The sequence below is a fragment of the Nocardia sp. NPDC049149 genome, from assembly GCF_043197455.1.
Lineage (GTDB): Bacteria > Actinomycetota > Actinomycetes > Mycobacteriales > Mycobacteriaceae > Nocardia.
On the sequence record NZ_JBICTD010000005.1, the window covers coordinates 279,685 to 380,316 of the forward strand.

The 100,632-nt window shown below is 65.0% G+C and carries 166 protein-coding genes, 1 tRNA gene and 1 riboswitch (2 of these 168 cut by a window edge); of the genes, 11 read left to right on the plus strand and 156 right to left on the minus strand.

Translation table 11 applies throughout. The features are described from left to right. On the minus strand, positions 1-173 hold the 5' portion of the coding sequence (locus tag ACGFNJ_RS21625) for a hypothetical protein (RefSeq protein ID WP_393450852.1). The gene continues 127 nt to the left of window position 1, outside the view; the window shows 173 of its 300 coding nt (coding positions 1-173); it begins with the start codon at positions 171-173; its stop codon lies off the left edge, out of view. 131 nt (positions 174-304) lie between these two features. Here ACGFNJ_RS21625 and ACGFNJ_RS21630 point away from each other — a divergent pair, with 131 nt between their 5' ends. Continuing rightward, positions 305-859 carry a hypothetical protein gene (locus ACGFNJ_RS21630; RefSeq protein ID WP_393450855.1) on the plus strand — a complete coding sequence of 185 codons (555 nt, stop codon included), beginning with the start codon at positions 305-307 and terminating at the stop codon, positions 857-859. Between the two features lie 2 nt (positions 860-861). On the opposite strand, the gene ACGFNJ_RS21635 is transcribed toward ACGFNJ_RS21630, so the two are convergent. The 72 genes from ACGFNJ_RS21635 to ACGFNJ_RS21990 all read right to left on the minus strand — a co-directional run bounded on the left by ACGFNJ_RS21635 (position 862) and on the right by ACGFNJ_RS21990 (position 43,811). Beyond that, positions 862-2,208 carry a hypothetical protein gene (locus tag ACGFNJ_RS21635; RefSeq protein WP_393450858.1) on the minus strand — a complete coding sequence of 449 codons (1,347 nt, stop codon included), beginning with the start codon at positions 2,206-2,208 and terminating at the stop codon, positions 862-864. Between the two features lie 3 nt (positions 2,209-2,211). Continuing rightward, on the minus strand, positions 2,212-2,634 hold the full coding sequence (locus tag ACGFNJ_RS21640; RefSeq protein ID WP_393450861.1) for a hypothetical protein: 423 nt from the start codon (positions 2,632-2,634) through the stop codon (positions 2,212-2,214). Between the two features lie 151 nt (positions 2,635-2,785). Then, entirely contained in the window at positions 2,786-3,190 is a 405-nt protein-coding gene (locus ACGFNJ_RS21645) for a hypothetical protein (protein WP_393450864.1), read from the minus strand. After that, on the minus strand, positions 3,190-3,459 hold the full coding sequence (locus tag ACGFNJ_RS21650; RefSeq protein WP_393450867.1) for a hypothetical protein: 270 nt from the start codon (positions 3,457-3,459) through the stop codon (positions 3,190-3,192). The genes ACGFNJ_RS21645 and ACGFNJ_RS21650 overlap by 1 nt, the downstream gene beginning before the upstream one ends. Then, complete coding sequence (locus ACGFNJ_RS21655) at positions 3,456-4,433, minus strand: hypothetical protein (protein ID WP_393450870.1); 978 nt, start codon at positions 4,431-4,433, stop codon at positions 3,456-3,458. Before ACGFNJ_RS21655 ends, ACGFNJ_RS21650 begins: the two co-directional genes overlap by 4 nt. Positions 4,434-4,464: 31 nt before the next feature. Next, positions 4,465-4,995, minus strand: a complete 531-nt coding sequence (locus ACGFNJ_RS21660) for a hypothetical protein (RefSeq protein WP_393450873.1) — start codon at positions 4,993-4,995, stop codon at positions 4,465-4,467. A gap of 1 nt (position 4,996) precedes the next feature. Then, positions 4,997-5,533 carry a hypothetical protein gene (locus tag ACGFNJ_RS21665; RefSeq protein ID WP_393450876.1) on the minus strand — a complete coding sequence of 179 codons (537 nt, stop codon included), beginning with the start codon at positions 5,531-5,533 and terminating at the stop codon, positions 4,997-4,999. Further along, positions 5,526-5,741 (minus strand): hypothetical protein, encoded by a 216-nt coding sequence (locus ACGFNJ_RS21670; protein WP_393450879.1) that lies wholly within the window; start codon positions 5,739-5,741, stop codon positions 5,526-5,528. The genes ACGFNJ_RS21665 and ACGFNJ_RS21670 overlap by 8 nt, the downstream gene beginning before the upstream one ends. 69 nt (positions 5,742-5,810) lie before the next feature. After that, on the minus strand, positions 5,811-6,164 hold the full coding sequence (locus ACGFNJ_RS21675; protein ID WP_393450882.1) for a hypothetical protein: 354 nt from the start codon (positions 6,162-6,164) through the stop codon (positions 5,811-5,813). Further along, a complete protein-coding gene (locus tag ACGFNJ_RS21680; RefSeq protein WP_393450885.1) occupies positions 6,161-7,399 on the minus strand; it encodes a peptidoglycan DD-metalloendopeptidase family protein in 1,239 nt (412 codons plus the stop codon). The genes ACGFNJ_RS21675 and ACGFNJ_RS21680 overlap by 4 nt, the downstream gene beginning before the upstream one ends. A gap of 150 nt (positions 7,400-7,549) precedes the next feature. Then, positions 7,550-8,164, minus strand: coding sequence for a DUF2744 domain-containing protein (locus tag ACGFNJ_RS21685; RefSeq protein ID WP_393450888.1), 615 nt, complete (start codon positions 8,162-8,164; stop codon positions 7,550-7,552). Between the two features lie 78 nt (positions 8,165-8,242). Continuing rightward, positions 8,243-9,889 (minus strand): phage tail protein, encoded by a 1,647-nt coding sequence (locus ACGFNJ_RS21690; protein ID WP_393450891.1) that lies wholly within the window; start codon positions 9,887-9,889, stop codon positions 8,243-8,245. Next, on the minus strand, positions 9,890-10,804 hold the full coding sequence (locus tag ACGFNJ_RS21695) for a phage tail protein (protein WP_393450894.1): 915 nt from the start codon (positions 10,802-10,804) through the stop codon (positions 9,890-9,892). Next, positions 10,804-15,201 (minus strand): hypothetical protein, encoded by a 4,398-nt coding sequence (locus tag ACGFNJ_RS21700; RefSeq protein ID WP_393450897.1) that lies wholly within the window; start codon positions 15,199-15,201, stop codon positions 10,804-10,806. The genes ACGFNJ_RS21695 and ACGFNJ_RS21700 overlap by 1 nt, the downstream gene beginning before the upstream one ends. Position 15,202: 1 nt before the next feature. Beyond that, complete coding sequence (locus ACGFNJ_RS21705; protein WP_393450900.1) at positions 15,203-15,610, minus strand: DUF5361 domain-containing protein; 408 nt, start codon at positions 15,608-15,610, stop codon at positions 15,203-15,205. Further along, positions 15,571-15,870, minus strand: coding sequence for a hypothetical protein (locus ACGFNJ_RS21710; RefSeq protein ID WP_393450903.1), 300 nt, complete (start codon positions 15,868-15,870; stop codon positions 15,571-15,573). The genes ACGFNJ_RS21705 and ACGFNJ_RS21710 overlap by 40 nt, the downstream gene beginning before the upstream one ends. 116 nt (positions 15,871-15,986) lie before the next feature. Beyond that, positions 15,987-16,580 carry a hypothetical protein gene (locus ACGFNJ_RS21715; RefSeq protein WP_393450906.1) on the minus strand — a complete coding sequence of 198 codons (594 nt, stop codon included), beginning with the start codon at positions 16,578-16,580 and terminating at the stop codon, positions 15,987-15,989. A gap of 48 nt (positions 16,581-16,628) precedes the next feature. Then, entirely contained in the window at positions 16,629-17,036 is a 408-nt protein-coding gene (locus tag ACGFNJ_RS21720) for a hypothetical protein (RefSeq protein ID WP_393450909.1), read from the minus strand. Further along, entirely contained in the window at positions 17,033-17,293 is a 261-nt protein-coding gene (locus ACGFNJ_RS21725) for a hypothetical protein (RefSeq protein ID WP_393450912.1), read from the minus strand. The genes ACGFNJ_RS21720 and ACGFNJ_RS21725 overlap by 4 nt, the downstream gene beginning before the upstream one ends. A 2-nt stretch (positions 17,294-17,295) precedes the next feature. Further along, positions 17,296-17,670 (minus strand): hypothetical protein, encoded by a 375-nt coding sequence (locus tag ACGFNJ_RS21730; protein WP_393450915.1) that lies wholly within the window; start codon positions 17,668-17,670, stop codon positions 17,296-17,298. After that, complete coding sequence (locus tag ACGFNJ_RS21735; RefSeq protein WP_393450918.1) at positions 17,667-18,047, minus strand: hypothetical protein; 381 nt, start codon at positions 18,045-18,047, stop codon at positions 17,667-17,669. The genes ACGFNJ_RS21730 and ACGFNJ_RS21735 overlap by 4 nt, the downstream gene beginning before the upstream one ends. A gap of 114 nt (positions 18,048-18,161) precedes the next feature. Continuing rightward, complete coding sequence (locus tag ACGFNJ_RS21740; RefSeq protein WP_393450921.1) at positions 18,162-19,073, minus strand: phage major capsid protein; 912 nt, start codon at positions 19,071-19,073, stop codon at positions 18,162-18,164. Between the two features lie 53 nt (positions 19,074-19,126). Next, positions 19,127-19,744 carry a hypothetical protein gene (locus ACGFNJ_RS21745; protein ID WP_393450924.1) on the minus strand — a complete coding sequence of 206 codons (618 nt, stop codon included), beginning with the start codon at positions 19,742-19,744 and terminating at the stop codon, positions 19,127-19,129. A gap of 134 nt (positions 19,745-19,878) precedes the next feature. After that, positions 19,879-20,946, minus strand: coding sequence for a hypothetical protein (locus tag ACGFNJ_RS21750; protein ID WP_393450927.1), 1,068 nt, complete (start codon positions 20,944-20,946; stop codon positions 19,879-19,881). After that, complete coding sequence (locus ACGFNJ_RS21755; protein WP_393450930.1) at positions 20,930-22,351, minus strand: phage portal protein; 1,422 nt, start codon at positions 22,349-22,351, stop codon at positions 20,930-20,932. Before ACGFNJ_RS21755 ends, ACGFNJ_RS21750 begins: the two co-directional genes overlap by 17 nt. Before the next feature lie 14 nt (positions 22,352-22,365). Continuing rightward, positions 22,366-23,844: a terminase large subunit domain-containing protein gene (locus ACGFNJ_RS21760; RefSeq protein WP_393450933.1), complete on the minus strand. Its 1,479-nt coding sequence runs from the start codon at positions 23,842-23,844 to the stop codon at positions 22,366-22,368. Further along, positions 23,813-24,112: a hypothetical protein gene (locus ACGFNJ_RS21765; RefSeq protein ID WP_393450936.1), complete on the minus strand. Its 300-nt coding sequence runs from the start codon at positions 24,110-24,112 to the stop codon at positions 23,813-23,815. The genes ACGFNJ_RS21760 and ACGFNJ_RS21765 overlap by 32 nt, the downstream gene beginning before the upstream one ends. 175 nt (positions 24,113-24,287) lie before the next feature. Continuing rightward, positions 24,288-24,605 (minus strand): HNH endonuclease, encoded by a 318-nt coding sequence (locus ACGFNJ_RS21770; RefSeq protein ID WP_393450939.1) that lies wholly within the window; start codon positions 24,603-24,605, stop codon positions 24,288-24,290. A gap of 42 nt (positions 24,606-24,647) precedes the next feature. Continuing rightward, entirely contained in the window at positions 24,648-24,809 is a 162-nt protein-coding gene (locus ACGFNJ_RS21775; RefSeq protein WP_393450942.1) for a hypothetical protein, read from the minus strand. An 82-nt stretch (positions 24,810-24,891) separates the two neighbouring features. After that, positions 24,892-25,179 (minus strand): hypothetical protein, encoded by a 288-nt coding sequence (locus ACGFNJ_RS21780; protein WP_393450945.1) that lies wholly within the window; start codon positions 25,177-25,179, stop codon positions 24,892-24,894. A 68-nt stretch (positions 25,180-25,247) separates the two neighbouring features. Further along, entirely contained in the window at positions 25,248-25,877 is a 630-nt protein-coding gene (locus ACGFNJ_RS21785) for a hypothetical protein (RefSeq protein WP_393450948.1), read from the minus strand. Further along, on the minus strand, positions 25,877-26,566 hold the full coding sequence (locus tag ACGFNJ_RS21790) for a hypothetical protein (RefSeq protein ID WP_393450951.1): 690 nt from the start codon (positions 26,564-26,566) through the stop codon (positions 25,877-25,879). Before ACGFNJ_RS21790 ends, ACGFNJ_RS21785 begins: the two co-directional genes overlap by 1 nt. Before the next feature lie 26 nt (positions 26,567-26,592). After that, positions 26,593-27,453: a glycosyltransferase gene (locus tag ACGFNJ_RS21795; RefSeq protein ID WP_393450954.1), complete on the minus strand. Its 861-nt coding sequence runs from the start codon at positions 27,451-27,453 to the stop codon at positions 26,593-26,595. Positions 27,454-27,610: 157 nt separating this feature from the next. Further along, complete coding sequence (locus ACGFNJ_RS21800; RefSeq protein WP_393450957.1) at positions 27,611-28,357, minus strand: hypothetical protein; 747 nt, start codon at positions 28,355-28,357, stop codon at positions 27,611-27,613. Further along, positions 28,354-29,217, minus strand: a complete 864-nt coding sequence (locus ACGFNJ_RS21805) for a hypothetical protein (protein WP_393450960.1) — start codon at positions 29,215-29,217, stop codon at positions 28,354-28,356. The genes ACGFNJ_RS21800 and ACGFNJ_RS21805 overlap by 4 nt, the downstream gene beginning before the upstream one ends. Beyond that, positions 29,214-29,942, minus strand: coding sequence for an FkbM family methyltransferase (locus ACGFNJ_RS21810; RefSeq protein ID WP_393450963.1), 729 nt, complete (start codon positions 29,940-29,942; stop codon positions 29,214-29,216). The genes ACGFNJ_RS21805 and ACGFNJ_RS21810 overlap by 4 nt, the downstream gene beginning before the upstream one ends. Then, positions 29,939-30,883 (minus strand): glycosyltransferase, encoded by a 945-nt coding sequence (locus tag ACGFNJ_RS21815; RefSeq protein ID WP_393450966.1) that lies wholly within the window; start codon positions 30,881-30,883, stop codon positions 29,939-29,941. Before ACGFNJ_RS21815 ends, ACGFNJ_RS21810 begins: the two co-directional genes overlap by 4 nt. Next, positions 30,874-31,647, minus strand: a complete 774-nt coding sequence (locus tag ACGFNJ_RS21820; protein WP_393450969.1) for an HNH endonuclease — start codon at positions 31,645-31,647, stop codon at positions 30,874-30,876. The genes ACGFNJ_RS21815 and ACGFNJ_RS21820 overlap by 10 nt, the downstream gene beginning before the upstream one ends. Before the next feature lie 358 nt (positions 31,648-32,005). Then, complete coding sequence (locus ACGFNJ_RS21825) at positions 32,006-32,185, minus strand: hypothetical protein (protein WP_393450972.1); 180 nt, start codon at positions 32,183-32,185, stop codon at positions 32,006-32,008. After that, positions 32,185-32,382, minus strand: coding sequence for a hypothetical protein (locus tag ACGFNJ_RS21830; protein WP_393450975.1), 198 nt, complete (start codon positions 32,380-32,382; stop codon positions 32,185-32,187). Before ACGFNJ_RS21830 ends, ACGFNJ_RS21825 begins: the two co-directional genes overlap by 1 nt. A gap of 237 nt (positions 32,383-32,619) precedes the next feature. After that, on the minus strand, positions 32,620-32,862 hold the full coding sequence (locus ACGFNJ_RS21835) for a hypothetical protein (RefSeq protein WP_393450978.1): 243 nt from the start codon (positions 32,860-32,862) through the stop codon (positions 32,620-32,622). Positions 32,863-32,956: 94 nt separating this feature from the next. Next, positions 32,957-33,337, minus strand: coding sequence for a hypothetical protein (locus tag ACGFNJ_RS21840; protein WP_393450981.1), 381 nt, complete (start codon positions 33,335-33,337; stop codon positions 32,957-32,959). Continuing rightward, positions 33,337-33,621 (minus strand): hypothetical protein, encoded by a 285-nt coding sequence (locus ACGFNJ_RS21845; RefSeq protein ID WP_393450984.1) that lies wholly within the window; start codon positions 33,619-33,621, stop codon positions 33,337-33,339. Before ACGFNJ_RS21845 ends, ACGFNJ_RS21840 begins: the two co-directional genes overlap by 1 nt. A 35-nt stretch (positions 33,622-33,656) precedes the next feature. Then, the gene (locus ACGFNJ_RS21850; protein ID WP_393450987.1) at positions 33,657-33,845 is read right to left on the minus strand and encodes a hypothetical protein; all 189 of its coding nucleotides are present in this window, start codon (positions 33,843-33,845) and stop codon (positions 33,657-33,659) included. Further along, a complete protein-coding gene (locus ACGFNJ_RS21855; protein ID WP_393450990.1) occupies positions 33,838-34,287 on the minus strand; it encodes a hypothetical protein in 450 nt (149 codons plus the stop codon). Before ACGFNJ_RS21855 ends, ACGFNJ_RS21850 begins: the two co-directional genes overlap by 8 nt. Further along, the gene (locus tag ACGFNJ_RS21860; protein WP_393450993.1) at positions 34,287-34,469 is read right to left on the minus strand and encodes a hypothetical protein; all 183 of its coding nucleotides are present in this window, start codon (positions 34,467-34,469) and stop codon (positions 34,287-34,289) included. The genes ACGFNJ_RS21855 and ACGFNJ_RS21860 overlap by 1 nt, the downstream gene beginning before the upstream one ends. A 283-nt stretch (positions 34,470-34,752) precedes the next feature. Continuing rightward, a tRNA-Lys gene (locus ACGFNJ_RS21865) sits at positions 34,753-34,825 on the minus strand. A gap of 193 nt (positions 34,826-35,018) precedes the next feature. Further along, positions 35,019-35,384 carry a hypothetical protein gene (locus tag ACGFNJ_RS21870; protein ID WP_393450996.1) on the minus strand — a complete coding sequence of 122 codons (366 nt, stop codon included), beginning with the start codon at positions 35,382-35,384 and terminating at the stop codon, positions 35,019-35,021. Beyond that, positions 35,384-35,872, minus strand: a complete 489-nt coding sequence (locus tag ACGFNJ_RS21875) for a hypothetical protein (RefSeq protein ID WP_393450999.1) — start codon at positions 35,870-35,872, stop codon at positions 35,384-35,386. Before ACGFNJ_RS21875 ends, ACGFNJ_RS21870 begins: the two co-directional genes overlap by 1 nt. 532 nt (positions 35,873-36,404) lie before the next feature. Continuing rightward, positions 36,405-36,713, minus strand: a complete 309-nt coding sequence (locus tag ACGFNJ_RS21880) for a hypothetical protein (protein ID WP_393451002.1) — start codon at positions 36,711-36,713, stop codon at positions 36,405-36,407. 23 nt (positions 36,714-36,736) lie between these two features. Continuing rightward, a complete protein-coding gene (locus tag ACGFNJ_RS21885) occupies positions 36,737-37,477 on the minus strand; it encodes a hypothetical protein (protein WP_393451005.1) in 741 nt (246 codons plus the stop codon). Beyond that, a complete protein-coding gene (locus tag ACGFNJ_RS21890) occupies positions 37,474-37,872 on the minus strand; it encodes a hypothetical protein (RefSeq protein WP_393451007.1) in 399 nt (132 codons plus the stop codon). The genes ACGFNJ_RS21885 and ACGFNJ_RS21890 overlap by 4 nt, the downstream gene beginning before the upstream one ends. Next, a complete protein-coding gene (locus ACGFNJ_RS21895; protein WP_393451010.1) occupies positions 37,869-38,093 on the minus strand; it encodes a peptide chain release factor family protein in 225 nt (74 codons plus the stop codon). The genes ACGFNJ_RS21890 and ACGFNJ_RS21895 overlap by 4 nt, the downstream gene beginning before the upstream one ends. After that, a complete protein-coding gene (locus ACGFNJ_RS21900; protein WP_393451013.1) occupies positions 38,090-38,257 on the minus strand; it encodes a hypothetical protein in 168 nt (55 codons plus the stop codon). Before ACGFNJ_RS21900 ends, ACGFNJ_RS21895 begins: the two co-directional genes overlap by 4 nt. A gap of 193 nt (positions 38,258-38,450) precedes the next feature. Further along, entirely contained in the window at positions 38,451-39,104 is a 654-nt protein-coding gene (locus tag ACGFNJ_RS21905) for a class I SAM-dependent methyltransferase (protein ID WP_393451016.1), read from the minus strand. 38 nt (positions 39,105-39,142) lie between these two features. Continuing rightward, on the minus strand, positions 39,143-39,313 hold the full coding sequence (locus ACGFNJ_RS21910) for a hypothetical protein (RefSeq protein WP_393451020.1): 171 nt from the start codon (positions 39,311-39,313) through the stop codon (positions 39,143-39,145). Further along, complete coding sequence (locus ACGFNJ_RS21915) at positions 39,310-39,483, minus strand: hypothetical protein (protein WP_393451023.1); 174 nt, start codon at positions 39,481-39,483, stop codon at positions 39,310-39,312. Before ACGFNJ_RS21915 ends, ACGFNJ_RS21910 begins: the two co-directional genes overlap by 4 nt. Next, positions 39,480-39,611 carry a hypothetical protein gene (locus ACGFNJ_RS21920; protein ID WP_393451026.1) on the minus strand — a complete coding sequence of 44 codons (132 nt, stop codon included), beginning with the start codon at positions 39,609-39,611 and terminating at the stop codon, positions 39,480-39,482. The genes ACGFNJ_RS21915 and ACGFNJ_RS21920 overlap by 4 nt, the downstream gene beginning before the upstream one ends. Next, positions 39,608-39,868 (minus strand): hypothetical protein, encoded by a 261-nt coding sequence (locus tag ACGFNJ_RS21925; protein WP_393451029.1) that lies wholly within the window; start codon positions 39,866-39,868, stop codon positions 39,608-39,610. Before ACGFNJ_RS21925 ends, ACGFNJ_RS21920 begins: the two co-directional genes overlap by 4 nt. Then, positions 39,865-40,128, minus strand: coding sequence for a hypothetical protein (locus ACGFNJ_RS21930; protein ID WP_393451032.1), 264 nt, complete (start codon positions 40,126-40,128; stop codon positions 39,865-39,867). Before ACGFNJ_RS21930 ends, ACGFNJ_RS21925 begins: the two co-directional genes overlap by 4 nt. 45 nt (positions 40,129-40,173) lie before the next feature. Then, the gene (locus ACGFNJ_RS21935) at positions 40,174-40,482 is read right to left on the minus strand and encodes a hypothetical protein (protein ID WP_393451035.1); all 309 of its coding nucleotides are present in this window, start codon (positions 40,480-40,482) and stop codon (positions 40,174-40,176) included. Continuing rightward, entirely contained in the window at positions 40,467-40,796 is a 330-nt protein-coding gene (locus ACGFNJ_RS21940; RefSeq protein WP_393451038.1) for a hypothetical protein, read from the minus strand. Before ACGFNJ_RS21940 ends, ACGFNJ_RS21935 begins: the two co-directional genes overlap by 16 nt. Further along, on the minus strand, positions 40,793-41,005 hold the full coding sequence (locus ACGFNJ_RS21945) for a hypothetical protein (protein WP_393451041.1): 213 nt from the start codon (positions 41,003-41,005) through the stop codon (positions 40,793-40,795). The genes ACGFNJ_RS21940 and ACGFNJ_RS21945 overlap by 4 nt, the downstream gene beginning before the upstream one ends. Then, a complete protein-coding gene (locus ACGFNJ_RS21950; RefSeq protein WP_393451044.1) occupies positions 41,002-41,553 on the minus strand; it encodes a hypothetical protein in 552 nt (183 codons plus the stop codon). Before ACGFNJ_RS21950 ends, ACGFNJ_RS21945 begins: the two co-directional genes overlap by 4 nt. Positions 41,554-41,590: 37 nt before the next feature. Beyond that, entirely contained in the window at positions 41,591-41,818 is a 228-nt protein-coding gene (locus ACGFNJ_RS21955) for a hypothetical protein (protein WP_393451047.1), read from the minus strand. Continuing rightward, complete coding sequence (locus tag ACGFNJ_RS21960; RefSeq protein WP_393451050.1) at positions 41,815-42,282, minus strand: DUF6221 family protein; 468 nt, start codon at positions 42,280-42,282, stop codon at positions 41,815-41,817. Before ACGFNJ_RS21960 ends, ACGFNJ_RS21955 begins: the two co-directional genes overlap by 4 nt. Further along, positions 42,279-42,674, minus strand: a complete 396-nt coding sequence (locus ACGFNJ_RS21965; RefSeq protein ID WP_393451053.1) for a DUF6221 family protein — start codon at positions 42,672-42,674, stop codon at positions 42,279-42,281. Before ACGFNJ_RS21965 ends, ACGFNJ_RS21960 begins: the two co-directional genes overlap by 4 nt. Next, positions 42,671-42,856 carry a hypothetical protein gene (locus tag ACGFNJ_RS21970; RefSeq protein ID WP_393451056.1) on the minus strand — a complete coding sequence of 62 codons (186 nt, stop codon included), beginning with the start codon at positions 42,854-42,856 and terminating at the stop codon, positions 42,671-42,673. The genes ACGFNJ_RS21965 and ACGFNJ_RS21970 overlap by 4 nt, the downstream gene beginning before the upstream one ends. Beyond that, positions 42,853-43,017 (minus strand): hypothetical protein, encoded by a 165-nt coding sequence (locus tag ACGFNJ_RS21975; protein ID WP_393451059.1) that lies wholly within the window; start codon positions 43,015-43,017, stop codon positions 42,853-42,855. Before ACGFNJ_RS21975 ends, ACGFNJ_RS21970 begins: the two co-directional genes overlap by 4 nt. 28 nt (positions 43,018-43,045) lie before the next feature. Beyond that, the gene (locus ACGFNJ_RS21980; RefSeq protein ID WP_393451062.1) at positions 43,046-43,300 is read right to left on the minus strand and encodes a hypothetical protein; all 255 of its coding nucleotides are present in this window, start codon (positions 43,298-43,300) and stop codon (positions 43,046-43,048) included. Positions 43,301-43,340: 40 nt separating this feature from the next. Then, the gene (locus ACGFNJ_RS21985; RefSeq protein WP_393451065.1) at positions 43,341-43,541 is read right to left on the minus strand and encodes a hypothetical protein; all 201 of its coding nucleotides are present in this window, start codon (positions 43,539-43,541) and stop codon (positions 43,341-43,343) included. Between the two features lie 78 nt (positions 43,542-43,619). Beyond that, complete coding sequence (locus ACGFNJ_RS21990) at positions 43,620-43,811, minus strand: type II toxin-antitoxin system prevent-host-death family antitoxin (RefSeq protein WP_393451068.1); 192 nt, start codon at positions 43,809-43,811, stop codon at positions 43,620-43,622. A 355-nt stretch (positions 43,812-44,166) separates the two neighbouring features. On the opposite strand from ACGFNJ_RS21990, the gene ACGFNJ_RS21995 reads away from it, so the two are divergent. Further along, positions 44,167-44,406: a DUF6225 family protein gene (locus ACGFNJ_RS21995; RefSeq protein WP_393451071.1), complete on the plus strand. Its 240-nt coding sequence runs from the start codon at positions 44,167-44,169 to the stop codon at positions 44,404-44,406. Between the two features lie 8 nt (positions 44,407-44,414). Here the strand turns inward: ACGFNJ_RS21995 and ACGFNJ_RS22000 are convergent, their stop codons facing one another. The 68 genes from ACGFNJ_RS22000 to ACGFNJ_RS22335 form a co-directional block, all read right to left on the minus strand. Next, positions 44,415-44,693, minus strand: a complete 279-nt coding sequence (locus tag ACGFNJ_RS22000; RefSeq protein ID WP_393451074.1) for a hypothetical protein — start codon at positions 44,691-44,693, stop codon at positions 44,415-44,417. A 62-nt stretch (positions 44,694-44,755) separates the two neighbouring features. After that, on the minus strand, positions 44,756-45,061 hold the full coding sequence (locus ACGFNJ_RS22005) for a hypothetical protein (RefSeq protein WP_393451077.1): 306 nt from the start codon (positions 45,059-45,061) through the stop codon (positions 44,756-44,758). Further along, positions 45,058-45,228, minus strand: coding sequence for a hypothetical protein (locus tag ACGFNJ_RS22010; protein WP_393451079.1), 171 nt, complete (start codon positions 45,226-45,228; stop codon positions 45,058-45,060). Before ACGFNJ_RS22010 ends, ACGFNJ_RS22005 begins: the two co-directional genes overlap by 4 nt. 19 nt (positions 45,229-45,247) lie before the next feature. After that, positions 45,248-45,658: a RusA family crossover junction endodeoxyribonuclease gene (locus tag ACGFNJ_RS22015; RefSeq protein ID WP_393451082.1), complete on the minus strand. Its 411-nt coding sequence runs from the start codon at positions 45,656-45,658 to the stop codon at positions 45,248-45,250. Beyond that, positions 45,655-45,861: a hypothetical protein gene (locus ACGFNJ_RS22020; RefSeq protein ID WP_393451085.1), complete on the minus strand. Its 207-nt coding sequence runs from the start codon at positions 45,859-45,861 to the stop codon at positions 45,655-45,657. The genes ACGFNJ_RS22015 and ACGFNJ_RS22020 overlap by 4 nt, the downstream gene beginning before the upstream one ends. A 202-nt stretch (positions 45,862-46,063) precedes the next feature. Then, entirely contained in the window at positions 46,064-46,408 is a 345-nt protein-coding gene (locus ACGFNJ_RS22025) for a hypothetical protein (protein ID WP_393451088.1), read from the minus strand. After that, the gene (locus ACGFNJ_RS22030; RefSeq protein WP_393451091.1) at positions 46,392-46,655 is read right to left on the minus strand and encodes a hypothetical protein; all 264 of its coding nucleotides are present in this window, start codon (positions 46,653-46,655) and stop codon (positions 46,392-46,394) included. The genes ACGFNJ_RS22025 and ACGFNJ_RS22030 overlap by 17 nt, the downstream gene beginning before the upstream one ends. Next, positions 46,652-46,975, minus strand: coding sequence for a hypothetical protein (locus ACGFNJ_RS22035; RefSeq protein WP_393451094.1), 324 nt, complete (start codon positions 46,973-46,975; stop codon positions 46,652-46,654). Before ACGFNJ_RS22035 ends, ACGFNJ_RS22030 begins: the two co-directional genes overlap by 4 nt. Before the next feature lie 2 nt (positions 46,976-46,977). Further along, positions 46,978-47,166 carry a hypothetical protein gene (locus ACGFNJ_RS22040; protein WP_393451097.1) on the minus strand — a complete coding sequence of 63 codons (189 nt, stop codon included), beginning with the start codon at positions 47,164-47,166 and terminating at the stop codon, positions 46,978-46,980. A gap of 184 nt (positions 47,167-47,350) precedes the next feature. Next, positions 47,351-47,998: a hypothetical protein gene (locus ACGFNJ_RS22045; RefSeq protein WP_393451100.1), complete on the minus strand. Its 648-nt coding sequence runs from the start codon at positions 47,996-47,998 to the stop codon at positions 47,351-47,353. Positions 47,999-48,322: 324 nt separating this feature from the next. Continuing rightward, entirely contained in the window at positions 48,323-48,622 is a 300-nt protein-coding gene (locus ACGFNJ_RS22050; RefSeq protein WP_393451103.1) for a hypothetical protein, read from the minus strand. After that, entirely contained in the window at positions 48,619-48,948 is a 330-nt protein-coding gene (locus ACGFNJ_RS22055) for a hypothetical protein (protein WP_393451106.1), read from the minus strand. The genes ACGFNJ_RS22050 and ACGFNJ_RS22055 overlap by 4 nt, the downstream gene beginning before the upstream one ends. Beyond that, the gene (locus ACGFNJ_RS22060; RefSeq protein ID WP_393451109.1) at positions 48,945-49,490 is read right to left on the minus strand and encodes a hypothetical protein; all 546 of its coding nucleotides are present in this window, start codon (positions 49,488-49,490) and stop codon (positions 48,945-48,947) included. Before ACGFNJ_RS22060 ends, ACGFNJ_RS22055 begins: the two co-directional genes overlap by 4 nt. After that, a complete protein-coding gene (locus ACGFNJ_RS22065; protein WP_393451112.1) occupies positions 49,487-50,077 on the minus strand; it encodes a hypothetical protein in 591 nt (196 codons plus the stop codon). Before ACGFNJ_RS22065 ends, ACGFNJ_RS22060 begins: the two co-directional genes overlap by 4 nt. After that, on the minus strand, positions 50,074-50,451 hold the full coding sequence (locus ACGFNJ_RS22070; RefSeq protein ID WP_393451115.1) for a hypothetical protein: 378 nt from the start codon (positions 50,449-50,451) through the stop codon (positions 50,074-50,076). Before ACGFNJ_RS22070 ends, ACGFNJ_RS22065 begins: the two co-directional genes overlap by 4 nt. After that, positions 50,448-50,702, minus strand: a complete 255-nt coding sequence (locus ACGFNJ_RS22075) for a hypothetical protein (protein WP_393451118.1) — start codon at positions 50,700-50,702, stop codon at positions 50,448-50,450. The genes ACGFNJ_RS22070 and ACGFNJ_RS22075 overlap by 4 nt, the downstream gene beginning before the upstream one ends. A 115-nt stretch (positions 50,703-50,817) precedes the next feature. After that, a complete protein-coding gene (locus tag ACGFNJ_RS22080) occupies positions 50,818-51,294 on the minus strand; it encodes a hypothetical protein (protein WP_393451121.1) in 477 nt (158 codons plus the stop codon). Continuing rightward, positions 51,287-51,475, minus strand: coding sequence for a hypothetical protein (locus ACGFNJ_RS22085; RefSeq protein WP_393451124.1), 189 nt, complete (start codon positions 51,473-51,475; stop codon positions 51,287-51,289). The genes ACGFNJ_RS22080 and ACGFNJ_RS22085 overlap by 8 nt, the downstream gene beginning before the upstream one ends. Before the next feature lie 94 nt (positions 51,476-51,569). Next, positions 51,570-51,794: a hypothetical protein gene (locus tag ACGFNJ_RS22090; protein WP_393451126.1), complete on the minus strand. Its 225-nt coding sequence runs from the start codon at positions 51,792-51,794 to the stop codon at positions 51,570-51,572. Beyond that, positions 51,791-52,006 carry a hypothetical protein gene (locus ACGFNJ_RS22095; RefSeq protein WP_393451128.1) on the minus strand — a complete coding sequence of 72 codons (216 nt, stop codon included), beginning with the start codon at positions 52,004-52,006 and terminating at the stop codon, positions 51,791-51,793. Before ACGFNJ_RS22095 ends, ACGFNJ_RS22090 begins: the two co-directional genes overlap by 4 nt. Beyond that, positions 51,999-52,238, minus strand: coding sequence for a hypothetical protein (locus ACGFNJ_RS22100; RefSeq protein ID WP_393451130.1), 240 nt, complete (start codon positions 52,236-52,238; stop codon positions 51,999-52,001). Before ACGFNJ_RS22100 ends, ACGFNJ_RS22095 begins: the two co-directional genes overlap by 8 nt. Next, positions 52,238-52,411 carry a hypothetical protein gene (locus ACGFNJ_RS22105; RefSeq protein WP_393451132.1) on the minus strand — a complete coding sequence of 58 codons (174 nt, stop codon included), beginning with the start codon at positions 52,409-52,411 and terminating at the stop codon, positions 52,238-52,240. The genes ACGFNJ_RS22100 and ACGFNJ_RS22105 overlap by 1 nt, the downstream gene beginning before the upstream one ends. After that, positions 52,408-52,674, minus strand: coding sequence for a hypothetical protein (locus tag ACGFNJ_RS22110; protein WP_393451135.1), 267 nt, complete (start codon positions 52,672-52,674; stop codon positions 52,408-52,410). Before ACGFNJ_RS22110 ends, ACGFNJ_RS22105 begins: the two co-directional genes overlap by 4 nt. Further along, the gene (locus ACGFNJ_RS22115) at positions 52,674-53,015 is read right to left on the minus strand and encodes a hypothetical protein (protein ID WP_393451138.1); all 342 of its coding nucleotides are present in this window, start codon (positions 53,013-53,015) and stop codon (positions 52,674-52,676) included. The genes ACGFNJ_RS22110 and ACGFNJ_RS22115 overlap by 1 nt, the downstream gene beginning before the upstream one ends. Continuing rightward, a complete protein-coding gene (locus ACGFNJ_RS22120; RefSeq protein WP_393451141.1) occupies positions 53,005-53,307 on the minus strand; it encodes a hypothetical protein in 303 nt (100 codons plus the stop codon). The genes ACGFNJ_RS22115 and ACGFNJ_RS22120 overlap by 11 nt, the downstream gene beginning before the upstream one ends. Continuing rightward, on the minus strand, positions 53,297-53,584 hold the full coding sequence (locus tag ACGFNJ_RS22125; RefSeq protein ID WP_393451144.1) for a hypothetical protein: 288 nt from the start codon (positions 53,582-53,584) through the stop codon (positions 53,297-53,299). Before ACGFNJ_RS22125 ends, ACGFNJ_RS22120 begins: the two co-directional genes overlap by 11 nt. Positions 53,585-53,606: 22 nt before the next feature. Further along, on the minus strand, positions 53,607-53,912 hold the full coding sequence (locus ACGFNJ_RS22130; protein ID WP_393451147.1) for a glutaredoxin family protein: 306 nt from the start codon (positions 53,910-53,912) through the stop codon (positions 53,607-53,609). Next, a complete protein-coding gene (locus ACGFNJ_RS22135) occupies positions 53,905-54,504 on the minus strand; it encodes a hypothetical protein (RefSeq protein ID WP_393451150.1) in 600 nt (199 codons plus the stop codon). Before ACGFNJ_RS22135 ends, ACGFNJ_RS22130 begins: the two co-directional genes overlap by 8 nt. Further along, complete coding sequence (locus ACGFNJ_RS22140) at positions 54,497-54,652, minus strand: hypothetical protein (RefSeq protein ID WP_393451153.1); 156 nt, start codon at positions 54,650-54,652, stop codon at positions 54,497-54,499. Before ACGFNJ_RS22140 ends, ACGFNJ_RS22135 begins: the two co-directional genes overlap by 8 nt. Continuing rightward, positions 54,649-55,020 carry a hypothetical protein gene (locus ACGFNJ_RS22145; protein ID WP_393451156.1) on the minus strand — a complete coding sequence of 124 codons (372 nt, stop codon included), beginning with the start codon at positions 55,018-55,020 and terminating at the stop codon, positions 54,649-54,651. The genes ACGFNJ_RS22140 and ACGFNJ_RS22145 overlap by 4 nt, the downstream gene beginning before the upstream one ends. 239 nt (positions 55,021-55,259) lie before the next feature. Then, positions 55,260-55,427, minus strand: a complete 168-nt coding sequence (locus ACGFNJ_RS22150) for a hypothetical protein (RefSeq protein ID WP_393451159.1) — start codon at positions 55,425-55,427, stop codon at positions 55,260-55,262. Beyond that, positions 55,424-55,666 (minus strand): hypothetical protein, encoded by a 243-nt coding sequence (locus ACGFNJ_RS22155; protein WP_393451166.1) that lies wholly within the window; start codon positions 55,664-55,666, stop codon positions 55,424-55,426. The genes ACGFNJ_RS22150 and ACGFNJ_RS22155 overlap by 4 nt, the downstream gene beginning before the upstream one ends. Positions 55,667-55,698: 32 nt before the next feature. Further along, the gene (locus ACGFNJ_RS22160) at positions 55,699-55,881 is read right to left on the minus strand and encodes a hypothetical protein (protein WP_393451169.1); all 183 of its coding nucleotides are present in this window, start codon (positions 55,879-55,881) and stop codon (positions 55,699-55,701) included. After that, entirely contained in the window at positions 55,878-56,237 is a 360-nt protein-coding gene (locus ACGFNJ_RS22165; RefSeq protein WP_393451172.1) for a hypothetical protein, read from the minus strand. Before ACGFNJ_RS22165 ends, ACGFNJ_RS22160 begins: the two co-directional genes overlap by 4 nt. Before the next feature lie 26 nt (positions 56,238-56,263). Then, positions 56,264-57,160: an SPFH domain-containing protein gene (locus tag ACGFNJ_RS22170; protein WP_393451175.1), complete on the minus strand. Its 897-nt coding sequence runs from the start codon at positions 57,158-57,160 to the stop codon at positions 56,264-56,266. A 553-nt stretch (positions 57,161-57,713) separates the two neighbouring features. After that, entirely contained in the window at positions 57,714-58,763 is a 1,050-nt protein-coding gene (locus tag ACGFNJ_RS22175; RefSeq protein ID WP_393451178.1) for a hypothetical protein, read from the minus strand. Beyond that, complete coding sequence (locus tag ACGFNJ_RS22180; RefSeq protein ID WP_393452219.1) at positions 58,753-59,613, minus strand: HNH endonuclease; 861 nt, start codon at positions 59,611-59,613, stop codon at positions 58,753-58,755. Before ACGFNJ_RS22180 ends, ACGFNJ_RS22175 begins: the two co-directional genes overlap by 11 nt. 64 nt (positions 59,614-59,677) lie before the next feature. Further along, positions 59,678-60,313: a hypothetical protein gene (locus tag ACGFNJ_RS22185; RefSeq protein WP_393451181.1), complete on the minus strand. Its 636-nt coding sequence runs from the start codon at positions 60,311-60,313 to the stop codon at positions 59,678-59,680. Further along, on the minus strand, positions 60,313-60,675 hold the full coding sequence (locus ACGFNJ_RS22190) for a hypothetical protein (RefSeq protein WP_393451184.1): 363 nt from the start codon (positions 60,673-60,675) through the stop codon (positions 60,313-60,315). The genes ACGFNJ_RS22185 and ACGFNJ_RS22190 overlap by 1 nt, the downstream gene beginning before the upstream one ends. Then, the gene (locus ACGFNJ_RS22195; protein WP_393451186.1) at positions 60,672-61,364 is read right to left on the minus strand and encodes a hypothetical protein; all 693 of its coding nucleotides are present in this window, start codon (positions 61,362-61,364) and stop codon (positions 60,672-60,674) included. Before ACGFNJ_RS22195 ends, ACGFNJ_RS22190 begins: the two co-directional genes overlap by 4 nt. Next, positions 61,361-61,792 (minus strand): hypothetical protein, encoded by a 432-nt coding sequence (locus ACGFNJ_RS22200; RefSeq protein WP_393451188.1) that lies wholly within the window; start codon positions 61,790-61,792, stop codon positions 61,361-61,363. The genes ACGFNJ_RS22195 and ACGFNJ_RS22200 overlap by 4 nt, the downstream gene beginning before the upstream one ends. Next, entirely contained in the window at positions 61,789-61,935 is a 147-nt protein-coding gene (locus ACGFNJ_RS22205) for a hypothetical protein (protein WP_393451191.1), read from the minus strand. The genes ACGFNJ_RS22200 and ACGFNJ_RS22205 overlap by 4 nt, the downstream gene beginning before the upstream one ends. A 545-nt stretch (positions 61,936-62,480) precedes the next feature. After that, a complete protein-coding gene (locus ACGFNJ_RS22210) occupies positions 62,481-63,023 on the minus strand; it encodes an HNH endonuclease (RefSeq protein WP_393451194.1) in 543 nt (180 codons plus the stop codon). After that, positions 63,020-63,232 carry a hypothetical protein gene (locus tag ACGFNJ_RS22215; protein ID WP_393451197.1) on the minus strand — a complete coding sequence of 71 codons (213 nt, stop codon included), beginning with the start codon at positions 63,230-63,232 and terminating at the stop codon, positions 63,020-63,022. Before ACGFNJ_RS22215 ends, ACGFNJ_RS22210 begins: the two co-directional genes overlap by 4 nt. Further along, complete coding sequence (locus tag ACGFNJ_RS22220) at positions 63,229-63,984, minus strand: hypothetical protein (RefSeq protein ID WP_393451200.1); 756 nt, start codon at positions 63,982-63,984, stop codon at positions 63,229-63,231. The genes ACGFNJ_RS22215 and ACGFNJ_RS22220 overlap by 4 nt, the downstream gene beginning before the upstream one ends. 95 nt (positions 63,985-64,079) lie before the next feature. Then, a complete protein-coding gene (locus ACGFNJ_RS22225; RefSeq protein ID WP_393451203.1) occupies positions 64,080-64,736 on the minus strand; it encodes an NUMOD4 motif-containing HNH endonuclease in 657 nt (218 codons plus the stop codon). Further along, positions 64,733-65,659 carry a PD-(D/E)XK nuclease-like domain-containing protein gene (locus tag ACGFNJ_RS22230; RefSeq protein WP_393451206.1) on the minus strand — a complete coding sequence of 309 codons (927 nt, stop codon included), beginning with the start codon at positions 65,657-65,659 and terminating at the stop codon, positions 64,733-64,735. Before ACGFNJ_RS22230 ends, ACGFNJ_RS22225 begins: the two co-directional genes overlap by 4 nt. Continuing rightward, positions 65,656-65,847: a hypothetical protein gene (locus ACGFNJ_RS22235; RefSeq protein ID WP_393451209.1), complete on the minus strand. Its 192-nt coding sequence runs from the start codon at positions 65,845-65,847 to the stop codon at positions 65,656-65,658. Before ACGFNJ_RS22235 ends, ACGFNJ_RS22230 begins: the two co-directional genes overlap by 4 nt. Then, positions 65,844-66,395, minus strand: a complete 552-nt coding sequence (locus ACGFNJ_RS22240) for a WhiB family transcriptional regulator (protein ID WP_393451212.1) — start codon at positions 66,393-66,395, stop codon at positions 65,844-65,846. The genes ACGFNJ_RS22235 and ACGFNJ_RS22240 overlap by 4 nt, the downstream gene beginning before the upstream one ends. Continuing rightward, positions 66,392-66,751, minus strand: a complete 360-nt coding sequence (locus tag ACGFNJ_RS22245; RefSeq protein ID WP_393451215.1) for a hypothetical protein — start codon at positions 66,749-66,751, stop codon at positions 66,392-66,394. The genes ACGFNJ_RS22240 and ACGFNJ_RS22245 overlap by 4 nt, the downstream gene beginning before the upstream one ends. Further along, positions 66,751-66,957 (minus strand): hypothetical protein, encoded by a 207-nt coding sequence (locus ACGFNJ_RS22250; RefSeq protein WP_393451218.1) that lies wholly within the window; start codon positions 66,955-66,957, stop codon positions 66,751-66,753. The genes ACGFNJ_RS22245 and ACGFNJ_RS22250 overlap by 1 nt, the downstream gene beginning before the upstream one ends. Beyond that, a complete protein-coding gene (locus tag ACGFNJ_RS22255; protein ID WP_393451221.1) occupies positions 66,954-67,148 on the minus strand; it encodes a hypothetical protein in 195 nt (64 codons plus the stop codon). Before ACGFNJ_RS22255 ends, ACGFNJ_RS22250 begins: the two co-directional genes overlap by 4 nt. After that, positions 67,145-67,570, minus strand: coding sequence for a hypothetical protein (locus tag ACGFNJ_RS22260; RefSeq protein ID WP_393451224.1), 426 nt, complete (start codon positions 67,568-67,570; stop codon positions 67,145-67,147). The genes ACGFNJ_RS22255 and ACGFNJ_RS22260 overlap by 4 nt, the downstream gene beginning before the upstream one ends. 63 nt (positions 67,571-67,633) lie before the next feature. Beyond that, positions 67,634-67,906 (minus strand): hypothetical protein, encoded by a 273-nt coding sequence (locus tag ACGFNJ_RS22265; protein ID WP_393451227.1) that lies wholly within the window; start codon positions 67,904-67,906, stop codon positions 67,634-67,636. Continuing rightward, positions 67,903-68,112 carry a hypothetical protein gene (locus ACGFNJ_RS22270; RefSeq protein WP_393451230.1) on the minus strand — a complete coding sequence of 70 codons (210 nt, stop codon included), beginning with the start codon at positions 68,110-68,112 and terminating at the stop codon, positions 67,903-67,905. The genes ACGFNJ_RS22265 and ACGFNJ_RS22270 overlap by 4 nt, the downstream gene beginning before the upstream one ends. Beyond that, the gene (locus ACGFNJ_RS22275) at positions 68,109-68,312 is read right to left on the minus strand and encodes a hypothetical protein (RefSeq protein WP_393451233.1); all 204 of its coding nucleotides are present in this window, start codon (positions 68,310-68,312) and stop codon (positions 68,109-68,111) included. The genes ACGFNJ_RS22270 and ACGFNJ_RS22275 overlap by 4 nt, the downstream gene beginning before the upstream one ends. Continuing rightward, entirely contained in the window at positions 68,309-68,635 is a 327-nt protein-coding gene (locus ACGFNJ_RS22280; protein WP_393451236.1) for a hypothetical protein, read from the minus strand. Before ACGFNJ_RS22280 ends, ACGFNJ_RS22275 begins: the two co-directional genes overlap by 4 nt. A 112-nt stretch (positions 68,636-68,747) precedes the next feature. After that, complete coding sequence (locus ACGFNJ_RS22285) at positions 68,748-69,251, minus strand: hypothetical protein (RefSeq protein ID WP_393451239.1); 504 nt, start codon at positions 69,249-69,251, stop codon at positions 68,748-68,750. Beyond that, entirely contained in the window at positions 69,248-69,529 is a 282-nt protein-coding gene (locus tag ACGFNJ_RS22290) for a hypothetical protein (RefSeq protein ID WP_393451242.1), read from the minus strand. The genes ACGFNJ_RS22285 and ACGFNJ_RS22290 overlap by 4 nt, the downstream gene beginning before the upstream one ends. 334 nt (positions 69,530-69,863) lie before the next feature. Continuing rightward, on the minus strand, positions 69,864-70,304 hold the full coding sequence (locus ACGFNJ_RS22295; protein WP_393451245.1) for a hypothetical protein: 441 nt from the start codon (positions 70,302-70,304) through the stop codon (positions 69,864-69,866). A gap of 1,096 nt (positions 70,305-71,400) precedes the next feature. After that, on the minus strand, positions 71,401-72,036 hold the full coding sequence (locus tag ACGFNJ_RS22300) for a hypothetical protein (RefSeq protein WP_393451248.1): 636 nt from the start codon (positions 72,034-72,036) through the stop codon (positions 71,401-71,403). 1,042 nt (positions 72,037-73,078) lie between these two features. Continuing rightward, the gene (locus tag ACGFNJ_RS22305) at positions 73,079-73,237 is read right to left on the minus strand and encodes a hypothetical protein (protein WP_393451251.1); all 159 of its coding nucleotides are present in this window, start codon (positions 73,235-73,237) and stop codon (positions 73,079-73,081) included. Continuing rightward, a complete protein-coding gene (locus ACGFNJ_RS22310; RefSeq protein WP_393451254.1) occupies positions 73,234-73,476 on the minus strand; it encodes a hypothetical protein in 243 nt (80 codons plus the stop codon). The genes ACGFNJ_RS22305 and ACGFNJ_RS22310 overlap by 4 nt, the downstream gene beginning before the upstream one ends. Next, positions 73,473-73,832: a hypothetical protein gene (locus ACGFNJ_RS22315; RefSeq protein WP_393451257.1), complete on the minus strand. Its 360-nt coding sequence runs from the start codon at positions 73,830-73,832 to the stop codon at positions 73,473-73,475. Before ACGFNJ_RS22315 ends, ACGFNJ_RS22310 begins: the two co-directional genes overlap by 4 nt. Then, complete coding sequence (locus ACGFNJ_RS22320; RefSeq protein ID WP_393451260.1) at positions 73,832-74,371, minus strand: hypothetical protein; 540 nt, start codon at positions 74,369-74,371, stop codon at positions 73,832-73,834. The genes ACGFNJ_RS22315 and ACGFNJ_RS22320 overlap by 1 nt, the downstream gene beginning before the upstream one ends. Next, positions 74,364-75,254: a ParB N-terminal domain-containing protein gene (locus tag ACGFNJ_RS22325; RefSeq protein WP_393451263.1), complete on the minus strand. Its 891-nt coding sequence runs from the start codon at positions 75,252-75,254 to the stop codon at positions 74,364-74,366. The genes ACGFNJ_RS22320 and ACGFNJ_RS22325 overlap by 8 nt, the downstream gene beginning before the upstream one ends. Next, positions 75,251-75,412 carry a hypothetical protein gene (locus tag ACGFNJ_RS22330; RefSeq protein WP_393451266.1) on the minus strand — a complete coding sequence of 54 codons (162 nt, stop codon included), beginning with the start codon at positions 75,410-75,412 and terminating at the stop codon, positions 75,251-75,253. Before ACGFNJ_RS22330 ends, ACGFNJ_RS22325 begins: the two co-directional genes overlap by 4 nt. Then, the gene (locus tag ACGFNJ_RS22335) at positions 75,409-75,624 is read right to left on the minus strand and encodes a helix-turn-helix domain-containing protein (RefSeq protein WP_393451269.1); all 216 of its coding nucleotides are present in this window, start codon (positions 75,622-75,624) and stop codon (positions 75,409-75,411) included. Before ACGFNJ_RS22335 ends, ACGFNJ_RS22330 begins: the two co-directional genes overlap by 4 nt. 121 nt (positions 75,625-75,745) lie before the next feature. Here ACGFNJ_RS22335 and ACGFNJ_RS22340 point away from each other — a divergent pair, with 121 nt between their 5' ends. Continuing rightward, entirely contained in the window at positions 75,746-76,039 is a 294-nt protein-coding gene (locus ACGFNJ_RS22340) for a helix-turn-helix domain-containing protein (RefSeq protein WP_393451272.1), read from the plus strand. A 554-nt stretch (positions 76,040-76,593) separates the two neighbouring features. Here the strand turns inward: ACGFNJ_RS22340 and ACGFNJ_RS22345 are convergent. After that, positions 76,594-78,099 carry a recombinase family protein gene (locus ACGFNJ_RS22345; RefSeq protein WP_393451275.1) on the minus strand — a complete coding sequence of 502 codons (1,506 nt, stop codon included), beginning with the start codon at positions 78,097-78,099 and terminating at the stop codon, positions 76,594-76,596. A 117-nt stretch (positions 78,100-78,216) separates the two neighbouring features. On the opposite strand from ACGFNJ_RS22345, the gene ACGFNJ_RS22350 reads away from it, so the two are divergent. Together ACGFNJ_RS22350 and ACGFNJ_RS22355 are read left to right on the plus strand one after the other, a co-directional pair. Beyond that, on the plus strand, positions 78,217-79,128 hold the full coding sequence (locus ACGFNJ_RS22350) for an alpha/beta fold hydrolase (protein ID WP_393451278.1): 912 nt from the start codon (positions 78,217-78,219) through the stop codon (positions 79,126-79,128). 87 nt (positions 79,129-79,215) lie between these two features. Further along, complete coding sequence (locus tag ACGFNJ_RS22355) at positions 79,216-79,935, plus strand: hypothetical protein (protein WP_393451281.1); 720 nt, start codon at positions 79,216-79,218, stop codon at positions 79,933-79,935. 32 nt (positions 79,936-79,967) lie between these two features. Here the strand turns inward: ACGFNJ_RS22355 and ACGFNJ_RS22360 are convergent, their stop codons facing one another. From ACGFNJ_RS22360 to ACGFNJ_RS22385, 6 genes are all read right to left on the minus strand, one after another. Beyond that, a complete protein-coding gene (locus ACGFNJ_RS22360) occupies positions 79,968-80,825 on the minus strand; it encodes an alpha/beta fold hydrolase (protein WP_393451284.1) in 858 nt (285 codons plus the stop codon). A 115-nt stretch (positions 80,826-80,940) separates the two neighbouring features. After that, on the minus strand, positions 80,941-82,200 hold the full coding sequence (locus ACGFNJ_RS22365) for an acyl-CoA dehydrogenase family protein (RefSeq protein WP_393451287.1): 1,260 nt from the start codon (positions 82,198-82,200) through the stop codon (positions 80,941-80,943). A 27-nt stretch (positions 82,201-82,227) separates the two neighbouring features. Further along, positions 82,228-83,106: an SDR family oxidoreductase gene (locus tag ACGFNJ_RS22370; protein ID WP_393451290.1), complete on the minus strand. Its 879-nt coding sequence runs from the start codon at positions 83,104-83,106 to the stop codon at positions 82,228-82,230. A 97-nt stretch (positions 83,107-83,203) separates the two neighbouring features. Then, entirely contained in the window at positions 83,204-84,088 is an 885-nt protein-coding gene (locus ACGFNJ_RS22375) for a MaoC/PaaZ C-terminal domain-containing protein (protein WP_393451293.1), read from the minus strand. Beyond that, positions 84,085-84,522, minus strand: coding sequence for an SRPBCC family protein (locus ACGFNJ_RS22380; RefSeq protein WP_069163642.1), 438 nt, complete (start codon positions 84,520-84,522; stop codon positions 84,085-84,087). The genes ACGFNJ_RS22375 and ACGFNJ_RS22380 overlap by 4 nt, the downstream gene beginning before the upstream one ends. 59 nt (positions 84,523-84,581) lie before the next feature. After that, positions 84,582-85,787, minus strand: coding sequence for a lipid-transfer protein (locus ACGFNJ_RS22385; RefSeq protein WP_069163643.1), 1,206 nt, complete (start codon positions 85,785-85,787; stop codon positions 84,582-84,584). Between the two features lie 384 nt (positions 85,788-86,171). Between ACGFNJ_RS22385 and ACGFNJ_RS22390 the strand changes: the two genes are divergently transcribed. Continuing rightward, the gene (locus ACGFNJ_RS22390) at positions 86,172-87,824 is read left to right on the plus strand and encodes a purine-cytosine permease family protein (protein ID WP_393451298.1); all 1,653 of its coding nucleotides are present in this window, start codon (positions 86,172-86,174) and stop codon (positions 87,822-87,824) included. A 122-nt stretch (positions 87,825-87,946) separates the two neighbouring features. Here ACGFNJ_RS22390 and ACGFNJ_RS22395 read toward each other — a convergent pair whose 3' ends face one another. The 3 genes from ACGFNJ_RS22395 to ACGFNJ_RS22405 all read right to left on the minus strand — a co-directional run bounded on the left by ACGFNJ_RS22395 (position 87,947) and on the right by ACGFNJ_RS22405 (position 90,971). Next, complete coding sequence (locus tag ACGFNJ_RS22395; RefSeq protein WP_393451301.1) at positions 87,947-88,591, minus strand: TetR/AcrR family transcriptional regulator; 645 nt, start codon at positions 88,589-88,591, stop codon at positions 87,947-87,949. A gap of 35 nt (positions 88,592-88,626) precedes the next feature. Then, positions 88,627-89,784, minus strand: a complete 1,158-nt coding sequence (locus tag ACGFNJ_RS22400) for an MFS transporter (protein ID WP_393452222.1) — start codon at positions 89,782-89,784, stop codon at positions 88,627-88,629. Between the two features lie 161 nt (positions 89,785-89,945). Then, positions 89,946-90,971 carry a helix-turn-helix domain-containing protein gene (locus ACGFNJ_RS22405; protein WP_393451304.1) on the minus strand — a complete coding sequence of 342 codons (1,026 nt, stop codon included), beginning with the start codon at positions 90,969-90,971 and terminating at the stop codon, positions 89,946-89,948. A 129-nt stretch (positions 90,972-91,100) separates the two neighbouring features. Between ACGFNJ_RS22405 and ACGFNJ_RS22410 the strand changes: the two genes are divergently transcribed. Then, on the plus strand, positions 91,101-91,988 hold the full coding sequence (locus ACGFNJ_RS22410) for an NAD(P)-dependent oxidoreductase (RefSeq protein ID WP_393451307.1): 888 nt from the start codon (positions 91,101-91,103) through the stop codon (positions 91,986-91,988). A gap of 94 nt (positions 91,989-92,082) precedes the next feature. Here the strand turns inward: ACGFNJ_RS22410 and ACGFNJ_RS22415 are convergent, their stop codons facing one another. Continuing rightward, a complete protein-coding gene (locus ACGFNJ_RS22415; RefSeq protein ID WP_393451310.1) occupies positions 92,083-93,300 on the minus strand; it encodes an NADP-dependent isocitrate dehydrogenase in 1,218 nt (405 codons plus the stop codon). 371 nt (positions 93,301-93,671) lie between these two features. After that, positions 93,672-95,075 (minus strand): MFS transporter, encoded by a 1,404-nt coding sequence (locus tag ACGFNJ_RS22420; RefSeq protein WP_393452225.1) that lies wholly within the window; start codon positions 95,073-95,075, stop codon positions 93,672-93,674. Between the two features lie 226 nt (positions 95,076-95,301). Here ACGFNJ_RS22420 and ACGFNJ_RS22425 point away from each other — a divergent pair, with 226 nt between their 5' ends. Then, the gene (locus ACGFNJ_RS22425; protein WP_393451313.1) at positions 95,302-96,018 is read left to right on the plus strand and encodes a TetR/AcrR family transcriptional regulator; all 717 of its coding nucleotides are present in this window, start codon (positions 95,302-95,304) and stop codon (positions 96,016-96,018) included. Positions 96,019-96,059: 41 nt separating this feature from the next. After that, positions 96,060-96,170: riboswitch (SAM riboswitch) on the plus strand. Positions 96,171-96,266: 96 nt separating this feature from the next. Next, entirely contained in the window at positions 96,267-97,427 is a 1,161-nt protein-coding gene (locus ACGFNJ_RS22430; RefSeq protein WP_393451316.1) for a homoserine O-acetyltransferase, read from the plus strand. A gap of 90 nt (positions 97,428-97,517) precedes the next feature. On the opposite strand, the gene ACGFNJ_RS22435 is transcribed toward ACGFNJ_RS22430, so the two are convergent. After that, positions 97,518-98,171, minus strand: a complete 654-nt coding sequence (locus ACGFNJ_RS22435; protein WP_393451319.1) for a TetR/AcrR family transcriptional regulator — start codon at positions 98,169-98,171, stop codon at positions 97,518-97,520. A gap of 164 nt (positions 98,172-98,335) precedes the next feature. Between ACGFNJ_RS22435 and ACGFNJ_RS22440 the strand changes: the two genes are divergently transcribed. Then, the gene (locus ACGFNJ_RS22440) at positions 98,336-99,286 is read left to right on the plus strand and encodes an oxygenase MpaB family protein (protein ID WP_393451322.1); all 951 of its coding nucleotides are present in this window, start codon (positions 98,336-98,338) and stop codon (positions 99,284-99,286) included. 45 nt (positions 99,287-99,331) lie between these two features. On the opposite strand, the gene ACGFNJ_RS22445 is transcribed toward ACGFNJ_RS22440, so the two are convergent. Next, positions 99,332-99,709 (minus strand): winged helix-turn-helix transcriptional regulator, encoded by a 378-nt coding sequence (locus ACGFNJ_RS22445; RefSeq protein ID WP_393451325.1) that lies wholly within the window; start codon positions 99,707-99,709, stop codon positions 99,332-99,334. A 69-nt stretch (positions 99,710-99,778) separates the two neighbouring features. Between ACGFNJ_RS22445 and ACGFNJ_RS22450 the strand changes: the two genes are divergently transcribed. Continuing rightward, positions 99,779-100,420, plus strand: a complete 642-nt coding sequence (locus ACGFNJ_RS22450; RefSeq protein ID WP_393451328.1) for a nitroreductase family protein — start codon at positions 99,779-99,781, stop codon at positions 100,418-100,420. Here ACGFNJ_RS22450 and ACGFNJ_RS22455 read toward each other — a convergent pair. After that, positions 100,417-100,632: the 3' portion of a DUF3017 domain-containing protein gene (locus ACGFNJ_RS22455; protein WP_069163702.1), read on the minus strand. Its footprint extends 27 nt past the window's final position; 216 of the gene's 243 nt are visible here — the last part of the coding sequence; its start codon lies off the right edge, out of view; the stop codon is at positions 100,417-100,419. The genes ACGFNJ_RS22450 and ACGFNJ_RS22455 overlap by 4 nt on opposite strands.

A 100,632-nucleotide genomic window follows, 5' to 3' on the forward strand; every position in this document is an offset into this window, starting at 1 on the left:
TCCACACGCACCACTGCGTGATTGGTGGCGATCGTTGCGGTGGCCGAGATCGGAACATCGGTATCGATGATGAGCAGCACCGCCACACCGCTCGGATAGTCCGTATATGTGGCGGGGCTCGAGCCGGGAACCTTGTTGCGGAAATCGACAAGCAGGTCGCCACCTTTGCTCACCGGCAGGGCATAGACAGGAGGCGGTTTGAATAGGGGCGTCGACATAAGACCTCCCGGCAGGTTTCGCGTTCATGGATGCGTGCGCACCGGGACGGGGTACCGTCGCGCCACGTCTACAAGGGGAAATTCGAATGAAAACGCTCAGCGTCGCGGCGGTCGCCGCATGCGGTTTGGTCCTGTCGGGCTGCGGCAGTGATGCGGTCACGACCGTCGGTTCACCACCCGCAACCAGTACCGTCGCCAAAGTTGGTGAACCGCTGGTATTCGCGCGTGCCGACACCAAAGTGCCGATCGGCACGATCCGGATACTCGAGACCGCGGCGATGCCGGCTGAATGTTTGGCCGACCCTGCAGGGCATGGCATCGGACTACGGGTGGAGATCGACAATCCGGGCGAGCTGTTTCTCCCGCGCCCGGACTACACGACCTGGAAAGTCGTCGACCACAGCGGGTTTCAACAGGCGGTGACGCCTGCCGTGGTGAAGTTCGAGTGCCGATCCCGCTATCCGGAGATCTCGAAATCGCAGCCTGCCAGCAAGACTGCGGGGTGGGTGGTCGCCGAAATGCAGCAGCCCAACCCGACCGCGATCGTCTACACGCCGATCGTCGCCGAAGCGGGATCGACAGTGTCCGACATCAAGTTCGTGACAGTCGCACCCAAGTCCGCGACGGTCACGCTGCCCTGAGCTCAGCCGGCGGGCACAACGACGGACCATTCGATGCCGCCCTTGGACGCATTGAAGGTCGAGCTGGACACCGTGAATGTTTTGGTGCCGGTGGGGTTGGGCGGGAGTAGCAGGCTGGCCACACCCTGAACCGCCCACGTCCTGGATTGGACGTCGGACAGTTCCGTCATCCCGCTTGGGTGCGTCATCGTGGCGGACGTGTTGTTCATGTCCACGTTCGCGGTGCAGATCAGCACGGACCCTGCGGGTGCGCCCACCACGGTGGGAGCAACCCGTGTCGCCGAGTTGGCCGCCCACACCGGTGTCGCATACAGCCAGTTCGCTGTCGACGGGTCCGCATCGCGCAGGGTGATGATGGTGACACAGCCGTCGGTTGTGCCGCTGGGGCCCTGCGCCCAGCTGTAGGTAGAGGCCTCCGAGCCGCCCGCGGTCTTGGTCCAGATCTTGATGTGTTCGAGGCTGGAGCCCCGATCCAGCGAGGTGAGCAACGTCCACCCTGCCGGGGCGGTCATCGCCGAGAGTGTGTCGTTGTCGGTGAAGTGGATCGCGATCATTACATCGCCGCTGGCTGTCCCCGTGGGTTTGTTGCACACCACCGGGGTGGGCCCGCCTGCAGATGCTGCAGCCACGACCGACACGGGCGGGACAACAGGCACGAGCGCGGTCGCGGTGGCGGTCATCGCTGGAACGGTGGGGTTGGCGGATGCGCTGACTACCGGTACACGACCGGTAGCGGTAGCAGTCGCCGCGGGTGCAACCACATTGGCGCCCGCGTGAACGACCGGAACAGCCGCGGCAGCGGTCGCCGCCTGCGGTCCCGAAGGGACGATGGCCGCCGCGGCGCCGATCGCGGCCAGGACCGCATCGACGGTCGCGGTCATCGCCGGAACCGTCACTGTGACACCCGCGTTCACCACCGGGACAGGCATGGACGCAGTCGCTTCCAGTCGTGGCGACACCACGTGGCCGGGCTCGAGCGCACCCGCATCCACATCGGCGCCCAACAGTGCACTGGAGGTCATCGGAGGAACCTCCACCGTCACCGGCACCGACACGACTCCAGCTATCGCCGACGCGCTGGCTGTCATCGCCGGCGCCGCGACGACCGCCGACGCTGTCACGGTCGGCAGGCCGACATCTGCGGTCGCCAGCATCGGCGGCACCGCCACCGTCTGGCCCGCGTGAGGCACAGGCACACGCGCGGCCACGGTCGCAGTCATCCTCGGCGCGAAAACGACGGCGGCCCGCGTGCCGTCGTAGACGAGGTGGGTGCCGAGGTACGCCTGCACCACTTGCTCGGTGCCGACGTACAGCGCGGTGGGTGCCTCGCCGTTCAGGAACAGCGACATCAGCTAGGAGACGGAGACCGTGGCGATGCCGGACGAATCCCAGGTGATCGTGAATGTGGAGGCGGTGACAGGGATATCGGCGTCGAAGGTGATGTACCCGACCAGCGGCCTCGTGGAATCCGAGGCGGGGCTGGAGTCGTAGATGACGGCGTTACGTGCGGTGAATGTCGCGCTCGTCCACTGGCTGTCCGCAGCATCGAACGTGATCGTGCCCGACGAGTTTCCGACCGTCACCGACGCCAGCGCCACACCGCCAGCGGTGTAGCCGGTGCCCGTGATCTCGTTGGTCACATCGCTCTTGTAGCGGTGGACATGCTGGCTCGGTGTGTAACTCGAGGTGCACAGCATGACCTTGAGGGTGTCGGTGTCCAGGTCGACTTCTTTATTCAAGACGGACAAAAAGAACTTGGTGTAGAACTTGGCCACGTGAGCGATTAGGACCACTTCCTTAGATAGGCGACAGCAGCCATCAGCCGGTCGACGTCATCATTTGCTAGCCCGAGAAGCGGATTACGCTTCACGCACAACAGATCTCGAATACGGTTTCCACGGAATTTCGACCCAGAGCGGCAGGTCACTATCCCGAGAAAATGACGTAGAACGTCGCGGGATCAGGAGCGCTGAGGGCTGTGTACTCGGACTGGGTAAGAGCCTCGATCCGCCGGATCCCGCCGCCGTTAACCACGAAACTGGTTGTGTCTCCGGTCGGTACGCCACCCGCATCCCAGATAGGCCACAGGCGGACGGCCGTACCCGAGTTGGGGATTTCCACCGTCCGCATCTCGGCGCCGATCCGCACCAGCGCCAGGCCGGGGTCGAGATTTCCAGTGGTCAGGACACCATTCACCGCGGTGTAGCGCTGCCAGCGGTCGGTGATGAATCCTGTGCCGTCGGCGCTTTCACGCAGGCGGGTACCGAACAGGAACGCGGTCGTATCGTCGGCGCCCGCGATGTTCTCGATTGGTTCGCTGATCACCGTCATTAGGCCTCCGAATATCCGAGTTGGGCGAGGACCTCGCCGTGGCTCATGACGACGTAGCTGGACCAGCAGGAGACGACGTAATCGCCGGGGATGTGGCCGTCGGCGTTGCAGCCGACAACCTCGACGCCCGCGTTCTGCCACTGGCCATCACTGACCGGGTGCACTGTGATCGCGACATACGAATGCCCCTGATACGGGGGATCGAGTTCGTAGATGCGTGCGTCGCCGACCCAGTAATCATGGTGCGGGTAAACAAGTTTCGCGTTCATGTTGTCGTGATGTCCTCGTAGTAGACCCACACGCAAACCCCGCCATTAGCGCCTGCGCCGCCGGGCAGCCATGCGGCGCCGCCGCCTCGATTTCCGCCGCCCGCGCCACCGCCGCCACCACCGGGCGCGGCTCCCGCGCCGCCACCACCGGGCCGGAGGAAGATCAGGGCGCCGGAGCCCGCGTCACACCCGCCACCGCCACCGCCACCAGCGCCACCGGAGAAGATGTGCGGATCGGTCGCTGTCACTCCTGCGGGCGACCCTGATGCCTCGGCGAGCCCGCCAGCGCCTCCCACGCCGAGCGCGCTGGACTGTCCGCGAAGGCCTGGGCTCTCGTAGTTGTAATCCCCGCCAGCGCCACCACCACCGCCGCGACCGCCGCGGCCCGGCGCGCAGGTAGCACCCAACGCACCCTGGGAGGTCTGCACGTTGGAGGTTGCAGGAACACCCACGACCAACGTCCCGAACGAGGATGTACCGCCGACGGCTCCGAACCCCGCGACACCGCCACCCACACCGCCCGCACCAACAGTGATGGTGACACTGGCAGGGACGGCGGAGTCGACGAACTCCTTGTACAGATAGCCGCCACCTTCGCCGCCTTCCGCCCCGTCGGAGGAGGCTCCCGGCGGCCCGTTGCCGCCGTTGCCGCCGCAGATGGCGCATGCCGCAACACGCGATATCCGCTTACCGGAGGGTGGTGTGGGTTTGGTCCAGGTGCCTCCGGACAGGTACAGGTATCGGGTTACCGTCTGCCCGCCGATGATTCCCGTGGTGACGACGACCGCTTGGGTGCGCACGATCGGCGTTTTGACCTGCGTGTTCACCGCTCCTTGCACGTTGGCGTAGGAGCCGCTCGAGCCGACAGAGCCCGCTTTCATCACCGCCCGCGCAGAGGATTCGGTGATGTCCTGGCCGAACTGGCTGCCCAGGACGAACGCGGTGCCGGGAGCAGACCCACCGGGTGTGGTCATGTCTCACCTCCCCGTCAGTTGATTGATGGAGTCATCGAGTCCCGAGGAACACGGTCAGCACGAGGCCGAGGCTGGCGATGACAACGCTTGCCAGCACGTAGCGCGCATTGAGGGCCGCGCGTGCGTCGTCGCGGGTATCGGTGGTGCCGGTGTCGCGTCCGACTCCGGTCGCTACCGACAGCTGGAGCGCGCTTATTTGCTGAGCTTGGGTATCGGACTGCCGTGCGGCGGCGGCGAACCGGGCGTCGGCGACATCCTGACGAACGAATGTCGCTTGCTGGTCGGACAGCTGAAGCCTGAATTCGTTGGTGCTGTCGAAACGCTTGGACGCAGCGGTTTCGGCTTTGTCGACCGCCTCTTTCGCCGCCTGCAGTGCGGCCGCCACGGCTTTTTCCTGGCTCATCAACGCGGCCTGTAGTGCCGTATGGTCGCTGTTGAACTGCTGGAAGACTCGCGCGGTCAAAGCGTCGATCGACAGGTTGAACCGCCGGTCCATCTCCTCTACGCGAATGAGCAGCTTGGCGCATTCAGGGCATGAAGGGTCGCCGGTCCTCGCCGTCACCTCAGCACCGCTGAAATGGTTTGTTCGCTCGTAGCTTTGCGTTGGCTTCCTGGCGGGCCACGTTGTCGTCGTAGGTGTCCACGAACTGACGCAGCGAGACGATCGCCTGATCCCTATTGCCAGCTGCAGCCGGATCCTCCGACAACGCCAGCCATGATTTCGCCCAGTCGTAGGTAGCGCGATCGTTCTCCTGACGCGCCTGCTCGGTATCGCCTGCGATCTCGGAGCGTTCGATGATCGTGTCCCACAGGACATCGTTGCAGGTTCGATACCGGTAGGACACGGTCGTGATCTGCACGAGTCCGATCAGCACCATGCATGTCATGAGGGCGACGAGCCAATGCTCGGCACCCCAGTGCAGTGCCTGGCGAAAGTTGGCCTCACGGATCCGCTGCTTCAGTGGACGGTGGTCGATCATCGGCACAAGTACCGAAGCTCCGCCCTCTTTTCGGACCCGCCGAAAACCTAGGAAATACCCGACTGGAAGTCCGGCGGCTGCGCCGATCACACAGCCTATAAGCAAGCTCCAATCAATCATCGTCCTCGTCACCACCGTTTTTCGGATTCTTGGCCTTGAGGTACAGCCCAATTAGTCCCGTGACGGTTGTCGTCATCACGGCGGTTATTTCAATGGGTGGGCGGAACTCTGGCTGCCACAATGGCCACACGACCACCGCCACAAACCAACCCACAGAAACGGCGATGGCTATTCCGGCTATCAATCTCAAAATCAGGGCCTCGTTCACCCGCCACCGCCCTTCACCCCCGATCGCCGCCGAAAGTCATAAAGCCCCGACAGTTGCACAAGCTGGCATCTATCGCGCGTGCCGTCGCGGCGCGGAGGCTCGGATCATGGCCTCGACCTGGGCGAGCGCGTCGGTGCCCGTTGGCCCGAGGGTGTCCGCGACTTGGCCGCGCACATGGTCGATAGCCGCCTGCGCACCGGTCGCGACCGCTTCGGGCAGGTTCCCTGACGGGGTCACCAACGGCCGCACCAGTTCAGCGGTGCCGAACCCCAACGCGGCGGTGATGACCGCGGTGATGATGCCCGCGAGGCTGGTGTCGATCTTCCCTGCCGCGACCAGCGCACCGATGGCGGCGACCGATGCCGTCCACAAAATCAACCGGACAGGTTCCGTGCCGAGCAGGCCCCGCACCTGGGTGATCACTGGGCTTTCCCGTTGGCCTCGAGCAGCGCGATCACTCGGTCGATCTTCTTGTGGGCGTCGGCGAGGGAGTCGACGAATGTCTTGTCCCCTAGCTGTGCCCAGCCGGGCATTACTGCGGGGATCTTGGTGCGGGATCCTGGTCCGCCGAGCTGGTCGATGGTGAGGTCTGCGTGGTAGCTGACCCATTTCAGGACGTCGCCGACGGAGACCTTGTTGCCGTAGGCGTCGGTGATGGTGTCGGAGAGTTGCATATCGTCCTCCTGGTTGAGCAGTTGTTTCGCGCGTTCGATCACCACGTCGTAGGGGAAGTTGACGCCGGGGTCGGTGTGGTCCACCTCGCGGAACGCCGCTGAAATGTCGGCGTGCCCGCAGATGCCGCGCTCGCCTGCACGCACCTCGGCGGGGCCGAGCTTGACCAGCGGGATGCCGTACGCCCGTGACCATTCGGCGTAACGCATCGCCGTGCGTTCGAGCAGTCGCGTCTCCGACAACCACCGCTCGCGCGAGAATGCTGCGCGGCCCATCGCACAAACGTGCAGCCCGATCCGGTTGCCCGCGCTCCCCGCACCCCAGGCTTGGCGGTCATCGGGGACCATGCGCACTTCTTCGCCATCGCTGTCGACCATCGTCTGATAGGAGCCGTTGCCGGTCTTCTCCAGGTAGTTGATGACGTTGCTGTTGCCGGACTCGGATTCGGTGGTGTGCTGGACGATCACCTGCGCGGTGTTGTCAGCGTTGTTCCACAGTCCGTGCAGCTGTTCGCGGTAGGGCATCAGGTCCATGGGCTTACCTCCTCGGGTGGGCTGGCCTGGATAGATCGCGGTGGCGAGCCACACTCTCGGGTCGAGGCGGTCGGGCCCCGGTTCCGCCCATGTGGAGCGATGGACTTCCACATGCAGATGCGGTGTAACGCCGCCGTTGGTGCTCGTGTCGGGGTTGATACGGGCGATCCGCTGGCCCGCTTCGACCTTCAGGCCCAGGCGGACCTCGGGGATGATGTGGCCGTACACCGTGTAACCGCCGCCCGCGGCGGTCGGATGGTCCAGGCAGATCCACTGCCCGAACCCAGATGCTGGTCCGACTCGGTCGACGGTCCCGGCTTGCATCGCGTACACGGGAAGCCCGGCACTGCCGCCGGGCCAGCCGATGTCCTGGCCGTAGTGCATTCCGCCATCGCGAGGACCGAACCCGGAGGTGAGCAGGAGCCCGGACTTCATCGGCCAGTAGCGAGTCACAGCGCTATCGGCACAATGATCGCCACGATCGAACCGAGGAGCATTACGGCCGCCAGCGTCCGAGCAGTAGCAGGGCGATGATGACGCCCTCGAGAATGACGCCGAGGATGATCCAGGCGTGGTCGGTCATTGGATTGCCTTTCCGATGGGTCACGGTCTGCCGGATTCGGGGAACCGCTTCAAGATCCCGTTGCGTTGCTGGCCGCCGCGTTCCAGCTCGATGACGCGATCCCTTTCGGGATCACTCGCGTTGCGCAGGTAGGCGACGACTTCGGCGACGGTGTGCTCGCCCGGATCGAATCCGTCATCCGGTTCGACAACCCGCGCCTTGGGCTGTTCCGGTTCGGGTTCGTCGACCTTGTAGCCCATGTACCGCAGGCGTTCGACCTGCGCTTCACGCTCGTGCACGGTCATCGCGACAGGGTCTTGGATGACAACCGGCGGTTCCTCTTCGGTATCCATCGCAACCCAGCCGCCCGCACCGTTGAGCGGATGCTGCTGCCCGCGGTAGGGGCGCATGAACTTCTTGGTCTGCTTGGGCAGGTCGTCGACATGGATGAAGCCGTGGCTGTTCGCGAGCCGGGCGAGGCTGGGGGCGTGGACAATTCCGCACTCGGTGTAATGCCTGCTGATCAGTTCAGCGATCATGCGCGGGAAGACCATCGGCGATTTACCTGCGACTGGGATGTATTGCGTCGCCCACAACAGCGCCTGATCCGGATCGTCGGGATCGCATTCCTCGAGGCGGGGGATCTGGGAGCTCATGCGGCCCGCTTTATGTCGGTGTGCTCGGGATAATGTCCAGGGAGCCGAGGCTGGTGTATCGCAGAGATAGTTAGCATGTCAAATTACTCCGAGTTCTTGTGCGATCGAGAGAATCTCTTGCACCATCTCGAACGCTTTAAGAATCGGATCTTCGTCCGGCCTCTGCCCAACTACGATCTTGAATGCAGGCGACTCGGTGCGTGACCACCCGAGGGTGAGTTCGGTGATCCTGTCGACATATACACGCCCTGGCTCTCCCCAGTCGCGGACCGACGTTCCAATTCGTGTGCCGATGTAGGCGTTGCCGAATCCGTTCTGCCCAATCCGCAGGTTCTCCGTGCCGTCCGCAACAATGACGGTGTGGGAGGTCTGCTCGCGGGTGCGCCACATACCTGTGCGTAGCGCGATGAGAGCCGAGAGAGTATATGCCCTATCGGCACCTTCTCCCCAGGTTTCATGGAGGTGGCTCCAACCGAGGTCCTGAGCGCGTCCGATGTCTTTCCACTTCATGAATGCTAAAATCACATCTGTGTAAAGTGGCTTCAAAATTGCATCCAACATTCCGCCGATGGGCGGAATAAAAATTGCGGCGGCGATGAGATCGCCCGCCATGTTGATGGCCGCAGAGATGAGCTCGTTTACGCCAGGCATTGAATGACCGCCGGTGACTACTCCAACATCGGTCGCCGGTTTCCATTTGAACGAGGACGACTGCACGCCGGTGCGTTTGCCGTCGCGCAGGATGATGCCTGGTGCGCGCGGGTTGGTGCCCTTGTGTCCGGGGGTGGAGTATTCGGGCGGGAATGTGGGGTCGGAGATGACGGTGGTTCCCTCGGTCATGCCGTCGGAACCGATGCTGGTGAACGCGCGGATGAGCCCCGAGAACAGGCTGCCGCCGAATGAGGTTTCGGTGTCCCACCCGGAGTGGTCGACGAGGTCCCAGACGAGGCAGCCGTGGCGCAGGTTCGCGCCGGGCCATGGGGCGGGGTCGCCGGTGAGGTAACGGCGTGGTTCCCAGGTCAGTTGTGCGTCGTCGGTGATGCGTTTGGAGACGTCGTGCATCATTTTGAAGCGGCTGTGCACAATCGCGAACTGGGAAGCATCGTCGCCGAACGAGAGCGGGGACACGACCTGCGACCATGTCGATTGGTCGAAGTTGAACCAGCTGCTGAGGTTCAGCGGGTCATCGGGTAGCGCCCACAGTGAGGATTCCAGGCGCATGATGTTGACCATCAGCGTGAGTTTGAGCGCCCATTTCGCTGGCCCGAACATGATCCACAGGCGCGGGAACTGGAATTCCGGCGGCAGGAACGGGTTCGAGTAGACGAGTATGTGCTTGAGGTGTTCGTAGTCGTGTTTGATCGTCACCCGGACATTGCGTTGCCCGTCGGTGTCTTTGTACTGTTCGACCTCGTCGACCATCCCTGACCAGCGGGCGCCTTGATAGTCGACGGTGACGAAAGTGTTTTTGTGTCCCGCTCTACTGTCGACGTCGGTCAACCATTTCGACAGGTAGTAGCGGGCGGGCATCTCTATCTGCCCGATACCCGTCTCGTTGTTGAGGGTCTGGAATGTCGCCGAGATTTCCCGGTGGACTTCCCCGCGCAGATCCCAGTTTCCATCCCACAAGCGAATGAGGGGGGTGTGCAGGCGTCGTTTGCTGTCCGCTTTCAGGCGTGCGGTGATCTCATCAAAGACCGCGTCGAAATCGATTGTCGCGACCATCTATTGCATTCCCATCGGGGCGGGCCAGGCCCTGCGCATGCGTAACTCGATTCCCGCCCCGATCGGGGCGTGCGTAACAGAGATGGGCAAAACAACAGGTTCCGCTTCGGTGCCGGTGTAGGGCGGGACCTGATACATGAACCTGACCCCGTTCATGCGCTGATACACCTCGGTGTCGAGCGAGGAGTTGACCTGCCCGTTCTCGGCCAGGGGGTCGGTGTCGAGCACGACGTGTTCGTTCAGGATCAGCGGCGGCATCTGAATAGCGCGGGCCACGTCGGTGACGGCGCGCGAGAAGTCGTCGTTGCCGAAGCTCCAGTCCGGGATCGTCCAGCGGATCCCGGCCGTGCCTTGCATCACCCATATCGGCCACATGTCCAACGGGGTGGGGTTGGACAGATTCACGTGCCCGGCCTCGCTGCCGCTGGACACAGTGTTGGTGGTCGTCACATAGGAGGAGGTGACGGTCTCGGAATACCACCACGGGTCCCCTGCGATCAGGTTCATCGTCACCGTGACGTGGCCGGCTTGGATGGGGTCGATCGTGGGTGCCATGTCGAGCTGCTTGCCCAGGCGCACGTTCAGCCAGCGCCGCGAGTTCTCCGTCTCGTACCAGAGTTTGCAGTCCTCGTCGGCGCGCCACGCCCTGATCCAGTCCGACCAGTTACGTTCCCACGACCCATACTGGTTGCCGATGATCTCGACGTCGAAGGTGATCTCGCGCTTGGGATTTCGGTCACCGCCATAGGTAGCGCCGTCCTGGAACGCTGTCGAGTTCCAGATGGTTTCCTTCGGTGCCATCCACAATCCGGCGACCCGCTGGCCCAGATAGACCCCACGATCTCCCTTACCGTCCCCGGAGAGTGTCCACCACTCCCCTGCGGAGGTTTCGACCTGGATGAGGGTGGTGTCCATCAACGGCGTCCGATGAAGGAGGTTGCGTTGGTGCGGGACTTGCGCAACTCCTCGGCGATCACGGCGGCCATTTGGGTTTGGATCACCTTGACGAGTTCTTGGATAGCGCCTCCAGAGGATCGGATGCCGAGGGTTCCGAGGAAGTCATTGAGGTTGGCGTCGAGGAAGTCCGATCCGGCCGACGCGAGACCGGAACCAATGTCAGGGGTGGTCGGTGCTGCGAGCTGAGGCGAGGTCGCCGGCTCAGTGCCTCCGTCCCACCATTGACCGGGGGTGGCGCCTTGGGTCACTGCGGACGTCGTGCCCTGGCTTTGCGCGCTGGACGGCCAGTTGACGACGAACACGTGTTGCGCGTCACCTGATCCCGCGCTGCTGCTACTGGCGGACGACGCCCCGGATGATGCGTCAGAAGATCCGCGCGCCTGGGACTCCTTGTACAGCTGCCCGGCCTCGGCCATCCGCTGGTCGTATTTTGCGGGGAAGGCGCTGCGTTGGACTGCCTGCGCGCGCTGGCCCGGGGACAGGCTGGCGTCGGTTTCGTTGAACTTCTCGAAGAACGTGCGCGCCGAGTCCGAAATTTTGAGGCGGTCCCGCGTTCCGCCCTTGGTCCACTCATCGAAGTCGCGCTGCTGGAACACCCCCGTCGAGCCGTCCGGCCCGCCGGGGGTATTGCGGAGCTCCTTCTCGACGAGTCCGGTCGCCAGTGCCGCAGTGATGGCCTCATCGGAGGCGCCCATCGACTTGCCGACCGCGACGATCTCATCGACGACTTTCTCTTTGTCGGTGCGGTTGTCGAGTGCGCCGCGCTGCTGCGCGATCCCGGAGTCTTTGAACTCGCTGGCCGCGGCGACGTGAATGTGGTTGGCGTGCTGCTTCATCACGCCTTCGGTGTAGATGGCGCGAGCTTTCGCACCCTCGGCGCGTTCGCCGTTGACGTTGTACCAAACCTTGTTCGGGTCGTCGAAGATGATCTGCGCCAACTGGTTCCGGTTGGTCCACAGGTAATCGAGGATCTGCCGGTCCGGGGATACGTCGATGGCCTTGCCCTTGGGGTGGAAACCGCCGTCGACATCGTGATCGGTTTTAGCGGAGGTCAACTGCGCGTTCGGGAACTTGTTCTTGATGGCCTGCCACAGCGATAGGTTCACGCTGCCGCCGCCCATGCGGGCCTTCTCGTTGTCGGTGACAAGACCGCCACCGGCGAACCCGAGCCTGTCGGAGAGCAGCCTCTTCAGGAAATCAGCGCTCGGCACCCATCCCGCGTTGATGGCCTGCAGTAGTGGCAGCATTTTCGCTGTTGAGGCGGCGTTGACCACGTATTCGCCGTTGGAGAGCATGACCGGGATGGAGTCGCTGGTCCGGCTGCCCGGCCCGAGGATCATGCCGCCGCGTGCCGCGCCTTGTGTGGCGGCCCAGGCGATGAGCGTCGAGCCCAGGGCGCTCGTGCCTTTGCCTCCGATGCCGGGCACCCAGTCGGGGATCTCGACGCGCTGGAGAAGTTCGCCGATCTTGCGGACGCCGACGGCGATGCCGTGCACGATGCCGTCCCAGGCCGCGCTGACAATGCGACCTAGATCCTCGAAGTCGCTCGCCATCTTCCCCAGGGCCGACCCGATGAGGTCGCGAGCAATGTTTACTGCGGCAGCGGCTGCTTCGAATCCGTCTTTGAACCCCGCGGTGAGGTCTCGCAGCATCGGGATGACGATCGGTCCGATGACGTTTTGGGTGAGCCATGTTAGGACGTCGACCAGCTTGAGCAGCTGCGGCAGGATCGCGATGACCAGGTCCAGGAACGGTGGCAGCAGCTCGACGGCGATCTGGACGAGCTGCGGCAGCAGCGGCGCGAGCGCCAGCACGAGGTCGCCGAAAGATTTTGCGATGTCGGGGATGTAGGGGGTGATCTGCACGAGCGCGTCAGCGATCGCGGTGCCGATCTTCTGGGCGACGTCGGCGAGTATCGGCTGCAGCTGGCGGAACACCGGCAGCATCAGCTCGGTCCATTGCTTGATGACCGGGGCCAGGGCGTCGAAAATGGTTTTCAGTGCTGGCGCGAGGGCGGAGATGATGCCCGCGGCGACTTCGGCGATCACCGGCAGTATCGGCGCGAATGCCGTGACGAGTGAAGCGAACGCCTCCGACAGGGGCCCGATCGACGGCGCCAGTGCCGTAATCGCTTGTGCCAGTGCGGTCCCCACAACTTGTGCGATCTGCGACAGTGGGCCGATCATCGGCGTGAGTGCGGTCATCAGCGACTTCAGCAGTTCGCCGATGACCGGCAGGACCGGTTCGAGGCCGGTGGCGAGTGCGGCGATGAACTTCTCGAGGTCGGGCAGGATGTCGGTGAGTACGTTGACGAACGTCGCGCCGAGCTGGCCCATGCTCGGCGCGAGGGCTTGGATGCTCTTGCCGAACTGCTCGAAAAAAGGACCCAAGGCAGGGCCGACGATGTTGCCCATCTGGATCAGGCCTTGAATCAGTGGATTCAGCCCGGCTCCGAGTCCGGCGAGGATGTCACCGAAGGTCGAAATCAGTTGTGTCAGTTGCCCGTTCTGGAATGTGTCGGTGAATGCCTCCCCGATTTGGCCGAGCATGCCAGCGAATTGCGCTCCGACCTTGTTCGAGACCGGCTCGAAGGCTTGGCCCAGCGACAGGATCCCTGTGGTGGCCTGCTGCAACCCGGGCCCGAGCCCGTCGATGAAGCCCTTGGCGCCCGCGAACGCTGCGCGTACTCCTTCCAGGTTCTGGGGTGCGGCCCAGAAGGCGGCGAACTGGTGGGTGAGTCCGTTGATCGACCCTGCAACGTCGACCATGCCGGCCTTCAGCGTCGGCAGCGCCGCGGTGGCCAGGTCGCGGATACCTGCAGCGGAGTCCTTGAACAGGGAATCCTGGACGGCGTCTTTGAGGTCGGTCCAGGCCGGTTTCATCTCGCGAACCGCGAGGACCCATGCCCGTGCTTCCGGGGACAGTTTCGCCAATGCTTGAGCTGCTTTGTCTTGCGCGGCAGAGGTTCCCGTGGTGGCGTCGGTCAGCGCCTGCTGCGCTTTCGCTACCTGCCGGTTGGCCTTGTCGACCTGATCGTTGGCCTTCTCGACACCGCGTTGCGCGTCGGCTACCCGCTGATCGGCTTGGGCCGCACGATCTTTCGCGGCAACGACCTTGTCGGAGCCCTCGATGCCCTTGGCGTTGGCGTCGGCGGCTTCCTCGGTGACGTCGCGGTTGCGTTCCTGAGCTTCGGCCAGACGCAGTTCGGCGCGCTGCATCCGCAGGAAAGCTTTCTCGCGGTCCTTGCCCGGAGCTTTGGCGAACTCTTCGCGGGCTTCCCGTAGCGCGAGCTCGGCTTCCCTCTCTGAGAGGTTGGCGTCACGCAGCTTGAGTTGATAGTCCTCGAGCTCATCGGCGGCGTCCTTGTAGGCGCGGGCAACGTCGGACACTGCGTCCCGCGCGTCCTTCTCCGCGTCAGTGAGTGTGCGCTGCGCGTCCTGGACGCCTTCGATTGCCGACTGGCGTTGCTCGTAGGCAGAGATCAGCTGGTCTTCGGCCGCGGCGACCGCTTTGCTCTGGGCTGCCGCGTCCGCCCCGCTGGACTCACTGGCCGCACCAAGCGCCTTGAAAGCATCGCCGATGCCCTGGACGCCGACCGCGACAGTCGCACCCGCGGCGGCGGCTGCGGGCCCGAGTCCTGCAATGCCTACGCCGAGCGCGCCGACTGCACCGAGCGCGGCGCCTGCGGCACCACCGATAGCAGCGATCGCGGCGGCCGCGGCGGCGGCACCGCCGGCGACGAGGGCACCTACGCCGCTCACCGAGCCGATCGATCGCAGCCGGTCGACCGCGCTGCGGTCGACATCAACGTTGACGGATTGATTGATCGGTCGAGCCATTGCTTCGAGCTCGCGGCGCAGTATGGCCATTTGCGCCAGTGCGGAGCCCGAGTCGAGGTTTACCCCGACACTGACGTTCCAGTCCGAGCCGAACAATCGCTGCATTTGCGCCAGCCCTCGGCGCATTTCGGTCGGAAACCGCGCGAAGTCCGGCACGGCGGTGACCTGCACCTCAAAGCTGAAGCGCCGACCGATCTCACGCATGCTGCGCTGGATGTCGCGGGGGATGCCCTCGGTCCGCACGTTGGCGTCGATGGTGATCGGATGGGCGGTGGCGTAACGCTGCGCATCTTTGACCGCGTCACGGATTTCTCGGGTGAAGCGGGTGGTGTCGGCCCTGACGGGGATTTCGACTGCTCCGATGTGAGAGACGTCGACGTCGGCCTTGATTTTGATGGGATGGGCGGTGGCGTAGCGCTGGCCTTCGCGCATCGCGTCGCGGATGGACTCCGCGAGCTTGCTGGTTTCGCCGACGATCGAGACGTAGGTGACTGCGAGTTCGACCGCTTCGGCCACGTTATGCCACCTCCCATCCGAGGAACTTGTTCATTTCCGCCACGCTGAGCGGGGCGCCGATACGTTCGGGGGCTTTGACGCCGGGACGCGGGATAGGTCGCGGGATGTTCCGCTTGCGTTGGGCGTCTGTGGTTTTCGCCCACTTCAGCCAGCGCAGCGAATCCGCGATATCGGCGAGCAGCATCTCTGTCAGCCCCCACTGATGGTCGGGGCTGATCTCCCGGCGCAGCGCGGTGTTCTCGGCCTGGTAGACCACCGCACGAAGGTCGGTCCAGGTCACGGTGTCGCCGAGGTCGCGCAGGCGCATGCCGTGGTCGATCAGGTCCAGTTCGATTGCCTGGGTGTGCTCATCGATGAGAGCGGCCAGGCTCAGGATTCCCCCGGCGCGATCCCGGAGTGCTCGCGCCACGAGTTGCACATTTCTTCGAATTGGTCGGGGTCCAGATCGTCGATCGCTTCGAGTTCCTCTGGGCTGAGCACCATTTCGAACAGCGTGTACATCTGGTCGATCTGATTGAGGTGCCGGATCTTGCGGACGGTGCCGGGCTTGATCCAGGTCAGTGACGGCAGCGACACCGCGACTGTGCCGATCTTGTAGATGAACGGGTCACGGACCCGCTTGTCATCGGCTTCCGCGACCGCGGCGATGGGTGCTCGTTTGGTGGTCATGCGCAGACCTTTCTTTCATTCGGTGGATGTTGGCGCGCAGGCGTTTTGGGGGCGATAGGCCCCAGCGATGGCGGGCAGGCCTGCGCATAGGTGAGACCCGCCATCGCTGGGGGTCTTTACGAGGAGGTGTCCAGGACGCCGTCGTCGTAGTAGCGGTAGGCCTTCACGCCGTCGTCGTCCTTGAACGCTTCGACGGTCACCTGGAAACCCGCCAATTCGCCTGCGACGAAGGCCTTCTCGGTGACCTCGGATACCTTGGCGTTGGGCAGCACGATCCGCAGCTTCTTGTCGCCGGTCTTCATGTCGAAGATCCAGCGCCGGTTCGGCAGGACCGACCCTGTCTCCTTGACGCGGATCAGCTTGCCGCTCGAACCGGTGGCGGGCGTGACGGTGAGGTTGGCGGTGCCGAACACCTCGCCGAGCACGTCCTCGTCCCACGCCCCGTACAGAGTCAGGCCGAAGCGGACGGAGTGTTCGGTCTGCAGCTGGGCGATGATGTCGGCGTTCCAGTCCTTGATCGCCGTCACCGTCCGCTCGCCTTGTGCTTCCAGGCCGTCTTCGGAGACGTAGCCGAGCGGTTTGATCGCGGCGTCGATCGTCGCGACCGCGGTAGTAGGGACCGGCGCGGTGAGCGGCCCCGCCAGGACACCGCCGGTGACAGCGATGTTGGGGGTACCGGCGCCGATGTAGTCCGTGCTTGGCAGAGCCATTGGTTCACTCCCTTGGGATTTGCGCAGGCCCTAGGAGATATGAAGTTGTCAGGTCAAAACGGTTCCCCGGCACCACAATTCGTTGGTGACGAGGCATCTGGGGGCGTTGGTGTCGGGGTCCGCGGAGTACGCGAGGCCGATATCGATGACCTTGTCCACCCAGATGTCTGCGACGTAGCCGGGTGCCGCCGCGTGGACCAGGGCGCGCACGATGGCCGCCAGCTCTGCAGCGGCACTGCCGGATTCGTCGACCACCTCGATGACGATGCGAGGACGGTCGGTGATCCGGTTCGCCAACGCCCCACCAGGCTGGAGCACCAGCAGGTACCGCGGCGGACGCCCGGTGCGCGGAACAGCGTTACGCACGGGCACCGTGATGCCGCGATCAGCCAGCGCGTCGGCCAGATGGTCTGCCAGCGCAACCGTCAGGGGCGAGAAAACTACTGGAGTGCTCACTGCTGCCCGTGTGCCCGCATCGCGTCGATCACCGGCCCGACGAGGATATGATCGCGGGCATCACGACGCCGGGCCCGGATCGTGGCCGCGATGACCGCCGCACGGGCACGGTTACGTCCACTGTCGGCGCGTGCAACGAACCCGTCCCCGGCGGCGTTGGCACCGGCCTTCGCGAAGTCGTAGAGCATCCGCTTGGTCGCCTCCGACGTACGGATGGCCCGGAACCCTCGCATCTTCCATCGGATCGGTTGCGGCATCGTCAGCCCTCGATTCTGCGGAGGTTGATTACATTGCCTGGACGCCAGCCGTGGAACCCGTGGTTGCAGTCCTCGGGGTAGCCGACGACCTCGTACTGTCCTGCCGGCCCGGCGGGCAGGTCGATCAGATCCCCAGGAGCCGGATTGAACTCCGGTGGCACGTAGAGCTTCACCGTGAGTTCGGTGCGAACGTGTCCGGCCATCTGGGTCCCGTCGCGACCGGAGGAATCCGATTTCGCTGCCGCCCACTGGATCACCCGCACCGGAGTCCCCGGAGAACTCTTGGCTGGGGTGTAGGTAGGGGCTTCCCGGAATCGGTCCGGGCCGTCCGTGTCACGCACATGCCAGCCCACGACATAGGGGGTTGGGAAGGTCATGACTCGAACCGCTCCGACACCAACGGCACCGACACCACGGAGGAACCCTTGAACGGCCGCAGCCGCATCTTCAGGGCCGCGGTCAGCCACGGGCCACCCGAGGTCGAGCCTTCGGTGAACTTCCACCCATACTCGCCCGCAGTCAGCTGGTCGGCGTTTTGGGGCTGATGCTTTGGGCGGTCGAGTACCGCGGCCACCATGTCGGCAACTACCCGGACGATGCCATCAGGGGTTGGCGTCGCTGGGACCTTCGGGTACAGGTGTCCCAGCACCAGATCGCTTGCTGCGTCGAGCAGGCTTTCGAGGTCCTCCTCTTCCTCCCCCGTCAGGTCCCGGCGCAGGGCTTTCACGACGTCCTCCGCTGTCGCCAACGCCATCAGCATCTCCGATCAGTGCCCAGTTCTGGGGATCTCCGGCCACCAGGCCCGCGAGATAGGAGCCCTCCAGGACTGCCATCTCGCGGCCGGTGATCGTGTGCCGGAACCGCTGCATTAGCTGGTGACGTCAGGGGTGACGACACCGACAGGAACCTTGGCCGAACCCATGTGGGTGGCGCCGATACCGAGCACGTACGCGTAGCGGGCCTTGAACCGCAGTGCGACCATGTCGCGTTCCGCGAGGTTGATTCCGTTGACCGTCGCCTGATCCAGGTACTTCACGGTGATGTCCTGGCGGACGCCGATCCTGACCCTCGAGGAGTCCACGATGATCATCTCCGCGGTCGCGGCGTTCCACGCACCGTTCTCGTTGAACCAGGTGGTGAACCCGCCGAAGGACTCGTCGCGGAAGATCGGCAGGCCGTTGGCATCACGCAGGTTCGACACCCGGTACTTCAGCGCCAGCGAGGAGATCATGGTGCTGGGGACGTGGCCGGCCAGCGCGATCATCGCCGCGACCTGGTTGGCGGCACCGACGAGGTCGGAGCCGTTCGCGACACCGTCGACAGCGGCCATGGACTGCGACGCCGCCACCGCGGCGGGAACCAGCGCCGGAGACGCCCACGAGCTGGGCTTGTTCGTGCCGAAGAACACTGCGGCGTCGAGCGCTTTGCCGATCGCCTGACCGCCCCAGGTGGCGATCTCGGTGAGAACGGCCTCTGTGGCGTCGTCCACGACATTTTCATGGATCGGCACGATGACGGCCAGCTCCTCGGCGACCAAGGTCAGATCCGACCAGGTCACCTGCGAAGTCGGCTTCACACCCTCGGAAGCGGCAGCCGATTCGGTGACCCAGCTCGCTTCGGGCAAGGTGGCCAGCACCGGCATATGGGTCGTTTTGGTGCCCATGGACACGGTCGGGAACGCCTGCAACGCAGTTGATCCCTTGGCGGCCTCGTCGAGCAGGACGTTGCTGTAGCCCTCCTGGATGAGGGTGGCGACTTCGGCGCGGCTGATATCAGCCATTTCGGGTTTCCTTTCAGGTGTTCACCCGCGCGGAAAGCCGTGGCGGGTGAAGGTCATGCCCCCGCGCGCATTTGGCGCAGTGCCGCCGCTGCCCGCGCCTTCGGATCAGTCGGGGCGTCGCCGTTGGAGGAGGCGCCGGACTTCAATCCGCTGGACGGGGTGGAGGGCTTTGGGGGGCGTTTGGATGCGGCGCGCTCGGCCACCTCGGCGAGGTAGGCATCGGCGTCGGCTTCGAGTTCCTGGCGGGTGCTGCCGTGCAGGCGACCAGACGGAACCTGTTTGGCGGCAGCGACTTCGGCACGCAATGAGGCGTGCTGTGCCTTTTGGATCTCGGCGTCTTTGTCCGCGATCTGCTTTTTCAGCGTGGCCAGCTGGTCGTTGAGCTTCTCGGTCTCGGACTTGTCGCGGTCCTCGAACTCTTTGACCTTGTCTGCCAGCTGCTGTTGCAGGTTCTTGGATTCGGCCAGCTGCCGCGCGAGTTCGTCGCGAGCCGCACGTTCTTTCTGGATAGCGGCCTTGCCTGCATCCCCGAGGTCGTCCGGAATCGCTTCGGCCGGTGGGGTCTTCGGCTCTTCCGTTGCAGCCGGTGCCGTTTGTGCGGCGACGGTCGCAGGGGTGGGAGCCGGAGCAGGGTCAGGCGTTGTGGGGGTGGTGGGTACGGCATCAGGCATCGCGCCATCGGCCTTTCCATGGAGCCGCCCTCGCGGGCGGGAAGTGGCCTGCCGGGCGTCGCGCCACGGCAGGTAGCCCCTCGGCATCGCGCCAAAAGGGCTGCACCGGAACAGGTTCCGGCGACAGTTAGGGGTCAGCGGGTCGAGCCGCCGCGTTCTCTTTCCGCGGCGCGCATGGCCGCGAGGATCGCTTTGGTGTTGCCCGAGTTGCCGACCTCGGCAACGGCTTTGAAGTACTGCAGCTCCCAGTCCGCGGCATAGTCGGGCGGGGTGTAGGAATCACCCGCCCGCACCGCGACCGGTTCGCATTGACAGAAGTCGTGGTACTGCTCACCGAGCTTGCGTTTGCCGCGCGGGCGCCCCCTGCGTCCGACGACCACGTCCGCGGATTCCTGGGTGAGATATTCCGGGCCGCGGCTGGCAAGCATCCGGCAGAACGCGCACGCATCGCTTTGTGCGTGCCGCACCCATCGCACACCCTCACGATCAGCGTTCTCGGTGATGGTGTCGCGTGCGGCCGAGGTCACATAGCGTTGCGTCGCGCCCTCCAACCGGGCGAGCACCACGGCTTGCTGTTCGGGACTCGCGGGCACCACTCGCGCTTGCTGCTCACCGGGCGCCGCGGGCACCACGCGGGCACCGGGCGCGCCCTCGGCGGGGGCGACCACCCGCGCGCGCGGCAGCGGCTCCGCCGGGGTGCTCGTCGCGTTTGCGGGTGTGGTGTCACTCGCACGCCGGCGGAGGGGTTCGGTTGGGGCGGGTTCAGTTGGGGCGGGTGGCGACACGGCGGGTTCACCAACAACAGCAGGGGCGGCGACCGGGTCGGGCGCCCCCAGCGCCCACTCCACCGTCGACTCGAGTTGCTCCGGCGCCGGCAGTGCCGCAGGCCGCGGCACGAAGTCCGCCGCATCCAGCAACGCCATCCGATCCGTCGGTCCCAGGATCGACGCGGGCGAAACGGGCGCCGGGCCGGGCCGCGACGTATCGGACCTTGTACGGGCAAGGCGCCGATACCAGTCGACGGCCAACTGTCCCGCCGCGACCAGATACGGTTCCATCGCCGCCACGATCGACTTCACCAGCGATCGGTGATCCTCATCGCCCGAGGAGGCCAGGACCACCGCGGTAACCGCGGCTACCGCCAGCGTGGACAGTTCCTCGACGTCTTGCTGATGCTGGTCGATCTCATCCTGCGAGGGCATCCGGGACCGCCACCGCAGGAGTCCGGACCGAACGCAACTGCCGGCTCGAACGCAACTCCTCGCGCAGCTTGTCCGCGCGCTGGGCCTGCATCGCCTCACCGATCCCGCGGATCTGCTGCTGCGTCATGCCGGGCACCAACGGCAACAACGGCTCGATCGGCACACCAGCGCCCGCGAGTTTGGCGATGCCGTCCACCGTCGCCGCGAACGACCGCGCACTGGTATCGCGCCACACCACTTCGGCACCGGAGTCGAATGCGGTCGCCGCATCCCCGTCCATCTCCGCACCGAGCCGCAACATCTGCTCGTAGGATTCGCCGAAGCTTTCCTTCTTGTCTTCGAGCTTCTCGGTTTCGTCCTTCTCGGCCAACGCCAGCGACTCCGCCGCGAGGTTGATCAGCTTCCCCGACTTCGCCGGCGACAATCCCGCCTTCTCATACACGGCGGCTTTCATCGCATCCAGCAACGCCGTATAACCGTCCAGGCTCGCCGCGGGCAACGACTGCGCCCGCACATCGGGATCCTCGAAGGACCACACCCGTTTCGCCGACGCCGCCAGGATCTCAGCTTTGGTCCCTGACCAGCCCGAGATCACCTTCTGCGGGAACGCCCCGAACCGCGACACGATCATCCGATCGAAGTTCACGCTGTTGATCGCCTGCTGATCCAAGATCAACGGGCCGACCTCCCCGACCACCTGGTCATCAGCATCCCGGTCGTTGACGAACCGCACCACCGGGCACACCGGTTCACCGCCGTAGGTGGCGTGGTGCTCGATCGGATCCCCGAACTCGACGACCGAGATCGGACGCGACTGGTGCGGGTCACGCTCGAACGCCGGAACCTCCCCCAGCTCGAACGGATATTCCCATCCGTCATCGAGCAGACAACCTCGCCGTCGCGGGCGCGCGTTCGACTTGTCGATCCACGTCTCCAACGTGTACTGCGGCCACTCATCCAACGACGGATCCTGATACGTCGCCAGCAACGCCCGCGGGCTCCGCGGATGAAACACCGGCCCCCGGCCACGGTCGAGAACCTTCACATACGAAGCCCCATACGAGACAGCCGGTTTCACCACTTCCTTCTGCCGTGCATCCATCCGGTTGCGCTGCCACTGCGCCCACGCCGGATCGTTCTCCTGCGCGGTAGCGCGGCGATACCCGACCACGCTCAAATTCCGAGCGAAGGTGTCGCGCACACCGGACAGCACGTTCATCACCGACAGCTTCGCCAGCTCCTTGACTTCGTCCTCAGCGCCTTCCGGCACTTCCGGACGACCACGCAGACCCTTGGTGTACTCATAGATCCGGTCGAACCACAGCCGCTCATCCATGTGCATCCGCCACATGTCGGCGATCAGCACACGCAGTTCCTCCGGCTCCAGCGGCGCATGTTCAGCCATACCTCAACCGCCTTTCACGCGAAGTTCGCGCCAGTACTGGCGCGTACAGGCTTGGCTTCCGCCCCGAACAGGGACAGGGTCAATGCGACGATCGGCGCGATATTGACCGTCTCGTCACTGCGGTCCCACCCCCAACCACCGGCCTTACCGATCGCCCGTTTACGCCCACCTTTGAGCGCATCGTTGATCGCGTCCTGGTTGGCATGCGTCAACCGCGGCGGGGCCTTCACCCGGCCCGCGAACATGCCGCACGCCTTGGCCATATCCCCCGCCGTGGTCGAGACCACCGCCACCTTGCGCGCCCGCAGCTTCGGCACCATCGACGAAGCCGGCGACACGTTGTCGATGACCACCGTGATCCGGCGCCCAGCCCGCGCGACAAGCCATTCGACCGCCGCGTCCTCGTCCTCACCGGCCCACACCTCTTCGCAGTGCGCGCTGTCCCCCTCGAGCCAGCACCCCGACACCGAGATCTCCCGCGTATGAGACATGTCCACACCGAGCGCGGCCGGCCTCACCCCAGCCGCCGGACCGACATCGGCGAATGTCTCCCACACCGACGCCTTCACCACCGGGCGGTGCGCCGAGAACTCGTCCCAGATCCCCAGTGCCTCACGGCACCACGATTCGACGTTGGTCAGCTTCTTCCGCAGCCGCAGCATCGCGCGCTCCGAGGTGCGCCGCGGAAAGCTCGGGTTGGCTTTGCGCCACTGATCGCGATCCATCGGATCAGCACCGCGATCGGCCGACAACTCGATGTAGAGGGTGCCGTCGGACTCGCCATCGAGGGCTTCCTGCCGCAGCAGAGTGAAGAACTCCCCGGGGTCCTTCGGCCGCGGTGGTGTTCCGATGACGAACGTCAACGGGTTCTTCGCGACGTTCTGCGCCGCACCCATGTCTTCGAGAACGTCGTCCTTGAGGATCTGGCCTTCGTCGAACACCAGGATGTCGACGTCGGTCATGCCGCGACCGAACCCAGACTCGCGGGCACCGAACAGAATCCGTGACCCGTTGGCGAAGACGATCTTCTCGTCGCCCTTGCCGCGCAGCACCTGCCGGATATGGGGTGCGACCTTCGGCCGCTGCGCCATCCCGTCGAACTGCGCGAACGTTTCCGCCGCCGTCGTCTTGCGGTGCGCCGTCCAGATCACGGTCAGCCGCGGATTGAGCAGGCACAACGCGAAGATGATCGCGGCGACCAGGTAGGTTTTGCCGACCTGACGCGGGATGCTGATGACGATCGTGTCCGCGGCATAGGAGCCATCGGCACGCTTGGCCAGGATCAGCCGCCCGGCACCGTCTTGCCAGCCGTCGAACCCCCACCCGAGCCGATAGCAGGTGTCGCGGATCTTCGGCCACCCGGTCGACCTGATCCCAACCGGGGCTATGACGTGGCGAGCGACCTCGGACAGGCGACGCGAATCGGCGGGCCTGTTCGGCGGCCGAGTCGGGGCCTGGCTCCTAGATGGCGCTCTCGTCCCAGTCTTCGTCATCGGTGTTGGCGATCACGGAGCGGTCCTCATCGTCGGCCATCTCGATCGCCTCGACTTCCTTACCGATCTCCAGCTGCCGCCGCGACAGCGCCGCCAGATCCCGCGCCGGGGTGTTCGGGTCATCGAGGGCCCGCGCGATCCGGCGCCGCATCGCCCGCAACTCATCGAGCCGGCATCCGGACTCGGCCGCCTGAAGGATCGTCTTCGGGGTCTCACGCTCCGACGTCTCTCCCGGCTCGACAGCCCGCAAGACAGGTTTCCGAGGCATAGGGCACCTCCTCGGCGATTGGAAAAAGCGAATGGGGGGTGTCGCCTATGCCCAGGGAGGCGGGCGCCCTACCCGCGGGGGGTACCCCCCTGGGGGCGGGCGGGCGGGCGGGCCGGAATCCGGCCTTTTGGGGACGCCAGGCGGGTTAGCTAGTTGCGTTGCTAACCAGGTTTGGTTACCAGGTGCGCGAGGTGATGAAGATCCGTGGTCCGGCTGGCCGGGCCTGCTCAGTCTGGCCGGCCGGGTCGCTGTCGAGTGTGTCGCTCTTGAGGCGGTTGCATGCCCGGTGTGCCGCCTGGCAGTTGTCCAGGCTGTCGCTGCCGCCTTTGGCGAGGGGGATGATGTGGTCGACTACGAACTCACCGGGGTCGAGGTGGGGCAGCGTGTAGTCGATGTCGAGCCCGCAGATACCGCATGGTGGCTGCCCTCGTCGGATCCGGTTGCGGTGCCGGTCACGGGTAGTGGTGTTGCGTTGTGCGGTGCTGCCGGGCATCAGTGTGCGCGGTGCGGCCGTAGCCGGTACTCGCGGCCACCGCTAGTGGGGCGTGGCACGACGGATCAGCTCATTGAGTGTGTCCAGTTCAGCGCACGGGTCGAGGCCTGCACTGTCGCACAGGATGCCGTAGCTGACACCGAAGTTCGCCAGGCGATCCATCTCTTCGGGTTCGAGCTTCCTGCCCGGCTCTTCGATCTTCATCCGCTGCTCCTCGCGTGCGGGTCTGCCGCATCACGGATAACTCCTGTCACAAAACATACCGGCTGAATCGTGCGACCAGCGGTTACTCGGCACCTGCGGGCTCGCTCGACAGTGGTTCACCCTCGATCAGGCGGGCCATGATCCCTCGATGCTCGGGGTTGTATTCGCCGAGCTGATAGGTCCAGCTGCCGTTGGCCAGGTTCAGGATCAACTGGTTGTCGACCACCTGTACGCGCGGGTCATCGTTGGTCATGATGTGGTGCAGGAAGTCCACACTGATCGCGGTGACCGGATCTACCTGGGTTGCGGACAGCACTTGGCTGCCATCACCGGCGTAGGTGGTGCGGAAGGTGACACTGCCTACGGTCACTTCCGCTTGCCGCCCTTGCCTTTACGGTCGATCGACTTGTGGCTACCAGGCATCGGTTCGCTCCTGTCTCACATCGGTACCGACTGTGGTGTCCAGGTGGCGCGACTGCCGGTGCGCCATGCCTTGCGTGGGCCTGTGGTGTTGCCGGTGTTGGCGTGGCGTACCAGGGTTGGCCCGTCGGCATGATTACAAAGTGACGGCCAGCTGTAGGCCACCTTGTGGTCGCGGGCCAGGCACCAGGCAGTGAGTCGTTCATCGATCGGAAGCTTGCTGCCGTCGGCGAAGTCGAGCCAGTCCTCGCGCAAGCTGACGTGGATCGCTACAGCGACAGCATGAAGAACATGTGTGCTGACCATCCAGTGGCTGCCAGCCTGGTCCGCTTTGGCGATGGCGGGGGCTATGCGTTCCTGCCACCTCTTGGGGCGGGTCATGCCTGTGTAAAACGACACCACAGGCTCCGGAGCGACCGCGAGGGCTAGCTCTGCCTGCTCCACGAATCCAGGCACAGGCTGGGCGTCGTCTTCGAGAACCAGCGCATAGTCGGACTCTCGCTCCGCGGTCATCCGCCAGGCTTGCAGATGGTTCCCCTCAGCTCGAAGGGTGCCGTCGTCGACACTGATCACCGCGTCGAGAGAGCGAGCCAATTCGGTTGCTTCGACAATGCGCGCTTGGTGGGCGACGACGGCGATGGAGATCATCAGACGCGGGGCGGCCAGTTCCAGTGACCGGGCGCCGGGTCGGCGGAGTAGCGGACACTGGCTGGCTCGCCACGAGCGTCGAGGACCGGCAGGGCTCCGACGCCCGAGATGAACATGACGAGGTTCACCGTGCCGTCCGGCAGCACTGCGGTCACGATGGCAGCCTGCTCGGAGAATGGGCCGGTGCCGTGCTGATAGTGGACGATGCGCCCGACACTCGGCGTTTGAGCGCCGCGCTTCTCGGCGGCCGGTAGCGTTTCTGTTGGGGCTCCGGTGAGGAGGGGGAGGTCTATTTCGTACCAGTGCTCGCAGGGCGGTTGTGGTGCGGCGGTGCGCACGATCGTCAGGTGATTCTTGCCGAGGTTGCTGTCTTCGGCAGTGCGCGCGTAGCTGACCGCAGCTGTTGGACCACCCTGCGGGGGACGAGACAGGACGTCGACGGCCCCGCAATCGCACGACACGATCTGAACCTTCTCAGTGATCCACTGGGCGACCCTGTCGGCCTCCCACAACTCCTCCGGGAGGGTCTTGGCGGGGCGTTCGAAGTCTATGGTGACTGTTCGCATGGCAAGCCATGGCCGACCGCCGAAGTAGGCGATAACCACGCCTCCCGGCTCCGCCGAACCGCCACGGAGATTCTGCACCTCGGTGTCCGACAGCACGGATCGGCCGGTTGGGGTTTGTGTCACTGGGAGGTTTCCGATCCTCGTGTTGGTCACAGGTCTGCGAAGGTCTTCTCGTACAGCGGCTTGAGGATCTGCCAGCTATTCGCCTCTGCGAGGTCGCGCGCTATCCCTGCAGCCTTCTGGTAGAAGTCGGGGTCGGTGGCGAACTGGTCAATCTTCGCGGCAAGCGCGCGATGGTCAGCGGAGTAGACCTCTACCCGCGTCTTCGCCATGAACGACCCGCGAGACTCGGCGGGGACCAGCCAATCGGCGGGCAACCAGGTGCTGTTCGGGCTCACATCGGTCATCACAACCGGCAGGCCCGCGCCCAACGCTTCATTCGCCGGCAGGCACAAACCGGCAAAGCGCCGCGGCAGAAGCAGGACATCGTGGCCCGCGTACAGCTCGGCATGATCCGGCACATCTCCAGTACGGACGTTCAGATGGATGTGGCGCGGGATCCGGCGTGACGCCAGAAGCGCGGACACGTAGTGCTCGTCCTGACAATGGACGGTCAGCTCGATCGGCGTCTGCACGTAGGTGAGTGCGTCGAGTAGGTCAGCGGTCCCGTTCCTGTCGCGCACAGCAGGCCTGCCGATGACGTGAACGAACCGGGTCGCCTCACCGCTCGGGGAACGGGCCGGGAACGACCCTAGATCGATCGGGACGGGTAGGAAGATACGCGGCTCGGGGACTTCATCGAAATGCCACATCGATGGAGCCGCCCACAAATCCGGCCGATCCCGCAGGTCCAAGAATTCGCGGTTGATGTGCAAGATCGTCTTCACGCCGTACCGGCGGGCGATGTCGGGCAGGTTCGGGTTGTAGAACGTCTCAGCGCTGTAGACGACGTCCACGCCCTCGGACAGGAAGTTGCGGCAATCCTGGTCGGTTGGGATCCGGTTGACCACGGTCGCGCCGGGGAAGTATTCGAGGTGCAGCGGCAGCGGGTTCGCGCTCGGGCAGTTCACCACCATGGTCCTGGCGGGCGCAAGGTGGTCGAAGATAGCGCGAGTCTGCCGGCCTAGTCCGCGATGGTCGGCGCGGGCGATCAGGCCGAGGCGTAGGTCAGACGAAATTGCTCTCCCCCGCCCTTCCGTCCGAGTGATAAGAGCGCTTGATATCACCCTCTGGGGTGTAGATGAAGGTGCGCCAGTTCAGCCAGCCCATGTCTCCGTCGCGCTCGTAGGCGCTCACCAGGCGGCCATACACGGTCTCCTCGATGAAGTTCTTCTCGTCGTTCGGGAACCACCGGTCCAGCAGCTCGCGGTACCAGGCGGCGGAGGCGAGGTGCGGGCGGCTCGACCACTGGATCGTCCTCGTCATGGGGACGCCACGGACCTTCTGCGGTTCGCTGTCGAGAGCGAGGTGGCGATGGACGTCGAGCACGCTCGCCTCGTGACTAAATCTCACTAGGTTGGCGTCGCCGGCGAGGATGACGTCGCTGATCTCGGTCCACGGGATCTCTCGGTCGGCGCAGAGCGGTGTGTCACCTTCGACGAACAAGATCAGCGGTGTGCGGACCTGTTCGAGTGCCCGCTTGGTGCACACCGCTTGATGCAAGTGTTCGTCGAAGATCAACGGCAGGACGTTGCCCCACTCGTGATCGGCCTTCCACAGGACCCGCTGCATGTACAGCTCGTACGCGCCGCGGCGGGCCTCTTGCTCGGGTCGGACGCCATCGTGGCAGAGAATGATCTCGCTGTCCGGCAAGTGATGCCGGACAGATGCGATGGTCTCGTCGATGATGCGGGTGCTCGGTTGGCTCGGGATTGGGCTCGTCGTGACGACGACGGTAATCGGCGAGCCGGTCACACAGCCCCCAACGCCTGTAGGTCTTCCCTCAATGCGATTGCCAGGGAACGCTTTTGAGCGATCCACCACGCGATGATCCGGTTCGCCAGCCGCGGATAGTCGACCAGCGCGTCCTCGATGTAGCCGGGCAGGTCGTCGTAGTCGGTCAGGATCGGCGCCGGACAGCCGGACAGCATCCGCTCCCAATAGCCGCGGGAGTCGTAGCCGGGCGTGATGTCATCCAGGACTGGAATCGCGTGCGCCTGCAACGCCTCGTACACCCGGAACGTGTCAGGGGACGCCGGGCCGGACGGGCACGGTGCCACCTTCGCCTGCAGCATCAGATGTGCGTACTCGGCGGGCGGAAGGCCCCGAGTGAACCCGTGGGTCGCCTGCACGTACTTCGGGCGGGCCACGCGAGCGAGAGCGTCGAATGCTTGGGCGCGGCGGTCGTGGGTGCATTGGCCGACCAGCACCGCGTCCAACGGCTTCGCGGGCGGATCGGCGGGTGAGTGGCTGAAATGCGGCGTGTAGCCGAGCGGCAGGAACCGGGCGGTGCCATAGTCCCGATCGGTTCGCGGCGTCTGCACCCACCAGCGAATTGCCGGATGCCGCACCGCCGAGACGTCGAAGAGGTCTTCCTCGTCGCCGACCCGGAACCCGAGCACCCAGCGGTACTTCGCGATCGCCTCGCTGATCTCCGCAGCATGCTCCGCGTAGTACCGGCCGGGCACCACCAGGCAGATGCCCTCCGCTTCGCGCGGGTAGGAGTCCAGCCGCTCGAACTGCAGGCCATGGGCCCACAATTCACCGGATAGCAGATCGTTGAGCAACACCTGGTCCCATTGGCTGCCTGGCGCGAGCCTCACAACCGGGGTCATTGCGGCGTGAAGATCCAGTGCTCTTCGTGGTCGGTGACCAAGTGCTCACCTCGGTAGTCGAGCCCGTTCATGTAGTCGTGCAATGCGCTGACCGTGTACGGGAACATGGCCGCCATGAACGCCGGATGCACCGACACATACACCAGCGGCCGAACCTCGGTCAGCGTGCCTTCGGCGCCCTTCAGTACCTCGAGTTCAGCGCCCTCTACATCCAGAGTGACGACGTCGGGGCGGATGCCTGTCCGGGTGCGGTAGTCATCAAGGCGGGTTTGCGGGGTGTCATGGAAACGCTCCGACACGTTCCGGAATCCGTGGTCTCCGATGACCGGGCCGTAGGCGCACGCGGGCCAACCGTCCCGGTCCGGCTCCAGGAAGATCGGCTCTACCTGTGTGGGCCGCAGCACCGTGGCGTTGGACGAGAACCCGACGAAGAAGCCCCGAGGGCCCTTCAGGCCATTGGCTTCCCAGATCACTCGGATGTTCGGCCAAACCCGCCAGTTGGGTTCGAACAGCACCACATCGGCACCCCACGAGGTGAACAGCGCCGGGAAGTCTCCCTCTTCGGAGCCGATGTCGAAGACGACCGTGCCCTCTTCGATGTGGTCGTGCATGTGGGCGAGGCGTTCCTGTTCCCACACAGGCCATTCAGGCCGGGCGGCACGATGCTCGGGCAGCAGCAACTCCCACCGGCCATTGATCAAGGTTGGGATCATCGGCACAGTCACGCGAATACCGTGTCCAGGATCGTCTCCCAGCGGTGGCGGTACGTCCCGGACGCCTTCACCATCTCGTGCCCGGCGCGGCGGATGCGTTCGCGCTCCTCGTCATGCTCGAGCATCCAGTCGATCTTCGAACGCAGGTCATCGAAGTCGCCGAAGTTGAAGTAGAGGAGGTGCTCGCCGTCCTTGAACCACTGATCGAGGCCAGCGATTCGCGGATGCACTTGCGCGCCAAAACGTCCGCCGCACTCCCAAATTCGGTCGGAGTGGTAGAGGGGATAGTCGAAGTTCATGCACAACGTATCGCCCACGGCGACTTTGGAATTGGCGTACATCCGGTTCAGGTCATCGCCCCGAAGGGTGCCGGTATCGCCGTCGCCGCCAACGTGAGTGAAGCGATCCCCGTAGGTCTGGCGCAGCCATGAGATGAGCTGCCCTCGCCATTTCCACTCGATATGGTAATTTTTCGAGCCGACGAAAACCACATCGTTCGCGTAAGGCGACGGCTGATCGCTGATATAGCACTCGTCTTCGAGCACGCCCGCCGGGAGAAAGTGCGCCTTCACGTTCGTGTACTCGTTCAGATGATCGGCCATCGGCGCGTCTACCGTGAAAAAGTATTCGATGTCCCAGAGGGGGGAGCCCTTGTACTCCTCCCACCGCTTGATGGGTCGGAACAAGTCCAGGTGATAGGACAACGTCGGGACGCCTGCTGAGCGGAGCATCCGAAGCACCTGCTGCATAGACAACGCACCCCTGTTGGCGAAGCCGTGCGTGTGGACCCAGCACATTACGTCCGCCTCGAGTGCCTCCTCGAGAAGCTGCTCAGTCGGAACCTTGTTCTCCTGCAACAACAGGACGTCAACACCCAGCGCCTCGAGAGAGCGCTTGTGGTGAACCTCGCTGCAGTAGGGAAGTTCACCGTTGCCATAAATAATCAGGCGCACTCTCCGAAGTACCTTTCCTCGGCGGTCCTGCGAGCCGCGACCGCCGCCTCGAAGGACTTGAAGTAACCCAGCTCGATCCGCTTCGGCTCCGACTTATGTGTGATGTACGCGCGCCACAGTCGAGCGGGCTTAAACCAGCTCACCCCTTTGACGCCGCTGGTGTTCGCCTTGCTAGGCGACTGATTGAAAGAATTAAGACTGCGATCGACGAAGCGCAGATTGGATCTACGATTGTCCAGTTTGTTGCGGTTGATGTGGTCGGTCTCAACACCCGTCGGCGTCTGCATGATGTACCGATGCATGTACATCCACACCGATTTCTCGCCGTTCCAATGACCTCGGTGCGCATAGCCGCCGAGGCTGAGCCTCCATCGCCATCTGATGACTGCTTCATAGTCAGCCTCGTCCACAAGGGCGAAGGTGAACGATTCGGTCCTGGGGATTAGCACAGGGATGGTTCGCGCACCTGTCGGAACGGAGATGCAGGCTAGCCAATCCGGCCCTGGGGCGGCGCGGCTTATGAGATCGGTGGTGCCGTGGGCGAGCAGGCGTCTGTAGTGAAGCCTGCACCACTCCCGCTTGCCCGCGGCGCGCTCGCAGTCGTCAACGGAGCAGATCCTCTTGGCTTGAGGCGCAGGCCGTTCGTGTTGCATGAACCGCTGGTAATGCATGCCGCACATTCCGCGGGCGATCCACTGTCTGCCACATCCATCTGCCGTGCAGGTACGATCCGTCACGTCGAACTCCTTCATCAGTTCGGCCATGCCCCGGGACGATGTCAGTCGTCGCCGGGGTCTTTCGATTTCACTAGAGAACGGATAGATGCTGCCAATTCCGTTGTGCCAGAGCGTATTTAGCGGAGCGCCTTTAGCGGAGCGCCCCGACGATCTCGAGGACTGCCTTGATGACGATCACGCCGACCTTGCCGACTATGAGGATGGTGTCGAGGTCGACGGAACCCACGTATTAACTCCTGTCACAAAACAAACCGAGGCGGAGATTATCCACCTGCGGAAACGTCAGACTTTTCGCGGCGTGTCCTCGACACATCGCCGGGAACATCGAGCCGTCGCAGTGCGCACCAGACCATCCGCATCCACAACGCCTCCAACCTGTCCCGCATCAGCCGACCTCGGCATACGCGTCAACCGCGGCCTGCAGGTCACCCAGAGCCGTCTCCAGCGGATGCGTCACGCCGGTGTCGGCCCGATAGTCGTTCAGGACAGGCTCGATGATCGCGGTCTTGGACAAGACATCCCGAGCGGCCAGCAGCAACGTCCGCTCACGCAGGGGTGAGGTCATCAGGCTTGCTCTTCCCTGATCGCGGCGGCGAGCGCCTGGCCGAACCGCTCGAACGCGCTGGCATCGACACGGCAGTTCACCTGACCGTCACCGACGGATTCGGTGGCGACCGGCAGGTCGAGCGTGCCGAGCTCGATCATGCGGTCGGTGCCATGCCAGCGAAGCAGCAGGTCCGCCTGCAGCATGCCGTCAGCCATCAGGTCCAGCCTCGGGATTCGCGGCCGTCGGGCGGGAACTCAATCCCGTGTCCGCCTCGCCCGTCGCCCGTCAGCGTGAACCGGCTGCCGTTTCCGCCCTGGTAAAGCACTCGGCGCGCTACTGGTGGGACGTCCTTGAGTGTCCATTCCTTGTAGACGTAGCTCTCGCCGGCGCGGTGCTGTGCCCGGCGGCCTTCAATGCGGTGACCCAGGCGAACCACGTTGCGCCCCAGCCACTTACGCAAGTCGACCGCTCCATCGAACAGTCGTCGCAGGCTCATAGACCAGACTGCCGATGCCATCCGCGTCCAGGGTCTCCAGGGGGATGACGTCGCCGCGGTCACTGTCGGCCTTCAAGTTGAACTCTGCGTCCCACAGGCGGATACGCGGGCCTGGGTCCAAACGCAGGGCTAGACGGCGTAGGCCGAGCCGCCTGGCCGTCTTGTGCAGCCGCCGACGCAGCTGCGTGCGAGTCACCACGTCAGCACCAGGATCGGTGTCGTGTAGACCTGCAGCTCGAGGGAGCGGATGGGATGGAAACACCAGGAGCGGACCAGGGCGGCAATGACATCCATCAGGGCTCCTTCGGCACGTCTGCGACGATCAGGCCGTCCTCGTTGGCGAGGTCGTCCTCGGTCTGCGTGAACTCCTCGCCGGTGTAGGCGTCACGGTGGGGCAGCTCATGCCCCGCCAGCAGGCCGCCACACCAGCTACGGCCCTCAGCCGCGTACTTGCCGCACGCCGGGTTGGAGCAGTCGTGCTTGACCTCGTGCTCATCGCAGTAGTAGTTGCCGCAACCAGGTTCGCCGTCCGCTTTGTGTCCGATCGGGTTCTGGCCACAGAGCTGGTCCAAACCCCTGCTGACTTCCGTCTTACAGCCCGCGAAGTCGCATACGGCGTCGACGAGGTAGCCCGCTTCGCGGCCGTCGGCCAGGGTGTAACTTCCGTATCCCATCAGGGCTCCTCAGCGTTGAGAACGGACAGGATCTCGGCGATGCGTGGTGGAGTCCAGCCGATCGGTTTCAGCACTCGACCGGTCGAGTCTCGGCGCACTCCGCCGATGAGTTTGTCGAAGTTCGAGCGGGCGACCTCGGCGGCGAGGAGCTCGGTCGTATGCGGGCCGTAGCGTTGCAGCAGGGTGCCCCATGCGACGACGATGATGTCCAGCAGCCCGTCCACCTGACCGGCCTCGTCGCCCTCAGTGAAGGCCGTGAAGTACTCGTTCCACTCTTCCGACAACGGTCACGAGCGGATCAGGGCCGCGAGATCGAACGTCAGGACTCCCGCATCACTGCCGCAGTGTCAGCCATCAGCGGCTCCAGCACCGTTACCGCGTCCTCGCCGAGCTGCGGTTGACCCAGCATCGCGGCGAGCTGATCCCCCACAGCGCCGACGACACGTTTGATATCGGCGGCCGAGATGACGTACTCGCCCGGCTGCAATGTGACCTCTGCATCAAACACCAGCGAGCTCCTTCCAATACTGGCGCTCGGTGTCAACCTGCCGCAGGCGCTCCCGGACGGTCAGCGGGTCGTATCCGAGGCGCCAGAGGATCCTGCGCCACACCGGGCGGTGCTCTGGGTAGGCGTAGAACGCCCCAGGCTGCTGACGCTGGAACATCAGGACTCCTCTGCGAGCATGGCAGCGAGCCGCTCCGCAGCCTGCTGTGGCGTGTGACCGTCCCACTCGGCTGCGGTCTGGAGCGGCTATACGGGCAGCGAACTGCTCCTGGGTATCTCCAGCCTCGACGGCGGCCGCGAATGCCTGTGCGGCGTTGCGGAGGCAGGGCCGGAAGATGTCGAGCACCGCGACGCCCAGGGGCTCCAGATGCAATGTTGCGGCGAGCTGATCGCCCGCCCGTGCAATGACCTCGCCCAGGCCCTTCTCGATCTCGGCTACATCCATCAGTCGCAGCTGCTGCTTCCGCCGTCGTAGCTGCTGCTCGATCCCGAATCACAGGACGAACTGGAGGACGAACTGTAGCTGTCCAGGGTGCCAACAGCAGCAGTGATCGCCGCCTCGGACCAGTCGAGACCAGCGGCCTGACGACGGCGGCGTTCCTCTTCTCGGCGTGCACGAGATGCCATGAGTGTGCTCCTCACGTTCGGGCCCAACGGCTAGTTGAGGGACCTACCCCGATTAGTTGGGGAGTTGCTCGGCGGAGTTGACCTGCGCCGATTGCGCAAAACCCCAGTTCGCTCGCGGCGGTCGCTCGCATGCATGCCAAAACCAAAATTTGGTTCAGTTTGGCGTTCGTTAGGAGTTGGAGCCGGTTGCCGAGGGCTCTGTCTCGGACCGGCCTGGCGCACCCGCAGCGCACTACCGGCTCTCTCGTGACCGACCGGCTTCTACGGTCGTCGGGTCATGCTGTTGGTCCACTGGGATTCGAACCCAGAACCCGCGGGTTAAAAGCCCGCTGCTCTGCCAATTGAGCTACGGACCAACGTTGCCGGGTCCGACCGCTCTCGCGGGAGCCGTGGCAGCACGGCGGGATACCCGGCCAACGAACTCGGATGTCTAGTTCAACTACACATCGCGACGAGCCTTGCAGCGCGCAGCAACATCTCACCGATGATCGGTTGAATCCCCCGGTAGACATAGCTATTCCACTGGTACCCGCAGCTTGCAGCAAGGGGTCACGCAGTGTCAAGCCGCCGCACCTTGCGGCGGGCTTGGATGTTCACCACATCCAATACCCGATAACGCGCTGGTGATTCGTTCGCGTCGACCGGTTGTAGCAACCCACGGGATATCCAGGAGTAAATCGTTCCCACCGGGATCGTTGAGGCTTTGGCGATCTCGGCGGGCGTGAGCACCGCAGCAACGAGTCGTTCGGCCGCGTCCGGCGGGACGTATTCCGGGGCGATCCAATGCTGCCCGGCTGCTCGGGCCTGCTCGTCCAGTTCCCGGCAACGTTGAGGGTCAGCCTTCATCAGCGCCCACCGGTAGCCTCGGGCGGCATCGCGGGCCCATTCCAGTTGGGTGCGTTGGACTTCGGCCATTACGCCGCCAGGAACGGGTTGTTCAGGCGCATGAATTCGTCTTGACCCCACACGTTGCGGCAGCTGCGGCAACGGACAGTGGATTCGGATAGCGACGCGAACACCAGTTGCCTGCCGCACACGTGGCAGGACTCGGGTAGCCACTCCTCGGAGGGTTCTTGCAGGCCGAGCAGATTGATGGCTTGATCGTGAAATCCGGCCAGCCGCAGGACGGCGTCGACGCCGTCGAGGGCTTCCTTGCCGAGGTAGTCCCCGCCCTGCGGGTGCGGGATGAGAGCGGGCACGACTTCCATCGGCCGGTCGATCAAGGTGCCCAGATTCGCCCCCAGGATCACCACACAGCGTCGTACACGCTCGATCGGGGCACTCGGAAGGGGGTCGCCGCGGGTGATCCGCAGCGTCCACCGCAGCGTCTCATTGTCGATCGCCTCCATCAACGCATCCACGGCGACGGGTATCAAGATCGGGCGTTCACCTGTGCCGGACACCCTCGGACCCGAGTTACGCGACCGCGGTTCGGTGCGGGCACACTGCAAAGCGCCGTAGTCGTCGCCGAGTTGCCGGATCGCATCGAAGGCATGAGCCTCGCATGATCGACACAGCGTGTTGGGGCGTTCGACGCCTTCCCCATGCCAGCGGTCTTCGGCATCCCTTGTGCGGGCCCTACAGCGGCGTCCCTGGCGGCATTCGTGCTCGACCCCTGTATCAGTGCACTCCATCGAACACCTCGCCTACTCGAATCGCCGACCAACAGCAGGCTATCCAAGTCGAGGAACGATCTCGAGTCGCCACACGACTGAACCCACCCCGTGATCGAGGTGGGTTCAGTCGGGAATTTGCCTGCCATGCCATACCGCGCGATGCCGTGCCGAGCGGAGACGCGCCACGCCGGGCCTAGCCGACGACCAGAATAACCGCCCCCGGACATGGCTACGGCCACCCGATGAGGAAAGGGTGGCCGTAGATAACGCCAGCGGGAGAACGGATCACTTCAACTGTGTGCACCCTCAGGGTAGCGGGTTACACCGCCGAGATCTCCGGCCACATCTGATACAGGTGCAGAGCAGCTTCTGGGTAGTTGTTTATGTTCTCGCCCTCCGCTAGGTACACATGGAAGGCGAGCGTGGCCGGGGCGGAGGGGAATCGGGGCGGGTGTGGCTGGTCGATGCTCACCTTCTGGAGGCGGTACCCCACGATATGTAGTTCGGTCTTCAATGGATCCAGGGCAGGCTTGGCGGCCGCGGGATGGAAGAGTTCGCCTGGCGGGCGTCCGTCGAACTCTCTGGTGTCCATGTGGATCGGGCCACCGATGAACAAGATCTTCCTCATGGCAACCTTTCTGGGGATAGCGGTTACGCCGACGGACTCGAGCCCGCCATGAGCGCCAGCTGCGGACGCCAGCCCGGGGCCATCCACTTGGGTAAGAATCCCGGCGGCGGAGCAAGGAACCTTCTGGCCGTCCACGTCAGATCCGCGTCTTCGAGGATGTCGCGCATAACCTCGTGCATCGGCCTCGATCGCCACTCCCGGATGCGGCGTAGCTCGACGTCGTCGCCTAAGTCGAGCGATGCTAGGGCTTCCCGCAGCGTTCCCGTAAGGGTGGGGGTGAAACCGCGCGTCTCGGCGGCGATCACGAGCCCTCCGCACACGTAAACCCTGCACTCGGGCAGAGCTGGCGGCGTGAACTCGCCCTCGAAAAGCGAACCAGGGCACAGGACTTCGGAGTCGTCGGTGGTGTACCGGTACTCGGGGTCGATCCGCTCGTTCTGCCGCATCTCCCACATGCGGCGGGTGATCGCCAGGCCATGCCAATGCTCGGCGCACCAGGAGTGCGGGCACTTGGGGAACGTGGGGTTGCCGTAGTCGTGGCCCGTCCTAGGCTCTCCTGCTGCAACCTGTTCTCGTACCTCGGCTTCGAGAGCGTCAACGGGTTCCGGCTCGGACGTGGCCGGTCGTTCGCTGGAAAACCACGTCTCCAGGACTTCGGTTTGCCATGGGTTCAGTAGGAGCCCTGCCGCAGCAAGAAGCCCGACCGCGGTGGCGGAAGGAGAGAACTGGGGTGTCCAAGGCACGGCACTCGGATCGTTGGTCATGGTGTTGACCCCTCGCGCCGATCCGGTGGGCACAGCGGACACGGCGGAGGATCCACCCAGTCATCCGACATCACCCAGCAATACAGACCGAGGAACTCCCCGCATGAGCATTTGACCTGGCCCGGATGCGAGGCATGGCCGTGGCTCACATGCCCGTCGTGACCTTCTCCGGCGTCACGCGGCCGACATCCCCACGCAAGCCAGTCGCGATCGTCGCCCATGTAGACGACAGCGGGAGTATCCAGGGCGGCGACCGTAAAGCGTGATTCGCACTCGATGCGTTCAGCGAGCAGCGCATCGAGGACTGCCACGAAGGAGCGCGCCCTGTCCGGGATCGAACAGACGGCGGACCACTCCGCGATCTGTTCGTCGGTCGCGCGGCGTTCTTCGCTCATGGTGTCAACTCCTCTGCCGACGCACCGGCACGCTGTAGCAGCCTGGCCCGCAGCTCCATCATCGCCCGCTTCCGGTTCACGACGGCACTTTTGGTGTCACTACAGGACGCCACCAGTCCGGTAGGTAGATGGACTACACGGGCAGTGCAGCGGTAGCCGGGCGAGGTGACGGGGACCGCGGTCGTGTACACATCGCACCGGAATTCCAGGTCATCGCTCATGGCGTCGCCGTCCATCCGTTCTGTCCGTGGATATGCCTCCGTAGCGCCCAGAACCCCGCCTCGACATCGGGCATGGCCAGCTCCCAGAACTCGCGGCCAGCGGCAGGCGACGGGTCCTGCTGGAGCACGGTGATCCGGCGGTGACGTTCGGCGGTGTCGCTCATGGGTTTGTTCCCCCCTCATCGAGGTCCAGGCCGACCTGTTGCCGCCCGGACCGCAAGGCGGCCTCATGCGATTCGAACACGCCCTCGAGCCATTGCCCCGACCAGGAGACCGTGTGGGTTCCGTCAGTGAACCCGTAGGTTTGGAATCCGTCGGGATGGGCCGTCCTCGACAGCAAGCGGTTCCTGGCGGCGCTCATCGTGCTGCTCCCTCGGCCTGCTTGGCGATCACACGGATGATTGCGCTCTCGGTGTCGGACTGATACCGGAACCGATGTTCGGTCAACTGTTGAATATCCCAGCCCTGCAACAGTGCTCGCACGTATGTGGGAGTGAAGAAGTGCCGGGTGCGGCCATTTCGGCGGAACATGCGGCCCGCGACGTGCTCCCCGGCCCCGAACAGTGGATCGTCGACACTCTTCACCTCGAACGCGAACACCCCGCCCGGACGGAGAGCTTCCGCGATCTCCGTGAACAGCTGCCCGGTCACCTCGGGGCTGAAGTAGTGCAGCGACAGTCGGGCATAGACGGCGTCCAGTTCGGCGTCGAACGATAGCGGCAGCCCACTTCGGAGGTCGTGTGCCATGAACGTCACGCTCACCTGATGGCGGGCCGCGTTCGCACGAGCCGCGTCGAGGGCGACCGTGGAAATGTCGGTGGCCCACACGGTGGCGCCGTGCTGGGCGAACCACACAGCGTCGGCGCCTTGCCCACAACCCAGCTCGAGAAGCTTGCCCGCGGTGGGATAACGCTCGCCGAGCAGCCACGCCAAGGCGGAGCGGTCACCGGTGGTGTCGCGAGCGCCGTGCCAAAGATCCCACGCCGCCTGCTGGCCGTCTGGATCAATCATGGTGCTCACATTCGTGAACGACGACTGATACGCGGGGCTCATGGCGTTCCTCCCGACCTGAAGCGCCGCAGCAACAGTCGGCCCCAGGCCTTGGCTGCGGCGTCGTACGCCTGCGGCTTGACCCGCTCCCACTCGTCCGCCAACCGCATGCGCTCGCGGTAATACTGGTCTGCGGCGCGAAGTCTCAGGCGCAACTCGAGCTCGTTCACGGTGTTCCTCCTGAGATTGCTACGTCGCTGGACGGGTAGCGCCGCACGGTGATCGTCAGGTCAGCGTCGGCCAGGATGTCGCGGAGCAGAGGCGCAAGCGGGGCGGTTCGATGCTCCCAAGCGCGCCTCAGTTCTGGGGTATCGCAGCCGAGCGGGTAGTAAGTGCTCATGTGGATGTTCCTCGATCAGGCACCCACTGGGTCGTATCAAATGGGTCCTCGGGCAGCACCCATTCCTCGATCTCGCCGAGTGTCAACAGGTGCTCGTAGAGCATCGCCTTCAAAGTGGATTTGCTCATCGTGTTCCTCCCTCGGAGGACCGCTCGGCGAAGTCGACCTGGCGCCCGCCGAAGTACCGCGAGTGCGTCACCTTGATCGATGCCAACGATTCGGATGACAGTGCGCAGATCTCGACGTTGTCGACCGCATACCGCGGGTCGCGCTCCAGGCGCAGACGCTCGGCCACCGCCTCACGGGCACCATCCGGGCCGTCGAACTCGCACAGTTGATGGTCGCCCGTGTGACGCTGATACAGGACCAGCAGTCCGTAGCTCATACGGGCGCTCCCCCCTCGGTGTCGGCGGCCGTCGCAAGGACCTGCGCCCACGCATCCCGATGCGGTCCTACCCTCTGGCTGACCCTGGCAGCGAAGGCCGCCTTGTCGGCCTCCATCTGCCCTCTTGACGCTTCCAGCACTGGCAGGATGGCATCGAGGTAGGCGCGATCCTGCGGGCTCATCCCCGCGCGCATCTCTTCCGTCTGAACGGCCAGGGCGGCTTCGTATTCAGCAAGGTCGTGTTTCGGTTGCTCGCTCACCGCTACTCCCCTTCCTCGGTGTCGGTGGGCAGAAATATGGCTCGTTCAGTCCATTCGGACATTCCGAACGCTCGAGCATCGCCTCAGCCGCTCGATAAGATCTCCGCTTTTCAGCCGCTCCAACACCCGCCCGTCGGCATGACGCAGCACAGTGTCGACATAGAGACGCGGCGGACCTTCCGAAGAGACCCAGTACTGCCGACCGCGCACCACCAGCGTCAGGCCGCCCCCGTCGAGGTCGAACATCACTGTGTCGCCGATCTGTAGACCCGCGAAACCCTCGTCATACAGATCAATACCGACGGAGTAATCGCCGCCGTCTCCCGGAAAATTGATGGTCACGGTGTATTCCACGGCGTCGCGCCTCCATCGGTGTCGGCCGGAAGGGTCACGTAGGCGACAGGTCCCGCCGGTGCAGGTGCCGCGACCATCGCCGTCGGCACATCAGCGAGGACGACACGGCAGCCGAACAGCATCACAGGCAGGCGCTCCTCCTTGACGCCTTCCCAATCCGCTTGCGGCAACACGATCGTGAGGTCGCTCATGTTCATGTACATCGCCTTCATGAGCTGACCGATCCGCATGTGCAGTGCCGCGAAATAGGGTTCGGCGCGCCGCTCCCCGTCGGCCTGTGCCAGCTCCTCAGCCGTCACCTGTTCTCTGCTCACGACCCGCCTCCCTCGGTGTCGGTGGGCGGGTCGTCGAGCGAGATCACCAGCGGGTCACCGTCTCCGAAGATGGTCACCTCAGCCCACCCTCTGCTGAACATGGCGCGCGCTTGGTCGGCGGCTTCCTCGATGGTGTCGGCATAGAACTCGACGTAGTCCTGATCGTCTCCGGGATCGTTGATCAAGAGCCCTGTCCATTTTCGACTCACGCTCGCGGCCCTCCCTCGGTGTCGGCGGCCGTAACGATGATGTACTCCCAATAGCCCGGAAGGTCTCCGTCCCTATCGGTCGGGTAGCCAGTGAGGTAGACGGCCGAGCCAGGCGTGGACTGCCAGCCGATGGAACTCTCGGCATCCGACTCGGCGCCAGCCTGCGCATCAGCGATGGTGGCGTAAAGGCCCATCGTTTCCTCGGAACCGTCGCAGGATTCGAAGTCACACTCGTGTCGCTGTAGCAGCACGAAACCCACGGGCTCCCTTCCCTCAGTATCGGTGGGCAGGCCCAGCCCCTTCGCCTCGGCCCTCGACATCACGAGCTGCTTCACCGTGGGTGAGGTGTTGCGCGTGATCACCGCCTCGATGCTCCATCGGCATTCGTCACAGCCACCGATCATCCGCATCTCGTTGCGGCCGTGCATCACGTCCACGACAAGCACCGTGGCGAGGGAGCAGCCCGCATCCTTCGTCTGCCAATCCAGGTCTCCACCGCATCCGGGGCAGGACATGGCCCGACACGGCACATTGTCGAACATGCCCATCAGCTGGCCTCCGTCTCCCTGGTGGGCTCGGTGTAGATCATTTGCCATCACATTCCCGCCAACTACGCACCTCGGAGCGCAACTCCAGCAGCTCCCGGAACAATCCGGCAAGAATCGGTTTGTAGTCGTCGGCGTAGTAGGCCGGGAAAGTGTTTCCGGGAAGCGGGTTCGCGTCGAAGTCGTGGTCAGAGCCGACGGCATCGTGATCGAACTCGGCGTCATACAGCCAGCGTTGGAGCTGATCGTCAGATGGGCGTTCCGTCACGGCTGCTCCTCGGTGGACTCGGCGTAGATGGAGGCCAATGCCTCGATCGCCGCTTCGAGTGCCTGAGCACGGAAGTACGCAGGCGAATACAGGTCGCGCCCGCTCACGACCTCGTCGTTCATTTGGCTGACGGCCCGGTTGTAGTCGCTGACAACTCGCCGTATCGCTGCGACGTCACGCAGGGTGCGCATCGGCTGCTGGCGGACCATCTGCATCGCGATATGTCCGCCAGGGTCAAAGTCGACGTCAGGGCCGATCGGTACGTCATCGCACATGTTCGGCACGCCAGGCTCATGCTGATCACAGCGCGAGTGCCCGCCGAGTTCGCCACAGACGCTGAACACCTCACCCCCCGAGTCTCGAACCCACCGTGCACCCGGCGTCGCCGCTCGGGCTATCGCTTCATCCTCGGCGAGGCCCGCCTCGAGCCGGGCCAGGGCGGTCAGCAAATCGTCAACGCTCACGACGTTTCCTCTGTGGTGTAGATACGGGCTAGGGCGGACAGCGCACCCGTGGCTCTGGATGCGACGCCCGGCCAATCGCAGTCATCGAATTCGGCGAGCTCAGTGAGCCACTCGATTGCATCCCGTAGAGCCTCCGTCTGACGGAGCGTGCGGGCCGGGGCGTGGCGTTCGATGTGCCCTGTCTCGCCGTCTCTCGTTTGGATGATGTCGTCGCCTTGCGGTGGAGACTGCGCGTCACACACGTAGATACCGCCGTCGAACAGCCCGCCTTGCAGCTTCCGTACGATCCACTCATCGCCACGGACCGCACCTTCTTTCCATGCTCCATGCGCGACCTGTTCGTCCTCGGCAAGACCTGCGGTCAACCGCGCTAATACGTCTTCAGCGCTCACGAGCTGTACACCTCCGGCTCCGACCGGGCCAGACCTGGATTGGCCACATACCACTGCACAGCAGCCGCCTGTAGCGCCTCACGCAGGCTGTCCCACACGTCATCCTGCGTCATCCCGTCGGGCAGGCTGTCCGGATCCTCGACCGTCGCCGTGAAGCTTCCCGTGTAGGCGAACTTGCTCATGGCTTCTCCTCGGGGAGCTCGGCGGAACATCCCCAACCGGCCGAGCAGGCGAACAACTGGCGCCCGTCGTCGCTGTAACCATCCGGGGCCGAGGTGGAACCAGGGATGAACGCGCGGCCGCACCGGATGCAGGCGTGGCCTTCCAGCTGTAGAGGGGTCATGACTTCTCCAGGACACGGTAGATGCGGGTCACGCCTTCGCCTCTCGTGCCGTTTCCGCAGCTGCCGCATCGGCCCACGCCTCCCGATTACGCCTCTCTGCGTTCTTCCGCCAGCCTTCGCGCGTCAACTCGTCGGCCCGATCGCTCACCTCCGGACCGAACTCCCACACGTGCGATGCGCACACCGCATTCCCAGCGACGATCGTCACGGCCGTGTCAATCTCTGACGGCGCCCCGCGCAGGCACAGCACGCACTTCAGGTGACTCATTTGTTTGTCGCTCACAGCTTCTCCTCAGACGGGGCACTGGACGGCCGGCGGCCGGTCAGCTCGCCGCACGCATAGCCAGAAGCACGGCCTGCCGGTGGTGCCGCACGGTCCGAGTGCCCGGAGCGCGGAGCCCGCGTTCCAGAATCTTCAGTTGCTCAAGCGGCAGGTCGACCATCGCGGTGGCCATCTCCTGAACCCATTCCATATCGTTGCCCAGCCGGTGGGAAGCAGTTTCGGAATTCATGGTGGCGGTCATTTGGGACTCCTGGGGTGGTTCCTGCTGCCGATGTTTAACTATAGCACTAGTGACCACTTGTGTACACTCCATTCCGCATCACAAGGCCCCCTTGGCTCGGCGATCTTCCTCCGCCTCCGCCAAATCGACCGGCACGACGGCCGCATACCTCCGCCCCCTGTTGGTGACATAGGTGATGCGGCTCCTGACGGCCGCGTCGTTGAGGACGTCCGCCAGCTGGTTCCGTAGCTCCCGCACACTCAACTCATCGGGGTTCACATTCTCAGCCATGCCACCTATGCTATCCCATGCCCCTTGGTGTACACTAGTGAACACATCAGCAGAACGGCCAACCCTGAACAGGAGACATCCCATGTCCGTCACCCTCCGCAGGACCCAGCCCGCCGGCGCAACCCTGACCACCCTCGCCTGCCACGTCCGCCTCGGACGGGTCCCTGACAGGACTGGATCGCCCAGGCCTGTGGCGTGTGGACAGGAATCCATTGATGCACGCATCCATGCGCACATGCGGCAATCCTGATCAGTCTTGATTGAGTCGGGCGCGGGCACAACCAGTGCGTGCCCAGGGCGACAACGCGGTCGTCCGCGCAGCCCCGAAACCTGTTCCTACCGAAAGGATTTCACCATGCCAGATCAGCCGAGCCTCACAGTCCGACAACTGCGCGAGGCGCTCGCGAACTACCCCGACGACCTCCCGGTCGTCGTGTGCGTAGCCGAGGACGAAGACAGCTTCCTCGAGTTTCTCATCACCAACGGCCCAAGCCATGGGCACGTCGACTGGGGCGACGGAAAGGGCGTGATCGTTGACAAGAGTCACGTCCAGATCGAAGCGTTCGAGTACTACCGGCCGACACGTCCGGAGTGATCGGCGATCTACGAGTCGGGCGGCTGAGCGAGGGTGATGGTGAACCGATTGTCCGCCAGCAGATCCACAGCGTGTTTTCGAGTGAGTTCGCAGCCCAGCTCCGCTAGTACTTCCTCGCCGATCTCCTGCCCGTCGGCAGCGGTGAGGTCAGCGAACATGCTGCGCGCCAACGAGTCTGTGACCAACTCACACAGTCGATCTTGTTCGGCCTGCTCGCGGTGGGCTCGCTGATAGTCGTCCAATGCGGCGGGATCCTCATGGAAGGCGATGACGTCGGTGTCGATCATAGAGTCCTCTCGGATTCGGGGTTGCTGTCGTCGGCTCCTCTGGGAGCGGGACATGGTGCGGGTCACGCGTCGGAATCCTTCCGCTGCTGGTCCAGTTCGATCGACAGCTCGAACGCCATCCGGCCGCTGTCGGTCAGTGCGTAGTAGCGGCGGCCGTCCTCGTCACACCTGTAGGCGATGAAGCCCTCGGCTCGCATCGAGTGCAGGGTCGTGAGCAGGCGCCACAGTCCAACCCCGGCGGTCGCGTCGATAGTGGAGGCGAAGACGCGGCGGTCTGGGTGGGCGAGGAATACGGCGCCGATCTTGGCTACCGCTTCGTTGGCTCGGGCGAAGCGCCAGTTCTGGTAACGGGCAAACAGTTTGTTCATGACTCTCCGTATCGACTGTCGGGGTGCAGGATTCGCCACGCACGAGCGGCGATCCGGTAGCGCACGGTCAGGGGTAGCCACTCCACGTCATGGATGGCAGTGGAGACGGCGTTGGCGAATCTGACGAACTCGATCCGGTCGACCGGATCGAGAACAGAAGGGCTCATCGGCGGCGCAGCTTCGCGGTCACAGGTCCTCCTCGGGTTCGAAGATGTGGATGGCGACGCCCGGCACTTCACCGATCCGGGCCAGCCGTTTACGGGAGCGCAGGTCGATAACCTGCGAATCGTCACTGAAAACCACGCCGGTAACGGCATCGAGAATCGCTCGGGCCAGCTTGTCCGCGTCGGGCCGCCTGGTTGCAGGTGGTGTCTTGGATTTCGGGGTGGATTTGGGGCGCGGCATGACGAACATCAAGTCCACGCCGACCGCGCCCTCATGCAGTGGCCAGCCGAGACTGTGAACAGCCAGCGCGACCTGTGCACGCCACGGTCCGAGCTCCTTGGAGGACTCGACCATCCGACCCTTGCCCACATGGCGCTTGCTGCCCTGCGGTGCCGGGATGCCGGGGACGAAGCAGCGGTACGAGCGGGTCATATGCCACCGCCTCGGCGTTCCTGCCACCAATCCGACACCCGGCCACGCCAACCCCGCTGAGCGTCGTCCAGGGCGTTCTCGGCGGCCTCGACACGGGTGAACAACTCGCGGCTACTGATGCGTTCGTTGTGCAGCTCCGCGACTAAGACATTCAGTGCCTCGGCGGCACGCTCCAGCGCTTCTCGGAATTCATCGTCGGTCATTGGGAAGTGGGCCACTCGGCCACCGGCCTTTCGGGGGATGCCTGAGCGATCGCCACCGACAGGGTGGTGAACCACGCGTGGGTTTCGTCGATGATCCACAAACCACCGCAACGTCCACCGAACGCGGCACGCTCGTGACGCTTCGCCGCCCGGTACTTCATGCGAGGAAAGAACCTTGGTTCGCGTGGGATCTGCCCGCTACTCACCCGGCCACCTCGATCCGGCCGGTGCCATAGAACGCCTTCAGCACCGCGGCATCGAATACTGGGTAGGCGCGGTCCTCGTCGTCGTCGACCGCCCTGGCGATGCGGCACAGGTAGAGCCCACCGCCAGCCTGGATGGTGGCGGAGAACCAGTCCCGGCCCCGGTCCCATTCGAGGACGATGCCGCCGTCACGGTCTGCCATCGGCTCGAGGTCATCCGGGACCTTGCCATCGAGCTCGGCTACGAAGTTCGTGTAGGCAGCGACCGCGCACGCTGAGATCACCTTGCTGCCCGGTCCATCCCATCCGTCCCGTAGCTGCTCGAGGTCAGACAGCTTCGCCATCAGACACCTCCCAGCCCGGAGTCAAACCCGGTATCAGAATGTGTACCGGCTGGTACTCGTCAGAGTCGGGCAGCCTGATCGCGAACTCTCCGCCGCGGCGCCGCGCCATCCACACCGTGTACAGCAGCTCGACACCGAGACCGAACAGGTAGTTCAACGACAGTCCACTGGTGCTGTGCATCTGCCGCAACGCCTCACGGATGGATGGTGGCATCGTGACCGACAAGCGGTCTCTGTTCTCGCTCACGCGGTCACCTCTGACCATGACGTCCGGTAACACTGATGCACTTGGAAGGGTGCCGTGTCGTCGCCAGCAGGGCGTCCCAGTACTCGGCTGACCGCGGTGGGCAATAGGCCAGCCTCGGCAAGAGCGCCGACCAAAGGCGCGACAGCGGTCAGGTACTCCCTCCGCATTCGATCGGACAGAGCGGCCCAATCCTCGCGTGGGGTGCCGTCTTCCCGTTGCGGGTACTTCTCCAGGTCGATCGCGCGTTGCGCACGTGCCAGGGTCTCGACGTACTCGGTGCGGATCTGCTCGGCGGGATTCTTGTCAGTGGGTTCAGGCATGATCACTCGGCCGGTTTCTGGCTACAGTCCGGACACAGCAGCTTGCCGTCGACTTCAGTCCAGTCGTCTCCGGCATGATCGACCGCACATTGCTTGTCCATAAAGCAGTCCACTTCACAGTCGTCGTACTCGGCTTCTCCATGGCAGACGTCGCATGCTGCGATGTAGCAGATGACCTCTCTGAAGCTCATGTCTGTTCGTTCCTTTCGGTTGCCGCTTCTGCTGTGGCGGTGCGGTCTGGGTGTGGACCGTGGATGCGGACGATCGGGGACCGCGGGCCGAGAGTGCAGCGGCGCCCGACCGGGGCATGGCAGAACGGGCACGGCACCGACGGAGGGGTACGCCGGTAATCGGAGAGGCTGTAGACGATGGCCGTCACAGCAACCCAATCCGGCGGGCGATCTTCTCCCACGATTCCGTCCGGACCTTGACATCGGTGCTGCTGCCAACGACCGAAACATCCACTCCCGGCGGTACATAGACGGTGCCGGATGAGCTCGAGCCCGTGATCGTGCCGCCCGCGACCACGACCAGATCTTTGACGCGGATGCACGCGCCGGTGAGCCGCACATGCCGGTACGGGCCACCACTCACCTTCATGCTGCTTCCAGTGCGGTTGCAATCAGAGAGCGCGGCCTCCAATACCATCCGCCGGTAATCCACTACAGGGGCAGCAGGGGGCGGCGGGGGCGGTTCGGGAGCCGCAGGCTTCTGGATTCTCACCGGTTCAGGTGCGGCGCATCTGGCCCGCTTCAGCAGCGCGTGCACAGACTCCGCGATCCGCAGCCGGTCACCATTGCCGTAGCCCGGCGCAGGAAACGTGGCCTTGAAGTCGAAGGCCATGCCCACCACAGTTTTCGCGGCGATCTCCGTAGCGGGCAGCTCGCCCCACGACTCCATCAGTGTCGCTTGCACGGCATCGGTGAGGACAGGGTCGCCATCTACCGCGACAAGCAGTACACGCCCGAACGTTTCCTTGGTCGGTGCCGACATTGGCATTGCTTCCTTCTCGAAGGCGGTCATGGCTGTGCCTCATCAGCAACGTCGCCGCTGTGCAGGTCAGGAAATGCGCGGCCAATCGACTCGCGTGCGGCCGCCATGAATTCGCTCCGCTCTTGAGCAGTCATCGGTACGCCGTACAGCGTGTTGGCGTATATCGGGCGGTCTGTAAATCCGTAGTCGACAGTCAAGACCGTGCCTCGCATCGTCGGTCAATCCGGTTGCCGCACAAGCACAACGGGATGTGGTTGATCGGGCAGCCGTAGCACGCTTCGAGGTAGTCGAGTGCGGCCAAGCGGACTTGGATCACCGCGGGCATCAAGGCATGCAGCGCAGCCTTCCGATCGGTCACGGCTTCACCCCCCGGAGCTCGTACGTGGTGCCGCTCGCCCGGTCGGCAACGTCTCCCGCGATTTCAAGATCCGGCCATACTCGCTGGTCCACCAGCTCAATGTCCTCATGCTCGAAATCGCCGCGCAGGACGACGTACCCGAGTGGAGGACTTGATTCAGTAGAGCCCTCTAGTAAGCCGAGGAGAACGCGACCGTCGTCGATCTGCTGCTCGGTGTCCTCGTCGTAGTCGTTGGGTTGTGTCGCCCACTCGGTGGCAAGCTCCCGGATCGTGTCGAGCAGCTCGCGTTCGGTCATGGCTTCTCCTCCTGGATTTCGGCGAGGTACTGCCTCGCCTCGATGTACGGACACAACTCCCCTAGCTCGAGAGAGCGGAGGCCATGCTCCTGACATGCGCGGTGATGGTCGAAGCGACAGACACTGTCGTCGTCGACGCTGACGAACTCGGCCAGGAGTCGGCGCGCCTTGGCCAGCTCGGCGGGCGGACACTGCGACTCCCTGATGGCCGCGAACAAGTCCAGCAGGAGATGCGGGCGCATCTGGAGCCTCTGAAGGTTCGCCTGCGCAGCGCGGGCCTCGGCCTCCATCCACTGGAACTTCTCAAGGATGTTGTCGGCGGTCATGGCTGTACCTCATCGGCCTTATCGCCGATGCCGCGCTCGGCACACACGCGGGCGACGACATAACCGCCGCGCGGTGGCGTGCCCGGTAGATACTCGGCCTGACTCTGCAGGCTCTCCCGGAACTCCTCCGCATCGGCACGCGACGTACACGATGCCCTCGCCACAGTGACCTCGGCATCCGACCAGACGCACGCCACCGTGTACCCGAGTGGGGGACGCGAGTCGCGGAGATATCCTCGCCGTCCAAGCTCGGCGAGCACAGCACGAACGCCATCGGCAGCGGCCTTGTGCCCGTTGACACCCAGGTCTGCCCAGTCATAGCCCGCCCCTGCGGGCACCTCGCCGGTCACGTTCTCGGCGTCCCAAGCGATGCGGGCTAGTTCGAGGACGGCCTCGTCATCGAGTTCGGGTGGGAGTGGGGGACGCTGTGTGGTCCGCAGCTTGAGCAGTTCGGTAGCGAGCCGTCGATGCCATCGGTCGAAACAGGCGTACTCGTCGTTGATGATTCGCCGGAGCTCTTCGTCGGGCGGATAGTCGGTCATGACCGCACCTCGCCGTGGACGGCTACGCGCAGCTCTTCGATGGCGACGTGCAGCCCTTCGGCGATGCCGTGCTCGCCAGCTGCGCGATGCTCGGCCTCTTCCTCAGCCCACTTCTCGAACAGATCGGTCACCCGATCGAGGCAGCCAACAGCGAATCCTGGTGGCGTTGCCGGGGTCTCGCCGAGTTCGTCGAGCACCTTTCGGATCACACGGTCCCTGTTGAAGACGGCCTGCCTGTCGACCTCTCCCGAGCCGCGGCCGGGCCCTGTCCAGCCGTCGAGGCCAGTAGCGTTGCCGTCGTCCCACGCCTCGATCAGCGCATCCTCGATGCGTCCGAGTGGGGGACGCTGTGCGGTGTCCGCGACCAGTTCGCCCTCCAGCAGGGCTACGCGTGTCGGGACGAGCCGGGCAACCTCGGCGTGTGCCCGGTCACGATCCTGCTGGGCGGCCTCCAGCGAATCGAGCAGCGTTGAAAGCTTGTTGCGCACCCAGTTGTATGCCGCCCATGGATCAGGAGTCCTCGGCGGTCCCGCTGCGATGAAGGACAGCAGTTCGCGCGCCTCGGCAATCAGGTCATGATTGGTCATGGCCGATCCACGTCCGGCACGATGACTTCCGGTTTGAAGATGACTCGATAGTGATCAGCGCTGACGTTGGCAGTCTCGGTCTGCTCCACGAAATACGTGACGTTGTCGCTCAAGCCGAGGAAGTGTTTCTTGTACTCGCCTCCTGCGGTTTTGCAGACGACTTCGAGTTGGTTGCTCTCGTCTTTGATCGAGCATCGGCCTTCGATCACCAGCATGTATTTGTCGGTGATGCCGTTGACGAACACGATTCGTCGTTCGATCTCGAATTGATCGGATGCCTTCGAGAGGTTCTCGGACACTACGTCCGCATCCGTCGAGCAGCCGACGAGGGCGAATGCCCCCATCAATATGGCCAGTGCGGCAACCCTATTCATGCTTCTCCTTCTGGGTTGGGGTGGGCGATAAATCCGTGAGGATGGGCGTGTCCGTTCTCGGTGAGGTATTCGAGTTCCCAGGTGGGATGGAACGGCATCGGATGTTTGTCGCCGTCGAGGCGAATGCGGAGTCCGCCGTGGCGGGCGCTCGTGATGGTGCCGAGCCGGGCGGCCCCGTCGCCGGTGTAGCTCACACGTCCGCCGCGCTTCGCTGGAACGCTGTAGTGGTCACGAACCCACTGCATGCTCATCGCGGGTCTCCGCCCTCGGCACTGAAGAGCTCGGACGCATCGACAACCTGGCCGCTGACAGGGACCTCAGTCCAGATGCCGTCGACAACTCGCCACTCGTTAAGGACGCGAAAGATCATCGTGTGCCGTCCTCGGGCAGCAGCACGGGGTGTCTGATGTACTCGTAGAACCTGCCGCCGTCTGCACCGAGCGTTCGGACGTATTGCCTCAGCTCATCCAGGTCGGAGCCGTTGACCTCGACATCGTCGTCCTGCCGCTGCCATCCGTATTCGGTAATGACGATGTCAGCGCGTGGGATGACCAGGAACTCGTCCAGTCGACCGGATATCTCCCGCTCCCGGACCTCCCATTCGTGCCAGCGCCAGGACGGCAGCCCCATGCCGGCGTCTTCGTCACGATGGTGCCGAACCAGGCGGGCTGCGGTTTCGAACGCGGCGATCTCGATTTGCAACGGCAGGCGGTGATCTTCGTGGGCGTTACGGAGGTATTCGCTGCGCATCTCGGCGTAGCTTTCGAGCATGTCCGCGAGCGCGGACTCGATCCGATGCAACGCGTCTCGTGTGCTGTCGCTCATCAGGTTGGAATCAGCCATCGCCGAGACCGCCTGCGAACTCTCCCCGTGCACGCCGTTCTGCCAAGTCTGCGAGGATCTCGGCGTCGAACTCGTCCGGCTTCCATTGGCCGGTGAGCACTGCGACCGCTTCCCGCAGCTTGACGGAATCTTTGGTCAACGCGACCAACGACCGATGGAATGGCTCCATCTGCTTCGTCATTTCCTGGACGTTGCCGAGCTTGGTTTCAGGTGGAACTGGTGGCACTGGGGCGAAATCGCTGGGGATGTAGATGGCACCGGGGGAAGTCCAGGGGTCACGTTTTGTCATTGCTTTCACTTTCTTTGGGTTTCCTGCCGCGCTTCTGCTCGGCCATCACTGCCCCCGCCTCATCGGCCACTCGCCAGCCGATCAGGCCACTACGCACCCACCGCTTGCCGCAGACGCACGCAACCGGGATGTCTCGCGGGCACATCTCGGCGGCAGGGAGTTCGCACGCGTGGATCGGCTGGCCGCCCAGCAACGCGTTCGGTTCGCTCATTCGGTGCCCGCTTTCGCCGCGACGCGAGCACAGCCGTCGCACAGGAACATCGCGTCGATCAACTCTTGAGTCATCGGCACACGAGAGGCGTTGACGTACCGGTCCCCAGGGCGGACGACAGTCGCTCTAGCGCACAGCGTGTAATGCTCACCAGGCTTGGCCAGATGCCGTCGGCGGGCCGACCAGGCGGTGACGTTGTCGAATTCAGCCATTGGTGTCCGCCTTCTCGGCCCGGTCCTCTATGCATGTCAGGCAATCGCAGTTGATCGTGCAGTTCGCCAACTCCTCCGGGCTGCCGTAGAACACCTGGACACTGCCGTCGGTCTCTCGTGCGACGACCCAGTCGGCGCCGATCGCTTCGACACGCTTGTCGTCGTAGGAGTCACGGCCGAAAGCGCCATGGCAGAAGCCACGCAACAGGGTTCCGATTCGGATCTCGGCCATCACTGCCCCGCCCTCTCCGCCGCCCGCTTGGCCTTCTGGCAGGTCGCCGCTAACGCTTCGGGCTGTGTGCGGTGATAGGTCAACTGCGCCAGCCGTGCACTGGCCGCATACAGGTCGAACGACATCCACTCCCCCTCGGCGGATTTGGTGACCGTCCAACGCCGGGCGCTCATTTGGTCCCCGCCTTCTCGGCTACCGCCGCAACGAGTTTGGCGCGGCCTTCGTCGGTGATCGCCCACACCTTCCGGAGTCGCCCGCGCTTGTCGGGGCGCAGACCGTGCAGCCTCAATTGAGCGGCACCATGGAGACGATTGGCGATCGTGGTGACACGCACTGTCGGCAGGTCGGCGAGGTCGCAGATCTCGCGTGCGGTGCGAGGGTTGCCGTCGGCGAGAGCTGCCAGCACGCGGCCCGTGTGGCTCGTCGGGTCGATCACTACTCCCCTCCCGCCTTCTCGGGTGGGGACCACAGCAAGACGGCTGGCAGGTTCAGGACACGCGTCGTGAATGCTGGGTCGAATCCGGGCTCGAACCATTGCCCTTCAACCAGCTTCTGATGCACATCCCCGTCTGGATATGGCGCGTCCATCACGACCGCGCCGACAGGCAATGCGTCGAGTTCCGCATGGGTCTCGATCAACCTGGCTGGCGGACGGAACCCCGCAGCGAGGACAGCGTCGGCACAGCACTCGTATTCGTCAGCGGGAAAGTCTGATTCACCGCTGGGCATCGAATGCTCACGCAGGATCGCGGCGAGCTGATCTCGGTCACTGGCCATCGGTGCGCACCTCCATGCCGCGTGCGCCGTTGCATGGATTGGCGCGATGGCGTTCGCACGCTGTTCCGACAGGCTCAGCGTGGAAGCCGTACGGGCTGACCGGGCAGGTGTGAAGGCGTACCTGATCGCCGTCGCTGTGCACCCATGCGCCATCACTCGCCTTACTGCTCCGATGGATCGGGCCGTCGCAGTGTTTGCACACGGCGGTGTCTTGAGTGGCGTGGGCGTAGCCGCAGGCAGTTTCGGGATCGCGGCGCGGATACAGGCACGTGTTCGTGTTGTCACTGGCCATCGGTGGGCTCCTCGGCCTCGTAGTGGCGTTCGTGCTCCCAGCACAGCGGCACGTTGTTGTCACCGGGACCGATGCCGAACGTGCGTGGCTGCTCTCCGCAGACGTGGCACACCTGGCACTTGGGGCACAGGAGTTGCCCGTCGACCTCGCACCAGTCGGCAGCGATCGCTTCATCGAGAGCGGCAGCTTCGTCGGCCCATGCTTCGTAGTCGGAGCCCGTGTCGGTGGTGCCGCACTTGTCGCACACAGGCGAGTAGTAGGTGCCAGGGCGGATCATTCGGTGCCCCAGTCTCGGTTGCTCATTCGGAGGGTTCCTCGGCATTCAGGTATGCGATCGCGGCTGGCTCCAGGACAGCAAGATCGGGTGTGGTGGAATGGATCTCAGCGAGCCGGTTGATGCGGCTGTGCCGATACCCGGACCAGTGCAAATCCCCCACCGTGACGACGGGCAGCCCTCGATAGCCCAATGCGGTGACGATGTCGTGGGCGGATTGATCCTCGGTCACATCCCGGTACCGGTACGGGAGTCCCACCTTGTCGAGATGCTGGGTGGTGGTCTTGCACTGCGGGCAGCCAGGTTTGCCGAACACGGCGATCTCAAGCATCGGGCTCCTCGGTGATGTCGGCGGTGTGCAGGATTCGTTCGGGAAGGTCCCTCGTCCAGTGCAGATCCCCTGGTGATCCATCCGCCCGGCGCCACGGATTCCCCGGCTCATGCCTGGACTTCTGCCACGCGAATCCGTAGTAATCGAGGACCACCGACCCAGCTGGTAGTGCCGCTAGAGCCGCCGGGTCGACAAAGGTTGGCGCGGTCACATCGGTGAGGCGGTAGAGGTGCCAGCCGGGCCGCCAGGCGTTGGCCTCTGCCAGCTGCCCTCTGCCATCCGCTTCGGTGTCCAGCACGTCCTCGGAGAACCACATGAACTGCGGGCCTTCGGTGTCGTCGTCCAGCTCGGCGATGTAGCCGACGATGAACCCTGGAGGCAGGGACTGCGGGGTAGGCGGCATCAGATGGTGCGGTTCGGTGACACGGCGTCGTGGCGGCCGCCACGCCGTGAGGGCGTTGGCGATGTGCTCACCCAACTCCGGACCGAGGTCGGTCGGTCCCGGCAGCACCAGGTATGGATGGTTCACCCAGGACGCGATCGCGGCCCGGACTGCCTCCCGCAAATCCGAATGTTGTTCGCGCTTAGGCATTGCCGCTCTCCTCGGTGATGTCGGTTCGACTTTCATGACCAGCGCAGTAACCGGATTTGGTCCGCCGGTCGAGGTGGTGGCAGTCGCCCATTCCGTCGTGGTCGAGCCACGGGTGCGGGCACAGTTCACAGTCGCGAGTCGTGTTCATTCCTGTTCCTCGGCGAGTGAGCGCAGGAACTTCTCCGCACGGCCGTCCCATTCACGCCAGGTTTCGTTCCCGCCCGGCGCACGTTCCCCGTACATGCGAAGGTGCATCGCGTATTCGAGGAGTTCGACCGCGGCAGTGAGGCGTTCCGGTTTGCCGCGTTCTCTTGCGCTGGTGTACATCTCGCGAGAGGTCTGCAATGCCGCCTCCAGCTCGGCGACGCGGTCGTCATCGGCGTAGCGGCTGATCTCCCACCATCCCGTGCCGGTCAGGTCGAACGTCCAGCCGCTGCCATCCTCGGCGTTCCATCGGTCACCCTCGCCGGGGTCGGAGGGGAAGCCGTAATGGCGGGTGGCCCAAGGGTGTTCCATCGTCCGATGCCAACCGGCAGGGCGGCCTTCCGGCGGCGCGGTCGAATCAGGCCGCCCCGCGGTGCCCCCCAGCGTCGCTGCTGACGTGGTTTCAGTGTCGGTCTCGAGTCCTTGCTTGGGTTGGTGACATTCGCAGCGGCAGGGACGCTTGCAGGTCTTGCACTCCAGTCGGCAGTCACCACAGTTCTCATGCCAGCAGTAGGTACTCAGGTAGTCGTGGACACGGCGGGTTGTTTGCGTCATCGGTCCACCACCATGAAGAACCGTTCGCAGCCTTCGTTCGGGCACCGCACGATGTCGCTCCATGCGTGCCGAGTCGGCGGCATATCCCTGAGCTGCACCCCATCGGGGATCTCACACTTTTCAGCGCAGCCGATGGCGCCGGTCAGATATTCGCTACTGGTCATGCCATCGCCCCGTACGCCAGCGGGAACCGCTCGGCCTCGACAGCCTCGAGACGCCCGTCACGGGCGCGCACGATCCAATCCCCCTCCCGCAGTTGGGCATACACGCCACGCGCATCCACCCACAGCTCAGCGGTAGCCCCGGACTCGTCCCGCCACTCGGGGGCGATGACTCCGAACCGGGCACCCGCCAGGTCGCTCACGTCCTCCCAGTTGTCGCCGAGCCACTGAACGGCCTGCACCTCAACAGGTTTCGTCCTGTAGGTCTGGACGGTCATTCGCCACCACCAACCCGCTCGCTCAGCCTGAAAGCGCGATCGACCTTGCCGAGAGCGACGGTCAGCAACCGGTTGATGAGCTCCTGCTGGGTCTCGCCGCCGAACGAGCGAGTCGGCAGGGACTCGGTCACTTCCAGGTCGCCCTCGTCGGACCAGACCTGTATCCGCACACGGGTCATGCGCCCGCCTCCGCAGCCCTCAACACCTGCATGTCGTGGATGAACCGGATTGCCATCGCCGCGACCTGCTGCGCTTCGGCCATCGCCTCCGGCCACCGGTTCGCCTTGATGTCGTCCCACATCTCGTCGACTTCCTCGAGCAGCACCGCGTAGCCCTCGTGCATCGACCGCATGCGCGTGAACTTCGATGTGGCCGCGCTGATCTCGGCGACGACATCGGCCAGGATCGGGTCGTATCGACTCATGAGCCCGCCGTGCTGCGGAGCGTTCGACGCCTCTCGAATTCGTGCTGGGTAGGACGTTTCGTCGTCGGTGATGCCGTGCATCGTGCGGGCGCCCAATCCTGGTGTGGTCATTGCCGGTTCTCTCTTTCGATTGCTGCTCAACGTGCCGGGATCGTGACGGGCAGGCCGCCGCCAGCCCAGCACTGGAAACCGATTGGCATCTGCTTGCCGGATGCGATCAAGTCCAGGCAGCGAGCGACGAGGACGTTCGGGTCGTTCGATACCGACGACGCCAGGATCCTGTTGGCTTCGGCCTGTGCGACCGCGGTGCGCTGCGACTCCTCCGCGATACGGGTGTTGGCGATCTGCGCCTGGTAGGCGTTGATCTTCTCCTGGGTTTGCTGGTCGAAATGAACGATCGAGATAATCACGTTCTGCACGTCGATCTGTGTGTGGATCTTCTCTTGCAACCGCTTGGTGACCCGCTCGGACAGCTCCGAGAGGTTCGGGCCGCCAACAGATTTCGGGTCCAGCGGGTTGTAGTCGGCGAACACCGCGTTCAAGGTCGCGTTCAGCTCACGAGTGACCAGCGAATCGCGAATGTTGTTGTCGTTCTGGTAATCCCGGAACAACGTGTCACCAGCGGCGGGCACGATCCGCCAGCGGATCGTGTTGTCCACGCAGGCGGTGGAGTTGTTCGCCAGCCGGACCGCGGTCGAACTATCGCAACGACCGTCCTTCCAGCCACCGATCTGATTGTCGGTGCGGATCGTGCCGTTCAGCTCGGGCACCTTCTGCCACGGAAACTTCACCTGCAACCCGTTGGAGCGGGTACCGACAGGCTTGCCGAACGAGGTGACAATGCCGACGTTGCGGGTCGAGACGATCGTCAGGCACGACCACACCAGCAGCAGCACCGACAGCCCCGCGCACACGCGGTAGGCGCCGATCGCAATCGGGCTGGCGTCGTCATCGGCCGACATGGCACGCCGGGCAAAGACGAAGACGACCGCCACCGCGGCCAGGATCAGGGAGAACAGAAGCAACCAGGGCATATTCAGGATTCCTTTGCGTGGGTTCGGGATTCAGCGTCGATCGCTGCTTGTGCACGTGCGGACGGTTCCCGCTCGGCGTAGTCGTGGACATCGGATCTGGTCACCGCGAGATGCGGTTTGCAGGCAGCGCACGGGATGGGTCGCTGCTCGTCGTCGGTACCGAGCCAGCCGCGGCGGCAGCGAGGGTCACGGCAGGCCGGCGGATCATGTTCGCCATAGCGGTCAGGCATCCGAGCCCCTCCGCTTCAACGGCTGGCTCGTCAAATGCCAACGACCACACCAGCACTCATAAGCCCGCATTTGTGCCCCTCCGCCATGGAGTGCGGCGTGACGCATCACGGCACCGATCTGCACCTCTGCGGCGAAACGAAACGCGAACCGCACCTTGTCCGGGTGCGGGCACAGGGCCAGGTTTCCCGCGGCCGCATGAGAGGCACTGCGGCCCTGCGCTTGAGTGGCCTTGACCCCGGTCGATACCTCACCGCATGAGCAGGTCGCCTGCCAGGAGCCGGGAGTGACCTCGACTGGGGATCCGGGGACGTGCAGGTCCGGGCTAGCCATCGGCGCCCGCCTCACGCTTGAGCGCCTCGAACTGCTGACGCAGGCTCGGCCGGTCCGGGCTCGGCGGCCGGTGATCGCACAACGCTCGTGCGCCCTGGCCGTCGTCGAGGTAGCCGTCTGCGTCGCACATTCCGCACCGGCGGATCTCGGCGGCACGGAGTTCGGCGGCTTCGCGTTTCGCTTGGCGGTGAGCCTCGGTGCGCTCGACTGCGGCGCGCTCGGCGGCTTGGTCGCGTTCGAGATTCGCTGCGACCCACCGGCGGCGGGCGTCGGCGCATGGACCGCACGGCTCCGGCGTGCCGCCCGGATGGCTTTCGCAATGAGGGGCTGGGGGGTCGTTCGCTGCGGCCGTCGCGTAGTGAGGTTCCCCTGTTACGTAACCACCAATTGGCTGCTGTATGTAGGGCTGCTGTATGCGGTATGCAGTATGCAGGTAGGAAACGGACCGATCCGCATTGGTAATACCGGCCTGGGTCGGTATTACGGAAACCGGTTGATCCGCATTAGCGTTCGTGACCGATCCGGCATCACCAATGTGATTGGTAATCTGGTTTGTGTAACCGACCGAATCGAGGCCAGGCAGATTCACCAATCTGGCCAGCTGCTCCGACGACATCGGCGACGTCCACGAGCTGTACTCGGGATGCTCCTCCTTCGCTCGCCGGAGCTCCGTCACGACCGCCGCCCGCAACGTCCGAGAGGCCAACGCCCCATACGCCTTCGCCACCGAGATGCCCATCTTCGGGTTCCGCAGCAGCTCATCACTGCGGATCAGACTGCGCACCAAAGCCTCTTCGGTAAGGGGATCGAACAAGATGAACCGCTCTTGCTCCAGCTCGGCCGCCGCCGTGAGAATGGCCGCTTCCGTCCACCCGCGGGCGCGCTGCGTTAGCCGTTTGGGACGCCAGTCCGCGCGACCGCAATACGACAGGTCCGGGTCGGTCGCCAGCACGTCATAGAGATGCTGGGCGGCCGGTGTCAGGTCTAGCCAATCGTTGTCGTCCCAGCGACTCAACCGGATGCGGGCATACTCACGCGCCATCGACGGCCCCCGTCAACTGTGCTGTCGCGACCGACGTTTCCGAGATGTACCCGATGAGTTGGTCTACGCCGCGGAGTGCGCCCAGTGCCATGGAGGCGACGTCGAGGATGCACTGATAGTCGCTGCATGGTTCTGTGCACCGGCACGGCCGCATCCGCGTTCCCGTTCGAGCAAGCCACATTTCCGAAGCGGCTTGCCAGCGGTCCGCAGCATACGAGCGGTAGAAGTCTTCATCGAAGCCGCTGTCGTCGGCCTCGGCCTGCTCATCACCGAGGGCGCTTCCGCCGCCTTCCATCCGAGTCACGATCCGCGCCGCTAATTCTTGCGATTCCCGGACGCGCTTCCAGCAGCATCCGCAGAAATACTTCCACTTCGCCGACACGCTCCTGGTCGTGAGGGAAACTGTCATCAACTCGGTGAGGTCTTCGACATCCAGACCTGCCTCGATGAACGCGCGAATCGAATTCTCCCAATCAGCAGGGAGTTCCGACGAGGACCATCGATTCGGCCGAGAGCCCTCCCAATGGTGATGGAGGAACTCGCACATCTCGTTGTGCTCATCTCGCGCTACTCGGCGGCCATGAGCGGCTATCTCCATAGCCTCAGCCCACAATGCCGCCCTGGCATCCACATCGGCGACGATGGGGCTATCGGCAGTCGTCGACGTCTTGCCCGCGTTGCAGGGTTGACACGCCGTGGCCAAGTTCGACGGGTCATTGCTGCCGCCGAGGGCGACCGGCACAACGTGATCGACAGTGAGTACGACGTCGGGAGCAGCGCTCCCGCAGTACCTACAGGCGTGGCCGTCGCGTCGCAGGACCTCGTAGCGGACTCGTTTGCTAACAGCCATCAGGTCATCTCCAAAATCTCTGCTCGGCCCGCGTGCACCGGCTCGCAACGCTCCGGTTCAACCATCACGACGACACCTCCCCTTCGCCTTGAATCAGCCGCAGCGTCGGACGTGGCGGGGTCGCTTCACGCCCGCCCTCCAACGGCTCCCGCCACGGTGACGCCCACCGATAGATGCCGTCCCAATCCGCGTTGAAGTACCGGCGCAGCACGCCACCCGTATTCGCCGACGGGGAGGGTTCACCGTTGGCATGCCACTGCCGTTTCAGTGCGAGGTACTTCGCCTCGAGCCCGCGGTGGCGCGCGCACAGGTAGCCCTCGGCTCCTTCGCCGGTCATCGGATCGAGGTCCAGGACGTGAGTCGATCCGGGCTGACCGCACAACCCTTCGCGGCGGATCATCGGCGCGATGCAACCGCGGCCTCGGCTCTTGCTCGGCTCGTACCGGGGTACGTCCCGCTCGACGACATGTTTGGCCCAATATCGCCGGTAGCCTTCGTCGCCGCTGACGAGCCTGGTTATGGCAGTCATCCAGCTCTTGCCGGAGGTCTTGCGGCCCTGTGCTTGGCGGGTGGCGATCACCTCGTCCAAGCCGAGCGCGAACAGCAGCAGGTCGCCGGTCAGGTCGGGGTCGTTCAGCATCTTCCGGTGCCGTTCGTCGCGGCGCATGATCGCCTTCAGGTCGGTGCTCTGTTCGGCCATCAGCCCGACACCTCCACCGGCGTGGGTTGCACGAACATCCGCGTCTGGCGCTCAGGCCGAGGAAACAGACCCTCCTGCGGCGGTTCAGGTTTCGGCCGCGGCTCCCCACCGCCGCCGGGCGGCTCGAATTCGATACACACGTAGTCCTGGATCCCCGCCTGCTCCAACCACTCGACAGGCGTTTTCTCCCCGCAGATCGCCACCAGGATCAGCGGGCAACCAGTCGGGACAATGCCGTTGCGGAACGGGCGATCACGCATGCATCGGGCACACCAGGAGGCTTCCCAGATCTCCCACGAGGTCCCATTGCTGAACGCGGGATGCGGGCGGGCGTCCTTCTCGATCTCCTCCAGGGACCTCACGACGTGGCTCCTTCGATCGAGCAGATGGTGTTACTCGTCTTGCCGACACCGACCGCGTCGGCGATTCCCGACCGCCGCCGTTTCCGCACATGCGCCGAGAGGCTGATCCGCTGCCCGCCCGGCATAGAGATCCGGCGGTCTCGCCATCGGCGATTCGGCGTCTCACCTTCGAGCCACAGTTCATGGAACCTGTTGCGGCCGAGCCTCACTCGTGCACAGAACGTGTGGTATCGCAGCCCGAGAGCATCCGCGGCTTGCCTGTAGTCCTCGTACGCGGCCAGCGCCTGCAGCGCCTCCTGGTGGATCGGCTTGAGGCGCGGCCAGATCTGCAGCAGCGCGACCCGGTCCACTACGGCCTCGTCTACCGCTCCGATGGTGCGCCGAGACCAGTAGGCATGGAAGCGGGGCATGTCGTCGCGGCCTTGATAGCTCTCACCACGGGCTCGCGGCACCCCATGTTCTTCGGCGCTCCGCCCTGTCCACTTGTCGGCGGCATACCAGGCGGCGTGCGTGAGATCCCTTGGCGTCGGCTGCTGTTCGCTCACATAGAGCAGCTCGACCGCTGCATGCCACCCGGTCGCGTAGCGCTCGTCGGCGTCGATCCCCTGATACCAGGGGTTACGCAGGACGCCGCACCGCACGAGTATGTCGACTTGCTGCAGCGTGTAACCGTGCCGTATCTCAGTCACAGCGACACCACGCTCCGACGTCTACGGTCGCCCGCACACTGCGCGGACCGACCGGACAAACACAGCTCTTCGATCGCCTTCATCTGCGCAATGGTCTTGGTGTCCCACTCCACTCGCGCCCGTTCCCAATAGTCGATGCCGCCGGAGCGGTACTGCTTCCATCCATCCGCAGTCCTCAAGCGGCAACCCGGGACCGGGCCCGGCCACAACTGCCCCTTGAACCGACGGCCCTGCCAGCGCCTCCACTGACTGCGATGCACAGCGCACATGCCGTCAGGGCGGTCGACACCGAAACGCTGGTCAGGCGGGTAAAAGTTGCTGTTGTTGTAGTGCTGGCAGAGCCGCCATTCCACGGCCTCCCATGTCTGCCAGACGGATCGGATGTGATCGGGCACCGTGACGTCGAGGTACTTCTCCGGCCCAGTCACGGGGCGGCTCCTTCGATCAGTTCGACCCGTTGCGTGCAGGTCGGTCCTGGATCCCATGCGTGATAGGAGCCGCCCAGCGTGAATCCGTACAGCCCGACCCTGGTGATGACCCCCTCCCATTCGGAGTGCGTCGTGTCTCGCATGGGATGAGGCGGATCGAAATCCCTGATCACCTTCACCCTGTCGCCAGGCTTGATATACAGTCTCATTCCGCACCCCGCGCGGCACTTTTCGATCGTGCCGGGCGCACCCAGCTCCCGATCATTAGGTGTGCAGGTTGCACGCATGCACGGCTGCCGGTGCAGGTGTGCCGGATATGCATGCCTTCAAGGGAATGGCCGTGGAACACCTCGTAGGCCACGCGATGCACCCCATGCCTTTTCCCTGCAATCGAGATCACGCCAAAGCCTTTCTCGGTAATGGATCCTCGCCATAACCAGCACCCGCGGCGCGGTGGCGGTTCCGGCATGTAGTGCAAGAACGCCGTATGGGGATTGCTGGCGGCCGGGTAGCGGGTGGCGAGCGGATCGCCGTGCCTCCTCCAGCGCGTGTAGTGCATGGCGCACCAGCCACGAGTAAGGGCATCGGTTGGGCATCCAGGCACGCAACAGCGCTTTTGACGTTTACCGGCCATGCCGCGCTCCCGCTCTGCCGGGCGCGGGCCTCCGCCGCCAACACCCGTCGATCCTCATGACACGGCTCCGTCGATCGCATCGCCGCACACCAGGTGATACGGCCCGTCCCCGCCAGCACTGAACCGGAAGCCGGGCGCCAGCGGACGGCTACAGCGGCGGCACGGTGGCCACACCGCCGGTGCCAGACCGCCATTCGCCAGCAGATAGACCGGGCCGTGCAGCTGGGACAGGATCGGGCGAGACCCGGGCTGCTCGCCGTGCCAGAGGGTGAAGCCCTCCTCATGCGCGGCGTGAGGATGAGCTGTTGCCCAGCCATGACATTCGAGACACAGCAGCGCCAAGTTCGTCAGCTCATGGCCGCCACCTTGTGAACGGTTCTTGAGGTGGTGGATCTCGCCGCCCTCCCAGGTCAGATCCTTCGCGCATCGCTCGCATCGCATCTGAGCGCGGGACTTCACAGCCGATCTCGTAGCACGGGAGGGATCGGATTTGGCTCTGCGGCGCAGCCCCTTCGGCTGCTTCGGCGCCTTCTGTTCGCGTTGGTTCTTGGGCCACATCTGGCGCATCAGGTTGGCGGCGGTGGGGTGAACGCTCACAGCCCCGCCTCGATCCGCTCCAGCTGGCCTCGCACGAATGCCTCGATCGCGTCCCGCTGGTACCCGATCAGTGGGACGCCGGAGTTGCGGGCGGCTATGAGGTTGGCCATCCGCTGTTCGTCAGCGAGAGCAAGCAGGGCGTGGACGTTCGCCGCGGCGAAGTCGCGGGCGTTCAACGCGGTCTGGGCCGCCTCTCGATGGCTGCTCATGCGCCCTCGCCTTCGGCGGGCGCGGACTCCTCCTGCGCTGGAACGCTTTTCCCGCGCCCCTTCGCGATATCCTCAGCCGTCAGCCGCGCAGGCGGGAACTCTTCGTCCTTCGGCAAACCGTCGCGAGTGATCGAGGTGAACAGGACACCCATCTGCGCGAGGTCGGCAGCCGTCCACTGGCCACGCTGACGACCGATCTTCGTTTCCAGCTGATCGACCTTGACACCGATCCCCCGGAAGCTGGCGATCATGTTCTGCTTGCGTTCCTCCATCGGAACGCCTTCCCCGTGCTCCAGGGTGCGGCGACAGATGGTTTGGGCTTCCTCCGTGAACCACTTCGGCAGCACGTTGTCGATGCATTCACGGACCGCACGGGCGCCGGTGTTCTGGTTCGACAGGTAGATGTCGTGCAGCTCGGTCAGCTTCTCCCGCTTCCCGGACTTCATGCGGGCGTGAGGCTGTTGGAAGGTGCGGGAGTTGCGGGAGTTGGTTTCGACGTCCCACGCGAACGCCTGAACCTCCGACTCGCCCTTCTCATCGTCGCGGCGCAGCTCATGAACCCCGTACTGGATGTTGCCCCAGATACGGGCCAGCTCCTTCATGAGATGGACGCTGGGGCCGGTGCCGCGGTTCTTCACCGCGTAGAAGGCGCGCTCGGCCATCGCCATCCGCTGACACGAGTCCCGCATCTCGGCGACCGCGCGTTCGGTGTCGCGGCGAACCTGCTGGGCGACGACGATCGCGGCCTGCACTTCTGCAACCGCACGGGTCTGCTCGATCGCGGTGGCCTGGCTGACATCCGGCCGACCGGGCTGGATGGCGAGCGGCTGATATCGGGCGGGGGAACTCATGACAGGGTCGCCTTCCTGCGTTGGTAGCGACGCGCATTTGCCTCGCTCTGACATTTCCTGCACCCACGACCACCCCGCGGGCGGGACCGCGTGAACGTGTTCTCCGGAGTGAACTCATGACCGTTAATGCAGTGGGTCTTCGGCGCCTTCTTGGGAGACGCGGCTCTCTGCTGTCGCTTGTATTCGCGCAGGGCAGATCTCGTGCACTGCCGACACTTGCGAGCGCCTGTTGTCGTCACATAAGTGTTGGCCTCGTCAAAGGCGTTGCCGCAGCGAGGGCAACACGTGCGGCGGGCATAGACATGCGACCCATGACGCACGGTGTCGTACATGTTCTCCGACGGCGTCCCCCATGCGAGATTCCCGATCGAGTTGTCGTTCACGTCACCATTCAGGTGCCGGGCAACCATGCCAATAGGACGTGGACCCGAGAACGCCTCCAGCACAAGCACATGCACTCTTCGCGTCTTGCGCAGGAGTGAAACCTGCCGATATCCCTTTGTATCGCTTTGCAACACCAGCATTTTGCCGACGTATCGCACCAGTCGGCCGTCGGCCGTATTGCGTGTCCTTGGGATGCTCCGTACCCTGCCGAAGTTCGAAACCTCGTATTGGCCTACATGACCAATGACGTCACGCCATTCCTCATTCATCTAGAGGACTCCTCTGCGTGGTAAGTCCACCGAGGCAGAGAAACCAAGTGCACGTCGCTGCCCCAGTCCGGCCAGGTGCCGGTTTCACGGCAGTCCGCGTACAGGTCGATGGCGCGTCTATTGCGGGCGGCACCGTAGGCGAGGGCGTCGGCGTCGAGCTCGATCACCGACACGAGGTGCGGGAGGGTCTTGGCGACAACGAGAAACAGAAACCCTGGGTCGGGGTCCATGCCCAGCGCGATCACCCCACGCCGGTAGAAATCGCCCTGCATCGCGTAGCCAAGATTCACCGCTGCTTTCGAGAAAGCTTGGGGCGCAGAGGTGTCCGCCGATTTGCCGTCGACGATGATCAACCGGTTGCCGCTTCGGCACATCCAGTCAGGGCGAGCGCGCAGCATCACACCGGTTTCCTTGTCGCGCCAGTACAGGGAATGCTCGGCCATGCCTTCACTCAGCAGGGTGGCGGCAATGTCGTTCTCGCGCGCTGCTTCAACCATCGCCTTGACTTGCAGCAGTTGTTTGGACAGCAGCGGCGTCTTGCCGTCGGCCCACGCCTTCGCCTGCGCGTCCTTGGCGGCGTCCTTGCGCCAGTCGTTCTCCTTGATCTCGACGATCTCGGGGCCGACACCGAAAAGGAGGGTGTGGAACGCCGTGCCGACGTCGAAGTAGTCCTGGGAGTACTCACGTGGGTTGTGCAGGTCGTGATGGAACTGCGCCGGGCAGGTGGCCAGCAGATGGCGGGCGCCGGAGGAGGACAGCGAGTTCCGGTCGGCGTGATACACCTCGTTCGGGATGTCGGCGTACATGCCGGGCTCGGACGGCGCCTGACACAGCTCGCGGTCGTCCACCTCCCCGCCTCCACACCGCGGGCACCCCGCGCCCATGCAGAACGGGCAGTCGTGCACAGCTGGAACCTCAGTCATGAGCCCTCCCTGATGAATTGAGCGATCTCCGCCCGCGTCGCGCGGTTGAAAGACGCGGCGAACCCGTCGCGCTTCTCGTCATCGACAGCGATGAACGTGCGCCCGTCGTAGTCGTGGGTGACCGTCAGCCTGGACTTGCCGTCGTACCAGGTGCGCCGCCACGGCTCGTCTCGTACTGGACTGCTCATGACGCCACCCGGCTGCGGGCGGGAGGCTGCACCGCGAGCAGGCGTTGAGCGCGTTCCTTGTCCATGTTTTGCCAGGTGCTGCCCGCAACTCCGAACAGGACCGCTCGCACGGTGGTCGCCGCGACATCGGCGAGTGAGGCGATACGTGTGATCGCCATCCCCTCGTCGAAGTGCAGCGTGTGCACGTGCTGGCGCACCGGTGTCACGTCGGTCAATCCCTTGCAGTCAGGGCACAACTGGCGTTTCTTGCCCTGGAACAGCTGGCCGCAGCGAGTGCACGGGACGCCCTTCTGGGCAGTGACAGGCAGCCCCAGCCATCGACGCAGAGCTGTTCGCTGCATCGGGTCTGAGCATCTGAATCCCGCCGCGATGGCGAACTTCTCCCCACGGGCTATCGCCGCTTCACCGCACGCGCGCCGGACCGGGCATTCCTCGACACAGATGCGCCGAGCCTCTGGGCCTGTGCCGTGGTCGGGAAACCACATGTCGGGCACCGGATGGTTGTGGCAGGCGGCCCGCAACCCCCACTCGGTATCGGCAGCGTTCATCGGCGCGACCGCTTCCTCTTCTTCAGGTCGGACGGCGACTGGGCAGGCAACTGGCAGGCGGCGTTAACCATCCGGCCTATCTGGCCGATGCCGAACCCCATGCGTGTCAGCGCGAGCTCCAGTGCCTGCGCCTGCGCTTCGGTGAGGTAGTCGGAATGCGGTTCGAGATCCACCATCAGGCCCTCCCCTCGCAGCCGTCGGCGGGCATCCCCGCCAGCCGCGTCCACCTGCAGGACGCTGACATCGATAGCGGTACCGCAGTCGAGGCAGTCGAATCGGTTGGTGGTTGCGCGGGCACGCTGCAGGTTGGCGTCGCGCCGGAACTCGCGCGCACAAGCAGGGCAGAAGTGGTCCATCACATCACCCCCATGTCGTCAGCGATCTGCCAATCCCGTTGACGGTCAGGGTCTTCGGGCACGTCCTCGCCGTCGTCCTCGACGGGGGCGCAGGAGTAGCCGTCGTCATGCCGCTGGCCGACGATGGCGATCAGCACGAACGCCAGAACCCCAGCGGCGACGGTCTTCCATGCGTCACCGAGCAGCTCCAGCAGCAGCCCTTTCATGGCCGTACCTCCCCGATGCAGGCGAGGGCAGGCATGACGATCTCGGACAGGTCAGCTCCTATGTCGTGGATGCGTGGGTCGTTGTCGATGAGCAGTCGTTCGACATGGCGAGCGACGGCATGCAACGCGGCCAGGACGGTGGCGTCGTCGGCGCGGTGTTTCTCGGCGGCAGCCATCAGTGGATCGGTCACGGCTGGGCCTCCCGGACGATCTCTCGCAGGCGCTCGATGACACCAGCGAAGCTCTCGTCGATCAGGCCGCGTTGGAGCAGATCATCGAGCTCGGTCGCATACGCCGACACCCGCACCACTGTCGCGTCCACCGCCAACGGAGACCACTCGATCCCATTGGACGAGGTCGGGGTCAGCCAGTTGACGACCGTGTACGGGTCGGCCAGCCACTTCAGTCCTGTATTCAGTACGGGTCCCGGTGCGCGCACCACCCACCGGCGGGTACCGACCGCCAGCTGAGCCCATGGCGGTCCCGTCTCGTTGCCGAGCTCGATAGACCAGATCAACTCATCACGGATGTACACCGCGTACATCTGCGTCGGGACGGCCAGTGTCCAACCATGTTCGACGGCAACGGATTCGATCTTTTCGCGGATGCTCATTCGTCCTCCCATCCATCGACGCAGCGGACGAAGAAGGCGGGCAGCTCGTCCAGGAATGTGAACTCATGCGCGCCCATCAGCCACCCGCCTGCCGACGTAACGGACATACAGCTGGCCGTTGCGGGAGGTCGCGTCAAACCCGGACGGGAAGGCAGGGAAGACGCCCTTGAGGATCTTCGTCGTGTAGCCACCGGCTGTTGACGCTTGGATGGGTGTCGGCCATTTGGCCCACACCCCCGGCCGTCGGCGTAGCGCGGCAGCGAACTCCTCCATGAACGCATCGGACCCGCGACCGGGGCGTTTGGGTGGCAGTTGATCCACGAACTCGACCCTCATCGCTCGTTCCTTCCGTCGGCGGCGTAGCCGGATCCGTCAGGGTGATGCCAGTCGTCCCAGTCCCGGGCAGGAGCCACCTCGCGCTCGGGAAGTGGGCGGTGGTGGTGGAACATGCCTTCCCAGAAGCCCTCGACGGCGTGCCCGATGAACCTGCTCGTCAGGTGCGGATGCGGCATGTGCGGGTGAGGCAGATGCAGGCCGGTCATGGCGTCACCTCCAGGCGGGCAGGTACAACGCGCGCCTTGGCGAGATAGAACGACAGGCCGACGTCGGGGTTGCCCCGCCGGTAGTCACGCAGCATCCGACGCGCCGACCGTTTGGTGTCGAACATCGTGGTGTAGGCGCACTCCCACTGATTCGCGCCTTCAAGGCCGCGCACCAGGACGAACCATCCATGCTTGGTCATGGCGTCGCCTCGATGAATTCCCATTCGATGTACTCACCGTTGAAGTGGGCCTCGATCGGTCCGGATGCGCCGAGCTCGACGCCGTCGTCCGCCAAGCATTCGGGCGGCGGCGCGACCCCGCCGCTATCGGCGTTGTCGAAGAACGACTTCATCCAGCAGTCGTCATGCGGCGCGAACGGGTGCTCGTGATTGCCGCGGATCCAGGTCTCGCACTGGCAATCTGGGTAGCTGTGACACTCGGAGGTGCGGTCCCCGTGGCAGGTGAACTGGATCTGCGGGGCGTCCTCGTCGCCGGTGATGACGACGGTGTGAAGGCTGGTCATACGGCCTCCTCCAGCCCGCTCAGCAGCTTCCAGACCATCCATGCGACGTCGAACGCCCTTGTGCCCTTGACGTTCTCGGTCATCACCGCAGTCAAGTATTCGAGGATGGCGCTCATGACGACGTCCCCGCCTCGGCGAGCATCCGCTTGGCCTCGACCTCACACGCCGTGCACTCGACGAGGCCTTTCGTCCTGAACCACGTCGTCGACCAGGTGCGCGCGTCCGCCCGCCCGCACCGCGAGGAGATGGGTTCCCGCTGGTAGGCCGAAGACGAGTCCTTCTCGATCACGATCGGCACCAAGTGAAGAACACGGCCTTCGTGCTTGGCTGCCCAGGTATGCCCGTCCGGCTGCGGCCGAGGCGCGACACCCCATTTCGGATCATGGGTGCAGTCGTCCGTGCAGATGTCACGGTGACGTTTGACGATCACCTTGTAGCCGAGCTTCTTGTCACGCTTACGCTCAGCCGCCGATCGCGTGAACGCCTCGTCCTCGTTCTTGCTGTAGCGGGCCAGCGACCAGCCACACTCGCAGCCGCACGGGGCGATGAGAACCCAGTCGCATTCGGTCGCGGGGACCGGCTCGCCGTTGACCTCGTAGTAGACGGTGGGGCTCATCGCTCCACCGGGTATCCGAGCAGCGCCAAATCCTGCTCAGGTGTGTTGACCCCGTGCCGCTTACCCAGCTGATGCCCGTACCCGGTCAGATGTCCGAGCGCGTCACATCCCCAGATCGCGCCGATAGTGACCATCGCGTATCGGATAGTGCGGCCTCCGTGATGCCAGGGCGGGTTGAGTTCATAGCAGTGGGCGAGGTCGATCACGTCGCCGTCGTCGTTGTAGGCGGGGCCCGACATCGGCCGGGCGATTCCGCGTGTGTTCGTTGTTGTGGGCATTGGGTAACCTGTTTCTTGCAATCACTATTTGCAGCCGTTGGGCGGGCACCCGACGGCTTTCCTGTTTCCTCCTGACGCTGGGTGCGCTATCAGGTGGAAATGTTTGGAACACACCCCGGACCGGACGCATCACCATCACGTGACGGTCCGGGGTGTGCTGACACCTCGGGACCGGGAGAGGCGCTCTCCGGAGACGAGGGGGTATAGAGGGCGTCCGCCGCGATACACGGCGAGCACCAATCCTTGTGCGGCAACCACTTCAGGTGACGGCAGGACGCGCCACCGCACACGCATCCCCGGTCGGCGATCAGCTGCAACGCCTCGATAGCGGTACTCATGCGGCACCATCCGTCAGCGTCGCGGCCATGAGATCCGCGAACTCCCTCAAGTGCCCGTACTTGACCTTGAACGCCTTCAGTTCTCTCTCGGCCTGCCGAAGCAACAGCTTCGAGGCGAACGAGTCCTGCAAGAGCTCCTCAGTCGGCCGATACCCACGCTCTGGGGCATCGGTGAGCGCCGACCAGGCGCGGACGCGGCGCTCCTCGCCGTCGACCGACTCGGCATAGACCAATCGCACGCTGCGGATCAGTTCACGCGCTTGATCGCGCCGATACGCTTCTGCCGCAATGTCATCGCGCCACTCGAACCTGCCGTGCAACGGGCTGGCCTCATCGCGGGCTGCGTCGACAACATCCTCGGGCAGGAGTCGGCCACGCGAGCCGCGGATCTCGAGCAGCTGCTGATGTAGCTGTTGCTGGGACAGGCGAAGGCTCATGCGGCCACCGCCTGTCCCAAAGTCGCCGCGCCAGCCGCGCCGCGCCAGGCCACGCCAAGCCGGGACCCGCCCAGCCTTGCCTGCCGTGCCGAGCCTCGCACCGCCATGCCGGAACAAGCCGTGCCCTGACTGCCAGGCCGCGCCGCTCCGCGCCGGGACCAGCCCCAACGCGCCAAGCCAAGCCTGCCAAGCCGCGCTCTGCCTTGCCATGCCGAACCGGGCCAAGCCTCGCCGAAGCTGCCGCGCCGAGACAAGCCTTGCCGCGCCGAGCCAAACCTGGACAAGCCGAGCCTGCCCAGCCGAGCCGCAACCAGCCGAACCACGCCTTGCCCCGACCCGCCCGACCGTGCCTGCCGTGCCTGGCCGAGCCCCGCCGTGACAAACCCCGCCGAGCCAAGCCAAACCGTGCCTGCCACGCCATGCCGCGCCCAGCCGAACCCTGCCGGGACCAGCGATGCCGTGCCATGCCCAGCCTGCCGGGCCGAGACGAGCCCTGACCCGCCATGCCGAGCCTCGCCTTGACTGCCGAGCCTCGCCGTACCAAGCCGAGACGAGCCACACCAGGACAAGCCAGGACTGCCCCGCCTAGCCGAGACTTGCGCCGACATGCCACGCCTTGACTGCCCTGCCATGCCGAGCCATGACACGACAAACCGCGCCGAGCTCCGCCTAGCCTGCCGTGCCCCGCCGAGACTTGCCTCAACGCGCCGTGCCGCACCGTGCCATGCCTGCCGCGCCAGGCCAGGCCTTGCCATGCCCCGCCCCGCCCCGCCTTGCCGAGCCAGGACTGCCGTGCCAAGCCTGGCCATGCCGAGACACGCCAGGCTCAGCCGAGCCGAACCGTGCCGCGCCTGCCTTGCCGAGCCGTGCGGTGCCGCGCCACTCCGGGCCAAACCTCGCCTAGCCTGCCTCGCCGCGCCATGCCACGCCGGGCCCGGCCTAGACGTGCCCCACCAAGCCGCGCCTGCCACGCCGGGACCTGCCCCGCCAGGACACGCCACGCCTGGCCTAGCCCGACCTTGCCGTGCCAGCCTCGCCGAGCCAGGCCTCGCCCTACCCGGACAAGCCCTGCCCTGCCTTGCCATGCCTGCCGAGGTCACCGCAGAACCTCGATGTCCCTGGATTCATCGATCTGGTAGGTGCCGAATTCGCCCTTCTTTTCTGGCCGCCATTCGCCGATTCCGATACCGAGGCCGCCTGCGTCTACCAAAGAAAGCACTGACGACTCAGACAGGCTGCTGGTGACATATGTAATCTTCAGCTCGGCCGTCCATTCCGGGAACATTGGCCGGTAGCGGAGATCCGCCGAGCGCGCCATGCCGCCGAGGCGAACGACATCTTCACGCATTTCCGGTTCGCCGTGAATCTCGAACAGCTGCTGCGGATCGGCCTTGGTCAACCGACCATGAAAAAACAAAAACTGCCTCAAGCTGGTCATACTCACATCTTTGCCGTAAAATCGTGCGGCTCCGATAGTGGCGGCTTTCGCCGCAGTGATCGGAAACCCGTACCGATCTGGACCGCCATCTTCGGCAGCGATTCGATAGAACGCGGCCTCATACTCGGCCTGCGGATCGCGAACCTCCTTGGGAGACTTCTTGCCCTGCTGCGCCTCCAGCATCTGACGTTTACTCTTTTCGCTGAAATTGTGAACAATCAACGGCGCTGTCCCGATAATTGGCACGACCATTGTTGTCGTACCGATCCTGTTGATTTCGATGCGCTCAGACATCAGTTACACTCCTGGTGAATTGGTTGTGTGAACGGCCGTCGGGATTCCGCCCCGGCGGCCTTTTTCCGCGCCATGCCTGCCTTGCCAAACCCCGCCCCGCCCAGCCGTTCCCCGCCAAACGACGCCGGGCCTGCCGTGCCTCGCCCAGACTCGCCATGCCCAGACCTGCCGGGCCGTACCCCGCCTGCCCTGCCCTGCCAGGCCTTGCCTTGCCGTGCCCCACCTGCCCTGCCGAGACGTACCGTCCCCAGCCGAACCACGCCATGCCTGCCATGCCGCGCCCAGCCGGGCCACGCCGTGCCAGACCAAACCGCGCCGTGCCTGCCAGGCCCTGCCTCGCCGCGCGCTGCCTCGCCCTGCCCGAACGCGCCATGCCTGCCGCGCCATGCCAAGCCCTGACCCGACCGGACCTGCCGTGCCATGCCTGCCAAGCCGGACCGGGCCCTGCCATGCCCCGCCAAGCCGTGCCACGCCGAACCTCGCCTGCCATGCCGCGCCTAACCCCGCCCCGCCGTGCCCCACCCAGCCTGGCCCGGCCCCGCCAGGACGTGCCTGCCGTTGCCTTGCCGCCGATGTTCATGACGGCTCGCCTTCAGGTCGAGACGCGCCCTGGTGCGGATACGACGCAGCAGGGGGAATCCTGCGGATCTCGTCACCAGGACGCGTCCCTGTTCCCTCGATGTCTTGCACGTCGTCCCGGCCTTCGCCAGAAGGCGAGGACGACACATCGGGGGAACTGCCCTCGGCGGCACAGTGTGATGAGGGTTTGCCGCCGAGGGGGTCATAGGTGGTACAGGACAGGTCACGGGCGACCGTCCGGACTGTCGACGCGATAGCCGCCCATGGCCGCCGGATCAGGGCACCGGCGCGGCCCGGCCTGTACCACCATGCGAAGCCCACGACGAACGCGAGCGCCAAGATATTGACCGCGACCAGGACGATGGGATGGTTCATGAGTCACCGCTCTTGTGGATTGCGCGGGCCACAAGCAGTGCCAGCGGCACCGACGCCACGCAGGCAAGGAAGACGATCAGCAGGATGGTCATGACCGCCACCTCTCCCGCAGCCACGTCTCATAGATCGCGAGTTCCATTCGCAGACGGGCGATGTCGGACAATCCCTGGAGGCAGGCCAGGATGATGGCCACCGACACGACAAGACCTATCGCGGCCATCGCCAGCACGAGAACGACAGCGATCATGACCGCCCCCGACGCTGCCGCCGATCGCTCAGCCACTCGGCCACGCAACCCAGCAACACCAGCACAATCGACAAGCAGGTCACGGCGTAGGCCACCCACACCGACGCAAGGAACTTCTCTACGCTGACGTAGCCCGTGAGGTACAGAGCGCCAACGACCGAGACTCCGGCCACGGCCAGTAGCGGCGCTGCCTTCACTGCCTTGGCGAGCGTGGCCACATACCCACGAAGGCGGGTCATGACTCGCCACCGCCCGGGAACGGACCGCACTCACCCTCATGACCGCGGGCCAGCTGACACAGCATCCGGCTCTTGCAGCAGGCGCAGCTGTAGTGATGGATACAGCCGCCGTGCTCGACGCCGTACTGGTCGATCGCGGTCAAGTCATGGGAGTGGTGGCGTTCAGCGAATTGCAGCAGGCCGAACGGGAAGGCGAAATCGACGCGCCTGTCCGACAACAAGTTCTCGACGGGCCGCATCCTCGCGATATCGGGCAGCAGAGGGATCAGCTGCTGGATCTGATCGCCGCCGTTGTTCCAGTCGAGATCACAGGTGGCGGAGCATGTTCGGCAGCGCAGGTCCCAGAAGTTGCTCATTACGCTTCCCGTCGCAGGAACTCATCGAGCGCGACGCCTTCGAGCTTCAGTGCATCGGAGACCAGGTCGACGCCGTGCTTCTCGCACAGATCGAACAGGCGCTTTGCGGTGGCGATGTTCATGCCCTCCGCCTTCCGACGGCCGTTGGCGGCTCGGATCACCTGCAGCAGTTCGCGGGTGCTCATGTCCTGCCAGAGCACCTGCTGATACGCACGGTCGCCGTCCTCGGCGAGCGGGCGGATGATGCCCATCCGCGCAGACTTCTTCACCACAACCGACTCGCCATCGGTGACGTTCACGAACTCCGACTGCTTCAACCACTCGGTGCCACGGCGCTTCAGGCCGGACTCCACAAGTTCATCGAGCAGCCACTGCGGCCACTTGCGGCCGGTTGCCAGCGCGGCTTCCAGCCCTTCACGCAAGCGGTGCCCGAACTCCCGAGTCGGTCGTGCGGCACCCGAGTCGTCATGGGTGGCGTCATAGAAGATTCGGTCGTACTCTTCGCGTTCCTCGTTGGAGAGGTATCGCATCTCAAACATTGGGTCCTCCGACCAGTCGAAGTCCTTGCGGCTTTTGGGATTTGAGGGTCTTCCACCACTCGGCAAGCGCTTTGAACTCGCGCTCCAGGTCTTGCCATTCGCCCTGTTCGAGCACTGCTGCGACGTGTTCGGGGTTGAACTGGATTACTTCGATGGCACGGCCCATGGCGTCGGAGAACTTCTTGGCGAGCTTCGCGCGCTGGACATTCGGGTCCACGCCGACGTAGGACTCGACGGCATCGTTCAAGTCCCGTGATGAACGATCGACCGCTGCGCCGGTCTGCTTGACGTTCTCCAGCGCCTTGCGCGCAATCTCGACAACTGGTGCGGGAGCGGGGATCTCGTCCTTGCCGTGCTTGATGACGCCACGCTCGGCGACGTCGCGGATCTTGTCGACCTTGTCCAGCGTCGAGCCGGAGTATCCGGTCCCAGCAGACGCGACGTTCTTCGTCTTCGTGGCGGCCGGAGACGCTGGTACCAAGTTGGTACGAGCGTTCTCCACCTTCGGCTTGCCAGGCGCGGTTGCGCCATGCGCCTTCCGCTCGGCAGCCTTCGGAGCCAGCAGCCTTGCTCGCCGCTCACGTGCCCGAGATGCCTCGTATGGCGTCAGCCCTTTGCGGCAGGTGTTCTCATCGGCCTCGGCTTGCAATACGTCAGCGGCCGTCTCCAGCGATACGACGGTGACCGGAATGAACTCCCAGCCAAGATGTTTCGCAGCGGCGAGCCGCCTATCGCCCGCGACCAGCTCTCCGTCCTCGGTGATCACGACTGGATGCAGAAGGCCGACGCACTCGATCGAGGCGGCCAGCTCCGCGATATTGCCGAGGTCCTGGCGGTCGCGTTCGCCGACGATGATGTCGGAGATCCTCAGGTCGCCGCTCATGCCGCACCTCGCTGGCCGCGCGTGGCGCGGTCTTCGCGATCCCAGCTACGCCAGAGGACAACCACGCGATCCAAATCGGCGGGCGAGAACTTCGCCTTCTGCCGATCGACCCAGGCTTGCATAGCGGGGTCGACAGCCTGACGGTTACCAGCGCTCATGCTGCGACCTCCGCGACGAGGTCAGCGGTGGTGCAGTTCAAAACGTTCGCGATCAGGCCCAGTTCACGGACCTCGAAAGATCCTTCGGTCAGACGCCTCCACAGGGTCTTCTTGTTCAACCCGGTTTTCGCTGCTAGCTCGTCTAGACTGACGCCCGCCGAGGACATTTCGCGGAGAACGGCCGCTGCTGCAGCCTGATCGCATTGGTCCATACGGTCCAACCTATGGACCGAACGGACCAGAGTCAAGTAGCGAACCCACGGTTACGGTCACTGAATGACAGAGGTCTAGCCTCAGATTGACCTTTGGACCGTATGGACCCAAAATGGGCCAATGGACACCGAAGCGCTCGCCCTGGCAATCGACCGGGCGATAGGGGCCGAGCTTCTTGCCCAACGCCACCGAAACAAACTGACCCGCCTCGAACTGCGCGAACTCAGCGGCGTAGCCGAGAAGACGATCCAGCGTTTCGAAGACGGACAGCGTTCACCCGACGTACAGCAACTAGTGAAACTCGCCTCGGCGCTCAACCTGAGCGTCCTCGACTTCGTCAAGCTCGCCCTCAGGGATATCGAGGGGGTCGATCCTCAGCAGGAGGAATCGAAGCCCACATCGCAACCGGGTTGATACCCAGCCACACCGCCGCGACGATCAGATCCGACACCGTCGGCCGATCAGTCCAGAAGCGCGCCACAAACTCTTGCCCGAAGATCTCCACGAGCCGCGTCGCATCCTGATCCCGCAGGTCTGCGGCGACACTGGCTGGCGAGCTTCCCCCCTGGGTGCCCTCCACGCTTCGCGCCGAAACGTGGCCGTGCATCGATCCAGTTATCCGTTGTCGTTCGTTTGCCGGTCCCGTTGAGGGCCAAGGATTTTCGGGCCGTGACGAGCCCGACTCGTGTCGCTTATCTGACACCGGTGTCGCCTTTCAGACATCTGCCCCAGCCTCGCTTCCGTTTGTGCACGCGGTTTCGTTACGCGCCCTTTGTGTGATTGGGATCATAGTTTGTAACCCATTGGAGGCGGTCCAGTTTGCCGGGATACCGGTCCGTTTTATTCAGACCGAAGCGTCTCATTTTCGCAAACCTCCAGCGCCGCAGCAGGTCCAGGACATGTCAATACATTGGTCAACTAAAAATCCTGCCGGACAGCACTTTTCAAGACCACTGGACAGGTGACCATTAAGCCAGCGCGCCGAGCGGTTCCACCTCGACACCGATGTCGTCGGGATAGCCGCGGCTGCGCATCGGCAAGATCACCACCGACATCGTCGCTCGCACCGCCGCGCGTCTACGTTCGATCGAGAGCCCTTCCCGCCCTCCCGATCCGAACCAGGTCGCGCGGACGTCTGCGCGCAACAGATCCTCCAGCGCTGGATCTATCGGCGATGTCAGCGTCTTCAATCGCGCCTGCGCCTTGGCGATGTCGTCCTCCAGTGGTTCCACATACGCCGCGACGACTTGCGCCGACATGCGCGTCTTGGCCGCATCCTTCACGTAGGCCGCTATGTTGGCGCGCAACTCCGCGATCGTGGCGAGCTCCGCATCAATCGCCGAGCGGCTGGCCTCGTCCTTGGCGATCAGCTTCCGCTGGGTCTCGGGATCTTCCAGCAACGACAGCAGCAGCTCCTCGACGTGGCGTTCCACCAGCTCTACCGGGCGGCTGACATGCCCCTTGCCGCACCGGTATGAGGGCACAGCGTTCGGTCGCGCCTTCTGCGGGTTCTTCACCGACACGGGACGGCCGCACACGCGCCCGTCCACAGTCGCTCCGCATGTCGCGATATAGCTCAACAAATGCGTAGGTGCCGTGCCCCGATGCGTCCTGCGACTGGGGTCGCGCAGTACAGCGCACAATCGCTGGTGCTGCTCGAAAGTGAGGATCGCTTCCCAGGTTCCATCGCGCTCGATTTCACCCTTATAGGTTCTCTTGCCCGCATAGGTCGGATTGATCAATAGCTTTCGCAGCGTCCGCAGATCGAACACGCCCCGGCCGCCAGCAGCCTTCCACGCCGGGTTGATTTGACGGGCAACCAGACTCAGCGAGCCCGACCACGCAGGGTCGAGCACCAATTCAGCCGCGCGCCGGATCACCGTCGCCTGCTCTGGAATCGGCTCCCGATTGATCGGCTCGCCTGTATCGGGATCGCGGATGATGCGGAACCCTCGAGCGAGCCGCCCGTGTGGTAATCCATCCTGCAGTGCCTCTTGAATGCCGCGGTTGATCGCGTCGCTCTGATCGTCGCTGAATTCCTCGGCCCGCAGTGCGTCCGCATTGGCCGCGCGGCGGTCAGCGGATTTGGCAAGATCCAGCGTCTTGCCTCCATACCGCCACAGGGTGCCGGTCTGAATGCACAAGCGGCGCAATGGAACATAGTCGTCCAGATCGCGAGCAGCCCGGTTGCTGGCGAACGTCCACAGCATGTCCGCCCCGCCGCTGCTGATGAAATCCTGAGTGTTGATGAAGCCCGGACGATCCTGCACACGCCGATAGCGGCTGGCCGACATCTTGTCGGAGAACACTGCGACCACCACGCCACCTAGAGCCGCGACGTCGCGTCGGGCGACCTTCTCTTGATCGCCGATGGACTTCTCGCCCGGCTTGGACACACGCAGGTACAGGACTACTCGGAGCTGTTCAGCGACCCGGAGGCGAGCGCGCTTGGCGGCGCTGACACGTTCAGTCATGCCGCCAGATAGTACCCTCTAACGCACTGTATCTCTCGAGATGATGTAGGCCACCGCACGACCGTACAATGCTGGTCAGATGAATTCCCCCGGGACACCGCCGTCCAGGAAGGGGCGATGACGATGTCGTCTGACACCTCCAAGTCCAAGGCCGATGCGAAACGCGCCACCAGCGCATCCGTTCCGGCCAAACCCGAGCCGACCCGGCCTCAGGTGCTGAAGGCATTGCATGTCGGGTCCGGCGACCCGTTGCTCCTGCTACACGGGTTCATGCTGTCGCCGCACTGCTGGGAACAGACCGCGGCCCGGCTGTCGAGCCAGTGCGAAGTGTTCGCACCCGCCTTCGCCGGGCACTGGGGCGGCGAGCCCGCGGACGGCTGGTCCGTCGACATCCACGCGCTGGCCGATCGCATCGAGGATCAACTCGACGAACTCGGCTGGCGCACCTGCCATATCGCCGGGAACTCGCTCGGCGGCTGGGTCGGCGTCGAACTCGCCAGGCGCGGCCGGGCGCGCACGCTCACCCTGATCGCACCCGCAGGCGGCTGGCATATCCCCTCGCTCGCCCAGCTGCGCACCTGCCTGAAGTTCCTTTCGCTGGTCCCGGTCATCCAAATCGGTAAGCGCCTCGGCGGTTTCGCGATCAACAACCCCGTCATCCAGCGACTGGCGTTGCTGCCGTTGAGCAAGAACGCGGCCGCCGTCTCCCGCCGCGACACCGCCGCCGCTATCACGGCAACGCTGAATTGCCCTGCCATGCTTTCGATCATCGTCGGCACCGCCCGCGGACCCGAGCAGGAAGACCTGTCCACCCTGCAAACCCCGGTCCGGCTCCTGCTCTCCGAATACGACCGGGTGATCCCCAACCGCGCCTACGCCCGTCGCTACCTCAAAGAGCTCCCCGACTCCGCCGACCGCATCGTCGTCCACGGCGTCGGCCACGTCCCGATGCTCGAGGCACCGGACCGGATCGCCACCCTCATCGCCGAACACGTCTACGCCAGCCGCAACCGCCTCCGCGCAGTCTGACGCACGGAATATCCACAGCTCAGCAAGTTATCCCCAGATCGAGGAAAGGTCTCGATCCCGCTCCGGCAGCGGCCTACTGTTGCCGCCATGGGGAGCACACCAGAGGATCGAAGGGTCAACCAAATTCGCGACGATGTCGACGGGCTGTACGAGCTGGCGGCTGAGACCAAGGAGACGACGGACAAGATCCAGAAGCAGACGGACAAGATCGAATGCTTCGTACGGGGAAACAGTCTGCGACTGCACCGGTTAGAGAAAACGTGCGGTCGAAGTTTCGGCCTGCTTCTCGCCGCCCAGCGACAACACACGCAACGCTTGGATCGCGTGGAATCGCTGCTCTGCGGTCTTACGGCGCAGATGGATCAGAACGGATCACAGGTCATCCATCTCGATTCCAAGGTCGCCCACCTCGATTCCAAGGTCACCGACCTCGATTCCAAAGTCACCGACCTCGACTCCAAAGTCACCGACCTCGACTCCAAGGTCACGCACCTCGACTCCAAAGTCACCGACCTCGATACCAAGGTCACGCACCTCGACTCCAAAGTCACCGACCTCGACTCCAAGGTCACGCACCTCGACTCCAAAGTCACCGACCTCGACTCCAAGGTCACGCACCTCGACTCCAAAGTCACCGACCTCGATACCAAGGTCACCTACATCGACTCCAAGTTAACCCGACTCGATTCCAAGGTAACCGGACTCGAGTCACAGGTGAGTCAGCTGGACGTCGTTGTACGTCAGAACTCGCAGACCCTCGACCTCGTCGTCGAGTTGCTGCAGAAGAAGCAGCCGCCACCGCACTAGCCGACGCCGACCGTCGAATTCCTTGTGGCTGTTCAGGAGGCGACGTCGGTGTGTTCGGTGTCGAGGTGGGAGGGGAAGGTCAGGAGTAGCTTGCCGACCTTTTCGGGGACGTCGAGTTGGGGGCAGTGGCCTACGCCGGGTAGGACGGTGAGTTCGCTGCCCGGTAGTAGGGCGTGCAGGGTGCGGGCGGCGGTGACGGGGATGATGCGGTCTTTTGCGCCGTGGACGACCAGGGCGGGGCAGGTGAGGGTGAGAGCGCCGTGGCCGGACGGGTGTTCGCGGGCGTAGCGGACGGCGTCGCGGCCGCGGGCGGCTACGGCAGCCATGTCGGGGACTGAACGGGTTGCGGTGCTGAGGAATTCGGGGGTCGGTCGGAAACCCGGACCCGAGATGAAGAGTGCTACCGCGCTGCGGACGCCCCAGCGGACGAGCGCGGGCGGGATGGGCAGGAGGGCAAGTAGGCGGAAGAACAGGGTGAACTCGTGCAGGCGGCCGACAACGGCCAACCAATGCTTGGCCATGATCGGTTCGTCGAGCAGGACGACGGCGGTCACGGCATCCGGGTGGCGGGCGGCGGCGTGCAGCGCGGTCACGGCGCCGAGGGAGTTGCCTGCGAGGGTGAGTGGGCCGTGGTCGGCGATGATCGCGTCGACGAAGGCGTCGAACTGCGGGGTCATCGGGCCGGGGCCGCGCGGGTCGGCGAGGCCGAAGCCGGGCAGGTCGACGGCGAAGGCGGCACGGCCTGCCGAGTGGAGCGCGGTGAGGACGCCGCGCCAGGTGTCGGCGCTGTCGGCGTAGCCGTGGAGCAGCAGGATCGGAGTGCCGGACCCTGCGACGCTGAGGACTCGGGTGCCGACATCGCCGTAGCGCGCGGTGGTTTCGGTGATCATCGTCCGGTAGCCCCTTTGCCAGCGGATCGCACCACAGTGTGGCGCCAACGGCGCTTCTCGATGCGAGACAACGGATCCCGGGCGCGCGCCGTGCCGCACCCGGGACCGGTTGTGGTTATGCCAGCAGCCCCTTGGCGATGTGGGTCACCTGGATCTCGTTGCTGCCCGCGTAGATCATCAGCGACTTGGCGTCGCGCGCAAGCTGTTCCACGCGGTACTCGGTCATGTATCCATTGCCGCCGAACAGCTGGACGGCCTCCATGGCGACCTCGGTGGCCGCCTCGGACGCGTACAGCTTCATCGCCGACGCCTCGGCCAGCGTCGGCGGCTTGCCCGCGCGCCCACGCTCCAACGTGTTGAACACCATGTTCTGCACGTTGATGCGCGCGATCTCCATCTTGGCCAGCTTGAGCTGGACGAGCTGGAAGCGGGCGATCTCCTGGCCCCAGAGCTTGCGATTCTTGGCGTAATCCAGGCACAGCCGGTGGCACTCGTTGATGATGCCGAGCGCCATGAACGCGACACCGACCCGCTCGGCGGTGAAGCTGGAGCGGGCGCTTTCCCTGCCGTCGCCTCCCTTGTGCTCTTCGGTCTCGCCGAGCAGCCGGTCGCGGCCGAGGCGGACGTTGTCGAAGAACAGCTCACCGGTGGGCGAGGCGTGCAGGCCCATCTTCTTGAACGGCTTGCCCTGGGTGAGCCCTTCCATGCCCTTGTCGAGCACGAAGGTGAGCACCTTGCGCTCGCGCTTGTCGCCACCGTCCCCCTCGTCGAGCTTCGCGTACACGATCATCACGTCGGCGAACGGTCCATTGGTGATGAAGGTCTTCTGCCCGTTGAGCAGATAGTCTTCACCGTCGCGCTTGACGTAGGTCTTCATGCCACCGAAGGCGTCGGACCCCGAGTCGGGTTCGGTGATCGCCCATGCCGCAACCTTTTTCATGGTCACGATGTCAGCGAGCCAGCGTTCCTTCTGGGTCAGGGTGCCCCTCGACATGATGGTGGTGGCGCCGAGGCCGATGCTGACGCCGAGCGCGGTGACCAAACCCATGCAGACACCGGACAATTCGCCGACCAGCACCGCCATCAGCGATTCCTGCCCGGCGAACGGGCTACCGCCAGAAGACTTTTCCTTCTTCTCCGGCAACGGCTCACCGGCGGCGAGAGCGGCTTCCTTGGACCGCTGCTTGGCGAGCAACTTCTCCACGGCCTCCCCACCCATGGCGTCGATCCCGAACTCGCTGAACAGCTTCCGGATGATCGGGTACGGCGAAAGCTCGCCGCTGTCCAGCGCGTCCAGATGCGGGCGGATCTCCTTGTCGATGAACGTCCGCAGTGCGTCGCGGATCAGCACATCGGTCTCGGACCATTCGAACATCGTTGTTCTCCTAACGTTCCGCCGAGCTCATGGCAGCCGGGCGGCGATGTCGTCGATCAGCCACGGCCCCTCGGTCTCGATCGTTTTGACGTCGTGCCAGCCTGCCAGCTCGGAGATGGCCCCACCTTGCACCGCGAACACCTTGCCGGTGATCGGGCACTTGTCCGAGGCGAGGTAGGCCACCAGCGGGGAGATGTTGGCCGGGCTGAAGGCATCGAAACCGCCCTCTTCGACCTCGTCCGCCTCTGCGGCCATCATCGCACCCATGCCGGGGGTGGCCAGGGTGAGCCTGGTGCGCGCGATCGGCGCGATGGCGTTGACCCGCACGCCGTAGCGGGCGAGTTCGTCGGCTGCGACGAGGGTCAACGCGGCGATGCCCGCCTTGGCCGCGCCGTAGTTGGCCTGCCCGGCATTCGGCACCGTGGTGCCGGACGCGGAGGCGGTGTTGATCACCGCGGCGTTCGGCTGGTTGCCCGCCTTGCTCTGCTCTTTCCAGTAGGCGCCCGCGTGGTGCAACACGGCGGCGTGGCCCTTCAGGTGCACCGCGATCACCGCATCCCACTGCGCCTCGTCCATGCCAGCGATGAACGCGTCCCGGAGGATCCCCGCGTTGTTGACCACGATGTCGAGCCCGCCGAGCTCGGAGACCGCTTGATCGACAACGTTTTTCGCGCCGTCCCAGGTGGCGATGTTGGCGGTGTTGGCCACCGCCTTGCCGCCCGCAGCGATGATCTCGTTGGCGACCTCTTGCGCGGGGGTGGTGTCGGATCCCTCGCCCTCGTTGCTGCCGCCGAGGTCGTTGACGACCACGGCCGCGCCCTCACGCGCGAACAGCAAGGCGTGCTCGCGGCCGATGCCACGGCCCGCGCCGGTGATGACGGCTACTCGACCTTCGAGTGCACCCATCGATGTCTCCTCTTCTCCTGAAGTCTGTGCTGCATGTCGCGCCGGTGTCACGGTGTGCGCCAGGACTTTTCGCCAGCACGGCGCACACCGGACCAGCTCAGTCGGCTACTTCGGCGAGCCCGTCACTGAGGACGACGTCCTCGCCGCGGACAGTTTCGAAGGCGTAGGTGGTGACGCCGTCGGCCGAGCCCACCTTCCAGATGCGGGTCTCCAGGTCGTCGCCGGGGAACACCATCTTGGCGAAGCGCACCGCAAATCGCTCGAGCCGGTGCACATCCGAACCAGCGACCTCCGTCAGCACCGCCCACGAGGCGAAAGCCATCGTGCACAAGCCGTGCGCGATGATGCCGGGCAGCCCGGCGTCCTTGGCCACCTGCTCGTCCAGATGCAGCGGCACCGGATCACCGGAAGCCGGTGCATAGCGGAAGGTTTGGTCGTCGTCGACATGCTGGGCGACGACCGCCACCGGATCGTGGGCCCGCAGGTTTTCGTCGAACTTGTGTGTCGGCGCTTCGACACCGACCGACTTGCCCGCGTCGATGTTGCGGAAGAACGCGGTCAGGTACTGCTCGTTGACCAGCTCCCCTGCCTCCGTGCGGCATTCGATGACGAGCGAGATCGTCGTGCCCTTGGACTTGCTGGTGTAGCCGATCGCCTTGGCCCGCGACACCAGTTTGTCGCCGGGCAGGATCGCCCGGTGGAAGTGGAAGTCCTGCTCGCCGTGCACGACCCGGCCGAAGATGTCCATCGGCGCGACCTCGATCACCGGCATCAGCATCGCCTCGAAGACCGGGACGATGCCGAAAATCGGCGAGGCCACCGTGCCCGCGAGGTGCGCCTCGATCGGATCGTTGGTTGCCGCGGCGTATTCGGCGATCCGCTCGCCGGTGACCTCGAAACGTTCCTCGTCACACCAGGTTTCCAGCCCCGCGTCGTCGAACTCGACGAGCCGGGAGGCAGCCGCGGTGGTCTCCGAACTCATGCCGAAGCCAGGGCGTCGAGCTGCTCGAGTGACTTGTCCAGCTGCTTGAGGCCGTCCTTCTCGACCGCCTTGCCGAGCGCACCCTTGATCAACGCGCCCTCGAAGTCGCCGGAGACGAGGATGGTGCTGCCGCCGTCGCCCTTCGGCTGGATGTCGAAGGTGAATTCGGTCTTCACGCCTGCCATTCCGGTGCCGCCGAGGGTCAGCTTGGTCGGCTGCTGCACGGAGACGACGGTCCACTCCAGCTTGTTCGCCATGCCGAGCATGACGATCTTGGCGACCAGCTTCGCGCCCTCGGTGAGCACGGCGGGCGGCTCCTCCATGAAGCGCTCGTGGATGGTGAACCACTTGTCCCAGGTCTGCGGGTCGGAAACGACGGTCCACAGCGCCTCAGGGGTGGCGTTGACGTCCTTGGTTGCTTCGATGTGTCCCATGAAAATGGCTCCTCGTCGAGATGTGTTGTGCGAGTTCGATGGTCAGCGTCGGCTGCCGCTCAGCGCTCTGCGCGCTGGTACGCCGTCACGACCGCGGCGCCGCCGAGGCCGATGTTGTGCTGCAGTGCGGCGGTGACGTTGTCCACCTGACGCTTGTCGGCGGCGCCGCGCAGCTGCCAGGTGAGTTCGGAGCACTGCGCCAAACCCGTTGCGCCGAGCGGATGTCCCTTGGAGATCAGGCCGCCGGACGGGTTCACCACCCACTTGCCGCCGTAGGTGGTCAGGTTCTCGTCGATGAGCTTGCCCGCCTCGCCCTCGCCGCAGAGGCCGAGCGCCTCGTAGGTGAGCAGTTCGTTGGCGGAGAAGCAGTCGTGCAGCTCGATCACCTGGAAGTCCTCGGCGCCGAGCCCGGCCTGCTCGTACACCTTGCGCGCGGCCTGGACGGTCATGTCGTAGCCGACCAGGTTCTTGGCGGTCTCGTCGAAGGTGGACTTGTAGTCGGTGGTCATCGCCTGTCCGACGATCTCGATCGCCTGCCCGGCCAGGTTGTGCTTGTCGACGAACGCCTCGCTGGCGAGGATCACCGCGCCGGAGCCGTCGGAGGTCGGCGAGCACTGCAGCTTGGTGAGCGGATCGTAGATCATCCTGGCGCCCAGGATGTCATCCATCGAATACTCGTCCTGGAACTGCGAATACGGGTTGTTCACCGAGTGCTTGTGGTTCTTGTAGCCGATCTTGGCGAACTGCTCGGCGGTGGTGCCGTACAGCTTCATGTGCTCGCGGCCGGCCGCGCCGAACATCCACGGCGCCACCGGGAACAGCACCTCGGAGATCTCGGCGAGCGCCATGATGTGGCGCGCCATCGGCTGCTCGCGGTCGTCCCAGGTGGAGCCGAGCGAGCCCGGCTGCATCTTCTCGAAGCCGAGTGCCAGTGTGCAGTCGGCCAGTCCACCCCGAATCGACTGTGCCGCAAGGTACAACGCGGTCGAGCCGGTCGAACAGTTGTTGTTGACGTTCACCACCGGGATGCCGGTCATGCCGAGCTCGTAGACCGCGCGCTGGCCGGAGGTGGATTCGCCGTAGACGTAGCCGACGTAGGCCTGCTCGACCAGGTCGTAGGCGATGCCCGCATCGGCGAGCGCCTTGGTTCCCGACTCCCTGGCCATATCCGGGTAGTCCCAATCGGTGCCATCTTCGTTCTTGCGGCGGCCCGGCTTCTCGAACTTCGTCATGCCGACGCCGACGACGTAGACCTTGTTCGCCATCGAACTCCTCCAGATAGTGCCCGCCCGGCGTGCTCCGCCGGATGCCGCCCGCGCAGCGGACAGCGGTCGCCGATCCCGATGGATCGCGCTTAAACAAACATACAGAGATGTATGTAAGTACGCAAGGTTGTAGTCGGTACCCCGGGTCTCAGCTATCGAATAGCCAGCCAGTAACGCCTTCTCCGATACATACCGCCGGATGTGTATGTTTCGCCAGCTCAGCTCGACAAATCGCCGGTCACGCCTACCCGCGGCGCATTGCTGTGACGTGACTCACCGCAGCGGCGGACGTAACAGCCGCGTAATGGTTCGGAAATTCCCCGTCCACAACCGTGTACGACGGTCGAACGGTTGCTTTTGTCTGTGCGGGGATGAGGAGTAAATGTGGTCGAGCTCGATACCCGGTCGCTCAATACCGACGGGATAGCCGCGGCCAAGGAAACGCTGGAGGACTACACGCTGCGTTTCGCGCCACGGAGCTACCGGAAATGGAGCCCGGCCGTTGTCGGCATCTCGGCCCTCGGAGGCATCGCCTACCTGGCCGACTTCGCCATCGGCGCGAACATCGGCATTGCGCACGGCACCGGAAACGCGCTGCTCGGCATCGGTTTCTTCGCGATCGTTGTGATGCTGACCGGATTTCCGCTCGCCTATTATGCCGCGCGGTACAACCTCGACCTCGACTTGATCACGCGCGGTAGCGGATTCGGCTATTACGGCTCGGTCATCACCAATGTGGTGTTCGCTTCGTTCACCTTCATTTTCTTCGCCTTGGAAGGGTCGATCATGGCCCAGGGGCTGAAATTGGGGTTGGGCGTTCCGCTGTGGCTCGGTTATCTCGCCTCGACGCTGATCATTTTCCCGCTGGTCATCTACGGGATGAACACCCTGGCCAAGCTGCAGGTGTGGACGACGCCGCTGTGGCTGCTGCTGATGGTGCTTCCGTTCGGCTTCCTGCTGGTGCGTCACCCCGATTCGGTGTCCGCGTTCTTCGCCTACGGTGGTGAAAACGGTTCTGGCGTCAGCATTTCCGGCACGCTGCTGGCGGCGGGCGTGTGTTTGTCGCTGATCGCGCAGATCGCCGAGCAGATCGACTACCTGCGCTTCATGCCGCCGCGCACACCGGAGAACGCCCGCAAGTGGTGGAGCTGGATGCTGCTCGCCGGACCGGGCTGGGTGGTCTTCGGCGCGCTCAAGCAGGTGGTCGGACTGTTCCTCGCGGTGTACCTGATCGCGAATGTGCCTGCCGCACAGGGCATCGCGAACCAGCCGGTGCACCAGTTCCTGGAAATCTACCGCGACATGGTGCCGGGGTGGCTCGCCATGACGCTTGCCGTGGTGCTCGTCGTCATCAGCCAGATCAAAATCAATGTCACCAACGCGTATTCGGGGTCGCTGGCCTGGACCAACTCCTACACCAGGGTCACCAAGACCTACCCTGGCCGGCTGATCTTCTTGGGCGTGAACCTGGTGATCGCACTGATCCTGATGGAAGCCAACATGTTCGACTTCCTCAACAACATTCTCGGCTTCTACGCCAACTGCGGCATCGCCTGGATCGTCACCGTCGCAACGGATATCGCGGTCAACAAGTACCTGCTGAAGATCTCGCCCAAGCAGCCGGAGTTCCGTCGCGGCATGCTCTACGACGTCAACCCGGTCGGCCTGGTCGGCTTCGGGCTCTCGGCGGTGTTGTCGATCATGACGTTCTTCGGGATCTTCGGCGACCTGCTGAAGCCCTACTCCCCAATCGTCGCCGTTGTCGTCGCGTTCGTCGCCACCCCGCTCACCGCGGTCGCCACCAAGGGCAAGTACTACCTGCGGCGCACCGACGACGGCATCGACCTGCCGATGCTCGACGAGCACGGCAACCCGTCGGGGGAAACCTTGACCTGCCACGTGACCGGCCTGGAGTTCGAACGCCCCGACATGATCGCCTCCGCGGTACCTGGACCCGAGGGCGAGATCCAATACATCAGCTCGCTGGCACTGTCCACGGACAAGGTAGGCAATCACCTACTCCCCCAGCAGCACTGACCGCGCTGTCGTGCGGGACGCAGCCGACAAGGCGTCCCGCACGGTGGCGACTACGAGGCAAGTCGGTCGAGCAGACGAATTCTGTTCCGCCCACAGCCGATACCGCGACGGCCGCTACGAGATCATTCGGCCGCGCGGACGTCGGCAAGTGCCGCGGCGGCGATCTCGTGCAGGTGCGCGGTCGCGCGACGCCAGCGCCGTTGGGCGCGTTCGTTGTCCGGGTCGACGAAGTTGGAGATCAGGATGCCGCGCAGCGCGTCCATCGCGGTGTAGATGAAGTCGCGGGCCTCCTTGCGGCGGATCTCGTCCGGCACGAACCGGGCGACGGCCATCAGGACGGCGTTGTTGACGAACGGCTCGACCTTCTCCATCGCGGCGGCGAGCACCGGATCGGTCCGCCCCGCCACCCACAGCTCGACGGTCGCGATGAACAGCGGCCCCTGGTGCAGCTCCCACAGGAATTCCAGGGCGGCGCCGACCGGATCGTCGCCGCGCTCGACCTTGGCCATCTCCCGCATCGCGGTCTCGGCGCGCAGCTGGGCGAGGTGACTGATCGCGGCGACCACCAGGTCGGTCTTGGAGCCGAAGTGGTGCACCTGCGCGCCGCGGGTGACGCCTGCGCGTTCGGCGACCCGCGGCGTCGTTGTCCCCGCGTATCCGTACTCGACCAGGCAGTCGATGGTCGCGTCGAGCAGTCGCGTGCGCATCTCGGTGCTGCGTTGCTCCTGGGTGCGCCGCTGCGGCTTCGCGATGTCGATCCTGGCCATCAGGTGATTCTACACTTACATACAGTTCTGTATGTTCACAGTGGCGCCGCGGCGCCGCGCGCGTCGCGCCGGGCGGCCCCGACGGTGCCGGCGAACAGCAGCACACCGACAACCGCGAGCCCGGCGCCGACCAGCGCCGGCGCGGTGTAGCCGAAGCCTGCGGCGATGACCGCGCCGCCGAGCCAGGCGCCCGCGGCATTGGCGATGTTCAGCGCGGCGTGGTTCAACGCGGCGGCCAGGGTCTGCGCCTCGTGCGCCACATCCATCAACCGGGTCTGCAGGCCGGGCGCCAGCGACGCCCCCGTCGCGCCGACGAGGAAGGCTCCTGCGGCCGCGGCATACGGATTGTGCGCCGCGACAACGAAACCGGCGAGGATGACGGCCATGCCGATCATCGAAAGGAAGATCGCGCGATCGACACCGCGGTCGGCAAGCACGCCGCCGACGATGTTGCCGACCACCATGCCGACGCCGAACAGCATCAGCACCAACGGAACCGACCCGGCGGACATGCCCGCGACGGAGGTGAGCGTGGTGGAGATGTAGGTGTACACGGCGAACATGCCACCGAAGCCGATCGCACCGACCACCAGGGTCAGCAGCACCTGCGGCCGCCGCAGCGCGCCGAGCTCGGTCATCGGGTTGGTCATCCTGATGCCGGTCAACTCCGGCACGAAGTAGAGCAGCGCAGCCACCGTCGCCAGCCCGATCACCGTGACCACCACGTACGCGTCGCGCCAGCCGAGATGCTGGCCGAGCCAGGTGGCGGCGGGAACGCCGACAACATTGGCGGCGCTCAACCCCAGCATAACTGCGGCAACCGCTTTGGCACGCTGCCCCACCGGCGCAAGCGTGGCGGCGGCCAGGGAGGCGACACCAAAATAGGCACCGTGCGGCAACCCGGTGACGAAGCGCGCGAGCACCAGGGTCTCGAAGGTGGGAGCGACCACCGTCGCCACATTGCCGAGCGTGAATGCGGCCATCAACGCGATGAGCAACTTCTTGCGGGAGACCCGCGCACACACGGCGGCGATCACCGGCGCGCCGATGACAACGCCGAGGGCGTACGCGGACACCGCGTGCCCCGCGGTCGGCTCGGAGACCCGCATGGCATGCGCGATATTGGGCAGCAAACCCATGGTGACGAATTCTGTTGTGCCGATGCCGAACCCGCCGAGCGCCAGCGCGAGCATGGCCGGGACATGCCACGTCGACCGCTGAGCCTCGGGGGGCAGTGCGGGAGCCTGGGCGACAACGTCGATGGTCACGTGTCAATGAAACGCGCGAATCCCCACTTTCGCTTCCCCAGTAAACGTGAGTTAAGACACGCTACCCACGCAGGTCAGAGACCTGATTACGGCATTTGGGACGAACTGCTTGCGCTCGCAGGTGCCGGTTCACGCCGTTCGAAGGTGCGGCGGTACTCCGCCGGCGTGACGCCGACCACCGCGGCGAAGTGCCTGCGCAGGTTCGTCGCCGTGCCGAGCCCGCACAGCCTGCTGATCCGTTCGATGCCGAAATCGGTGGACTCCAGCAGCGATTGGGCATGGGCGAGGCGACGGCTCAGCAACCACTGCTTCGGTGTCTGCCCGATCGACTGCTGCAGGCGCCGGTGAAAAGTGCGCGGGCTCATGTTGGCGCGGGCGGCGAGCAGGTCGACGGTGAGCGGCTGGTCGAGGTTGGCGGCGGCCCAAGCCAGCACCGGCCCGAGGTCGGTCTCGGCCTTGGCCTCGGCGGACAGATCGACGAACTGGGCCTGACCGCCGGTCCGATGCGGCGGCGTCACCAGCCGCCTGGCCAACCGGTTGGCGACGGCGGCGCCGAAGTCGCGGCGGACCAGGTGCAGCGAAAGGTCGATGGCCGTGGTCATTCCGGCGCTGGTGAGGATGTCACCGTCATCGACGTAGAGCTCCGACCGGTCGACCTCGACGGCGGGATAGCGGCGGGCCAGGATCTCCGCGTGCTCCCAATAGGTGGCGACCCTACGGCCGTTCAAGAGCTGTGCCGCCGCCAGCGCGAAGGCGCCGTTGCAGAGCGCGACCATCCGTGCGCCGTGATCGTGTGCGTCGACCAGCGCGTCCAGCAGTTCCTGCGGCACCGGTCGGTCGCCGGTGACGCAGTCGTAGGCGATCGACGGCACGAAAACGGTATCGGCGGAGCGGAGTTCGTCCGGTCCGTAGTCGGCGCGCAGATACACCCCGCCGCCGACGGCCGACTCCGCCGCGTCCGGCTGGGTCGAGCACACCCGCAACTCGTACCAGGGGTCGGCGAGATCGGCGTAGGGCGTGCCGAAGATCGCGGCGACCACCCCGAGCTCGTAGATATCCCACGGGTGCAGCACCCCTGGCGTGACGGCGATCGCGACGACATGACCGGTCATGGCCGCCAGCATATGGCAGAAAACGTTCGGTCGAGGTCAGTCCTGCCACTCACACTTGGGAAGATCGAACCCGAAAACTGGTCTCCGGGCGCCCTGTTCACTCGCACGCACGACACCACGGAGGAATCAATGACCAGCGACCGCACACCGGTGACCGTCCTCGGCCTCGGCCGCATGGGCGCGACGATCGCGGAGATCCTGCTGCGCAACGGCCACCCGGTCACGGTGTGGAACCGCTCGCCGGGCCGGGCGCCGCAGCTCGACGCGCTCGGCGCCGTGCGCGCCGACACCCTCGGCGCGGCGCTGCGGGCCGGCGCGCTGACCATCGTCTCGGTCTACACCACGGAGATGGTGGCCGAGCTGCTGCACGCGGTCCCGGACGACCTGACCGACCGCACCGTGCTGAATCTCTCGACGGGCCGCCCCGAGGACGCCCGCGCGCTGGCGGAGTGGATCACCAAGCGGCACGGCCGTTTTCTGGATGGATCGATCCTCGGCATGCCGGAGACGCTGGGCACGCCTGCGTCGACGATCGTCTACAGCGGCTCTCCTGAGGCCGAGGCCGAGCATCGCGCGACGATCGCCGAGCTGGGCACCGCGAAGCACCTTGGCGCCGACACCGGACTGGCCGCCGCGCACGATCTGGCGGTGCTGGCAGGCATGTACGGCCTGTTCGGCGGCTTCTTCCAGGCGACGGCGATGATGCGCCGCGAGCAGGCGAGCGCAACGGAATTCACCCGCGAACTGCTGGTGCCGTGGTTGCGCTCGCTGCTCGACACCCTGCCCGCGCTCGCCACCCAGATCGACACGGACGAGTTCCCGGTCACCATGGCCAGCGTCGAGGAGCACCAGATGGTGCTGCGGATGCTGCTCGACGCGAACCGCGCGCAGGGCCTGCCGACCGACCTGCTCGATCCGGTGCTCGGCTTGCTCGACGCGGGGATAGCGCGCGGCAACGGATCGGAGAGCCTGACCCGCGCGGTCTCGGTCCTGCTCGACCACCCCGTCCACGTCTGAAAACAGTCCGGGCACCCGTACCACCATGTGGCGCGGGTGCCCGTAAGGTTCACCCCCGGCGCCGGATTCGCGTCCAGCGCCGGGATATCTCAGCTCAACGCAGTGCGCGGGCCAAGTTCGCATCAAGGGCGCCGAGGAATTCCTCGGTGCTCAGGTAGCCCTGATCGCCGCCGACGAGCAGCGCGAGGTCCTTGGTCATCTGGCCGCCTTCGACGGTCTTGATGACGACGTCTTCCAGCGTCTGCGAGAAGCCGATGACCTCGGGGGTGTTGTCGAGCTTGCCGCGGTGCTCGAGCCCGCGCGTCCAGGCGAAGATCGACGCGATCGGGTTGGTCGAGGTCGGCTTGCCCTGCTGATGCTGGCGGAAGTGCCGGGTGACAGTGCCGTGCGCGGCCTCCGCCTCACAGGTCTTGCCGTCCGGGGTCAGCAGCACCGACGTCATCAGGCCGAGCGAGCCGAAGCCCTGTGCGACAGTGTCGGACTGGACGTCGCCGTCGTAGTTCTTACATGCCCAGACGTAGCCGCCCTCCCACTTCATCGAGGAGGCGACCATGTCGTCGATCAGGCGGTGCTCGTAGGTCAGGCCCGCCGCGTCGAACTGGGTCTTGAACTCGGCGTCGAAGATGTCCTGGAACGTGTCCTTGAACATGCCGTCGTAGGCCTTGAGGATGGTGTTCTTCGTGGAGAGGTACACCGGGTAGTTCTGCTGCAGGCCGTAATTGAACGAGGCGCGCGCGAAATCGATGATCGAGTCTTTGAAGTTGTACATGCCCATGACGACGCCACCATCTTCGGGCATCTTCACGACCTCGTGCTGGATCGGCTCGCTGCCGTCCTCCGGCGTGAAGGTCACGGTGACCGTGCCCGCCTGGTACACCTTGAAATCGGTGGCGCGGTACTGGTCGCCGAACGCGTGGCGGCCGATGATGATCGGCTTGGTCCAGCCGGGCACCAGGCGCGGAACGTTGGAGATGATGATCGGCGCGCGGAAGATGGTGCCGCCGAGGATGTTGCGGATGGTGCCGTTCGGCGACCGCCACATCTTCTTCAGGCCGAATTCCTTGACGCGATCCTCGTCCGGCGTGATGGTGGCGCACTTGACGCCGACGCCGTGCCGCTTGATGGCCTCAGCGGCATCGATGGTGACCTGGTCGTCCGTCTTGTCTCGGTACTCGATACCCAGGTCGTAGTACTCGAGGTTCACATCGAGATACGGGTGGATCAGCTTGTCCTTGATGAACTGCCAGATGATCCGGGTCATCTCGTCGCCGTCGAGCTCGACGACGGTGCCTTCAACCTTGATCTTGGACATGGATCTTCGCGTCCTCCTAGGATGGTGCCCTCGTTGCACGGCCAGGCTGTGCTTGACAGGCGGCATTCACTGGGCCTTCGTGGTGACGCAAGCTGCCGCCTCAGGCCTGACGCTCATGCCGCAATCACGCTTGTGAGCGGACCCCAGCTGTTCCAACAGACAACGTATATGCCCCGCGTTGTCCGCGAGACGTCTGGTGCAAACAAGACAAGCGTACTGCTGCCGCCCTCGGCGGTGTGCGGGCAGCCCCCCGAGTGAGAAACCCCACGAACTTACTGGCTGGTAGGTCAATCTGGCAATTCCGGCGGCTGTCCGACAACGCCCCAGGTCCGCGAACCGCAAGGCGGAACGCGGACCCGGGGCGGTGTTGTTCAGACCCCGACGTGCACCGGGCGCGCACCGTCCTCGGCGCCCTCGATCAGGTTCTCCGGCCGGTCCTTGATCATCAGCGCGATCACCGGGATCGCGGCGAGGAAGAAGCCGGCGCCGACGTAGAACGCCACGTCGTAACTGTGGATCGAGGCGCGCGCGATCAGGTTGTCCACGGTCGCGTTGTTCTGCGCGTAGGTCTTGGCGACCTGCACCGAGATCGTGGTCAGCAGTGCGGTGCCGACCGCGCCGCCGACCTGCTGCGCCGCGTTCAGCAGCGCACTGGCCACGCCCGAGTCCTCTTCTTCCACCTGATGCAGCGCGACGGTCTGCATGCCGACGAACAGCGGACCCATGCCGAGCGCGATCAGCACCTGCGCGGGCAGCACGCTCGATGCGTAGCTGTCCCCGAAGCCGAGCTGCGCCAGCCACACCAGTCCGAGTACCCCGAGCACCGCACCGGCCACCATCAGCGGACGCGGGCCGAGCTTGGGCAGCAGCGCGCTGGTGACACCCGCCGAGATCGCGATGCCCGCCGGGAAGGGCAGGAACGCGAAGCCCGCCTTCAGCGAGGAGTAGCCGAGCGTGACCTGGAAGTAGTAGCTGAGGAACAGGAACATCGCGAACATCGCGATCGGCACCAGCAGCGCAGCCAGGAACGCGCCGCCGCGGTTGATCTCACCCGGAATGTGCAGCGGCAGCAGCGGGTTCGCCGAGCGGCGTTCGATCGCGACGAAGGCGATCAGCAGTGCGGCGCCTGCGACGAGCAGGCCGAGGGTGCTGCCCGCCAGCCAGCCGTCGTCGGCGGCGCGGCTGAAGCCGTAGACGATGGCGATCAAACCGAGTGTCACCGTCACCGCGCCGGGTGCGTCGTAGCCGCCCTTGCGCGGGGCAGGAACATCCTTGACCACCCAGGCCAGCGCGCCGACCAGGGCGAGCAGCGCGATCGGGGTGTTCACCAGCAGGCACCAGCGCCACGAGGCGTACTCGGTCAGCGCGCCGCCCGCGATCAGGCCGAGCGCGGCGCCACCGGCGGAGATGCCGGCGAACACACCGAAGGCGGTGGCCCGCTCGCCCGGCTCGGTGAAGGTCACCGACAGCAAGGACAGCGCGGCGGGCGCGAGCAACGCCGCGAAGGCGCCCTGCAGCGCGCGCCCGGCGAACATCTCCGCGCCGTTCTGGGCGAGACCGGCCAATGCCGACGCGGCCGCGAAACCGATCAGGCCGATGATGAAGATTCGCCGTCGGCCCAGGTAGTCGGCGAGCCGGCCGCCGAGCAACAGCAGGCCGCCGAAGATCAGCGTGTAGGCGGTCAGCATCCACTGTTTGTTGCCGTCGCTGATGCCGAGATCCTGCTGGGCGAACGGCAGCGAGATGGTCACGATGGTCGCGTCGAGGACCACCATGAGCTGGGCCAATGCGATCACCGCCAGGGCAAGCCAGCGGGCGGAACTGCCCCGCTGGGTCGGAACGTCTACCGCGGTCGCAGTGTCGGTCACTGTGGTCTCCTCGTCGTTCGAAGTGCTCGACCATCCTGACACTTGGCGACATTTGTCGTCAAGGGAAAAATGTCGCACTCCGACATTTGGCGGTTCAAGACAAGAAGAGGACGGTGTGCGATAGCATGTGAACATGCTCGAGTCACCGACGCCGACGGGCGCGAGTGCCGCAGCGGAACACCCTGCGAGCGCCACCCCACCCCACGGACCGCACCCGGCCGGACTGCGTGAACGCAAGAAGGAACAGACCAGGTTGCGGATCATCGAAGTGGGCCTGAACCTGTGCGACACACAGGGATTCGACGCGACCACCATCGAGCAGATCGCCAACGCCGCCGACATCTCGCCGCGCACGATCAATCGGTACTTCGAGAGCAAGGAAGACATCGTGCTCGGGCCGGTGGTCGACTTCGGGGCCGCCATCGCCGAAACGCTGCGTGGGATGCCGGTCACTGGCAACGAGCTGCAGTCATTGCGCGAAGCGTTCCTGCAGGTCGTCGACCGAGCGTCGGCCGACAACGCCACCGGCCCGGTCACCTTCCGCCGATTCCAGCAAATGCGGCGAATCATGCGCGGCAGTTCGGCGGTCAGCGTGCGCAGCATCGATCACGCCGAGGCCAAGAACGCCCCGATCGCCGGTGTGCTGGCCGAGCGGCTCGGCACCCAGCCCGACGCCCTGCCGGTGCGGATGATCCTCGGCGTCTGGCAGTTGGTCGGCCAGCTCGGCATGGAATGCCAGGAGGTCGCGTTCGATGACGACGATCTCGAGTCCGCGGCACAAGCCTCGCGCGCGGCCTTCACCTCGACATTCGACGAGTTCCTTCGCATCTGCTGCGCCGATCGCGGGTGAGGTTTCGGGCCGCGCGCGGCCGTTGGCTATGATGCGAAACAGGTCATGAGTGCCAGCGCGAAGCCCCGGCTTGCTGGACGGCAACCCTCCAGCAGCGGTGGGGTGCTCCGGGTGATGACCGGGCTCTCGAAGGTCGAGAGCAAGCGCGCCGTCCAGGAGGTTCCCTTAATGTGTCGTTTCCCGTTACCCGAGAACCACCTCGCATCGACCATGCATGCACAGTCCGCCGGTGTCACGGCGGCGGCGACGTGACCGTGGATACCGAACCGAGCGTCGCACGCGCCGCCGGGGTGGCCCTGCCACCGCCGGACGGACGCCTCGGCATCATCCCGATCGGCGACCTGACGCTGGAAAGCGGCGCGGTCATTCCGCAGGTCCATCTGGCCGTGCAGCGCTGGGGTGAGCTCTCCCCGGAGTTGGACAACGTGGTGCTGGTCGAGCACGCACTGACCGGCGATTCGCACGTGGTCGGTCATCCGGACGACATCCACCCGCTGCCGGGGTGGTGGGACGGGATGGTCGGGGCCGGCTGTCCGCTCGACACCGACGAGTGGTGCGTGATCGCGACGAACGTGCTCGGCGGCTGCAAGGGCAGCACCGGGCCTTCGACCCTGGCGCCGGACGGAAAGCCTTGGGGTGCACGGTTTCCGGAGATTTCCATCCGGGACCAGGTGGCGGCCGAAGCCGCACTGATGGACCGGCTCGGCATCGACCGCCTCGGCGCCGTCGTCGGCGGGTCGATGGGCGGCATGCGGGTGCTGGAGTGGATGGTCGGCGCGCCGGACCGGGTCGGCGCCGCACTGGTCCTCGCCGTCGGCGCCCGCGCCACCGCCGACCAGATCGGCACCCAGACCACCCAGATCGCCGCGATCAAGGCCGATCCGGACTGGCAGGGCGGCGACTACCACGACACCGACCGCGCCCCGATGAGCGGCATGGGCATCGCGCGCCGGATCGCGCACCTGACCTATCGCACCGAGGACGAACTCGACCATCGCTTCGAGAACAACGCGCAGGACGCCGAGGATCCCTGGCAGGGTGGGCGTTACGCGGTGCAGAGCTACCTGGATCACCAGGCCGACAAGCTGTGCAACCGTTTCGATCCCGGCACCTACGTGCTGCTGACCGAGGCGATGAACCGGCACGACATCGGGCGCGGGCGCGGTGGGGTGCACGCGGCATTGGCCGCTACGCCGGTGCCGTGCGTGGTCGGCGGTGTCGACTCGGATCGGTTGTATCCGTTGCGCACTCAGCGCGAACTCGCGGACGGGCTGCCCGGCTGCGACCGACTGGAGATCGTGCATTCGCGCGATGGGCACGACGGGTTCCTCACCGAGGCGACGGCGGTGTCGAAGCTGCTGATCGAGACGGTGCGGTTGGCTCGGCTGCATCGCCGGCGCCGCGACTGAGTTCGCTTCGCAGGCAGCGCTGTTCGCCGAGCGAGCGCGGATTGTTCGGCGCGCCGACCACGGTCCGACCGAAAGCGGCTCGGGCGCAGGTTATTCCGCGGTCGGCGCGCCGACGAGCAGCCGGACGATGGCGTGTACGAAGCCCTGCAGGCGTTCCCTGGGATACTCGTCCGGCTCGCTGACCGCCAGCCGGCCGAGCATCTCGGCGACCTGCAGCAGCGAGTTGGTGAGCAGGGCGGAATCCACACCCGCCCATCGAGGTTCGAGCGTCGTGCCCATCCGGACCAGCGCTTCGGCCTGATCGAAGATGCCTGCCCGCGACGTCCGTAGCGCTTCGCGGTATTCGTCGGGCGCATTGCCAGGACCCGCCAGGATGAGTCGCCACCTGGTCGGATTCTCCAGTGCCACACCGACGAACGCCTCGACCGTCGCCGAGGCGGCAACCACCGGGTCGGCGCCCATCAGGTCCGCGGGCAGGGTGTCGGCGACCTGCTCGAGGCCGCGTTCGCGTTCCCGTTCCAGCAGTGCCGCAACGAGTTCGGCGCGGGTCTTGAAGACGGTGTAGAGCACCGGCTTGCCGACGCCCGCCTCCTGGGCGACCGCCTCCATGCTCAGCTCGTGCAGTTCCACCCGGCTCAGCACCGTGAATGCGGCGTCGAGCAGTTGCGCCCGCCGCTGCTCGGGGGGTAGGCGGGGCGCATAGCGCCTGCGCGGCCCGTCCGCCCTGGCCCGCGATGTCGTCACTGCCGCCTCACCTTCATGCGGTCCATCCTGGCACCCGCCCCGGTATCGATCCGAATCTCGCCGGTAACAAATGATACGCACCCGTTGTATTCATTTCGAGCAATTGCTACGGTTGCGTTGCATTCACCCCGCGCGACGGGATGATCACCGCAAAGGAGCATGTGATGCACTTCGATCCGACCACCCTGCGCCGGGACGACTACGGGTTCTTCGGCCCCGACTCGCCGAGCTGGAAGATCTGGACCGCGCCGACCGCCGTCATCGGCTTCCAGCGTGCGGTGGTGCTCGAGCATTTCGACCCGTTCCTCACCGCGGCCGTCGCCGACTCGCGCGGCATCTACAGTGACCCCCGCAAGCGCCTCGATCACACCTTCTCCTACTTCCTGATCGCCGCGATCGCCGACGGCCGCACCGCCATCCAGGCGGCCGAGCATCTCATGCAGATCCACGCGCCGATGACGGGCATCGAGCCGATCAGCGGAAACCGCTACAGCGCGAACAGCCCGGAGACCCAGCTGTGGATCCACATCACCGGCTGGCATTCGGTGCTCAAGGCCTACGAGGTGTTCGGGCCCGGCCCGCTGACACCCGAGGAAGAGGCGCGCTACTGGCACGAGTGCGCGATCGCCGCGGAGCTGCAGACCTGCAAGCCGGAGGACGTGCCGCGCAGTCGCGCCGAGGTGCGCGAGTACTTCGCCAGGGTGCGACCGCGCCTGTGCACCTCCGAGAAGGCCGAGGAGGGCATGCATCATCTGCTGTGGACCTCGCCGCGCAACGGTGCTGGCATCTCGTATGCCATTGGTAGCAGGCTGCTTTCGCTGGCCTCGGTGGCGACCCTGCCGAAGTGGATGCGCAGGCTCGGCCGCTTCGATCGCTGGGGGATCGTGGATCTCGCGGTGAAACTGCCGGCGAAGGTGCTGGTATGGAGCTTCACCCGGTTCAACTCGTTCGGATTGCTGTTCGCCGCACCATTCGTCGCACCGATGGCGGGCCAGATCCTCGAGGAGCACCTGAACGCGGCACCGCCGACCCGGCCCGAGACGGTCACCCCGAGCGAGGCACGCGCCTTGTACGGCAGTCGATCCGGACGCGCCCTGATCGCCGAACCGGCCTGACCTCGCCGGTTCCCCGCTGCATCGAGGGGTGCGGCGGGGAACCGGTCAGCTTGCCGCCGCGCGGCGGGCCGCCTCGATCCTGTTGATGTTGGTCTCTATCCAATCCCGCAGTGCCGCAATGGGTGTGCGCAGGCTGTGCCCCAGCTCGGTGAGGGTGTACTCGACGCGCGGCGGCACGGTGGGATGCACTGTGCGGGTGAGGAATCCGTCCGTCTCGAGCTGACGCAGGGTCTGCGTCAGCATCTTCTGCGAGATGCCATCGATGCGCTTGTGCAGGTCGGTGTAGCGCATGGTGCCGTCCGCGAGCGCGTCGATGATCAGCACCGTCCACTTTCCCGCGACATGATCGAGCACCTGGCGGGTCGGACATTTGGCCGAGTAGATGTCGGCAGGCAGGCCGGAGCCATCGATGAGCGTACGCACCTTTCCCACTGTAGCGCACTCGAAGGTGCCTTCTTCCCATTGGAGTGTCACTCTCCGATAGTAAGAATTATGGAAACACAGACACTTTCGGTTCCCGCCGCAATACGCGCCCGCCGTACCACCCGCCACTTCCGGCCCGATCCCCTCACCCCTCAGCTGGTCGACGAGCTCGTCGACTTGGCGGTGCAGGCGCCGAGCGCATGGAACATGCAGGATCGGTCGATCGTCGTCGTCACCAGCGAATCCGGACGACAAGCGTTGTCGGCGGCCGCATTCGGCCAGCCGCAGCCGCTGGAAGCACCGGTGGTTCTCGTCTTCGTCGCCGATCCGACGGCCTGGCAGGACAGCAACGCCGACATTGCCGCGCTGGCTCGCCACAACGGCGCCTGGAATGCCGAGTTCACCGCACTGTTCGACTCCCGCAGCGAGTTTCATGCGCTCAGGGAGCGCGGACTGCTGCGGGAGAACGCCATCAAGAACGCGATGATCGCGGCCACCTACGTCATGCTCGCGGCGACCAGCCTCGGCCTGGCCTCGGCGCCGATGAACGGCTGGGACCCCGATTCGGTGAAACAGGCCATCGGGATCGGCGACCGCGACGATCTGGCCATCGCGGTATTGGTCGCCGTCGGCTACAGCGATGCCGCGCCGCCGCATCCCGGCCGCAGGCCGCGCGAGCACACGGTGTTCACCGAACAGTACGGGCGCTAGACGCCGCCGAGGTTGATGGTGGCGACGATGAGGACGATGGCGGAGCCGAGCAGAGTCAGCGCGCCGACGTCGAAGGGCTTGCTCCGCACCGCGAGCAGCCCGACCCGCGCGGTCGGCAGGCACAGCCGGAACGCCGCGGCCAGCAGCGTCGCCCCACCGAAGAACAGCGTGCCGCGGCGCCAGCGCTCCTGCGCCACGAACACCACGGCCAC

Coding starts and splice junctions, on each gene's coding strand:
- ACGFNJ_RS21840 (WP_393450981.1), bottom strand. CDS start 33,337: ATGGGATACGGAAGTTACACCCTGGCCGACGGCCGCGAAGCGGGCTAC.
- ACGFNJ_RS22015 (WP_393451082.1), bottom strand. CDS start 45,658: ATGACCCGCTCGTACCGCTGCTTCGTCCCCGGCATCCCGGCACCGCAG.
- ACGFNJ_RS21745 (WP_393450924.1), bottom strand. CDS start 19,744: ATGCCTGATGCCGTACCCACCACCCCCACAACGCCTGACCCTGCTCCG.
- ACGFNJ_RS21825 (WP_393450972.1), bottom strand. CDS start 32,185: ATGACCTCACCCCTGCGTGAGCGGACGTTGCTGCTGGCCGCTCGGGAT.
- ACGFNJ_RS21975 (WP_393451059.1), bottom strand. CDS start 43,017: ATGACCCCTCTACAGCTGGAAGGCCACGCCTGCATCCGGTGCGGCCGC.
- ACGFNJ_RS21890 (WP_393451007.1), bottom strand. CDS start 37,872: ATGAGCGAAGAACGCCGCGCGACCGACGAACAGATCGCGGAGTGGTCC.
- ACGFNJ_RS22450 (WP_393451328.1), top strand. CDS start 99,779: ATGGAAACACAGACACTTTCGGTTCCCGCCGCAATACGCGCCCGCCGT.
- ACGFNJ_RS22385 (WP_069163643.1), bottom strand. CDS start 85,787: ATGGCGAACAAGGTCTACGTCGTCGGCGTCGGCATGACGAAGTTCGAG.
- ACGFNJ_RS22415 (WP_393451310.1), bottom strand. CDS start 93,300: ATGTCCAAGATCAAGGTTGAAGGCACCGTCGTCGAGCTCGACGGCGAC.
- ACGFNJ_RS22120 (WP_393451141.1), bottom strand. CDS start 53,307: ATGGCCAGTGACAACACGAACACGTGCCTGTATCCGCGCCGCGATCCC.
- ACGFNJ_RS21880 (WP_393451002.1), bottom strand. CDS start 36,713: ATGAGGAAGATCTTGTTCATCGGTGGCCCGATCCACATGGACACCAGA.
- ACGFNJ_RS22410 (WP_393451307.1), top strand. CDS start 91,101: ATGACCAGCGACCGCACACCGGTGACCGTCCTCGGCCTCGGCCGCATG.
- ACGFNJ_RS22315 (WP_393451257.1), bottom strand. CDS start 73,832: ATGAGCAACTTCTGGGACCTGCGCTGCCGAACATGCTCCGCCACCTGT.
- ACGFNJ_RS22100 (WP_393451130.1), bottom strand. CDS start 52,238: ATGGCCGAGATCCGAATCGGAACCCTGTTGCGTGGCTTCTGCCATGGC.
- ACGFNJ_RS21900 (WP_393451013.1), bottom strand. CDS start 38,257: ATGAGCGACACCGCCGAACGTCACCGCCGGATCACCGTGCTCCAGCAG.
- ACGFNJ_RS22115 (WP_393451138.1), bottom strand. CDS start 53,015: ATGGCCAGTGACCGAGATCAGCTCGCCGCGATCCTGCGTGAGCATTCG.
- ACGFNJ_RS22295 (WP_393451245.1), bottom strand. CDS start 70,304: ATGAGCCTTCGCCTGTCCCAGCAACAGCTACATCAGCAGCTGCTCGAG.
- ACGFNJ_RS22085 (WP_393451124.1), bottom strand. CDS start 51,475: ATGACGAAGCAGATGGAGCCATTCCATCGGTCGTTGGTCGCGTTGACC.
- ACGFNJ_RS21855 (WP_393450990.1), bottom strand. CDS start 34,287: ATGGATGTAGCCGAGATCGAGAAGGGCCTGGGCGAGGTCATTGCACGG.
- ACGFNJ_RS21915 (WP_393451023.1), bottom strand. CDS start 39,483: ATGAGCACTTACTACCCGCTCGGCTGCGATACCCCAGAACTGAGGCGC.
- ACGFNJ_RS21920 (WP_393451026.1), bottom strand. CDS start 39,611: ATGAGCAAATCCACTTTGAAGGCGATGCTCTACGAGCACCTGTTGACA.
- ACGFNJ_RS21775 (WP_393450942.1), bottom strand. CDS start 24,809: ATGAAGATCGAAGAGCCGGGCAGGAAGCTCGAACCCGAAGAGATGGAT.
- ACGFNJ_RS22370 (WP_393451290.1), bottom strand. CDS start 83,106: ATGGGTGCACTCGAAGGTCGAGTAGCCGTCATCACCGGCGCGGGCCGT.
- ACGFNJ_RS21805 (WP_393450960.1), bottom strand. CDS start 29,217: ATGACCCCGGTTGTGAGGCTCGCGCCAGGCAGCCAATGGGACCAGGTG.
- ACGFNJ_RS22205 (WP_393451191.1), bottom strand. CDS start 61,935: ATGCGAGACACGACGCACTCCGAATGGGAGGGGGTCATCACCAGGGTC.
- ACGFNJ_RS22360 (WP_393451284.1), bottom strand. CDS start 80,825: ATGATCACCGAAACCACCGCGCGCTACGGCGATGTCGGCACCCGAGTC.
- ACGFNJ_RS22325 (WP_393451263.1), bottom strand. CDS start 75,254: ATGAGCGGCGACCTGAGGATCTCCGACATCATCGTCGGCGAACGCGAC.
- ACGFNJ_RS22280 (WP_393451236.1), bottom strand. CDS start 68,635: ATGACCAGCCTTCACACCGTCGTCATCACCGGCGACGAGGACGCCCCG.
- ACGFNJ_RS22005 (WP_393451077.1), bottom strand. CDS start 45,061: ATGAACAAACTGTTTGCCCGTTACCAGAACTGGCGCTTCGCCCGAGCC.
- ACGFNJ_RS21715 (WP_393450906.1), bottom strand. CDS start 16,580: ATGGCTCTGCCAAGCACGGACTACATCGGCGCCGGTACCCCCAACATC.
- ACGFNJ_RS21710 (WP_393450903.1), bottom strand. CDS start 15,870: ATGACCACCAAACGAGCACCCATCGCCGCGGTCGCGGAAGCCGATGAC.
- ACGFNJ_RS22380 (WP_069163642.1), bottom strand. CDS start 84,522: ATGGGACACATCGAAGCAACCAAGGACGTCAACGCCACCCCTGAGGCG.
- ACGFNJ_RS21830 (WP_393450975.1), bottom strand. CDS start 32,382: ATGGCTGACGGCATGCTGCAGGCGGACCTGCTGCTTCGCTGGCATGGC.
- ACGFNJ_RS21985 (WP_393451065.1), bottom strand. CDS start 43,541: ATGACCGCCACCATGAATTCCGAAACTGCTTCCCACCGGCTGGGCAAC.
- ACGFNJ_RS21665 (WP_393450876.1), bottom strand. CDS start 5,533: ATGATTGATTGGAGCTTGCTTATAGGCTGTGTGATCGGCGCAGCCGCC.
- ACGFNJ_RS22215 (WP_393451197.1), bottom strand. CDS start 63,232: ATGAGCAGCCATCGAGAGGCGGCCCAGACCGCGTTGAACGCCCGCGAC.
- ACGFNJ_RS22395 (WP_393451301.1), bottom strand. CDS start 88,591: ATGGCCAGGATCGACATCGCGAAGCCGCAGCGGCGCACCCAGGAGCAA.
- ACGFNJ_RS21650 (WP_393450867.1), bottom strand. CDS start 3,459: ATGAACGCGAAACTTGTTTACCCGCACCATGATTACTGGGTCGGCGAC.
- ACGFNJ_RS21950 (WP_393451044.1), bottom strand. CDS start 41,553: ATGGGCATGTTCGACAATGTGCCGTGTCGGGCCATGTCCTGCCCCGGA.
- ACGFNJ_RS22090 (WP_393451126.1), bottom strand. CDS start 51,794: ATGAGCGAACCGAACGCGTTGCTGGGCGGCCAGCCGATCCACGCGTGC.
- ACGFNJ_RS22265 (WP_393451227.1), bottom strand. CDS start 67,906: ATGAGGGTCGAGTTCGTGGATCAACTGCCACCCAAACGCCCCGGTCGC.
- ACGFNJ_RS21755 (WP_393450930.1), bottom strand. CDS start 22,351: ATGGCTGAACATGCGCCGCTGGAGCCGGAGGAACTGCGTGTGCTGATC.
- ACGFNJ_RS21905 (WP_393451016.1), bottom strand. CDS start 39,104: ATGATTGATCCAGACGGCCAGCAGGCGGCGTGGGATCTTTGGCACGGC.
- ACGFNJ_RS21630 (WP_393450855.1), top strand. CDS start 305: ATGAAAACGCTCAGCGTCGCGGCGGTCGCCGCATGCGGTTTGGTCCTG.
- ACGFNJ_RS22425 (WP_393451313.1), top strand. CDS start 95,302: ATGCTCGAGTCACCGACGCCGACGGGCGCGAGTGCCGCAGCGGAACAC.
- ACGFNJ_RS22080 (WP_393451121.1), bottom strand. CDS start 51,294: ATGGCTGATTCCAACCTGATGAGCGACAGCACACGAGACGCGTTGCAT.
- ACGFNJ_RS21970 (WP_393451056.1), bottom strand. CDS start 42,856: ATGAGCAAGTTCGCCTACACGGGAAGCTTCACGGCGACGGTCGAGGAT.
- ACGFNJ_RS22075 (WP_393451118.1), bottom strand. CDS start 50,702: ATGAGCATGCAGTGGGTTCGTGACCACTACAGCGTTCCAGCGAAGCGC.
- ACGFNJ_RS21770 (WP_393450939.1), bottom strand. CDS start 24,605: ATGCCCGGCAGCACCGCACAACGCAACACCACTACCCGTGACCGGCAC.
- ACGFNJ_RS21685 (WP_393450888.1), bottom strand. CDS start 8,164: ATGAGCTCCCAGATCCCCCGCCTCGAGGAATGCGATCCCGACGATCCG.
- ACGFNJ_RS22275 (WP_393451233.1), bottom strand. CDS start 68,312: ATGACCAAGCATGGATGGTTCGTCCTGGTGCGCGGCCTTGAAGGCGCG.
- ACGFNJ_RS22240 (WP_393451212.1), bottom strand. CDS start 66,395: ATGAACGCTGCCGATACCGAGTGGGGGTTGCGGGCCGCCTGCCACAAC.
- ACGFNJ_RS22050 (WP_393451103.1), bottom strand. CDS start 48,622: ATGACCGAACGCGAGCTGCTCGACACGATCCGGGAGCTTGCCACCGAG.
- ACGFNJ_RS21860 (WP_393450993.1), bottom strand. CDS start 34,469: ATGGCATCTCGTGCACGCCGAGAAGAGGAACGCCGCCGTCGTCAGGCC.
- ACGFNJ_RS22290 (WP_393451242.1), bottom strand. CDS start 69,529: ATGCCCACAACAACGAACACACGCGGAATCGCCCGGCCGATGTCGGGC.
- ACGFNJ_RS21760 (WP_393450933.1), bottom strand. CDS start 23,844: ATGACGAAGACTGGGACGAGAGCGCCATCTAGGAGCCAGGCCCCGACT.
- ACGFNJ_RS21925 (WP_393451029.1), bottom strand. CDS start 39,868: ATGAGCTACGGACTGCTGGTCCTGTATCAGCGTCACACGGGCGACCAT.
- ACGFNJ_RS22020 (WP_393451085.1), bottom strand. CDS start 45,861: ATGACCGACGATGAATTCCGAGAAGCGCTGGAGCGTGCCGCCGAGGCA.
- ACGFNJ_RS22170 (WP_393451175.1), bottom strand. CDS start 57,160: ATGCCCTGGTTGCTTCTGTTCTCCCTGATCCTGGCCGCGGTGGCGGTC.
- ACGFNJ_RS22310 (WP_393451254.1), bottom strand. CDS start 73,476: ATGACCCGCCTTCGTGGGTATGTGGCCACGCTCGCCAAGGCAGTGAAG.
- ACGFNJ_RS21870 (WP_393450996.1), bottom strand. CDS start 35,384: ATGGCCGAAGTCCAACGCACCCAACTGGAATGGGCCCGCGATGCCGCC.
- ACGFNJ_RS22060 (WP_393451109.1), bottom strand. CDS start 49,490: ATGACCGACTATCCGCCCGACGAAGAGCTCCGGCGAATCATCAACGAC.
- ACGFNJ_RS21655 (WP_393450870.1), bottom strand. CDS start 4,433: ATGACCACACCCGGTGGGTCTGCTCCCGGCACCGCGTTCGTCCTGGGC.
- ACGFNJ_RS22225 (WP_393451203.1), bottom strand. CDS start 64,736: ATGAATGAGGAATGGCGTGACGTCATTGGTCATGTAGGCCAATACGAG.
- ACGFNJ_RS22440 (WP_393451322.1), top strand. CDS start 98,336: ATGCACTTCGATCCGACCACCCTGCGCCGGGACGACTACGGGTTCTTC.
- ACGFNJ_RS22400 (WP_393452222.1), bottom strand. CDS start 89,784: ATGCTCGCGCTGGCGCTCGGCGGGTTCGGCATCGGCACAACAGAATTC.
- ACGFNJ_RS22160 (WP_393451169.1), bottom strand. CDS start 55,881: ATGACCCGTGTGCGGATACAGGTCTGGTCCGACGAGGGCGACCTGGAA.
- ACGFNJ_RS22250 (WP_393451218.1), bottom strand. CDS start 66,957: ATGAAAGGGCTGCTGCTGGAGCTGCTCGGTGACGCATGGAAGACCGTC.
- ACGFNJ_RS22095 (WP_393451128.1), bottom strand. CDS start 52,006: ATGGCTGAATTCGACAACGTCACCGCCTGGTCGGCCCGCCGACGGCAT.
- ACGFNJ_RS22340 (WP_393451272.1), top strand. CDS start 75,746: ATGGACACCGAAGCGCTCGCCCTGGCAATCGACCGGGCGATAGGGGCC.
- ACGFNJ_RS22300 (WP_393451248.1), bottom strand. CDS start 72,036: ATGTCTGAGCGCATCGAAATCAACAGGATCGGTACGACAACAATGGTC.
- ACGFNJ_RS21995 (WP_393451071.1), top strand. CDS start 44,167: ATGCCAGATCAGCCGAGCCTCACAGTCCGACAACTGCGCGAGGCGCTC.
- ACGFNJ_RS22140 (WP_393451153.1), bottom strand. CDS start 54,652: ATGAACACGACTCGCGACTGTGAACTGTGCCCGCACCCGTGGCTCGAC.
- ACGFNJ_RS21740 (WP_393450921.1), bottom strand. CDS start 19,073: ATGGCTGATATCAGCCGCGCCGAAGTCGCCACCCTCATCCAGGAGGGC.
- ACGFNJ_RS21735 (WP_393450918.1), bottom strand. CDS start 18,047: ATGGCGTTGGCGACAGCGGAGGACGTCGTGAAAGCCCTGCGCCGGGAC.
- ACGFNJ_RS22150 (WP_393451159.1), bottom strand. CDS start 55,427: ATGACCAGTAGCGAATATCTGACCGGCGCCATCGGCTGCGCTGAAAAG.
- ACGFNJ_RS22165 (WP_393451172.1), bottom strand. CDS start 56,237: ATGACCACACCAGGATTGGGCGCCCGCACGATGCACGGCATCACCGAC.
- ACGFNJ_RS22125 (WP_393451144.1), bottom strand. CDS start 53,584: ATGATCCGCCCTGGCACCTACTACTCGCCTGTGTGCGACAAGTGCGGC.
- ACGFNJ_RS22330 (WP_393451266.1), bottom strand. CDS start 75,412: ATGAGCGCTGGTAACCGTCAGGCTGTCGACCCCGCTATGCAAGCCTGG.
- ACGFNJ_RS22270 (WP_393451230.1), bottom strand. CDS start 68,112: ATGACCGGCCTGCATCTGCCTCACCCGCACATGCCGCATCCGCACCTG.
- ACGFNJ_RS21990 (WP_393451068.1), bottom strand. CDS start 43,811: ATGGCTGAGAATGTGAACCCCGATGAGTTGAGTGTGCGGGAGCTACGG.
- ACGFNJ_RS22065 (WP_393451112.1), bottom strand. CDS start 50,077: ATGACCAATCATGACCTGATTGCCGAGGCGCGCGAACTGCTGTCCTTC.
- ACGFNJ_RS22420 (WP_393452225.1), bottom strand. CDS start 95,075: ATGGTGGTCCTCGACGCGACCATCGTGACCATCTCGCTGCCGTTCGCC.
- ACGFNJ_RS21750 (WP_393450927.1), bottom strand. CDS start 20,946: ATGCCCTCGCAGGATGAGATCGACCAGCATCAGCAAGACGTCGAGGAA.
- ACGFNJ_RS21895 (WP_393451010.1), bottom strand. CDS start 38,093: ATGAGCGATGACCTGGAATTCCGGTGCGATGTGTACACGACCGCGGTC.
- ACGFNJ_RS22245 (WP_393451215.1), bottom strand. CDS start 66,751: ATGGACCACTTCTGCCCTGCTTGTGCGCGCGAGTTCCGGCGCGACGCC.
- ACGFNJ_RS22130 (WP_393451147.1), bottom strand. CDS start 53,912: ATGCTTGAGATCGCCGTGTTCGGCAAACCTGGCTGCCCGCAGTGCAAG.
- ACGFNJ_RS22105 (WP_393451132.1), bottom strand. CDS start 52,411: ATGAGCGCCCGGCGTTGGACGGTCACCAAATCCGCCGAGGGGGAGTGG.
- ACGFNJ_RS21820 (WP_393450969.1), bottom strand. CDS start 31,647: ATGGCCGAACTGATGAAGGAGTTCGACGTGACGGATCGTACCTGCACG.
- ACGFNJ_RS21730 (WP_393450915.1), bottom strand. CDS start 17,670: ATGACCTTCCCAACCCCCTATGTCGTGGGCTGGCATGTGCGTGACACG.
- ACGFNJ_RS22355 (WP_393451281.1), top strand. CDS start 79,216: ATGGGGAGCACACCAGAGGATCGAAGGGTCAACCAAATTCGCGACGAT.
- ACGFNJ_RS22135 (WP_393451150.1), bottom strand. CDS start 54,504: ATGCCTAAGCGCGAACAACATTCGGATTTGCGGGAGGCAGTCCGGGCC.
- ACGFNJ_RS22260 (WP_393451224.1), bottom strand. CDS start 67,570: ATGAGCATCCGCGAAAAGATCGAATCCGTTGCCGTCGAACATGGTTGG.
- ACGFNJ_RS22145 (WP_393451156.1), bottom strand. CDS start 55,020: ATGGAACACCCTTGGGCCACCCGCCATTACGGCTTCCCCTCCGACCCC.
- ACGFNJ_RS22405 (WP_393451304.1), bottom strand. CDS start 90,971: ATGACCGGTCATGTCGTCGCGATCGCCGTCACGCCAGGGGTGCTGCAC.
- ACGFNJ_RS22305 (WP_393451251.1), bottom strand. CDS start 73,237: ATGATCGCTGTCGTTCTCGTGCTGGCGATGGCCGCGATAGGTCTTGTC.
- ACGFNJ_RS22025 (WP_393451088.1), bottom strand. CDS start 46,408: ATGGCGAAGCTGTCTGACCTCGAGCAGCTACGGGACGGATGGGATGGA.
- ACGFNJ_RS22000 (WP_393451074.1), bottom strand. CDS start 44,693: ATGATCGACACCGACGTCATCGCCTTCCATGAGGATCCCGCCGCATTG.
- ACGFNJ_RS22350 (WP_393451278.1), top strand. CDS start 78,217: ATGACGATGTCGTCTGACACCTCCAAGTCCAAGGCCGATGCGAAACGC.
- ACGFNJ_RS22230 (WP_393451206.1), bottom strand. CDS start 65,659: ATGACTGAGGTTCCAGCTGTGCACGACTGCCCGTTCTGCATGGGCGCG.
- ACGFNJ_RS22185 (WP_393451181.1), bottom strand. CDS start 60,313: ATGGCCGAACAGAGCACCGACCTGAAGGCGATCATGCGCCGCGACGAA.
- ACGFNJ_RS21885 (WP_393451005.1), bottom strand. CDS start 37,477: ATGACCAACGATCCGAGTGCCGTGCCTTGGACACCCCAGTTCTCTCCT.
- ACGFNJ_RS22375 (WP_393451293.1), bottom strand. CDS start 84,088: ATGAGTTCGGAGACCACCGCGGCTGCCTCCCGGCTCGTCGAGTTCGAC.
- ACGFNJ_RS22320 (WP_393451260.1), bottom strand. CDS start 74,371: ATGTTTGAGATGCGATACCTCTCCAACGAGGAACGCGAAGAGTACGAC.
- ACGFNJ_RS22035 (WP_393451094.1), bottom strand. CDS start 46,975: ATGCCTGAACCCACTGACAAGAATCCCGCCGAGCAGATCCGCACCGAG.
- ACGFNJ_RS22010 (WP_393451079.1), bottom strand. CDS start 45,228: ATGAGCCCTTCTGTTCTCGATCCGGTCGACCGGATCGAGTTCGTCAGA.
- ACGFNJ_RS22055 (WP_393451106.1), bottom strand. CDS start 48,948: ATGACCGCCGACAACATCCTTGAGAAGTTCCAGTGGATGGAGGCCGAG.
- ACGFNJ_RS21695 (WP_393450894.1), bottom strand. CDS start 10,804: ATGGACACCACCCTCATCCAGGTCGAAACCTCCGCAGGGGAGTGGTGG.
- ACGFNJ_RS22345 (WP_393451275.1), bottom strand. CDS start 78,099: ATGACTGAACGTGTCAGCGCCGCCAAGCGCGCTCGCCTCCGGGTCGCT.
- ACGFNJ_RS21765 (WP_393450936.1), bottom strand. CDS start 24,112: ATGCCTCGGAAACCTGTCTTGCGGGCTGTCGAGCCGGGAGAGACGTCG.
- ACGFNJ_RS21645 (WP_393450864.1), bottom strand. CDS start 3,190: ATGACGGTGATCAGCGAACCAATCGAGAACATCGCGGGCGCCGACGAT.
- ACGFNJ_RS21690 (WP_393450891.1), bottom strand. CDS start 9,889: ATGGTCGCGACAATCGATTTCGACGCGGTCTTTGATGAGATCACCGCA.
- ACGFNJ_RS22235 (WP_393451209.1), bottom strand. CDS start 65,847: ATGAGCAGTCCAGTACGAGACGAGCCGTGGCGGCGCACCTGGTACGAC.
- ACGFNJ_RS21725 (WP_393450912.1), bottom strand. CDS start 17,293: ATGCCGCAACCGATCCGATGGAAGATGCGAGGGTTCCGGGCCATCCGT.
- ACGFNJ_RS22285 (WP_393451239.1), bottom strand. CDS start 69,251: ATGAGCCCCACCGTCTACTACGAGGTCAACGGCGAGCCGGTCCCCGCG.
- ACGFNJ_RS21785 (WP_393450948.1), bottom strand. CDS start 25,877: ATGATCTCCATCGCCGTCGTCGCCCACCAAGCGCGCATTGTCGAAGCA.
- ACGFNJ_RS22180 (WP_393452219.1), bottom strand. CDS start 59,613: ATGGCTGTTAGCAAACGAGTCCGCTACGAGGTCCTGCGACGCGACGGC.
- ACGFNJ_RS22045 (WP_393451100.1), bottom strand. CDS start 47,998: ATGACCGCCTTCGAGAAGGAAGCAATGCCAATGTCGGCACCGACCAAG.
- ACGFNJ_RS22175 (WP_393451178.1), bottom strand. CDS start 58,763: ATGGCGCGTGAGTATGCCCGCATCCGGTTGAGTCGCTGGGACGACAAC.
- ACGFNJ_RS22070 (WP_393451115.1), bottom strand. CDS start 50,451: ATGAATAGGGTTGCCGCACTGGCCATATTGATGGGGGCATTCGCCCTC.
- ACGFNJ_RS22335 (WP_393451269.1), bottom strand. CDS start 75,624: ATGGACCAATGCGATCAGGCTGCAGCAGCGGCCGTTCTCCGCGAAATG.
- ACGFNJ_RS22365 (WP_393451287.1), bottom strand. CDS start 82,200: ATGTTCGAATGGTCCGAGACCGATGTGCTGATCCGCGACGCACTGCGG.
- ACGFNJ_RS22040 (WP_393451097.1), bottom strand. CDS start 47,166: ATGAGCTTCAGAGAGGTCATCTGCTACATCGCAGCATGCGACGTCTGC.
- ACGFNJ_RS21635 (WP_393450858.1), bottom strand. CDS start 2,208: ATGTCGCTGTTCCTGAACGGCGAGGCACCCACCGCGCTGTACGTCGGC.